The organism is Paraburkholderia rhizosphaerae, assembly GCF_004366595.1.
In the GTDB taxonomy this organism is placed as follows: Bacteria; Pseudomonadota; Gammaproteobacteria; order Burkholderiales; family Burkholderiaceae; genus Paraburkholderia; species Paraburkholderia rhizosphaerae.
Map to the genome: position 1 here is coordinate 115,022 of NZ_SORE01000009.1, position 115,343 is coordinate 230,364.

The 115,343-nt window shown below is 62.7% G+C and carries 93 protein-coding genes, 1 other RNA gene and 2 pseudogenes (2 of these 96 running past the window's edge); 53 read left to right on the plus strand and 43 right to left on the minus strand.

Going from position 1 to position 115,343, the window contains the following annotated elements:
* From BX592_RS13830 to BX592_RS13840, 4 genes and pseudogenes are all read left to right on the plus strand, one after another.
* Positions 1-378, plus strand: partial view of a glutamate-5-semialdehyde dehydrogenase gene (locus tag BX592_RS13830; protein ID WP_134192353.1) — the 3' end only. Its footprint begins 894 nt before the window's first position; 378 of the gene's 1,272 nt are visible here — the last part of the coding sequence; the start codon falls outside the window, past its left edge; its stop codon occupies positions 376-378.
* Between the two features lie 37 nt (positions 379-415).
* Positions 416-832: a CopD family protein gene (locus BX592_RS13835; RefSeq protein ID WP_134192354.1), complete on the plus strand. Its 417-nt coding sequence runs from the start codon at positions 416-418 to the stop codon at positions 830-832.
* 565 nt (positions 833-1,397) lie between these two features.
* Positions 1,398-1,517: pseudogene (locus tag BX592_RS35360) on the plus strand (ESPR domain-containing protein); the annotation flags it as partial.
* Positions 1,518-1,703: 186 nt separating this feature from the next.
* Positions 1,704-8,372 carry a YadA-like family protein gene (locus BX592_RS13840; RefSeq protein WP_481859741.1) on the plus strand — a complete coding sequence of 2,223 codons (6,669 nt, stop codon included), beginning with the start codon at positions 1,704-1,706 and terminating at the stop codon, positions 8,370-8,372.
* Between the two features lie 181 nt (positions 8,373-8,553).
* Here the strand turns inward: BX592_RS13840 and BX592_RS13845 are convergent, their stop codons facing one another.
* Positions 8,554-9,399 carry a MurR/RpiR family transcriptional regulator gene (locus BX592_RS13845; protein WP_134192356.1) on the minus strand — a complete coding sequence of 282 codons (846 nt, stop codon included), beginning with the start codon at positions 9,397-9,399 and terminating at the stop codon, positions 8,554-8,556.
* A 298-nt stretch (positions 9,400-9,697) separates the two neighbouring features.
* Here BX592_RS13845 and edd point away from each other — a divergent pair, with 298 nt between their 5' ends.
* The 4 genes from edd (at position 9,698) to BX592_RS13865 (ending at position 14,415) form a co-directional block, all read left to right on the plus strand.
* A complete protein-coding gene (gene edd / locus BX592_RS13850) occupies positions 9,698-11,647 on the plus strand; it encodes a phosphogluconate dehydratase (RefSeq protein ID WP_134192357.1) in 1,950 nt (649 codons plus the stop codon).
* 11 nt (positions 11,648-11,658) lie between these two features.
* Positions 11,659-12,294 carry a bifunctional 4-hydroxy-2-oxoglutarate aldolase/2-dehydro-3-deoxy-phosphogluconate aldolase gene (gene eda, locus BX592_RS13855; protein WP_134192358.1) on the plus strand — a complete coding sequence of 212 codons (636 nt, stop codon included), beginning with the start codon at positions 11,659-11,661 and terminating at the stop codon, positions 12,292-12,294.
* Between the two features lie 254 nt (positions 12,295-12,548).
* Positions 12,549-13,910, plus strand: a complete 1,362-nt coding sequence (locus BX592_RS13860) for a GntP family permease (RefSeq protein ID WP_134192359.1) — start codon at positions 12,549-12,551, stop codon at positions 13,908-13,910.
* A gap of 10 nt (positions 13,911-13,920) precedes the next feature.
* Positions 13,921-14,415 (plus strand): gluconokinase, encoded by a 495-nt coding sequence (locus BX592_RS13865; protein WP_134192360.1) that lies wholly within the window; start codon positions 13,921-13,923, stop codon positions 14,413-14,415.
* A gap of 89 nt (positions 14,416-14,504) precedes the next feature.
* Here the strand turns inward: BX592_RS13865 and purB are convergent, their stop codons facing one another.
* Entirely contained in the window at positions 14,505-15,893 is a 1,389-nt protein-coding gene (purB, locus tag BX592_RS13870) for an adenylosuccinate lyase (protein ID WP_134192361.1), read from the minus strand.
* Between the two features lie 295 nt (positions 15,894-16,188).
* On the opposite strand from purB, the gene BX592_RS13875 reads away from it, so the two are divergent.
* From BX592_RS13875 to BX592_RS13900, 6 genes are all read left to right on the plus strand, one after another.
* Positions 16,189-17,148 (plus strand): LysR family transcriptional regulator, encoded by a 960-nt coding sequence (locus BX592_RS13875; protein ID WP_134192362.1) that lies wholly within the window; start codon positions 16,189-16,191, stop codon positions 17,146-17,148.
* Positions 17,149-17,300: 152 nt separating this feature from the next.
* Positions 17,301-18,605 carry a Glu/Leu/Phe/Val family dehydrogenase gene (locus BX592_RS13880; RefSeq protein ID WP_134192363.1) on the plus strand — a complete coding sequence of 435 codons (1,305 nt, stop codon included), beginning with the start codon at positions 17,301-17,303 and terminating at the stop codon, positions 18,603-18,605.
* Positions 18,606-18,845: 240 nt separating this feature from the next.
* A complete protein-coding gene (locus BX592_RS13885) occupies positions 18,846-19,751 on the plus strand; it encodes a glutamate/aspartate ABC transporter substrate-binding protein (protein ID WP_134192364.1) in 906 nt (301 codons plus the stop codon).
* 91 nt (positions 19,752-19,842) lie between these two features.
* A complete protein-coding gene (locus tag BX592_RS13890; RefSeq protein WP_134192365.1) occupies positions 19,843-20,583 on the plus strand; it encodes an amino acid ABC transporter permease in 741 nt (246 codons plus the stop codon).
* Positions 20,583-21,260 carry a glutamate/aspartate ABC transporter permease GltK gene (gene gltK, locus BX592_RS13895; protein ID WP_134192366.1) on the plus strand — a complete coding sequence of 226 codons (678 nt, stop codon included), beginning with the start codon at positions 20,583-20,585 and terminating at the stop codon, positions 21,258-21,260. The genes BX592_RS13890 and gltK overlap by 1 nt, the downstream gene beginning before the upstream one ends.
* Entirely contained in the window at positions 21,257-21,982 is a 726-nt protein-coding gene (locus BX592_RS13900) for an amino acid ABC transporter ATP-binding protein (protein ID WP_134192367.1), read from the plus strand. The genes gltK and BX592_RS13900 overlap by 4 nt, the downstream gene beginning before the upstream one ends.
* A gap of 103 nt (positions 21,983-22,085) precedes the next feature.
* Here the strand turns inward: BX592_RS13900 and BX592_RS13905 are convergent, their stop codons facing one another.
* Positions 22,086-23,000, minus strand: a complete 915-nt coding sequence (locus BX592_RS13905; RefSeq protein ID WP_134192368.1) for a LysR family transcriptional regulator — start codon at positions 22,998-23,000, stop codon at positions 22,086-22,088.
* Positions 23,001-23,315: 315 nt separating this feature from the next.
* On the opposite strand from BX592_RS13905, the gene BX592_RS13910 reads away from it, so the two are divergent.
* The 5 genes from BX592_RS13910 to BX592_RS13930 all read left to right on the plus strand — a co-directional run bounded on the left by BX592_RS13910 (position 23,316) and on the right by BX592_RS13930 (position 28,041).
* The gene (locus BX592_RS13910; protein WP_243849537.1) at positions 23,316-24,575 is read left to right on the plus strand and encodes a 3-isopropylmalate dehydratase large subunit; all 1,260 of its coding nucleotides are present in this window, start codon (positions 23,316-23,318) and stop codon (positions 24,573-24,575) included.
* A 14-nt stretch (positions 24,576-24,589) separates the two neighbouring features.
* A complete protein-coding gene (locus BX592_RS13915) occupies positions 24,590-25,090 on the plus strand; it encodes a LeuD/DmdB family oxidoreductase small subunit (RefSeq protein WP_134192370.1) in 501 nt (166 codons plus the stop codon).
* Between the two features lie 27 nt (positions 25,091-25,117).
* Entirely contained in the window at positions 25,118-25,798 is a 681-nt protein-coding gene (locus tag BX592_RS13920; protein ID WP_134192371.1) for an RraA family protein, read from the plus strand.
* 62 nt (positions 25,799-25,860) lie between these two features.
* Positions 25,861-27,066 carry a pyridoxal phosphate-dependent aminotransferase gene (locus BX592_RS13925; protein WP_134192372.1) on the plus strand — a complete coding sequence of 402 codons (1,206 nt, stop codon included), beginning with the start codon at positions 25,861-25,863 and terminating at the stop codon, positions 27,064-27,066.
* A 48-nt stretch (positions 27,067-27,114) separates the two neighbouring features.
* Positions 27,115-28,041, plus strand: a complete 927-nt coding sequence (locus BX592_RS13930) for a transporter substrate-binding domain-containing protein (RefSeq protein ID WP_134192373.1) — start codon at positions 27,115-27,117, stop codon at positions 28,039-28,041.
* A gap of 45 nt (positions 28,042-28,086) precedes the next feature.
* Here BX592_RS13930 and BX592_RS13935 read toward each other — a convergent pair whose 3' ends face one another.
* Positions 28,087-29,001 (minus strand): class II glutamine amidotransferase, encoded by a 915-nt coding sequence (locus BX592_RS13935; RefSeq protein WP_134192374.1) that lies wholly within the window; start codon positions 28,999-29,001, stop codon positions 28,087-28,089.
* A 270-nt stretch (positions 29,002-29,271) separates the two neighbouring features.
* On the opposite strand from BX592_RS13935, the gene pyrC reads away from it, so the two are divergent.
* The 3 genes and pseudogenes from pyrC (at position 29,272) to rnpB (ending at position 31,835) form a co-directional block, all read left to right on the plus strand.
* The gene (gene pyrC, locus BX592_RS13940) at positions 29,272-30,378 is read left to right on the plus strand and encodes a dihydroorotase (RefSeq protein ID WP_134192375.1); all 1,107 of its coding nucleotides are present in this window, start codon (positions 29,272-29,274) and stop codon (positions 30,376-30,378) included.
* A gap of 318 nt (positions 30,379-30,696) precedes the next feature.
* Positions 30,697-31,365: pseudogene (locus tag BX592_RS13945) on the plus strand (DUF3025 domain-containing protein); the annotation flags it as partial.
* 57 nt (positions 31,366-31,422) lie between these two features.
* Positions 31,423-31,835: RNase P RNA component class A (rnpB, locus tag BX592_RS13950), an RNA gene on the plus strand.
* Between the two features lie 89 nt (positions 31,836-31,924).
* On the opposite strand, the gene BX592_RS13955 is transcribed toward rnpB, so the two are convergent.
* The gene (locus BX592_RS13955) at positions 31,925-32,347 is read right to left on the minus strand and encodes an OsmC family protein (protein ID WP_134192481.1); all 423 of its coding nucleotides are present in this window, start codon (positions 32,345-32,347) and stop codon (positions 31,925-31,927) included.
* Between the two features lie 720 nt (positions 32,348-33,067).
* Between BX592_RS13955 and rplM the strand changes: the two genes are divergently transcribed.
* From rplM to erpA, 3 genes are all read left to right on the plus strand, one after another.
* Positions 33,068-33,496 (plus strand): 50S ribosomal protein L13, encoded by a 429-nt coding sequence (gene rplM, locus BX592_RS13960; RefSeq protein ID WP_134192376.1) that lies wholly within the window; start codon positions 33,068-33,070, stop codon positions 33,494-33,496.
* Positions 33,497-33,507: 11 nt separating this feature from the next.
* Positions 33,508-33,900 (plus strand): 30S ribosomal protein S9, encoded by a 393-nt coding sequence (gene rpsI, locus BX592_RS13965; RefSeq protein WP_134192377.1) that lies wholly within the window; start codon positions 33,508-33,510, stop codon positions 33,898-33,900.
* Positions 33,901-34,152: 252 nt separating this feature from the next.
* On the plus strand, positions 34,153-34,518 hold the full coding sequence (erpA, locus tag BX592_RS13970) for an iron-sulfur cluster insertion protein ErpA (protein WP_134192378.1): 366 nt from the start codon (positions 34,153-34,155) through the stop codon (positions 34,516-34,518).
* Positions 34,519-34,646: 128 nt separating this feature from the next.
* Here erpA and BX592_RS13975 read toward each other — a convergent pair whose 3' ends face one another.
* Positions 34,647-35,786 (minus strand): anhydro-N-acetylmuramic acid kinase, encoded by a 1,140-nt coding sequence (locus BX592_RS13975; protein ID WP_134192379.1) that lies wholly within the window; start codon positions 35,784-35,786, stop codon positions 34,647-34,649.
* 278 nt (positions 35,787-36,064) lie between these two features.
* On the opposite strand from BX592_RS13975, the gene tyrS reads away from it, so the two are divergent.
* Genes tyrS through BX592_RS13990 form a run of 3 tightly spaced genes read left to right on the plus strand, consistent with a single transcriptional unit; the run spans position 36,065 to position 38,536 of the window.
* Positions 36,065-37,306 carry a tyrosine--tRNA ligase gene (tyrS, locus tag BX592_RS13980; RefSeq protein WP_134192380.1) on the plus strand — a complete coding sequence of 414 codons (1,242 nt, stop codon included), beginning with the start codon at positions 36,065-36,067 and terminating at the stop codon, positions 37,304-37,306.
* Between the two features lie 58 nt (positions 37,307-37,364).
* Complete coding sequence (gene dtd / locus BX592_RS13985) at positions 37,365-37,823, plus strand: D-aminoacyl-tRNA deacylase (RefSeq protein WP_134192381.1); 459 nt, start codon at positions 37,365-37,367, stop codon at positions 37,821-37,823.
* A 41-nt stretch (positions 37,824-37,864) separates the two neighbouring features.
* Positions 37,865-38,536 (plus strand): histidine phosphatase family protein, encoded by a 672-nt coding sequence (locus BX592_RS13990; RefSeq protein WP_134192382.1) that lies wholly within the window; start codon positions 37,865-37,867, stop codon positions 38,534-38,536.
* Positions 38,537-38,548: 12 nt separating this feature from the next.
* Here BX592_RS13990 and ruvB read toward each other — a convergent pair whose 3' ends face one another.
* The 8 genes from ruvB to BX592_RS14030 form a co-directional block, all read right to left on the minus strand.
* Positions 38,549-39,622 (minus strand): Holliday junction branch migration DNA helicase RuvB, encoded by a 1,074-nt coding sequence (ruvB, locus tag BX592_RS13995; RefSeq protein ID WP_134192383.1) that lies wholly within the window; start codon positions 39,620-39,622, stop codon positions 38,549-38,551.
* A 120-nt stretch (positions 39,623-39,742) separates the two neighbouring features.
* Positions 39,743-40,324: a Holliday junction branch migration protein RuvA gene (gene ruvA / locus BX592_RS14000; protein ID WP_134192384.1), complete on the minus strand. Its 582-nt coding sequence runs from the start codon at positions 40,322-40,324 to the stop codon at positions 39,743-39,745.
* Positions 40,325-40,471: 147 nt separating this feature from the next.
* Entirely contained in the window at positions 40,472-41,014 is a 543-nt protein-coding gene (gene ruvC / locus BX592_RS14005) for a crossover junction endodeoxyribonuclease RuvC (protein ID WP_134192385.1), read from the minus strand.
* Between the two features lie 143 nt (positions 41,015-41,157).
* A complete protein-coding gene (gene purH, locus BX592_RS14010) occupies positions 41,158-42,723 on the minus strand; it encodes a bifunctional phosphoribosylaminoimidazolecarboxamide formyltransferase/IMP cyclohydrolase (RefSeq protein ID WP_134192386.1) in 1,566 nt (521 codons plus the stop codon).
* Positions 42,724-42,767: 44 nt separating this feature from the next.
* Entirely contained in the window at positions 42,768-43,001 is a 234-nt protein-coding gene (locus BX592_RS14015; protein WP_075158126.1) for a Fis family transcriptional regulator, read from the minus strand.
* Entirely contained in the window at positions 42,998-44,062 is a 1,065-nt protein-coding gene (gene dusB, locus BX592_RS14020) for a tRNA dihydrouridine synthase DusB (protein WP_134192387.1), read from the minus strand. Before dusB ends, BX592_RS14015 begins: the two co-directional genes overlap by 4 nt.
* A gap of 281 nt (positions 44,063-44,343) precedes the next feature.
* Complete coding sequence (locus BX592_RS14025; RefSeq protein ID WP_243849538.1) at positions 44,344-45,684, minus strand: UbiH/UbiF/VisC/COQ6 family ubiquinone biosynthesis hydroxylase; 1,341 nt, start codon at positions 45,682-45,684, stop codon at positions 44,344-44,346.
* Complete coding sequence (locus tag BX592_RS14030) at positions 45,681-47,126, minus strand: aminopeptidase P N-terminal domain-containing protein (RefSeq protein WP_134192388.1); 1,446 nt, start codon at positions 47,124-47,126, stop codon at positions 45,681-45,683. Before BX592_RS14030 ends, BX592_RS14025 begins: the two co-directional genes overlap by 4 nt.
* A 302-nt stretch (positions 47,127-47,428) precedes the next feature.
* Here BX592_RS14030 and BX592_RS14035 point away from each other — a divergent pair, with 302 nt between their 5' ends.
* Positions 47,429-48,040 carry a glutathione S-transferase C-terminal domain-containing protein gene (locus BX592_RS14035; protein ID WP_134192389.1) on the plus strand — a complete coding sequence of 204 codons (612 nt, stop codon included), beginning with the start codon at positions 47,429-47,431 and terminating at the stop codon, positions 48,038-48,040.
* A gap of 116 nt (positions 48,041-48,156) precedes the next feature.
* Here the strand turns inward: BX592_RS14035 and BX592_RS14040 are convergent, their stop codons facing one another.
* The 3 genes from BX592_RS14040 to BX592_RS14050 form a co-directional block, all read right to left on the minus strand.
* Positions 48,157-49,767 carry an FMN-binding glutamate synthase family protein gene (locus BX592_RS14040; RefSeq protein WP_134192390.1) on the minus strand — a complete coding sequence of 537 codons (1,611 nt, stop codon included), beginning with the start codon at positions 49,765-49,767 and terminating at the stop codon, positions 48,157-48,159.
* Between the two features lie 193 nt (positions 49,768-49,960).
* On the minus strand, positions 49,961-51,103 hold the full coding sequence (mnmA, locus tag BX592_RS14045) for a tRNA 2-thiouridine(34) synthase MnmA (protein ID WP_134192391.1): 1,143 nt from the start codon (positions 51,101-51,103) through the stop codon (positions 49,961-49,963).
* A gap of 22 nt (positions 51,104-51,125) precedes the next feature.
* Positions 51,126-51,602, minus strand: coding sequence for an NUDIX hydrolase (locus BX592_RS14050; protein WP_134192392.1), 477 nt, complete (start codon positions 51,600-51,602; stop codon positions 51,126-51,128).
* Between the two features lie 275 nt (positions 51,603-51,877).
* Here BX592_RS14050 and BX592_RS14055 point away from each other — a divergent pair, with 275 nt between their 5' ends.
* Genes BX592_RS14055 through BX592_RS14065 form a run of 3 tightly spaced genes read left to right on the plus strand, consistent with a single transcriptional unit; the run spans position 51,878 to position 54,838 of the window.
* Positions 51,878-53,020: a Re/Si-specific NAD(P)(+) transhydrogenase subunit alpha gene (locus tag BX592_RS14055; RefSeq protein WP_134192393.1), complete on the plus strand. Its 1,143-nt coding sequence runs from the start codon at positions 51,878-51,880 to the stop codon at positions 53,018-53,020.
* A gap of 40 nt (positions 53,021-53,060) precedes the next feature.
* On the plus strand, positions 53,061-53,387 hold the full coding sequence (locus BX592_RS14060) for an NAD(P) transhydrogenase subunit alpha part 2 (protein WP_134192394.1): 327 nt from the start codon (positions 53,061-53,063) through the stop codon (positions 53,385-53,387).
* The gene (locus tag BX592_RS14065; protein ID WP_134192395.1) at positions 53,384-54,838 is read left to right on the plus strand and encodes an NAD(P)(+) transhydrogenase (Re/Si-specific) subunit beta; all 1,455 of its coding nucleotides are present in this window, start codon (positions 53,384-53,386) and stop codon (positions 54,836-54,838) included. The genes BX592_RS14060 and BX592_RS14065 overlap by 4 nt, the downstream gene beginning before the upstream one ends.
* 57 nt (positions 54,839-54,895) lie before the next feature.
* On the opposite strand, the gene BX592_RS14070 is transcribed toward BX592_RS14065, so the two are convergent.
* The 5 genes from BX592_RS14070 to BX592_RS14090 form a co-directional block, all read right to left on the minus strand.
* Positions 54,896-56,167, minus strand: a complete 1,272-nt coding sequence (locus BX592_RS14070) for a THUMP domain-containing class I SAM-dependent RNA methyltransferase (protein ID WP_134192396.1) — start codon at positions 56,165-56,167, stop codon at positions 54,896-54,898.
* Between the two features lie 205 nt (positions 56,168-56,372).
* A complete protein-coding gene (locus tag BX592_RS14075) occupies positions 56,373-57,110 on the minus strand; it encodes a PqiC family protein (RefSeq protein WP_134192397.1) in 738 nt (245 codons plus the stop codon).
* Positions 57,107-58,747 carry a PqiB family protein gene (locus BX592_RS14080; protein ID WP_134192398.1) on the minus strand — a complete coding sequence of 547 codons (1,641 nt, stop codon included), beginning with the start codon at positions 58,745-58,747 and terminating at the stop codon, positions 57,107-57,109. Before BX592_RS14080 ends, BX592_RS14075 begins: the two co-directional genes overlap by 4 nt.
* Positions 58,744-59,445, minus strand: a complete 702-nt coding sequence (locus tag BX592_RS14085) for a paraquat-inducible protein A (protein WP_134192399.1) — start codon at positions 59,443-59,445, stop codon at positions 58,744-58,746. The genes BX592_RS14080 and BX592_RS14085 overlap by 4 nt, the downstream gene beginning before the upstream one ends.
* Positions 59,446-59,452: 7 nt before the next feature.
* Entirely contained in the window at positions 59,453-60,139 is a 687-nt protein-coding gene (locus BX592_RS14090) for a paraquat-inducible protein A (protein ID WP_134192400.1), read from the minus strand.
* Between the two features lie 442 nt (positions 60,140-60,581).
* Here BX592_RS14090 and BX592_RS14095 point away from each other — a divergent pair, with 442 nt between their 5' ends.
* Genes BX592_RS14095 through BX592_RS14105 form a run of 3 tightly spaced genes read left to right on the plus strand, consistent with a single transcriptional unit; the run spans position 60,582 to position 62,385 of the window.
* A complete protein-coding gene (locus tag BX592_RS14095) occupies positions 60,582-61,151 on the plus strand; it encodes a cytochrome b (protein ID WP_134192401.1) in 570 nt (189 codons plus the stop codon).
* A gap of 8 nt (positions 61,152-61,159) precedes the next feature.
* On the plus strand, positions 61,160-61,744 hold the full coding sequence (locus BX592_RS14100; RefSeq protein WP_134192402.1) for a YceI family protein: 585 nt from the start codon (positions 61,160-61,162) through the stop codon (positions 61,742-61,744).
* 59 nt (positions 61,745-61,803) lie between these two features.
* A complete protein-coding gene (locus tag BX592_RS14105; protein WP_134192403.1) occupies positions 61,804-62,385 on the plus strand; it encodes a YceI family protein in 582 nt (193 codons plus the stop codon).
* A 287-nt stretch (positions 62,386-62,672) separates the two neighbouring features.
* Here BX592_RS14105 and BX592_RS33790 read toward each other — a convergent pair whose 3' ends face one another.
* Complete coding sequence (locus BX592_RS33790) at positions 62,673-62,996, minus strand: hypothetical protein (protein ID WP_166676357.1); 324 nt, start codon at positions 62,994-62,996, stop codon at positions 62,673-62,675.
* A gap of 172 nt (positions 62,997-63,168) precedes the next feature.
* On the opposite strand from BX592_RS33790, the gene BX592_RS34160 reads away from it, so the two are divergent.
* Positions 63,169-68,265: an RHS repeat-associated core domain-containing protein gene (locus BX592_RS34160; RefSeq protein ID WP_208327902.1), complete on the plus strand. Its 5,097-nt coding sequence runs from the start codon at positions 63,169-63,171 to the stop codon at positions 68,263-68,265.
* 131 nt (positions 68,266-68,396) lie between these two features.
* On the opposite strand, the gene secF is transcribed toward BX592_RS34160, so the two are convergent.
* From secF to queA, 5 genes are all read right to left on the minus strand, one after another.
* On the minus strand, positions 68,397-69,347 hold the full coding sequence (gene secF / locus BX592_RS14115; RefSeq protein WP_134192405.1) for a protein translocase subunit SecF: 951 nt from the start codon (positions 69,345-69,347) through the stop codon (positions 68,397-68,399).
* An 18-nt stretch (positions 69,348-69,365) separates the two neighbouring features.
* On the minus strand, positions 69,366-71,435 hold the full coding sequence (gene secD, locus BX592_RS14120) for a protein translocase subunit SecD (protein ID WP_134192406.1): 2,070 nt from the start codon (positions 71,433-71,435) through the stop codon (positions 69,366-69,368).
* Between the two features lie 274 nt (positions 71,436-71,709).
* A complete protein-coding gene (gene yajC / locus BX592_RS14125; protein ID WP_134192407.1) occupies positions 71,710-72,039 on the minus strand; it encodes a preprotein translocase subunit YajC in 330 nt (109 codons plus the stop codon).
* A gap of 324 nt (positions 72,040-72,363) precedes the next feature.
* Positions 72,364-73,560: a tRNA guanosine(34) transglycosylase Tgt gene (gene tgt, locus BX592_RS14130; RefSeq protein WP_134192408.1), complete on the minus strand. Its 1,197-nt coding sequence runs from the start codon at positions 73,558-73,560 to the stop codon at positions 72,364-72,366.
* A gap of 137 nt (positions 73,561-73,697) precedes the next feature.
* The gene (queA, locus tag BX592_RS14135) at positions 73,698-74,750 is read right to left on the minus strand and encodes a tRNA preQ1(34) S-adenosylmethionine ribosyltransferase-isomerase QueA (protein WP_134192409.1); all 1,053 of its coding nucleotides are present in this window, start codon (positions 74,748-74,750) and stop codon (positions 73,698-73,700) included.
* A 291-nt stretch (positions 74,751-75,041) separates the two neighbouring features.
* Here queA and recG point away from each other — a divergent pair, with 291 nt between their 5' ends.
* The 7 genes from recG to ubiA all read left to right on the plus strand — a co-directional run bounded on the left by recG (position 75,042) and on the right by ubiA (position 82,628).
* Entirely contained in the window at positions 75,042-77,384 is a 2,343-nt protein-coding gene (gene recG, locus BX592_RS14140) for an ATP-dependent DNA helicase RecG (protein WP_134192410.1), read from the plus strand.
* Between the two features lie 149 nt (positions 77,385-77,533).
* Complete coding sequence (locus tag BX592_RS14145) at positions 77,534-78,493, plus strand: LysR substrate-binding domain-containing protein (RefSeq protein ID WP_134192411.1); 960 nt, start codon at positions 77,534-77,536, stop codon at positions 78,491-78,493.
* 484 nt (positions 78,494-78,977) lie between these two features.
* Positions 78,978-79,124 (plus strand): hypothetical protein, encoded by a 147-nt coding sequence (locus tag BX592_RS33800; RefSeq protein ID WP_166676355.1) that lies wholly within the window; start codon positions 78,978-78,980, stop codon positions 79,122-79,124.
* 61 nt (positions 79,125-79,185) lie between these two features.
* Positions 79,186-80,646 carry a catalase gene (locus tag BX592_RS14155; protein WP_134192412.1) on the plus strand — a complete coding sequence of 487 codons (1,461 nt, stop codon included), beginning with the start codon at positions 79,186-79,188 and terminating at the stop codon, positions 80,644-80,646.
* A gap of 83 nt (positions 80,647-80,729) precedes the next feature.
* Positions 80,730-80,894, plus strand: a complete 165-nt coding sequence (locus BX592_RS33805) for a hypothetical protein (protein ID WP_166676356.1) — start codon at positions 80,730-80,732, stop codon at positions 80,892-80,894.
* Between the two features lie 201 nt (positions 80,895-81,095).
* Positions 81,096-81,587 (plus strand): Dps family protein, encoded by a 492-nt coding sequence (locus BX592_RS14160; RefSeq protein WP_134192413.1) that lies wholly within the window; start codon positions 81,096-81,098, stop codon positions 81,585-81,587.
* Positions 81,588-81,764: 177 nt separating this feature from the next.
* Positions 81,765-82,628, plus strand: coding sequence for a 4-hydroxybenzoate octaprenyltransferase (ubiA, locus tag BX592_RS14165; protein ID WP_134192414.1), 864 nt, complete (start codon positions 81,765-81,767; stop codon positions 82,626-82,628).
* Positions 82,629-82,706: 78 nt separating this feature from the next.
* Here the strand turns inward: ubiA and proC are convergent, their stop codons facing one another.
* From proC to BX592_RS14195, 6 genes are all read right to left on the minus strand, one after another.
* Positions 82,707-83,522 carry a pyrroline-5-carboxylate reductase gene (proC, locus tag BX592_RS14170; protein ID WP_134192415.1) on the minus strand — a complete coding sequence of 272 codons (816 nt, stop codon included), beginning with the start codon at positions 83,520-83,522 and terminating at the stop codon, positions 82,707-82,709.
* 15 nt (positions 83,523-83,537) lie between these two features.
* Positions 83,538-84,236: a YggS family pyridoxal phosphate-dependent enzyme gene (locus BX592_RS14175; RefSeq protein ID WP_134192416.1), complete on the minus strand. Its 699-nt coding sequence runs from the start codon at positions 84,234-84,236 to the stop codon at positions 83,538-83,540.
* 82 nt (positions 84,237-84,318) lie between these two features.
* Entirely contained in the window at positions 84,319-85,545 is a 1,227-nt protein-coding gene (gene glcF, locus BX592_RS14180; protein ID WP_134192417.1) for a glycolate oxidase subunit GlcF, read from the minus strand.
* A gap of 7 nt (positions 85,546-85,552) precedes the next feature.
* Positions 85,553-86,641, minus strand: coding sequence for a glycolate oxidase subunit GlcE (gene glcE, locus BX592_RS14185; protein ID WP_134192418.1), 1,089 nt, complete (start codon positions 86,639-86,641; stop codon positions 85,553-85,555).
* Positions 86,642-86,896: 255 nt separating this feature from the next.
* The gene (locus BX592_RS14190; protein ID WP_134192419.1) at positions 86,897-88,390 is read right to left on the minus strand and encodes an FAD-linked oxidase C-terminal domain-containing protein; all 1,494 of its coding nucleotides are present in this window, start codon (positions 88,388-88,390) and stop codon (positions 86,897-86,899) included.
* A 117-nt stretch (positions 88,391-88,507) separates the two neighbouring features.
* Positions 88,508-89,923, minus strand: coding sequence for an FAD-binding oxidoreductase (locus BX592_RS14195; RefSeq protein ID WP_134192420.1), 1,416 nt, complete (start codon positions 89,921-89,923; stop codon positions 88,508-88,510).
* A 230-nt stretch (positions 89,924-90,153) separates the two neighbouring features.
* Here BX592_RS14195 and BX592_RS14200 point away from each other — a divergent pair, with 230 nt between their 5' ends.
* Complete coding sequence (locus BX592_RS14200) at positions 90,154-90,711, plus strand: cob(I)yrinic acid a,c-diamide adenosyltransferase (RefSeq protein WP_134192421.1); 558 nt, start codon at positions 90,154-90,156, stop codon at positions 90,709-90,711.
* Between the two features lie 142 nt (positions 90,712-90,853).
* Here the strand turns inward: BX592_RS14200 and BX592_RS14205 are convergent, their stop codons facing one another.
* The 6 genes from BX592_RS14205 to BX592_RS14235 all read right to left on the minus strand — a co-directional run bounded on the left by BX592_RS14205 (position 90,854) and on the right by BX592_RS14235 (position 100,049).
* Positions 90,854-91,186, minus strand: coding sequence for a helix-turn-helix domain-containing protein (locus BX592_RS14205; protein ID WP_134192422.1), 333 nt, complete (start codon positions 91,184-91,186; stop codon positions 90,854-90,856).
* On the minus strand, positions 91,183-91,527 hold the full coding sequence (locus BX592_RS14210; protein WP_134192423.1) for a type II toxin-antitoxin system RelE/ParE family toxin: 345 nt from the start codon (positions 91,525-91,527) through the stop codon (positions 91,183-91,185). Before BX592_RS14210 ends, BX592_RS14205 begins: the two co-directional genes overlap by 4 nt.
* Before the next feature lie 188 nt (positions 91,528-91,715).
* Entirely contained in the window at positions 91,716-92,789 is a 1,074-nt protein-coding gene (aroG, locus tag BX592_RS14215; protein ID WP_134192424.1) for a 3-deoxy-7-phosphoheptulonate synthase AroG, read from the minus strand.
* A 358-nt stretch (positions 92,790-93,147) separates the two neighbouring features.
* Positions 93,148-94,614: a metalloprotease TldD gene (gene tldD, locus BX592_RS14225; RefSeq protein ID WP_134192426.1), complete on the minus strand. Its 1,467-nt coding sequence runs from the start codon at positions 94,612-94,614 to the stop codon at positions 93,148-93,150.
* Between the two features lie 161 nt (positions 94,615-94,775).
* Complete coding sequence (locus BX592_RS14230) at positions 94,776-95,633, minus strand: carbon-nitrogen hydrolase family protein (RefSeq protein WP_134192427.1); 858 nt, start codon at positions 95,631-95,633, stop codon at positions 94,776-94,778.
* Positions 95,634-95,843: 210 nt separating this feature from the next.
* Positions 95,844-100,049, minus strand: coding sequence for a YhdP family phospholipid transporter (locus BX592_RS14235; protein ID WP_134192428.1), 4,206 nt, complete (start codon positions 100,047-100,049; stop codon positions 95,844-95,846).
* 190 nt (positions 100,050-100,239) lie between these two features.
* On the opposite strand from BX592_RS14235, the gene glnE reads away from it, so the two are divergent.
* Complete coding sequence (glnE, locus tag BX592_RS14240; RefSeq protein WP_134192429.1) at positions 100,240-103,032, plus strand: bifunctional [glutamate--ammonia ligase]-adenylyl-L-tyrosine phosphorylase/[glutamate--ammonia-ligase] adenylyltransferase; 2,793 nt, start codon at positions 100,240-100,242, stop codon at positions 103,030-103,032.
* A gap of 110 nt (positions 103,033-103,142) precedes the next feature.
* Here glnE and recN read toward each other — a convergent pair whose 3' ends face one another.
* Together recN and BX592_RS14250 are read right to left on the minus strand one after the other, a co-directional pair.
* A complete protein-coding gene (gene recN / locus BX592_RS14245; RefSeq protein ID WP_134192430.1) occupies positions 103,143-104,816 on the minus strand; it encodes a DNA repair protein RecN in 1,674 nt (557 codons plus the stop codon).
* A gap of 214 nt (positions 104,817-105,030) precedes the next feature.
* The gene (locus BX592_RS14250; RefSeq protein ID WP_134192431.1) at positions 105,031-105,939 is read right to left on the minus strand and encodes an NAD kinase; all 909 of its coding nucleotides are present in this window, start codon (positions 105,937-105,939) and stop codon (positions 105,031-105,033) included.
* Positions 105,940-106,255: 316 nt separating this feature from the next.
* Between BX592_RS14250 and hrcA the strand changes: the two genes are divergently transcribed.
* From hrcA to BX592_RS14265, 3 genes are all read left to right on the plus strand, one after another.
* Positions 106,256-107,290, plus strand: a complete 1,035-nt coding sequence (gene hrcA, locus BX592_RS14255) for a heat-inducible transcriptional repressor HrcA (protein ID WP_134192432.1) — start codon at positions 106,256-106,258, stop codon at positions 107,288-107,290.
* A 164-nt stretch (positions 107,291-107,454) separates the two neighbouring features.
* Complete coding sequence (gene hemH, locus BX592_RS14260; protein ID WP_134192433.1) at positions 107,455-108,525, plus strand: ferrochelatase; 1,071 nt, start codon at positions 107,455-107,457, stop codon at positions 108,523-108,525.
* A 173-nt stretch (positions 108,526-108,698) separates the two neighbouring features.
* Positions 108,699-109,106, plus strand: a complete 408-nt coding sequence (locus BX592_RS14265; protein ID WP_134192434.1) for an RNA-binding S4 domain-containing protein — start codon at positions 108,699-108,701, stop codon at positions 109,104-109,106.
* On the opposite strand, the gene BX592_RS33810 is transcribed toward BX592_RS14265, so the two are convergent.
* Positions 109,078-109,239 (minus strand): hypothetical protein, encoded by a 162-nt coding sequence (locus tag BX592_RS33810; protein ID WP_166676358.1) that lies wholly within the window; start codon positions 109,237-109,239, stop codon positions 109,078-109,080. The genes BX592_RS14265 and BX592_RS33810 overlap by 29 nt on opposite strands.
* A 395-nt stretch (positions 109,240-109,634) precedes the next feature.
* On the opposite strand from BX592_RS33810, the gene grpE reads away from it, so the two are divergent.
* The 5 genes from grpE to BX592_RS14290 all read left to right on the plus strand — a co-directional run.
* A complete protein-coding gene (grpE, locus tag BX592_RS14270) occupies positions 109,635-110,216 on the plus strand; it encodes a nucleotide exchange factor GrpE (protein WP_134192435.1) in 582 nt (193 codons plus the stop codon).
* Positions 110,217-110,273: 57 nt separating this feature from the next.
* Positions 110,274-110,666, plus strand: a complete 393-nt coding sequence (locus BX592_RS14275) for a thioredoxin family protein (RefSeq protein ID WP_134192436.1) — start codon at positions 110,274-110,276, stop codon at positions 110,664-110,666.
* Positions 110,667-110,809: 143 nt separating this feature from the next.
* Complete coding sequence (gene dnaK / locus BX592_RS14280) at positions 110,810-112,759, plus strand: molecular chaperone DnaK (protein ID WP_134192437.1); 1,950 nt, start codon at positions 110,810-110,812, stop codon at positions 112,757-112,759.
* A 258-nt stretch (positions 112,760-113,017) separates the two neighbouring features.
* Complete coding sequence (gene dnaJ / locus BX592_RS14285; RefSeq protein WP_134192438.1) at positions 113,018-114,154, plus strand: molecular chaperone DnaJ; 1,137 nt, start codon at positions 113,018-113,020, stop codon at positions 114,152-114,154.
* Between the two features lie 35 nt (positions 114,155-114,189).
* On the plus strand, positions 114,190-115,343 hold the 5' portion of the coding sequence (locus tag BX592_RS14290) for a chorismate-binding protein (protein WP_134192439.1). 787 nt of this gene lie beyond the right edge of the window; only the first 1,154 of its 1,941 coding nucleotides appear in the window; the start codon lies at positions 114,190-114,192; its stop codon lies beyond the right edge, outside the window.

The window sequence follows — 115,343 nt, forward strand, 5'->3', positions numbered from 1 at the left end:
CTGCAGGCTGCCGGCGTGGGGCCGCTCGTCGATGCGACCGAAGAGGACTGGCGCACCGAGTACCTTGCGCCCGTGCTGGCGGTGAAGATTGTCGATGGTATCGATGAGGCGATCGAGCACATCAATGCGTACGGATCGGCGCATACCGACGCAATCGTCACCGAAGATCACGATCGCGCGATGCAATTCCTGCGCGAAGTCGATTCGGCCAGCGTGATGGTCAATGCGTCGACGCGTTTCGCGGACGGATTCGAGTTTGGCCTCGGCGCCGAGATCGGAATTTCGAATGACAAGCTTCACGCACGCGGGCCAGTGGGCCTCGAAGGACTGACTTCATTGAAGTATGTCGTGCTGGGTCACGGCGAGGGACGTCAATAAGCGCTGTTCACATCCGAACAAGAAAAGGACTCAGCCGATGCTCTGGATCAAAACGTTTCACATAGTGTTGATTGCTGCGTGGTTCGCCGGCCTGTTCTATTTGCCGCGAATCTTCGTTAATCTCGCGATGGAAACGGAGCCGGCCGCGGTCGCCCGACTGCTGATCATGGCGCGCAAGCTGTTCAGATTCATGTCGTTTATCGCGGTGCCTGCGCTCGCATGTGGACTTTGGTTATGGCTCGCGGTCGGCATTGGACGCGGACAAGGCTGGATTCACGCGAAGCTCGGCGTGGTCGTGTTGCTGATCGTGTACCACGCTTACTGCGGCGTGCTGTTGCGGCGCTTTGAACGAGGTCAGAACCGGCGTTCGCACAAGTGGTATCGGATGTTCAATGAACTGCCGGTGCTGGGCATGCTCGCCGCTGTCGCGCTTGTGGTGATCAAGCCGTTCTGATATCCAGGCTGTTGCTCTTCTGCGTACGTCCTGCCGCTTGAATCGCCGATAGGCGCTGCCACAGCGTGAGCCGCCTTCCGGCGCCAGGCGTTCCGCATCAACTCTTTCTCTCTTCCCCCGCGTCACGCTTTCACGGCAGAGACCGTTTGCGTGCCACCGATGCACTTGCCTGGTAGACGCATCAAAAAAACCTTTCATATGTCTTTCTTTGGCATTTATGCATCGCCCATTGTTGCTTTCCTGCAATAAGGTTTGCTAACGACTTGCCGATTCGGAGTATTCCGATATCAGCTCAACAGTGTCGCAAATAAAGTTCACCTCGCGGTAGATGGGCTAGGTGGATTCTCTCCTTTCCGACTTCTCCTATCCCACCCCCGGCTTCGGTTGATTGATGTAGGACGGCGGTTTTGTAGCTGTTCTGTCCCAAAGCCGGTCTCCAGTTTCGGCTTTCTCTAGTCAACAACGCCGTTCGCATGACGCTGCGGTGGGACATACACCTCTGTGCATCGTCGCTTCGTGAATGGTTAGGTAAACGAACCATATCAATGTTTTTTAGGATCACTTGATGAATAAGACTTATCGATCAGTTTGGAACGAATCCACCGGGACGTGGGTCGCAGCGCAAGAAAATGCGAAGGGGCGGGGAAAGAAGAGTCGTCCCGCTGCCGTTTCGGCAGCGGCGGTTGTCGTTCTGGGTTCGATGGTCTCGGCCGGAAGCGCTGTCGCGGGCTCGCTTGATGGCGGCTCCGCAAAGGGCGCTTCCAGCATTGCCTACGGCGCTGCGCAGACCTATGGTGTGACCGGTTCACAACCTTGGCAGGGAGACACCAGCGCTGTCCGTGCGATCGCGATTGGCAACTCTTACGCGGGGATGTATACAGTCGCGAACGGCATGGACTCGATGGCAATTGGAAATGCTGCGAAGGCCGGCGGGCAGGCTTCAATTGCGTTCGGCATGCAATCGTCGGCGACCGGGTACAACGCTCAGGCCATGGGTACAGGAGCTCAGGCTCTACAGCAGGACGCGTTGGCAATCGGACACAATTCGATGACGACAACGACGCGTTCGGTCGCTATGGGCACCGCAGCTAATGCCACAGGCGCTACCTCGACCGCATTGGGTGCCGCGTCAATCGCTTCGGCGAGCAATAGCGTCGCATTGGGTCAAAAGTCGATCGCCGATCGCGCGAACACGGTGTCGATTGGGGCCGCAGGCAGTGAACGGCAGATCGCGAACATGGCCAAGGGTACGGCGGACACCGACGCGGTGAACGTCGCACAGTTGAAGTCGGCGGGCCTGAACGTGGACGCGGCGGGCAACGTGACGAACTCGTTCGTCTCGTACGACGACGCGGCGCGCGGCAAAGTCACGCTGGCAGGGGGCACGGCCGGCACAACCGTCGCGAACGTGAGAGCGGGCGCGGTCAGCGTGTCGAGCACGGACGCGATCAACGGCTCGCAGCTTTACACGCTCGCTTCGAGCGATGCGAAGGCGCTCGGCGGCGGATCGACGGTGAACGCGGACGGCAGCGTGTCGACGCCCGTATACAGCGTCGGTGGCAAGACCGTCGATGGCGTCGACGGCGCGGTGAACGCGCTCGACGGCCGCATCAACAATGTCGTCACTGACACCGCTCGACAGTTGAAGTACGTCAAATTTGGCGACACCACCGCCATGGACGCGACTGCGTCGGGCACCGATTCCGTCGCGGTCGGCCCTTACGCGCAAGCGACGGGCACCGGCTCGGTCGCCTTTGGAGCGAATGCGCGCGCAACGGCTTCGAATGCGGTCGCGGTCGGATTCGGTTCGTCAGCGTCCGAAGCGGATACCTTCGCGGTCGGCTCGAACACGTCGAAACGCCGGATCGTCAACGTTGCCGATGCAAAAAATGTCAGCGATGCAGTGACATTGGGGCAGATGAATTCGGCGATCGGCGCTGCGATCGTCAATTCCAGCGCGAAAAACAATGGCATGCTCGGCAGCTCGACCCAGCTGCTCGGTGCCACCCAATCGAGCAAGACGCCGGATCAGCTGATCGTGTCGGGCCCGACTACGCTGTCGACGCCCACCGACGCTATCGGTGCGAACGGCATTGCAATCGGTCTGAACACGCACGCTAACGCGGCGAATGCGGTCGCCGCAGGTCAGAACGTCAGCGTGCTGGGTTCGAACGGCGTGGGGGTCGGTCAAAACATCGCGGTCGGCGCGGATTCCGCGGTCGCGATCGGTGTCGGCACGTCGGTCGCTTCCGAAAATTCGGTGGCAATCGGTAGCAACGGTACCGAAGTCAACACCGGTGCGGCCAATGCGGTGTCTATCGGTAGCGGGGTTTCGGTCGGTGGCAACGGCACCGTGGGTATCGGCAGCAATATCATTGCGGCAACCACCAACAGCGTCGTGCTGGGCGCGAACAGCTCCGACGACAACCGCGCGAATACCGTCTCGGTCGGCTCTTCGGCCGTGCCCGGTATGGGCACGAGCGTCGTGCATCGCCAGGTGATCAACGTCGCGGCCGGTACGCTGGACTACGATGCGGTGAACGTATCCCAGTTGAAGGGTGTGACGGCGACGCTCGGAGGCGGCGCGGCCGTCAGCAGCGACGGCACAATCAAAAAGCCGAGCTATCAGGTCGCGGGTGGCACGTATAGCGACGTAGGCGCTGCGCTGGGCGCAGTCGATACGATGGCGAAGACGGGGTTGGCAGACGCCGTCAAATACGACACTTCAAAGCACGACAAGGTGACGCTGGGCGGTGGCACGGCGGGCACGACGCTGACGAACGTCGCGGCAGGCAAAGCCGATCTCGATGCAGTCAATATGGCGCAACTGAAGGCGGCGGGCTTGAACGTGGACACGTCGGGCAACGTGACGAACTCGTTCGTCGCGTACGACGATTCGACGCAGGGCAAGGTGACGCTCGCAGGCGGCACGGCCGGCACGACGGTCACGAATGTGAAGGCGGGTGCAGTTGGCGCGTCCAGCACGGACGCGATCAACGGCTCACAGCTGTACAACGTGGCCAGCACGACGGCGGCGGCGCTCGGCGGAGGCGCCACGGTGAATGCGGACGGCACGGTCAAGAAGCCGAGCTACGACGTCGGCGGCGGTACATACTCGGATGTCGGTTCGGCGCTTGCGGCAGTCGATGCAAAAGCGGCGGCCGGTTCGGTCGACGGCGTGAAATACGACACGTCGGCGCACGACAAGGTGACGTTCGGCGGCACCAGCGGCACCAGGCTGTCGAACGTGATGGCCGGTACGACGGATACCGACGCCGTGAACCTCGCGCAGCTGAAAGCAGCGGGCCTGAACGTGGACACATCGGGCAACGTGACGAACTCGTTCGTCGCATACGACGATTCGACGCAGGGTAAGGTCACTCTCGCAGGCGGCACGGCCGGCACGACCATCACGAATGTGAAGGCAGGCACAATCGGCGCGGCCAGCACGGATGCAATCAACGGCTCGCAGCTGTACGGCGAAGCGAGCAGCGTCGCAAGCGCGCTCGGTGGCGGCGCAACGGTGAATACGGACGGCACGATCAAGGCGCCGTCGTACACGGTCCAGGGCCAGACGAAGACGGATGTCGGCTCGGCGCTCGCGGTGATCGACACGGCAACGACGGGCAATACGACGTCGATCACGAACCTGACGAACAACATCAACAACGGCAAGATCGGTCTGGTGCAGCAGGACGCGACAACCAAAACGATCACGGTCGCGAAGGCAACTGATGGCACGACCGTGGACTTCACCGGCACGGCGGGCGCGCGTCAGCTGAATGGCGTGGCAGCAGGCAAGGCGGACACCGACGCCGTGAACCTCGCGCAGTTGAAGGCCGCAGGCCTGAACGTGGACACGTCGGGCAACGTGACGAACTCGTTCGTCGCATACGACGACGCGGCGCGCGGCAAGGTCACGCTCGCTGGCGGCACGGCCGGCACGACGGTCACGAATGTGAAGGCAGGCGCGGTCGGTGCTTCCAGCACGGACGCAATCAACGGCTCGCAGCTTTACACGCTTGCTTCAAGCGATGCGAAGGCATTCGGCGGCGGATCGACGGTGAACGCGGACGGCAGCGTGTCGATGCCCGAATACAGTGTTGGCGGCAAGACGGTGGATGGCGTTGGCGGCGCAGTGACCGCGCTCGACACGCGCATTACCGACATGACGTCGTCGATGGTTGAGATCGCGCCGAAGCTGAAGTACATCAAGTTCGGCGACACCACCGCACTGGACGCGACGGCAGCGGGCATCGATGCAGTCGCGATCGGCGGCTTCGCGCAAGCAACGGGCGATGGTGCACTTGCAATCGGTGCGAATGCGCGCGCAATGGGAACCAACTCGGTTGCGATCGGTTATGGCTCGTCGACGTCACAAGCGAACACGTTCGCGGTGGGTTCGACGACCGGCAAGCGGCGTATCGTCAACGTGGCGGACGGTGTGAGCATCACCGACGCGGTGACGGTCGGTCAGATGAACACGGCCATCGGTGCGGCAATCTCCAACGCGGGTGTGAAGAACAACGGCATGCTCGGCGCCTCGACGAAGCTGCTCGGCGCGACGTCCAGCAAGACGCCGGACCAGTTGATCGTCGCGGGCCCGACGACGCTGTCGACGCCAACCGACGCGCTCGGCAACAACGGCATCGCGATGGGTCTGAATGCTCACGCGAACGCGGACAACGCAGTCGCGGCGGGTCAAAACGTCAGCGTGCTCGGTTCGAACGGCGTGGCGGTCGGCCAGAACATCGCAGTGGGCGCGGACTCCGCGGTCGCGATCGGTTCCACGGTGTCGGCCGCTTCGATCAACGCGGTCGCGATCGGCAGCAACGGCACCGAAGTGAACACGGGGGCGGACAACGCGGTGGCGATCGGCAGCGGTGTATCGGTCGGCGGCAAGAACACCGTCGGGATCGGTAGCAACATCATCGCGGCCACCGAAGGCAGCGTCGTACTGGGCGCGAACAGCTCGGACGACAACCGCGCGAACACGGTATCGGTCGGTGCTTCGGCTGTGCCGGGCATGGGCACGAGCGTCGTGCATCGTCAGGTCATCAACGTCGCGGACGGCACGCAAGATTACGATGCGATCAACCTTCGCCAGCTGAAGGCGGCGGGCCTGCACGTGGATACGTCGGGCAATGCGACCAACTCGTTCGTTGCGTATGACGATTCGACGAAGGGCACGGTGACGCTGGCAGGTGGCACGGCCGGCACGAGCATCACCAACCTGAAGGCAGGCAGCATTGGTGCGTCCAGCACCGATGCGATCAACGGCTCGCAGCTGTACAACACGGCGAACAGCACGGCGGCTGCGCTGGGCGGCGGTGCGTCGGTGGACGCGAGCGGCAAGGTGGTAAAGCCGAGCTACAACGTCGCGGGCAGCACCTATGGCGATGTCGGTTCGGCACTCGCCGCAGTGGACGCGAAGGCGGCAACGGGTTCGGTCGACGGCGTGAAGTACGACACGTCGGCGCACGATACGGTGACGTTCAGCGGCACCAGCGGCACCAGGCTGTCGAACGTGATGGCCGGTACGACGGATACCGACGCCGTGAATCTCGCGCAGCTGAAAGCAGCGGGCCTGAACGTGGACACATCGGGCAACGTGACGAACTCGTTCGTCGCATACGACGATTCAACGCAGGGCAAGGTGACGCTCGCAGGCGGCACGGCCGGCACGACCATCGCGAATGTGAGGGCGGGTGCACTCAGCTCGACGAGCACGGACGCTGTGAACGGCTCGCAGCTCTATGCAACGAACCAGAACGTTGCGAAGAACACCGGCGACATCACGACACTGAACACGCAGGTGACGACGATCAACGGTGAGCTTGCGGATGCGGTGAAGTACGACGCGTCGACGCACGACAAGGTCACGCTGGCAGGTGGCACGGCGGGTACGACAATCACCAACGTGAAGGCAGGCGGCATCAGCTCGACCAGCACGGACGCGATCAACGGCGCGCAGCTGTACAACACGGCGAACAGTACCGCACAAGCGCTGGGTGGCGGTTCGACAGTCAACGCGGACGGTACGGTCAAGAAGCCGAGCTACAACGTTGCAGGCAGCACGTATGGCGATGTGGGTTCCGCACTCGCGGCAGTTGACGCGAAGGCGGCAACCGGCTCGGTCGATGGCATCAAGTACGACACGTCGGCGCATGACAGCGTAACGTTCAGCGGCGCAAGCGGCACGATTCTGTCGAACGTGAATGCGGGTGTGGCCGACAAGGACGCGGTGAACGTCGCGCAATTGAAGGCGGCTGGCCTGAACATCGATACGTCGGGCGCCGTTACCAATGCGTTCGTGTCGTACGACGATGCGGCGAAGAGCACGGTTACGCTGGGCGGCGCAAGCGGGACGACCATCGCGAACGTGAAGGCTGGCGCGGTGAGCGCCACCAGCAAGGACGCAGTGAACGGTGCGCAGCTGTACAACGTGGCCAATAGCACGGCGAGCGCGCTGGGCGGCGGTTCGACGGTGAATACGGACGGCACGGTCTCGGCCCCGACGTACTCGCTGAACGAAGGCTCGACGAAGGTCCATACGGTTGGCGATGCGATCAGCAATCTTGACGGTCGTGTCACGCAGAACACCAGTGACATTACCAACATCGCGAACACGCTGGTCGACGGTGGCGTGATCGACGGCAAGACCGGCAAGTCGCTCGCCGTGGTGTACGACAGCGCGTCGAAGGACTCGGTGACGTTCGGCGGCAACGGTGCGACCCCGCCGGTGGCGTTGCATAACGTGGCCGCCGGCAAGTTGTCGGCGGACAGCACCGATGCGGTTAACGGTTCGCAGCTGTACGACACGAACAAGCGCATCAGTGAGATCGACTACAACTTCGATCACATCGGCGATGCGGTGATGTACGACACATCGAAGCACGACAGCATCACGCTGGGCGGTATCGCCGGCGGGAAGACCGCGCCGGTTGTCCTGACCAACGTCGCGGACGGCAAGGGCAAGTACGACGCGGTGAACTTCGGTCAGTTGTCGGCGTTGCAAGGTCAGGTGACGAACCTGGACAACCGCGTGACGGTTGTCGAAGGCCAGGTCACCAACATCAGCGGTGGCGGCAGCAACTGGAACAACGACGCGGGTGGCAAGAAGATCACCAACGTCGCTGCAGGCACCGCGGCGACCGACGCAGTCAACGTCGGTCAGTTGAACGACGCAGTTGACAGCGCGCACGACTACACCGATGCGCGCGTAGGCGATCTGCCGACCGGCGTATCCGCGAAGGACTACACCGATCAGCGCATCAACTCGATGCAGTCGCAAGTGAACAGCGTCGCGAAGAATGCGTACGGCGGTATCGCCGCGGCAACCGCGCTGACGATGATTCCGGACGTCGATCAAGGCAAGACGATCGCGGTCGGTGTCGGCACCGGCAACTACAAGGGGTATCAGGCGGTCGCGCTCGGCGCTTCGGCGCGCATCACGCAGAACCTGAAGGTGAAGCTCGGTGCGGGTATGGCGCCTGGCAACGGCACCACCGTGGGTGCGGGTGCTTCGTACCAGTGGTAAGCGACAAGCAGCGGACAAGCGGCGCGGCATGCGCCGCTTGTCCGCGGGTTGCAAGTCCCACGTAGGTGTTTCTCGCAGCAGTTCCAACGGGTTCCTTCGGGAGCCCGTTTTTTATCGCGTAGCCGCACCCGGCGTTGCGGCTCGTTCGCTCGCCGCAGCTCGATGCGTGCGGCAAGTGCTTTTACTCCTCCGGCCCGATCCGCCGGCGGGCAATCAGTCCTTTCGCGCCGGCGAGCTTCTCCGCCAGTTCGGGCCCGCGCTGCAGCGCGACACCCACCGCCAGAATGTCGCCGATCGCGAGATGCGACGTGCGCGATGTCATCGGCGAAAAAATATCGGTATCTTCATCGACGTTCGCAAAAAGCCCGATGGTCGCAATCCGCGCGAGCGGCGAATTGCCGTGCGTGACCGCGATCACCTTCGCGCCGGCCGCGAGCGCCGACTTTGCCGCATCGACGATGTCGCGCGTGCGTCCCGTATTTGAAATGGCGACCACCACATCGCCCTTGCCGAGCAGCGCCGCCGACATCAGAAACGTATGCGGGTCGGAATACGCGACACTTGGCATGCCGAGCCGAAAAAACTTGTGCTGCATATCCAGCGCGGCGACACCCGAGCCGCCCGCGCCGTAGAACTCGATCCGGCGTGCATGCGCTAGCAGCCCGATTGCCGCGGCCACGCTGTCCGTCGACAGGTTGTTGCGCACCTGGATCAGCGCGCCGATGGTCCGGTCCAGCACCTTCGCAGCGACCCCGGGCGCTGGTTCATCCGGCCGAACGTCACGATAGACGGCAGGCACGTCCGCTGCAATGCCTTGCGCGAGGCGGATCTTGAATTCGCGGAAGCCTGAAAACCCGAGTGCGTGACAGAAACGCGCAATGGTCGGCTGGCTCACGCCCGCGCGCGCCGCGACTTCGGTCATCGACAGGTCCAGTACCTCGCGCGGCGCCTCGATCACGTAGTCGGCGAGCTTGCGTTCGGACGGGCGAAGCTGGTCACGCATGGCTTCCACTTGGGACAACATCATCGGAGAACTCGCACTATGCTGAAGAAACGGGTGGACTATAGCTGATCGAAAGAATAGGTACAAAAACTACATAACGCCGTATAGGTGAATACCCTGATGTCATCGTGTTTTGCTGAAACCCCGCAACGACGCGGCTTATGAGGCGTTTCACTGAATCTCGAATTTAGCGCGACTCACGTTGATTCGGTGTAGTTTTTCTACTAAACTCGGTGTGCACGGCCTGAGAGCCGTCCCCGCGATACCACCGCATCCGGCGCGCGTTCAAGCGCATCCGCCAGCCAGCGACGAAGGAGCATCGATGGTTTCCCCGCATTCGCAACTGATGAAGGTCACGCGTCGCGTGATCGAGCGCAGCAAACCGACCCGCGCCGCGTACCTCGCGCGCATCGAAAAGGCGCAGGGCCATTTCCCGGCGCGCGGCACGCTGTCCTGCGCGAACCTCGCGCACGGCTTTGCCGGACTCGAAGGTAACGATAAGCTCGCGATCAAGACGATCGGCCAGCCGAACATCGGCATTGTGTCCTCGTACAACGAGATGCTGTCCGCGCATGCGCCATACAAGACATTCCCCGACATCATCAAAGCCGCCGCGCGCGAAAACGGTGGTGTCGCGCAATTCGCGGGTGGCGTGCCGGCAATGTGCGACGGCATCACCCAGGGCAACGCGGGGATGGAACTGTCGCTGTTCTCGCGTGAGGTGATCGCGATGAGCACGGCCGTCGCGCTCACGCACAACATGTTCGACGCGGCACTGTGCCTTGGTGTGTGCGACAAGATCGTGCCCGGCCTGATGATCGGCGCCCTGCAATTCGGCCATCTGCCGACTATCTTCGTGCCCGCAGGCCCGATGACGAGCGGCCTGTCGAACGACGATAAAGCGAAGATTCGCCAGCAATTCGCGACCGGCGGATGCGATCGCGGCGCGCTGCTCGAAGCAGAAGCCGCCGCGTATCACGGCCACGGCACCTGCACGTTCTACGGCACCGCGAACAGCAATCAGATGTTGATGGAAGTGATGGGCATGCATCTGCCGGGCTCGGCGTTCGTGCATCCGCACACGCCACTGCGCGATGCGCTCACCGCGCAGGCCGCGCGCCGCGTGCTCGATCTGACGGCCGACCGCGGCAACTATATGCCGATTGGTCATGTAGTCGACGAGAAGGCGGTCGTGAACGGAATCGTCGCGTTGCTCGCGACTGGCGGCTCGACCAACCATACGTTGCATCTGGTCGCGATTGCGCGCGCCGCTGGCGTGATCATCGATTGGGATGATTTCGATGCGCTGTCGCAAGCGGTGCCGCTGCTCGCGAAGGTCTACCCGAATGGCAAGGCCGACGTGAACCACTTTCATGCAGCCGGCGGCGTCGCATTGCTGGTTCGCAATCTGCTTGAAGGCGGCCTGTTGCACGACGATGTGAACACGGTTGCCGGCAAAGGCCTCGCGCACTACACGCAGGAGCCCAAGCTGATCGACGGCCAGTTGACGTGGGTGCCGGGTGCAGCTGAAAGTCACGACACGAAGGTGTTGCGCGACATCAAGGAGCCATTCCAGCCGGATGGCGGGCTGCGCCTGGTGCAAGGCAAGCTGGGTCGCGGCGTGATCAAGATCTCTGCTGTGGCGCACGAGCATCGTGCGGTGAAGGCGCCGGCTATCGTGTTCGATTCGCAGGAAGCGGTACAGGAAGCCTTTGACAACGGCGAGCTCAAGCGCGATTTCATCGCGGTGGTGCGGTTCCAGGGCGCGCGCGCAAACGGCATGCCTGAGCTGCATCGTTTGACGCCGCTTCTGGGCGTGCTGCAGGATCAGGGTTTCCATGTCGCGCTGGTCACCGACGGACGGATGTCCGGCGCATCGGGCAAGGTGCCCGCAGTGATTCACGTGTCGCCCGAAGCGGTGTTGCAAGGCCCGCTCGGCAAGGTGCGCACCGGCGATACGATTGTGATCGACGCGCAAGCCGGCGTGCTCGACATCGAGATCGATGAAGCGCAATGGGCGGCACGGCCGCTCGCCGAATGCCACCATCAGGCGGAGAACGAAGTGGGGTTTGGTCGCGAACTGTTCGGCGTATTCCGTGCGTCGGCGGCGCCGGCGGAGCTGGGTGCGTCCGTGTTCGGTCCGCTGGTCGGTGAGACGGGCTACGACGAAGGGTCGAGCGAGCATGCGAGCGCGAAGCATGCGGCTCGCTCATCGAAGCATGCCGCGGCGAACACTGCACACGCGCAACCCGCCCACGCAATGCACAAGTAAGGAGTGTGACCATGACGGCAAAGAAAGTAAGCGATATTGTGCGGCTCGGTCCGGTGATTCCGGTGCTCGCATTCGATTCGGTTGAGCAAGGCGAACAGGTGTCGCGCGCACTGCACGCTGGCGGCGTGAAAGTGCTCGAGATCACGCTGCGCACCGAGTCCGGCCTGAAGGCGATCGAGCGTGCGAGCCAGCTGGCCGAAGACATCGTCGTCGGCGTCGGCACGATTACGAAACCCGAGCAATGTGCGCTCGCGAAGAAGGCGGGTGCGCAGTTCGGCGTGTCGCCCGGCCTGACAAAAGAAATGCATAAGGCGGCACAGGATGCGGGCCTGCCGTTGCTGCCCGGCGTGATGACGCCGACGGATATCATCGTCGCGCTTGAACTCGGCTATGAGATCGTGAAGTTCTTCCCCGCGCAGCAAGCGGGCGGTGTGCCGATGTTGCAGGCGTTCCAGGGACCGTTCCCTTCGCTGAAGTTCTGTCCGACCGGAGGCATCACCGCCGAGTCCGCGCCGAATTTTCTCGCGCTGCCGAACGTCGTTTGCGTCGGTGGTTCGTGGCTCACGCCGAAGTCTGCGCTCGCTGCGCAGAACTGGGACGAGGTCACGCGCCTCGCGCGCGCGGCCAGTGCGCTTGCCGCACATTGAACCGATGCGCTTTAACGGCTGATTCATCGCAACGCCCAGATCCAGCATAACGGAGCCTCGCCATTGCAGCCACATGGCTGCGAACGCGAGGCTTTTTTGTTATAGATGTTCCGGCGAACGGCGGCGCACGGCTTGCGTTGCGAACGGCTCGCTCGGCCACGGCTCAAACCGTCACGTAGTTAAACTTCGCGTCCTGGTACGCGACGTGCAGCTGGACTCTGCATTCGAAACTAATAACGCAACGGAGGGGCTTCATGGAGGCTGTGCACGGCAGCATGCTGCTGGTCTACGCGGTGATCGCGATCGCGGTGCTGATCCTGATGATCACGCGCTTCAAGGTCTACCCGTTCCTTGTCCTGCTGATCGTTTCGCTGCTGCTGGGGCTCGCGGTCGGTATGCCGATCGGGTCGATCGTCAAATCGTTCGAAACGGGCAACGGCAATACGCTTGGCCATATTGCGATCGTCGTCGGTCTGGGCACGATGCTCGGCAAGATGATGGCCGAATCGGGCGGCGCCGAGCGGGTCGCGACCACACTGATTCGCTGGTTCGGCGAAAAGAACATTCACTGGGCGATGATGTTCGTCGCGATCATCGTCGGGTTGCCGGTGTTTTTCGAAGTGGGCTTCGTGCTGCTGATTCCGATTGCGTTCAACGTTGCGAAGCGCACCGGCAAGTCATTGCTGCTAGTCGGGTTGCCGATGGTCGCGGGTTTGTCGGTCGTGCATGGGCTGATTCCGCCGCACCCGGCTGCGTTGCTCGCGGTGCAGGCGTATCACGCGGATATCGGCAGGACGATTGTGTACGGGTTAATCATCGGCGTGCCGACCGCCATCGTCGCCGGGCCGTTATTCGCGCTGCTGATTCATCGCTATATCGCGTTGCCCGAGAACAATCCGCTTGCCGCGCAATTCGTCGCTTCCGACGAGCATCAGCAAAAGCGCGATCTACCGAGCTTCGGTGTCACCCTTTTTACGATTCTGCTGCCGGTCATTTTGATGTTGATCGGTAGCTGGGCCGATCTCGTATCCGAGCCGAAGACGCTCCCGAACGACCTGTTGCATTTCATCGGCAACACCGACGTCGCGCTGCTGATTGCGGTGCTCGTCAGCTTCTGGACGTTCGGCGCGCAGCGCGGGTTCAATCGCGAACAGATTCAGAAGTTTTGCGGCGACTGTCTCGCGCCGATCGCGGGCATTACGCTGATTGTCGGCGCGGGTGGCGGCTTCGGTCGCGTATTGATGGATAGCGGCATTTCGAAGCAGATCGTCGAGACCGCGACGTCCGCGCATCTTTCACCGCTGCTGCTGGGCTGGAGCGTCGCCGCGCTAATTCGGCTCGCGACCGGCTCGGCGACGGTCGCGATGACGACGGCGTGTGGAATTGTCGCGCCGATTGCATCGGCGGGCGCGGTGGCGGTGAAGCCGGAATTGCTCGTGCTGGCGACGGGCACAGGCTCGCTGATTTTCTCGCACGTGAATGACGGCGGCTTCTGGCTGATCAAGGAATACTTCGGGATGACGGTGGGTCAAACGTTCAAGACGTGGTCGCTGTGCGAGACCATCATTTCGTTGCTGGGTTTGGGACTGACCTTTGCATTGGCGGCGGTGCTGTAAGGAGTATTCGATGATTCTGATTGCGATGGGCGTATCGGGCGCCGGCAAAACCCGTATCGGCGAACTGCTGGCCGAGCGCTTGCACTGCGCGTTCACCGACGGCGACGCGTTTCACAGCGAGGCGAACAAGGAGAAGATGCACAAAGGCATACCACTGACCGACGAAGACCGTTGGCCGTGGCTGAACGCGATACGCGCGGCGATCGAGCAAAAGCAGCACGCGCACGAGACGGCGGTGTTCACGTGCTCGTCGTTGAAGCGCTCATATCGAAACATCTTGCGCGCCGGCGATAAGGACGTGTGCTTTGTCTATCTGCGGGGGACGCGCGAGGTGCTGGAAGAAAGGCTCAAGACGCGCACCGGACACTTCTTCGACCCATCGCTGTTGCAGAGCCAGCTGGACACGCTCGAAGAGCCGGGAGAGGACGAAGCGATTGCCGTGAGCATCGAACAGACGCCGGAGCAGATTGTCGATAGCGTGCTAGATCAGATGAAGCAGCGCTGACACGTTTCCCGGAGTTTTCCCGATGCGGCATTCGATAAGGAGCTTCCCTCAGGCGCCGCTTTTTTAGCAGACGCCGTATCAACCGGGACTCAAGCAATCCGCTTCGCCAGCTCTACCGCCTTTCCAACATAAGAGCCCGGCGTCATCGCCAGCAGCCGCTCTTTCGCGTCCGCCGGAATATTCAGCCCACTGATAAACGTCTGTAGCGCATCCCGCGTGATGCCCTTGCCGCGCGTCAGTTCCTTTAGCTGCTCGTACGGATTTTCGATGCCGTAGCGCCGCATTACTGTTTGCACAGGCTCAGCGAGCACTTCCCAGCAATTGTCGAGATCTTCGTTCAGCCGTTGCGGATTCACCTCGAGCTTGTCGAGGCCGCGGATCAGCGCGTCGTACGCAAGCAGCGAGTAACCGAACGCGACGCCAATGTTGCGCAGCACCGTCGAATCGGTCAGATCGCGCTGCCAGCGCGATACCGGCAGCTTGTCCGCAAGGTGACGCAGCGTTGCATTTGCCAGGCCGAGATTGCCTTCGGAGTTTTCGAAGTCGATCGGGTTGACTTTGTGCGGCATCGTCGACGAACCGATTTCGCCGGCCTTCGTCCGCTGTTTGAAGTAACCGAGCGAGATATAGCCCCACACATCACGATCGAGATCGAGCAGGATCGTATTCGCGCGCGCAACCGCATCGAACAGTTCCGCCATGTAGTCGTGCGGCTCGATCTGGATCGTGTACGGATTGAACGAGAGCTTCAGCCGCTCTTCAACCACTTTGCGGGAAAATGCCTCCCAATCGAACTCCGGATACGCGGACAGATGTGCATTGAAATTGCCGACCGCGCCGTTCATCTTGCCGAGCAGTTCGACCTTCGCGATGCGCTCGATGGCCCGTGCAAGACGCGCGGCCACGTTCGCGATTTCCTTGCCGAGCGTCGTCGGGCTCGCCGGCTGTCCGTGCGTGCGAGACAGCATCGGCTGCGCCGCCTGCGCATGGGCAAGTGCGACTAACCGTTGATGCACCGAACGCAGCGCCGGCAGGATCACGTGCTCGCGCGCGCCGGCGAGCATCAGACCATGCGACGTATTGTTGATGTCTTCCGACGTGCACGCGAAGTGGATGAACTCGCTCGCGCGTTCAAGTTCAGGCTGGCCTTTCACCGACTCCTTCAGCCAGTACTCGACGGCCTTCACGTCGTGATTCGTCACACGCTCGATTTCCTTGATTCGCGCGGCGTCGTGCGCGGTGAAGCGCTCGACCAGTTGCAGCAGGAATTGCTCGGAGGCCGCCGAAAAACGCGGCACTTCGGCGAACCCGACGTGCGAAAGCGCGATCAGCCAGTGAATTTCGACCATCACGCGATGGCGCATGAAGGCGGCTTCCGAGAGCCAGTCGCGCAGGGCTTCGGTTTTCGGCGCATAGCGGCCGTCGAGCGGGGACAGCGCGGTCAGCGCAAACAGGGTATCGGGGCGAGTGTCGGACATGATCGGACGGGACGCGTAGCGTCGGCACGGAAACGGGGAGAACCGCGAATTTTACCACTGTGGGCGTTTTGCTTTGCCGGCCTGAGCGCGGGCCGCCGTTCCGGCGGTCGGTCTGGCGTGGCGTATGCCCGTGTGGCGGGCGGGACTGGACAGGTCGCGCCGCCTGGCGGCATGAACCTGCGCGACGGATTCCAGCGGCGTCCAGGATGGGCGATCACGTCTGCTACTCGCGTTCGCCGCAACGGCCGCCGCTAGAATGCTGTCTTCACTTTCTCCGCGGTAAGCAGGCTCTCGCATGGAACTGAAATGGCTCGAAGATTTCGTGTCGCTCGCGGAAACCCGCAGCTTCAGCCGCTCGGCGGAACTGCGGCACGTCACGCAGCCGGCGTTTTCGCGCCGCATTCAGGCGCTCGAGGCATGGCTCGGCACCGAGCTGATCGACCGTTCGGTGTATCCGACGCGGCTGACCAACGCGGGCCAGGTGTTCTACGAGCAAGCGCTGGCGATGCTCTCCCAGTTCCACGAGGCCCGCACATTGCTGCGCGGCCACACGGCGACGCCTGCCGCGACCATCGAATTCGCGGTCCCGCACACGCTATCTCTGACCTATTTCCCGCGCTGGCTGCAGCGCATCGAAGCGCAGCTCGGATCGATCCATACCCGGCTGCGCGCGCTGAACGTGCACGATGCGGTGTTGTCGCTCGTCGAAGGGGGCTGCGACCTGATCATGGGTTATCACCATCCGAGCCATCCGGTCGCGCTCGATCCTGCGCGCTACGACATGTTGACGCTCGGCATCGAACCGATCAGCCCGTTCTCGGCGCCAGGCCGCGCCGGCCGCGCACGACATACGCTGCCCGGCACGCCGGCCGCGCCCGCGCCTTATCTGTCCTATACGCCGAACGCCTATCTGGGCCGCATGACCGAGGTGATCATCTCGAACGCGCCGCAACGGCTGTATCTCGATCGCGTGTACGAGACCGACATGGCGGAAGGTTTGAAAGCGATGGCGCTCGCCGGACACGGCATCGCGTTCCTGCCGCACAGCGCGGTCGACGATGCGGTTGCGGACGGCCGCCTGATCCGGCTCGACCGCTCGTCCCGCGGCGGCGGACCGCAAGGCCAGTTCACGCTGACGATGGAGATCCGTCTGTATCGCGACAAGCTGGCCGCGCAAGGTGACGACCCACGTCATACGCTGGTACGCGCGCTGTGGGACGTGGTGTCCGCGGAGCTCGCGCAGGACGCGCGGTAAAAGCGCCACGCTGGCGGCGCGCACCGTCCGCAACAGCATTTTTTGGTTTGCGAAGGTTATGCAAATTAAACATAACGGGATGATCAAACGGCATTGGCCTTCATTCAGGCGATTTTCGACAATGGCGACATTCGTTGACCGCTGGAGTGTTCATGTCATCCCAATCGAAGTTCGAAACATCGCTGGAAGCCCTGCCATCCTATCTGCATAAAGACGACCTGGGCCCGTGGGGCAACTACCTGCGTCAGGTCGATCGCGTCGCGCCGTACCTCGGTACGCAGTCGCGCTGGCTCGAGACGCTCAAGCGTCCGAAGCGGATTCTGATCGTCGATGTGCCGATCGAACTCGATAACGGCACGGTCGCCCATTTCGAGGGCTATCGCGTGCAGCACAATGTGTCGCGTGGGCCCGGCAAGGGTGGTGTGCGCTATCACCAGGACGTGACGCTGTCGGAAGTGATGGCGCTGTCCGCCTGGATGTCGGTCAAGAATGCGGCGGTCAACGTGCCGTACGGCGGCGCGAAAGGCGGCATCCGCGTCGACCCGCGCAAGCTGTCGCGCGGCGAACTCGAGCGCGTGACGCGCCGCTACACCAGCGAAATCGGCATCATCATCGGGCCGAACACCGATATCCCCGCGCCGGACGTGAACACGAACGAGCAGATCATGGCGTGGATGATGGACACCTACTCGATGAACCAGGGCCAGACGGCTACCGGTGTGGTCACCGGCAAGCCGATCACGCTCGGCGGCTCGCTCGGCCGCCGTGAAGCCACCGGCCGCGGCGTGTTCGTGGTCGGCTGCGAAGCGGCGCGGCGCACCGGTCTTTCGATCGAAGGTGCGCGCGTCGCAGTGCAAGGCTTCGGCAACGTCGGCGGCATCGCGGCGCGGCTCTTTCAGGAAGCCGGCGCGAAAATCGTCGCGGTGCAGGATCATACCGGCACGCTACATAGGTCGAGCGGCATCGATGCGCGAGCGCTGCTAGAGCACGTCGCGAAAACCGGTGGCGTCGGCGGGTTCGCCGAGGCGGACACCATCGCCAATCACGACTTCTGGTCCGTCGAATCGGACATCCTGATTCCGGCCGCGCTCGAAAACCAGATCACCGAGAAAAACGCACCGGGCATTCGCACGAAGATCGTCGTCGAAGGCGCGAATGGCCCAACCACGACCGCGGCCGACGACATCCTGCGTGACAAGGGCATCCTCGTCATTCCAGACGTCGTCGCGAATGCGGGTGGCGTGACCGTGTCGTATTTCGAATGGGTGCAGGATTTCTCGAGCTTCTTCTGGACCGAGGACGAAATCAACGAGCGGCTCGAACGCGTGATGCGCGAAGCATTTGCAGCGGTCTGGCAGGTCGCGGACGAGCAGAAAGTGTCGGTCCGAACGGCGGCGTTTATCGTCGCCTGCAAGCGGATTCTGATGGCGCGCGAGATGCGCGGGCTTTACCCCTGATTTCCACCTGTCACAAACAGATTGTGTGCGATTGGGTATCATCGCGCACATTACAGGCGGACGGCGTTGTAAGATGCCGTCCGCTTTTGCGTATGCGTTCCGTTGGGAGGCACTGCGCAATGCAATGCCGCACGCCGTGCTGGATTTACGCAACATACGCGTCCAAACATGGTTAACAACCATTCTTTCATAATATTTACTTTGATACACTGGCGCCGGTATTTGCCAAGGAGATCACAAATGAAGGTTAAAAAAGCTGCGCTGCTTCTCGCGACTGTGGGTCTTTTGTCGGGTTTGTTCACGGCCGGCGCACACGCGCAGGACGCGGGCACGCTGAAGAAAATCAAGGATACGGGGGTGATTTCGCTGGGTCACCGCGAGTCGTCTATTCCCTTTTCGTACTATGACGACAAGCAGAATGTCGTCGGTTACTCGCATGAAATGGCGCTGAAGATCGTCGAGGCGGTCAAGCAGAAGCTGAACATGCCGAACCTGAAGGTGAAGCTGACGCCGGTCACGTCGCAAAACCGTATTCCGCTCGTGCAGAACGGCACGATCGACCTCGAATGCGGTTCGACCACGAACAACCTCGAGCGTCAGCAACAGGTCGCCTTCTCGAATTCGATCTTCGTGATCGGCACGCGGCTGATGACGAAGAAAGACTCCGGCATCAAGGACTTCCCGGACCTGAAGGGCAAGACGGTCGTGACAACCGCGGGTACGACGTCCGAGCGCCTGCTGCGCAAGATGAACCAGGACAAGAGCATGGGCATGAACATCATCAGCGCGAAGGATCACGGCGAGTCGTTCCTGACGCTGTCGACGGGTCGTGCCGCTGCGTTCATGATGGACGACGCACTGCTCGCCGGCGAGCGCGCGAAATCGAACAACCCGAACGATTTCGTGATCGTCGGTACGCCGCAATCGCGTGAGGCTTACGGCTGCATGATGCGCAAGAACGATCCGGAGTTCAAGAAGGTCGCCGACGATGCGATCGCGAAGGTCCAGACTTCGGGCGAAGCCGATCAGATCTACAAGAAGTGGTTCGAATCGCCGATTCCGCCGAAGGGGCTGAACCTGAACTTCCCGCAAAGCGACGACATCAAGGCGCTGTTCAAGAACCCGAACGACAAGGCGCTCGACTAATAAAGTCGATCAACCGTTACCATCGCAACGTGTTGAACAAAACGGAAGGGGCCGGGCGCTTCTTCCGTTTCTTTTTGTTGGAGTCTTTGCCATGTCCTACCACTGGAACTGGGGCATTCTGCTAAGTCCGGTTTCCACCGGCGAGCCGACCACTTATCTCGGCTGGCTGATGTCCGGCTTCTGGGTGACGATTGTCGTGTCGCTGTCGGCCTGGGTGATCGCGCTGATCGTCGGATCATTCTTCGGCGTATTGCGCACCGTGCCGAACAGGACGCTTGCCGCGATCGGCACCGTCTACGTCGCCATCTTTCGAAACATCCCGCTGATCGTCCAGTTTTTCACCTGGTATCTGGTGATACCGGAATTACTGCCGGTGTCGATCGGGACCTGGTTCAAGCAGTTACCGCCTTCCGCGCAGTTCTTCTCGTCGTCCATCATCTGTCTCGGCCTCTTTACTGCCGCACGGGTGTGCGAGCAGGTGCGCTCGGGCATCAACGCGCTGCCTCGCGGCCAGCGCGCCGCCGGCCTCGCGCTCGGTTTCACGCAATGGCAGACGTATCGTTATGTGCTGCTGCCGGTTGCATACCGGATCATCGTGCCGCCGATCACGTCCGAGTTTCTGAACATCTTCAAGAACTCCGCGGTCGCGTCGACGATCGGTTTGCTCGAGTTGTCCGCGCAGGCGCGGCAACTGGTCGACTACACCGCGCAGGCGTATGAGTCGTTTATCGCGGTGACGGTCGCATACATGATCATCAACCTCGTCGTGATGCAGCTCATGCGCATGCTCGAACACCGTACCCGCCTGCCGGGCTATATCGGAGGCAAGTGATGCATCACTTCGACTGGAGTGGTATTCCCGGCGCGCTGCCTACGTTATGGACCGGCGCGATCATTACGTTCGAGATCACGGTCGTCGCGATTATCTGCGGCATCGTGATCGGAACTGTTCTCGCGCTGCTGCGGCTGTCCGGTATCAAGCCGCTCGAATGGTTCGCGCGCGTGTACGTGACGCTGTTCCGCTCGATTCCACTCGTGATGGTGCTGCTGTGGTTTTTCCTGATCGTGCCGCAGGTGCTGCAGAATTTGCTCGGATTGTCACCGGACATCGACATCCGGCTCGCATCGGCGATGGTCGCCTTCTCGCTGTTCGAAGCCGCGTATTACTCGGAGATTATCCGTGCGGGTATCCAGGCGGTGTCGCGCGGGCAGGTCAATGCGGCTTTCGCGCTCGGCATGACATACGCGCAGGCGATGAAACTGATCGTGCTGCCGCAGGCGTTCCGCGCGATGGTTCCGTTGCTGCTCACGCAGGCCATCGTGCTGTTCCAGGACACGTCGCTCGTCTACGTTATCGGCCTTGCCGACTTCTTCCGTACCGCGACGAATATCGGCGACCGTGATGGCACGACCGTCGAGATGGTACTGTTCGCGGGCGCCTGCTATTTCGTGATCTGTGTAGTGGCGTCGACCCTCGTCAAAAGTCTTCAGAAAAAGGTCGCAAGATGATCTCAATCAAGAATGTTTCGAAGTGGTACGGCCAGTTTCAGGTGCTGACCGACTGCACGACCGAAGTCAAAAAGGGCGAAGTGGTCGTCGTGTGCGGCCCGTCGGGCTCCGGCAAATCGACGCTGATCAAGACGGTGAACGGTCTCGAGCCGTTCCAGAAAGGCGACATCGTGATCAACGGCCAGTCGTTGACCGACAAGAAGACGAATCTGTCGAAGCTGCGCGCGAAAGTCGGCATGGTATTCCAGCACTTCGAACTGTTTCCGCATCTGTCGATTACCGAGAATCTGACGCTTGCGCAGGTTAAAGTGCTCGGCCGGTCGAAGGACGAGGCGGGGGCGAAGGGTTTGAAACTGCTCGATCGTGTCGGTTTGCGCGCGCACGCGGACAAGTATCCGGGCCAGTTGTCGGGCGGCCAGCAGCAGCGTGTCGCAATCGCGCGCGCGCTGTCGATGGACCCGATCGCGATGCTGTTCGACGAACCGACGTCCGCGCTCGACCCGGAGATGATCAACGAAGTGCTCGACGTGATGGTCGAACTCGCGCAGGAAGGCATGACGATGATGTGCGTGACGCACGAAATGGGCTTTGCAAAGAAGGTTGCGCATCGCGTGATCTTCATGGACAAGGGCCTCATCGTCGAAGACGATCGCAAGGAAGATTTCTTTGCGAATCCGAAGTCCGATCGCGCGAAGGATTTCCTCGCGAAGATTCTGCACTAGGACGCTTGACCTGAAGTTCATGCAAACGGGCGGCCTGGCAACAGGTCGCCCGTTTTGTTATGTGAGCAACGTAAAGCGCACAACGTAAAGCGCAGCGCCGCCGCTATCGCGGTGCGACCGATGCCAGGTCCGGCTTCGAAAAATCGCACAACCGCCGCGCCTGATCGGCAACCGCGGAATACAGCGCCGACGGACCGTCGTTACGATAGATCGCGTAGTAGCGCACATCCGGCAGCCGCTGCGGTGAATCGAGCACGTTGAGCAGCCCTTGCTCGACCAGATCGGAGAAATAAAGCGCCGGCAGATAACTGATGCCGAATCCCGCGACTGTCAGCGAGCTTAGCGAGATCAGGCTGTTGCCTGCGAACGTGCGCCGGATCGCGAGCTTTTTCGATTCGAACCAGCGATCGTAGATCGCGTCGACCCCCGACGTGCCGATTTGCATCAGGATCGGATAGTTTGCGATTTCCTCCAGCGTCAGCGCGCGCGATGCGTCGACGAGCGATGGACTCGCCATCCATTTGAGCTGCAGCTTCCTGAGCGGCACCGACGTGAAGCGCGGGTCCTTTAGCACCGTCGGCGCAATGATGAAGTCGATATCGCCGCGCAAAAGCCGTGCGCTCAGGTTCGTGCTGACGTCGATTTCCGGTTCGAGCGACACGGTCGGATACGCGACGCGGATGTCCTGCACGAGCCGTGGCAGGAACGTGAGGGCGATCAGTTCGGTGATGCCGAGCCGGAAGTGCCGCACAACTTCCACTTCCTTACCCATTTTCTCGAGCAGACGGTCGCGCAACTGCAGCATTTCCTCAGCCGCTTCGAGCAGTTCGCGGCCTTTCGGCGTGAGTTGCACCGTACGGCGGCTGCGATCGAACAGCGGCACCAGAAAGAACTCTTCGAGTTCGCTGACGCGCTTTGAAATGGCCGACTGCGTCGTGTACAGGCGGTCGGCGGCCGCGCCGAAGGTGCCCAGTCGCGCGACCCAGTAGATCGCTTCCAGCTGCTTGAGCGTTAGCATGATTCCAGATGGATGAAGTGAGCCCGGTTCATGATGCGGTCGCGTTGCAAACGCAGCGTGAACGCTCACGAGTCGCGCTGAAGTATCTGCGCGCAGCCTGAGCTTGGCAAGGCAATGCAGTGGGAACCGCGGATCAGCCAGGTGTCGACCTATGAATTTTATTCATCGGTCGGGATGCCTTTTACTCCCGGTAGCTGGCTTTCTGGTTTGGGATACTGCGCGAACCGGTTGCGCGAGGAGAGCATAGTCCACGAACCGGTCGGCGGAAATAGCCGTCCAGAACCCGCACCAGCGAGGCATAACGATATGCGAGGCATGACCCTGTCGGAAAAGCTGTTGTCCGCGGCCGCGGGACGCAGCGTGCGAGCCGGCGACATCGTGATCTGCGAGGTCGATTGCGCGATGGGCACCGACGGCTCGATCCCGATGGCCATGGACTATTTCGCGTCGATGGGCGGCGCGCACGTGCATGCGCCGGAGAAGCTGCTGTTCGCGCTCGATCATTACGCGCCGCCGGCGAGTCCGAAGGCCGCGATGCTGCAGGCGAAAATCCGCCGGTTTGCGCGCGAGCAGGGGGTTCCGCTGTTCGATATCGGCGCGGGCATCGGGCATCAGATCGTGGTCGAGCAGGGGCTCGCCGCGCCGGGACGGCTGCTGGTCGGTGCGGACAGCCACGCGGTCACGTACGGCGCCGCGAACTGTTTTGCAACCGGCATCGGGTCGTCGGATCTCGCGGGCATCATGCTGACCGGCAAGACCTGGCTGCGTGTGCCCGAATCGATTCGTATCACGCTGCACCGGCGGTTGCCGCGCGGCGTCTATCCGAAAGATCTCGCCCTGTATCTCGCGCAACTGTTCGGCGCGGATGGCGCGACCTATCAGACGCTGGAATTTCACGGTGAAGGCGTCGCGTCGCTCGATTTCGAAGACCGCCTCGTGATCGCTAATCTATCAGTCGAAATGGGCGCGAAAAACGCGGTGTTCCCACTCGACGATGCTGCGCGCCGCTATCTCGAGCGCCGCGTCGCGGGCCCGCTGGAGGCGGTGTCGGCGGACCCGGATGCGCAGTATGCGCGCACGCTCGAGGTCGATCTGTCGACGCTGCAACCGTATGTCGCGCGGCCTCACAACGTCGACAACGTGACGAGCCTCGCGCAGCTCGGCGATGTGCCTGTGCAGATGGCGTATCTCGGTACCTGCACCGGCGGCCGAGCGAAGGACTTCCGTCAGGCGCTCGCGGTGTTTCGCGAATTTGGCAAGCCCGCGAAAGGCGTGCAACTGGTCGTGACACCCGCGTCGCGCGAAGTGATGCACGAGCTGACCGAAGGCGGCGAACTGGCCGAGTTCGTCGCGCTCGGCGCGGTGATCGTCACGCCCGGCTGCGGCTCGTGCTGCGGTACCGCGGGCGCGATTCCCGAAGACGGCGCGAACGTCGTGTCGACCGCGAATCGCAATTTCAAGGGGCGTATGGGCAACGCGAGCGCGAACGTGTTTCTCGCATCGCCCGAGGTTTGTGCCGCGAGTGCGGTCGCAGGCCGGATCATCAGCCTTCAGGCATTCACTGCCAGCCGATAACGATTCCAACGACTATGCAATTTTCCGCGATGGGTCTCGCACGCCGCTTCGGCGACGACATCAATACCGACTACATCATCTCTTCACAGCGCAAGCGCGAGTCGCTCGACCCTGCGGTGCTGAAGAACTTCCTGTTCGAAACGATCGCGCCGGAATTCGCACAGAGCGTGCGCATCGGCGACATCCTCGTGGCCGGCAAGAACTTCGGCTGCGGCTCGGCGATGGAAGTCGCGGTGACCGCGGTGGTCGGCGCCGGCATCCGCGTCGTGCTCGCGCGCAGCTTTGCGCGCACGTACTTTCGCAACGCGATCAACAACGGGCTTTATCCGATCGAATGCGATACGAGTGCGATTCGCGAGGGTGATCGGCTGCACGTCGATGTGGGTTCGCGTACGCAAGTTCGTTGCGAAGGCAACGACTTGACCATCGACGCGGCGCCGATCGCACCCGACATTCTCAAGATTCTCGAAGCGGGCGGCCTCGTGCCGTATCTGCGACGACATTCGTCGTTCTGACCGACGCTCCCAGCCATACGGACACCTATGAGCCAGCCTGCCACCCTTGGTTTTCGCATCTTGCCGATGCCCGCGCGAATCAGCGAGGACATCATCCAGCGCTTTCAGACGGTCGTCACGCCGCACATCAGCGACAACATGCAGCGTCTGTGCGGTGTGATTGGGCTCAAGCCATATCACCATCGCAAGAAACTCGTCGGCCGCGCGATCACGGTCAAGGTTCGGCCGGGCGACAACCTGATGATTCACAAGGCGATCGACATTGCTGAGCCGGGCGATGTGATCGTCGTCGACGGCGGTGGGGAGATTACGCAGGCGCTGGTCGGCGAATTGATGCAGATGCATGCGCAGGTGCGTGGCGTTGCCGGCTTCGTGATCGACGGCGCGGTACGCGATGTCGCCGCGTTCTATGCGGCGGATTTTCCGTGCTATGCGCGCGGCAATACGCATCGTGGTCCGTTCAAGGAAGGCCCGGGCGAGATCAATGTGCCGGTTGCAATCGGCGGTCTCGTGATCGAAGCGGGCGATCTGATCGTCGGTGACGAGGATGGGTTGGTCGCGGTGCCCGCGGATCGGCTCGACGCGTTGCTCGCGGCCGCTGCCGCACAGGCGCAGCGCGAGCGGCAGCGCAAGGAGGCGATTCTGAAGGGCGAGGACAAGCGCGGCTGGATCGATGCATATCTGAAGGAAAAGGGCGTCATCGCCTGACAGCGAACTGCGCGAAAAGCCGCTGCCAACCGGCGGTCAAACATCACACAGGGGACCTCGCAATGAAGTTGATTGCTGCACGGATGGACCGCATCAAGCCGTCGCCAAGTTCGATGGCGACTGCACGCGTGAAGGAGCTGCGTGCCGCGGGCCGCGATATCGTTGGACTGACGTCGGGCGAGCCGGATTTCGATACGCCGCCGCACATCGTCGAAGCCGCTTATGCGGCGATGAAGGCGGGCAAGACGCGCTATACGGTGGTCGACGGGACGCCGGAGCTGAAGCGCGCGGTGCGCGACAAGTTCGCGCGCGAGAACGGTTTGACATTTGAACAGGACGAAGTCACGGTCGGCAATGGCGGCAAGCAGATCGTCTTCAACGCGCTGACGTGCACCATCGATGACGGCGACGAGGTCGTGATTCCCGCGCCTTACTGGGTCTCTTACCCGGATATGGTGTTGCTCAATGGCGGGCGGCCGGTAATCGTCGAATGCGGCGCGCAGAACGGCTACAAGATGACGCCCGCGCAACTCGAAGCGGCGCTTACGCCGCGCACGAAATGGGTCGTGCTGAATTCGCCGTGCAATCCGTCCGGCGCGACATACACCGAAAACGAACTGATTGCGCTCGGCGAAGTGCTGAGCCGCCACCCGAATGTCTGGGTGCTCACCGATGACGTCTACGAGCATTTGATTTACGACGGCCAGAAGTTCGCGACCTTCGCGCACTGCAACCCGCAACTGCGCGAGCGCACGTTGACGATCAATGGCGTCTCGAAAGCGTTTGCGATGACCGGCTGGCGCATCGGCTTCGCCGGCGGCCCGAAGACGCTGATCAAAACGATGGCGAAGCTGCAGTCGCAAAGCACCAGCAATCCGTCGTCGGTGAGCCAGGCGGCGGCGCTCGCGGCGCTCACCGGCCCGAACGACTTTCTCGCCGGCTGGCGCAGCGAATATCAACGAAGGCGCGATCTGGTCGTCGGCCGTTTGAATGCGATCGACGGCTTGTATTGTCCGCGTCCGGCCGGCGCGTTTTACGTCTACCCGTCGTGCGCGGGCTTTATCGGGCGGCGCGGACCGAATGGCAACGTGATCGGCGACGACACCGACTTCGTGATGCATCTGCTCGAAAGCCGCGAAGTGGCGGTGATTCAAGGCGCGGCCTTTGGTTTGTCGCCGGCGTTCCGTATTTCGTTTGCGACATCGTACGAACAGCTCGAAGAAGCGTGCAACCGGATCGAGGCAGCCTGCGCGATGCTTGACTCGTGATGCACGGCGGCCTGCCGCACCTTATCCACCACCGGGAAGGAGACAACAATGAAAACACTGCAGAGGAAGTCGGGTTGCGTCATACCGTATCGGGTGCTTGCGCTGCTGCTGTGCGGTTGCTTCGCGTTGCAGTCGCACGCGCAGGATCTGACTGGCCGGCTTGCGTCGATCAAGGCCCGCAATACGATCGTGCTCGGCTACCGTGAATCGTCGGTGCCTTACTCGTATTACGACAACAACGAGCGGGTGATTGGCTATTCGCAGGACATCGCTCAGGAGATCGTCAAGGAACTGAAGTCGGCGATCAATGCACCGAATCTGCAGGTCAAGATGATTGCGGTGAACGCGCAAAACCGGATTCCGCTGATCCAGAACGGCACCATCGATCTCGAATGCGGCGGGACCACGAACAACAAGGAGCGCGCGCAGCAGGTCGATTTCTCCGACACGATTTCCGTCACCGAGACGCGGCTTCTGACCCGATCGAACTCTGACATTCACTCGTTCAAGGACCTGAACGGCAAGACGGTTGCGGTGACGGCGGGAACGACATCCGAGCGCTATCTGCGCAGCTATGTGCAGCAGAAGAACGCGGACATCACGATTATCGCGTCGCGCGATCATAGCGGGTCATTCATGACGCTCGAAACCGGCCGTGCGGCCGCGTTTTTCATGGACGCCGACGTGCTCGCGAGCCAGCGTGCGACGGCGCGCAATCCGCAGGACTATGTGGTGACCGGAGAACCGCAGACGCACGAGGCGATCGCGTGCATGCTGCCCAAGGGTGAGGCCCAGTTAAAGGCGATCGCGGATCGCACGATTGCGCGGCTCGAGACGAGCGGTCAGGGTGAGGCGCTTTACAAGACGTGGTTCATGTCGCCGATCGCGCCGAAGGGAATCAACCTGAACCTGCCGATGAGCGACGCGCTGAAGGCGGTGTTCCAGCATCCGAACGATCAGCCGATGGACGATTGATCGGCAGCACTGGGCCGCGGCCGGTTCTGCTAACGGCGCGGCTTTCTAAGATTCGAATGCGGCCGCGTCGTCGGATTCGAGGTCGAGCGTCGCGGCGCTGGGCAATATCGATGCGCTCGACGTCGCGGTGCCATCGCATAGCGGCTTCGCGGCTTTTTCCAGCACCTCCTGCGGCACCGGTACGTTCGTCTGCGCGACCAGCTCGCCGTGCTGAAACATCAACAGGTCGCCCGGCGCGAAACGCGTCCACACTTCGTTGTCCGTAAGCGGCTGGGTGGCGATAACGGCGACGCGATCTTCGGGCGTCGTGTACTTCGCGAAATCGATCGAGACATCCGCGTCGACGAGATGCGCGGTCGAGAACGGCCAGCTGCGCACGAGGTAGTACAGGTGCGTCGAGCAATGCGCAAAGAGCGCCTGCCCGTTCGACATCAGAAAGTTGAATACGCCGAACTGCGTGATTTCACGCGTGAGCGCTGCGAGCGTCGAGAAGAGTTCGTCGAGCGCAGGCTGCCGCTGGCCTGGAAAGGCGTCGCGCAAGCCTTGCAGCAGCGCACAGTATGCAAGCTCGCTATCGGTGGTGCCGACCGGCTGATAGACACCCGACAGCTCGGGCCGGTAGTTCTGCAAATCGCCGTTGTGCGCGAAGATCCAATGACGGCCCCACAGTTCGCGCAGGAACGGGTGGCAGTTTTCCAGCACGATGTGCCCTTGGGTCGCCTTACGGATGTGCGCGATCGTGTTCTTCGATTTTATCGGGTAGCGCTTGACCATCTCCGCGATCGGCGATGTAGCCGACGATTGATGATCGATGAAGAGGCGGCATGCCTTGTCTTCGAAGAACGCGATTCCCCAGCCATCGGCGTGGTGATCGGTGACGCCGCCGCGTGCCGCGAAACCGGTGAACGAGAACACGACATCCGTCGGTGCGGCGCAGTTCATTCCAAGAAGTTGGCACATGATGCGCTAGGGGCAAGCGTCTGAAACGTGTAAAGGCGGGCTCGACGCAAATCTGACAGGGCCGAGGCCGAGCGAGCCGTTACAATGATAGTTTTCCAAGCATATCACCGCACCCGACACGGCAATCATTAAAATTGACGGGTGTTCAGGCCTCTTCGCGACCGTTTGCGGCGGGGTTCGTCAGCCTTTGTGCGGTTTGACGGCAGACCGTCTGCCGGTTGTCCGGGTTTGTTGTCCTGGTTTGTTCGCAGGGTTTGTTAATTCTTTGCCATGATCTCCTCATCGTCTGCTTCTTCTCCCGCTGCTTCGTCAGCTTCGTCCGCTGCGACTCAGCCCGTCGATTCCATTACCCTCGCGCGACCGGATGACTGGCATCTGCACGTGCGCGACGGCGCGATGCTCGCGGCCGTGTTGCCGCACACCGCGCGCCAGTTCGGCCGCGCGATCATCATGCCGAACCTGAAGCCGCCGGTCACGACGACCGAGCAGGCGCGCGCCTATCGCGAGCGGATCCTCGCCGCCATTCCCGCGGGCGTAAAGTTCGAACCCCTGATGACGTTGTATCTGACCGACAACACCTCGCCCGACGAAATTCGCCGGGCGCGAGCGAGCGGTTTTGTGCATGGTGTGAAGCTGTATCCAGCCGGTGCGACGACCAATTCGGACGCCGGTGTCACGAACCTGATGAAGTGCGCGAAGACGCTCGAGGTGATGCAGGAGACCGGTATGCCGCTGCTGGTTCACGGTGAAGTCACCGATCCGTCGATTGATCTCTTCGATCGTGAAAAAGCGTTTATCGATCAGGTGATGACGCCGTTACGCCGCGATTTTCCCGCGCTAAAGGTCGTGTTCGAGCACATCACAACAAAGGACGCGGCCGAATACGTGCGTGACGCGGACACCGCGCCCGGGCTGCTCGGCGCGACGATCACCGCGCACCACCTGCTGTACAACCGCAACGCGATTTTCCAGGGCGGAATTCGTCCGCATTACTACTGCTTGCCGGTGTTAAAGCGCGAGACGCATCGCGTCGCGCTTGTCGAGGCAGCCACGTCGGGCAATCCGCGCTTTTTCCTCGGCACCGATAGCGCGCCGCATCCGAAGGGGCTCAAGGAACATGCGTGCGGCTGTGCGGGTTGCTATACCGCGCTTCATGCGCTCGAACTCTACACCGAGGCGTTTGATAAAGCCGGTGCGCTGCATCGTCTTGAAGGCTTCGCAAGCTTCCATGGCGCGGATTTCTACGCGTTGCCGCACAGCGCCGAGCGCGTGACGCTGCGTCGCGAGCAGTGGACGCTGCCCGCGGAAGTGCAGGCAGGCGATACGCCGGTCGTGCCACTGCGCGCCGGCGAGGCGATCGGCTGGCGGCTCGTATGAACGGGCGGCTTTGACGTTCGCTCGTGAATACGCGGTTGCGCGATCATGAGAATAAGCGCGATGGCCATGCCCGCTAGTGGTGCCGACAATCAGCCCGCGCTCAACGCGGTCTGCGTTGCGGCCTCTGTTGCGGCCTCCGTTGCGGTTGGCGATGGCCGCGATAGCGCAATTGCGCGGGGTTCACCGGCGCAAGCGATGGCCCGCACGGCGGGCTTTGCCGATATTGACTGGTCGAGCGCATGGTTCTCGCAATTCGCTGCACGCGGCGCACGCTGGCAACGGGCGGCGCAGGCAGGCGCAACTGCGCTGCTCGCGGAGATGAACGCCGATGCGCTCCAATGTGGCCACCTGACGGGGCGCGGTGCGCGCCTGTCATTCATCGCGCAGCACGAACTCCCGTCCGGCGCGACTTACGAAGCGCACATCGCAGCGACCGGCTGCGTGCCGACCCGGCACAATCTTCACGATTTTTTCAACGCGTTATCGTGGTTCCAGTTTCCGCGGATCAAGGCGGCGCTCAGCGCGCGCGGCACGGCGGCGATCGATGCGCTGGGCGTCGGTCCAACCCGCGGTAGCACGCGCGATGCGTTGACGGTATTCGACGAGAACGCGGTCCTGTTTGCGTGTTCGGACCGGGCGCTTGCCGCCGCGTTGCGCGCATTCGACTGGCGCGAGTTGTTCGTCGCGCGCCGCGATGCATGGGGCGCGCAGTGCGAAGTCCGCTGCTTCGGTCACGCGCTGCTCGAAAAACTAGTCGCACCGTACAAGGCCTGCACAGCGCATGCGTGGATCGTCGAGGTACCCGCGGCCTACTTTGCGTCGGACGTCGCGGCGCGAGATGCATGGCTCGACGACGCCGTCAGCCGCGCACTGCTGACCGCGGGCGAATTGACGGGCCGCGTGTTCGCGCCGCTGCCGGTGCTTGGCATTCCCGGTTGGTGGCCCGCAAACGACGCGCCGTCCTTCTACGACGATCAATCCGTATTCCGTGCGGGCCGTCGCGCGGAGCGCCCCCGATCCCGCGATGGTAAAATCGCGGCCAGCAAAGCAGGCCAGGCAGTCGCGGCTTTGCCGGCCACGGCTGGCGAAGGCGAGGAAAGTCCGGACTCCACAGGGCAGGGTGATGGCTAACGGCCATCCGTGGCGACACGCGGAACAGGGCAACAGAAAGCAAACCGCCGATGGCCTGGCGCAAGCCAGGATCAGGTAAGGGTGAAACGGTGCGGTAAGAGCGCACCGCGGCTGCGGCAACGTAGCCGGCACGGCAACCTCCACCCGGAGCAATTCCAAGTAGGCAGGCGCGCATCTTCGCGATGCAGGACGGGGCCCCCGTTCCGTCTGCGGGTAGGAAGCTTGAGCGCGTCAGCAATGGCGCGCCTAGAGGAATGGCTGCCACGCGCGATGTGTCTTCGGGCGCGCCGCGTGCACAGAATCCGGCTTATCGGCATGCTTTGCCGCTAAATGAAAAAACGCAGGCGCTGTGACAAGCGCCTGCGTTTCTTTTTTGCCGAGCACGATGCGTGTCGCGGCGGCAGGGACGTCCGGATCAGGCGTCAACAATGTCAAACGAGTGGGTCAATTCGGCCGTTTTGGCGAGCATGATCGACGCGGAGCAGTACTTGTCGTGCGACAGGTTAATCGCGCGTTCGACGGTGGCAGGGTTCAGATTTTTCCCGGTTACCGTGAAGTGGAAGTGGATCTTCGTGAACACCTTCGGATCTTCGCTCGCGCGTTCCGCCTTCAGCGTCACCGAGCAGTCGGCGATTTCCTGACGGCTTTTCTTCAGGATCATCACAACGTCGTACGCGGTGCATCCGCCGGTTCCGAGCAGCACCATTTCCATCGGACGCGGTGCCAGATTGCGGCCCCCGCCTTCGGGCGCGCCGTCCATCGCGACCAGATGACCGCTGCCGGTTTCTGCGGCGAAGGCCATTCCGTCCGGTCCCATCCAGTTCACTTTGCATTCCATGTGTGCTCCCACCGATTCGGCGCAAATTCGAGAGCGCATTGTAGCCCGCTGAATCGGGGTTCGCCCGGAGCTACTTTGCTTCGCATAGGGCTTGACTGTACCGCGAATGTTGCGGTGCATCACAGAGCGCGTTATGCGGGATTTCCCTAGATTCCATAGGGTTTCTCATCGACCTTCTTACACGCAAGTTCTGCGTTTCACGCGCGTTATCCATTGATTTTAAAGAATTTTTTCGAAACACTTAGAGGATGATCGACATGTCATATTGTGAAATTGAATTTCGCAATACAAATGTTCTTGCGTCGCACAAGCTGCGCTCATATAATCTGCTCATTGGTTGTCTCATCAAGTTGCATCGATGGACACCTCCGCATGTCTCCTCCACCCTCCTCCTAAGGTGGATTAAGCCCGAACCCAAGGTTCGGGCTTTTTTTCGTCCAGCATGTCGCCCGACTGCGGCGCGCGTGCGGCGAAGCGGCCAAAGTTTTGACTCCGGCCGACAATTCCCTTTATAATTCAGAGCTTTTCCGCATTCATGCCCGCGGAAGAAGAACAGGGAGCGCCTGCATAGCGTGACGGAAGCATCTAGAACTTCCCGGCAAACGTGACAGTGGACGAAAACGCGGACGAAAACGCGGACGAAAACGCGGACGAACATTCGGAAGTAACTCGAATCCACGCAGGAACAACACTGGGCATTGCAATTTTTTTGGATCGATCATGAAGACTTTTTCCGCAAAACCCAGTGAGGTGACGCGTGAATGGTACGTGATTGACGCGACGGATAAGGTTCTCGGCCGTGTCGCCAGCGAAGTGGCACGCCGTCTTCGCGGCAAACACAAGCCTGAGTTCACTCCGCACGTCGACACTGGCGATTTCATCATCGTCATCAACGCCGGCAAGCTGAAGGTCACGGGCAATAAGGTCACGGACAAGAAGTACTACCGTCACTCGGGCTACCCGGGCGGTATCTATGAAACGACGTTCGGCAAGATGCAGGAACGCTTCCCGGGCCGTGCGCTCGAGAAGGCGGTCAAAGGCATGCTGCCGAAGGGCCCGCTCGGCTACGCGATGATCAAGAAGCTGAAGGTCTACGCCGAAGCAACGCATCCGCATTCGGCGCAACAGCCGAAGGCGCTCGAGATCTAAGGGGAGCCCACATGATCGGTAACTGGAATTACGGTACGGGCCGCCGCAAGAGCGCTGTTGCTCGTGTCTTCATCAAGGCAGGCAAGGGCGACATCATCGTCAACGGTAAGCCCATCGCTGACTACTTCTCGCGCGAAACGTCGCTGATGATCGTGCGCCAACCGCTGGAACTCACGAATCACGGCGCCACGTTCGACATCAAGGTGAACGTGACGGGTGGCGGTGAGACGGGTCAAGCCGGTGCGGTTCGCCACGGCATTACCCGCGCGCTGATGGACTACGACGCGACGCTGAAGCCGGCGCTGTCGAATGCTGGTTTCGTCACGCGTGACGCACGTGAAGTCGAGCGTAAGAAGGTCGGCTTCCACAAGGCACGCCGCAGGAAGCAGTTCTCGAAGCGTTAATCGCTTCACGCCGGCTTTGCCGCGCAGCTTCGCGCGGTGGGAGTCAGCCTCGAAAAGCCGTTGTCGCCGTGTGCGTCAGCGGCTTTTTGTTTATTCGACGATTCGCTTTTGCAGTTTGTACGCCGGTCGCGAAACGCCCTGGAATGCTTCTGCGCCATGGCTATTCGTAAGAACCTATTGTTTTCATGGACTTCGGCACGATATCAGGATCGGCCCTACAATAGCGTTTAATGGCTTTTTTGGAGAGTTCGCATGAACGCAGTGACCGACACCCCCGTAGCCGAAATGCCGGCTCCGTTCGTTTTTACTGACGCAGCGGCTGAGAAGGTCAAGCAACTGATCGACGAAGAGGGCAATCCGGAGCTGAAGCTGCGAGTGTTCGTGCAGGGCGGCGGCTGCTCGGGCTTTCAATATGGTTTCACGTTCGACGAAGCGATCAACGAAGACGATACCGTGATGAACAAGAGCGGCGTCCAGCTGCTGATCGATTCGATGAGCTATCAGTACCTGGTCGGCGCAGAGATCGACTATAAGGACGACATCAACGGTGCGCAGTTCGTGATCAAGAATCCGAATGCGACGACGACGTGCGGCTGTGGGTCGTCGTTCTCCGTGTAATCGAATTGTCAAGTTTTTGTCGCATGAAAACGGGGCCTCGGCCCCGTTTTCCATTGGTGCCGCGCCAGCGCGCATCCGCCAGCGCGCATCCATTTGTGCGTATGGGTTCGCGCGTGATTGGCACGGAGTCAGCGCGGATAGAGCGCGCCGAGCACGCGCTCTCCCGCCGCTCCCGTCACCGCGGATAAGTTTCCGGGTTCACGGGCGACATGGCGCATTGCCAACCACGCAAACGCAAGCGGTTCGACCTGATGCGGCGGTACGCCGAGCGCGTCTGTCGTGAGCACCGGCGCGCCGCTTACTCCGCTTTCCTCCATCGCGCGTTGCAGCGCTTTCAGCACTTCCGCGTTGCGCGCGCCGCCGCCGCACACATAGAGCGCCTTGCAGTCCGGCGCATGGCGTTCGACTTCGCGAGCCACAGTGATCGCGGTCAGCGCCGTCAGTGTGGCCTGCACATCGGCCGGCTGCACCGTACTGAACGACTGCAGTTTCGCGTCGAGCCACGCCGGGTTGAAGAGATCGCGGCCCGTACTCTTGGGCGGCTGAAGCTCGAAGAACGGCTCGTCGAGCAATGCGTGCAATAACGGGCGATCAACCTGGCCACCGGCGGCGAAATGCCCGTGCTCATCGAAGGGCTTACCCAGGTGCCGTTGAGCCCATTCGTCGAGTAGCGCGTTTGCTGGTCCGCAATCGAAGCCTCGCACCGCGCCGTTCGCCGACAGGATCGTGATATTGCTGATGCCACCGAGATTGCAAACGACGCGTGTTTCGCCTTTTGCACCGAACACGGTTGCGTGAAAGGCCGGCACAAGCGGCGCGCCCTGGCCGCCCGCGGCAACGTCACGCGAACGGAAGTCCGCGACGATGTCGATATGAGTCATCTCCGCGAGAAGCGCCGGATTGTTGATCTGCCGTGTATACCCCTTTTCCGGCCGGTGCCGGACGGTCTGCCCATGTACGCCGATCGCGCGTACGTCTTCGGCGGACAGATTGCCGCTTCTAAGCAATTCGTGGCAGCACACGGTGTACCGCGCGGCGAGCGCATTGGCGGCCAGCGCTTCGCGCTCGATCTCGTTGTCGCCGGGCTGTTGCAGGCTGAAGAGCGCGTCGCGCAGCGTATCGGAAAAGCCCACGAACGCCTCCGAGCGGACGACAGGCGCTTTCCCAGTAGCAAATTCGACCGCGATGCCGTCCACGCCGTCCATACTCGTGCCCGACATCAGTCCGAAGTACACGCCATCTGCTTTTGCCGCTGCCTCTTTCGCCACGTAAGACTCCCTTTGGGCCGTTGTTTGCGAACAAGCCGCGTAGTACGCGGCGGTTCAGTACTACGCGCTCAAGCCCGCTCACCCGATTGTCGCGCAATGGCGCTCAAGAGCACAGGTGATGCGAGCAACTGCGCTTCGTACTACGCATGCATCATGCCTCATCTCAACAGCGTTGAAACCCTGGCCATTCGGCCAACGCTCGCAATTCCAGGCGTGCGACGGCTGCGATCCGCGTCAACTATGGGACAATCTCACTTTTTGCGATTCCCCGTTCCAGCATGAGCACCGAGTCCACGTCCAAACCCGCCTTTCCGATCACCGACGAAGTCCGTCATGCGCTTGCCGTCACGAAGCGCGGTGTCGACGAACTGCTGATCGAAGAGGAATTCGCGCAAAAGCTCGCGAAAAGCGCGGCGACCGGCACGCCGCTTCGCATCAAGCTCGGCCTCGATCCGACCGCGCCGGACATCCATATCGGCCACACCGTCGTGCTGAACAAGATGCGTCAGCTGCAGGACCTCGGGCACACGGTGATCTTCCTGATCGGCGATTTCACGTCACTGATCGGCGATCCATCCGGCCGCAATGCGACGCGTCCGCCGCTGACGCGCGAGCAGATCGAAACGAACGCAAAGACTTACTTCGACCAGGCGTCGCTCGTGCTCGACCGCGACAAGACGGAGATTCGCTACAACAGCGAGTGGTCGATGCCGCTTGGCGCGGACGGCATGATCAAGCTCGCGTCGCGCTACACGGTCGCGCGCATTCTTGAGCGTGAAGACTTCACGAAGCGCTTCCAAAGCGGTGTGCCGATTTCGATCCATGAGTTCCTGTATCCGTTGATGCAGGGCTACGACTCGGTTGCGCTGAATGCCGACCTCGAACTGGGCGGCACGGACCAGAAGTTCAATCTGCTGGTCGGGCGAGAATTGCAAAAGCAATACGGCCAGGAACAGCAATGCATCCTGACAATGCCGCTGCTCGAAGGGCTCGATGGCGTCGAGAAGATGTCGAAGTCGAAGAACAACTACGTCGGCATCAGCGAGAAGCCGGCTGACATGTTCGGCAAGCTGATGAGCATCTCCGACGACTTGATGTGGCGGTATTTCGAACTGCTGTCGTTCCGTCCGATGGACGAGATCGCCGGCTTCAAGCGTGAAACGGAGTCGGGTCGCAATCCGCGCGACTTCAAGGTGATGCTCGCGCAGGAGGTGGTCGCGCGCTTCCATTCGCAAGCGGATGCGCAGCGGGCGCTCGAAGACTTCAACCATCGCGCGAAAGGCGGCGTGCCGGACGACATTCCGTCCGTCACGCTCAGCGGCGCACCGCTTGCGATCGGCCAGTTGCTGAAGCAGGCTGGGCTCGCGCCGTCGACCAGCGAAGCGCTGCGCAATATCGAGCAGAACGGTGTGAAGATCGATGGCACCACGATCTCGGACAAGGCACTGAAGGTCGAAGCGGGCGAATACGTCGTGCAGGTCGGCAAGCGGCGTTTTGCGCGTATCAAGCTTTCGGCGTAATGCGCAACACGATCAAACGCGCCGCGAAGGGCCTGCGCACATCATTGCGAGGCGCCGCATGATCGCGCTCATCCAGCGAGTCAGAAATGCCGAGGTGCGCGTGCAAGATCGCGTAACCGGTGCGATTGGCGCCGGGCTCCTTGCACTTGTGTGCGCGGAACGTAGCGACACTGACGCGATCGCCGACCGGCTGCTCGCGAAAGTGCTTGGCTATCGGGTATTCAGCGATGCCGCGGGCAAGATGAACCTGAACGTGCAGAACATCGACGGTGCGGGCCGCGCGGGCGGTCTGCTGCTGGTATCGCAGTTCACGCTGGCGGCGGACACGAATAGCGGGCTGCGTCCGAGTTTCACGCCGGCGGCGCCCCCCGACGAAGGCAAGCGTCTGTTCGATTATTTTGTCGCGGCGGCGCGCGCGAAACATCCGATTGTCGAGACCGGCGAGTTCGGTGCCGAAATGCAGGTGTCGCTGGTGAATGACGGGCCGGTTACGTTCTGGCTGCAAGCGCGCGCATAGGGTTGTCCAGGCGGACTAGTCCAATCAGGTTGTCCAATTTCATGACCACGCAAATTCTCTTTATCCGGCACGGCGAAACGGACTGGAATCGCATCAAACGCATACAGGGGCATATTGACATCCCGCTTGCGGCGTCCGGCATCGCGCAGGCGCAGCGACTCGCCGCGCGTCTTGCGCACGAGTCCGGGCAGGGTGCGCGGCTTGACGCAATTTATTCGAGTGATCTGCAGCGTGCGCGGCAGACCGCACAACCGGTCGCGGACGCGCTTGGCATGTCACTGCTTTTAAACGAAGGCTTGCGTGAGCGTTCGTTCGGCGCGTTTCAAGGACACGACAGCGAAGAAATCGCGCAGCGTTTTCCCGACGAATATGCGCAATGGCAAACGCGCGATCCGGGTTTTGCGCCGCCTGAAGGTGAGTCGCATCGTGTGTTCTATCACCGGGTGCTGCATGCGCTTGAACCGATCGTTGCCGCACATCCGAACGGACGCATTGCATGCGTCGCGCACGGCGGCGTGCTCGACTGCGTGTACCGGTTCGCGCGTGGCATTTCGCTCGACGCGCCGCGCGACTACCCGTTACTCAACACGAGTGTCAATGTTGTCGATTTCGGCGGTGGCGGCGCGACGGTTGTGTCCTGGGCAGACGTTGAGCACCTCGATGGACACAGCGACGACGACAGCTTCTACAAATCGCCGCAAGCCGCGCGCTGAGTGACGCCGGCGCTAGCGCCAGGGTGTGGGATCGGAATCCCACAACCCGCGCACCTGGCTGGACGAATCCGGCGCGGCAAGGCCGAAATGCCGGTAGGTGAGCAGCGTCGCGACACGGCCGCGCGGCGTGCGTTGCAAATAGCCTTGCTGGATCAGGTACGGCTCGAGCACGTCTTCGATGGTGTCCCGCTCTTCGCCAATCGCCGCAGCGAGATTGTCGACGCCAACCGGGCCGCCATCGAACTTATGCAGGATCGCCTCGAGCAGCTTGCGGTCCATCAGGTCGAAGCCGACCGGATCGACATCGAGCATTTGTAACGCGGCGTCAGCCACTTTCGCTGTGATGTTGCCGTCCGCCTTCACTTCGGCGAAATCTCGCACGCGGCGCAGAAGGCGGTTCGCGATTCGCGGCGTACCGCGCGCACGTTTGGCAATTTCGAGCGCACCCTCCGGCACGATATGCGCACCCAATAGCGACGCGGAGCGCGTAACGATGCGCGCGAGCTCGCTGGCGTTATAGAACTCGAGCCGCGCGACGATGCCGAACCGGTCACGTAACGGGTTCGTCAGCATGCCCGCGCGGGTGGTCGCGCCGACCAGCGTGAACGGCTGCAGGTCGAGCTTGACGCTACGCGCCGCCGGCCCTTCGCCGATCATGATGTCGATCTGGTAGTCCTCGAGCGCCGGGTACAGGATTTCCTCGACGACCGGGGACAACCGGTGAATCTCGTCGATAAACAACACGTCATTCGCTTCGAGATTGGTGAGCAGCGCGGCGAGGTCGCCCGCGCGCTCGAGCACCGGCCCGGACGTTTGCCTGAGGTTCACGCCCATTTCCCGCGCGATGATGTGCGCAAGCGTGGTCTTGCCGAGGCCGGGTGGCCCGAACAGCAATACGTGGTCGAGCGATTCCGAACGGCGTTTCGCGGCTTCGATAAAGATCTCGAGCTGGCCGCGCACCTTTTCCTGACCGACGTATTCGTCGAGCTGGCGTGGGCGCAGCGCACGCTCAAACGCCTCTTCATTCGGCGACACGGGCGTGGCGGCGATGATGCGTTCGGCGGCGAGTTTGTCGGTTTCAATCATGACGGGCATTGTACCGCGCGCGGCCCGTTCACAAACCTGGCCGAACGGCCAGGGTGCGCGCGCGGCGGCGGCGTGAGATGCTTCGCTTCGTTGTCACACGCCGCTGGCCGCGCTCAAGGATCAGGTTTTCGATAGCGCCTTCAGCGCAAGCTTGATGCCATCGGAAACGCCCGTGCCCGCGGGCACATTCTTGATGGCGGCCAACGCTTCTTTTTCGGAGTAGCCCAATGCGAGCAGCGCATTCAGGATGTCGGACGCATGACCGGAAGCGGACGCCGCGCCCGCGGCTGCGCCCAGGTCGGCGCCCAGCTTGCCTTTGAGTTCGAGGAGCAAGCGCTCCGCGGTTTTTTTGCCAATGCCCGGTACGCGCGTGAGGCGCGCGGCGTCCTGCAGCGTGACGGTTTGCGATAGCTCCTGCACGCTCATACCGGACAGCACGGCGAGCGCCATGCGCGCGCCGATGCCACTGATCTTTAACAATTCGCGAAACGTCGCGCGCTCCTGCGCGGTGCCGAAGCCGTACAGCAGATGGGCGTCCTCGCGCACGATCAGCTGGGTGAGCAGCACGACCTTTTCACCTGTCGATGGCAGGTTGTAGAAGGTGCTCATGGGTACGTCGATTTCGTAGCCAACACCATTGCAGTCGATGAGCAGGTGCGGCGGATTTTTTTCCAGCAGAACGCCGGCGATGCGACCGATCATGATCGATTCAATCGTGAGGGAAAGCGCGAGTGTAGCGCAGCGCGCACGCGTACGGCGCGGGCCGAAAGGTTCTAACGGGCGTATCGCAGCGGCGTGAACGCGTCGGACAGCGACCGCCTGCGCGTACGATGCGAACCGGCGCTTGGCCTACCCGACGAGCCGCCCGCGACGCACGCGCAGGCCTTTCTTCGCCAGTGCCGGTGCAATGCCGCCAAGCGTGCTGAGCGTGCTGCCACCATGCGCGTGACAAATGGCCATGCCAAGCGCGTCGGCGGCGTCGGTGCCGGGCACACCGGAGAGTGTTAGCAGGCGCACGACCATCTGCTGCATTTGCTCTTTGGTGGCGCGCCCGTACCCGACCACTGCCTGTTTCAACTGCAGTGCGGTGTATTCGGCGACCGGCACGCCGCCTGCCACCAGTCCGCAGATCGCGGCGCCGCGAGCCTGGCCGAGCAGCAGCGTCGATTGCGGGTTGACGTTGACGAACACCTTCTCGATGGCCGCCTGATCGGGCGCGTGCTGGCGAATCAACGTGGAAATGCCGTCGAAAATGGTGCCGAGGCGCGATGGCAGATCGCCATCGGGTGTTTTGATGACGCCGCTTGCGACGTAGCTCAACTGGTGACCGGACTGATCGATCACACCGAAGCCAGTCACGCGCAGGCCGGGGTCGATGCCGAGAATTCTCATATCGGAAGGGCGGACTCAGTGCCTGCGATACTACAACGAATCGGATGTAAAACGGCCCGGCAGTGTGAAACTGCCGGGCCGTCCGCTGCACGAGTAGTGAACAGCGCGCACTGCGCGCCGCGCGCCACCTGCAGCAACGCAGATTAGTGGCGGAAGTGACGAACGCCGGTCACGACCATCGCGATGTTGTGTTCATCCGCGGCGGCGATCACCTCATCGTCGCGCACCGAACCGCCCGGTTGGATCACACAGGTCGCGCCCGCCGCGACGACCACGTCGAGCCCGTCGCGGAACGGGAAGAACGCGTCGGACGCAACCGCGGAACCGTTCAGCGACAGCCCCGCGTTTTGCGCCTTGATGCTCGCAATGCGCGCGGAATCCACGCGGCTCATCTGTCCGGCGCCTACGCCGAGCGTCATGCCGTTGCCGCAGAACACGATCGCATTGGACTTCACGAACTTCGCGACACGCCATGCGAACAGCAGATCGTCCATCTCCTTCGGCGTCGGGTAGCGCTTCGTCACGACACGCAGGTCGCGCGCCTGCACGTTCTTTGCATCGAGCGACTGCACGAGCAGCCCGCCGCCGACGCGCTTCAGGTCGAACGCGTTGTGACCGTCTCCGGGCGCGATTTCAAGCAACCGCACGTTCTGCTTGGCTGCGAACACTTGCCGCGCCGCACTGCTGAACGCCGGCGCGATCAGCACCTCGACGAACTGCTTCGCAACGGCTTGCGCGGTCGCCTCATCCACTTCGCGATTGAACGCGATGATGCCGCCGAACGCGGACGTCGGATCGGTCTGGAACGCCTTCGCATATGCTTCGTTCGCATCGGCGCCGGTCGCGACGCCGCACGGATTCGCGTGCTTGATGATCACGCAGGCCGCCACGTCGAATGTTTTTACGCATTCCCAGGCAGCGTCCGAATCGGCGATGTTGTTGTACGACAGCTCCTTGCCCTGCAGCTGCGTGTAGTTTGCGAGCGCGCCGGCCGGTACCGACAGGTCGCGATAGAACGCCGCGCTTTGATGCGGATTCTCGCCGTAACGCAGGTCCTGAACCTTCTCGTACGCAAGATTGAGCGTGGCCGGATAGGCGTTGCGGTCGCGGTGCTGCAGTTCTTCGGTAAGGCTCGTCAGGTAATTCGTGATCGCGCCGTCGTACTGCGCGGTATGCGCGAACACCTTGGTCGCGAGGCGGAAGTTCGTCTTGTAGCTGACCACATTGCGGTTCGCGCGCATTTCGTCGAGCACCGTTGTGTAGTCCACCGGGTCGACGACGACGGTTACGTCGCGGTGGTTCTTCGCCGCGGAGCGCAACATGGTCGGGCCGCCGATGTCGATGTTCTCGATCGCGTCTTCGAGCGAGCAGTCGTCCTTCGATACGGTCTGCACGAACGGATACAGATTCACCACCAGCAGGTCGATCGTCGGAATGCCGTGCTTCTCGAGCGCGGCCATGTGCTCGGGCAGGTCGCGGCGCGCGAGAATACCGCCGTGCACCTTCGGATGCAGCGTTTTCACGCGCCCGTCGAGCATTTCCGGAAAGCCCGTGTAGTCGGCCACTTCGGTGACCGCGAGGCCGGCATCCGCGAGCAGTTTCGCGGTGCCGCCGGTCGACAGGATCTTGACGCCGAGCGCCGATAGCGATTTCGCGAAATCGACGATGCCGGACTTATCGGAAACGGAGATGAGCGCTTGCTTGATCATGATGAAAACAGAAAAGCCGAAGAAGGCGTGGCAGGGCGCGCGAGCTACAGCAGACCGTGCTGTTGCAGCTTCTTGCGCAGCGTATTGCGGTTGATGCCGAGATACTCGGCGGCCAGCGACTGATTGCCGCCGGCCTGCTCGAGCACCACCTCGAGCAACGGTTTTTCGACGCACGAAATGACCATGTCGTACACATCGTGCGGGTTGGAGCCGTCGAGATCCTGAAAGTACATATCCAGGCTGTCGCGGACACATTGTTCGATATTGTGCTTGCTCATGCTGCTAATAAGTCGGATTGGTCCCGTTCGCCGTTGTTATTGGTGTCGTCTTCGACATACACGAGGCGATCGGAAATCGCCTTTTGCGCGTCGAAAAATTCATTCACCGCGAGCAACTGCTCGCGTGTCGAATCCAGCGTATTCATCCGATGGCGGAACACGTTGGCGCCGGAAAGGCCGCGAGTGTACCAGCCGATATGCTTGCGCGCAGTACGCACGCCTGTAAATTCCCCGTAAAACGCGTAGTGATCCTCGAGATGCTCGTTCATGACCTGCTGGATTTCATCGATGCGCGGCGCCGGCAACAGGTCGCCCGTTTGCAGAAAATGTTCGATCTCGCGGAACAACCACGGGCGTCCCTGCGCCGCGCGGCCAATCATGATTGCGTCGGCGCCGGTCGCGGCCAGCACGTCGCGCGCCTTGTGCGGCGACGTGATGTCGCCGTTCGCGACAACCGGAATGCCCACCGCCGCTTTCACCGCGGCGATCGTTTCGTACTCGGCTTCGCCGTGATACAGGTCCGCGCGCGTGCGGCCGTGCACGGTCAGCATCGAGATGCCCGCCGATTCTGCGAGGCGCGCGACCGTCAGCGCATTCTTGTTCTCGCGATTCCAGCCGGTGCGGATCTTGAGCGTGACCGGCACCGCATCCGGTCCGACGCCTACCGCATTCACAACCGCCTCGACGATACGCTGCACCAGCGGTTCGTTCTGCAGCAGCGCCGAGCCCGCCGCAACGTTGCACACCTTCTTCGCCGGACAGCCCATGTTGATATCGATGATCTGTGCGCCGTTCGCGACGTTGTAGCGCGCGGCTTCCGCCATCATCTGCGGATCAGCGCCGGCGATCTGCACCGCGATCGGTTCGACTTCGCCCGCGTGGTTGGCGCGGCGCATGGTCTTTTCGCTTTTCCATAGCTGCGCGTTCGATGCGACCATTTCCGACACCGCATAGCCCGCGCCAAGGCGCTTGCAGAGCTGCCGGAACGGCCGGTCCGTGACGCCTGCCATTGGGGCGACGAACAGGTTGTTGCGCAAATTGTGCGTGCCGATAACGGGCATGACCGGTAGAACTGCCCGCGGCGCACCACCCTGTCCGACAGCGCCGAAGAGGCGCCGAGACACGAATGGGGAACCGCGGATCGCGAGGGGAAAGTTTCTATTTTAACGTTAACGGCTCGTCACCAGACAGAGTTGAGTGCGTGATAACCCGTTATATCTTCTATGGAACTGCGCCTGGTCATAGAACAGAACGGCGCGTGGGTCACACGCGCCGTTCAGGCGGACGCGGCCAATGCCGCCGATCGCGCTTGCCGCAACCTGCGCGCCGTCGAAGAGCGCTTCTAGCGTCGTTGCCCGAACATCATTTGCCGCGCGAGCGCGGTTTTCACCGGCGGCACGAATTCGAGCGCGGTGAGCGCGAGGCCACGCAGCGAACCGAGTGCGGGGAAATCGACGGTAAACAAACGTGCAAGCGTGTCGGTCGCGCCGATCGTCAAGCGCCGGTCGAGCGCGCGGCTGCGCGCGAACGCAGCGAGTGCGAGCGGCGACGGGCCATGCTGCGACAGCGCGTCGGCCAGCGCATGCGCATCGCGCAGACCGAGGTTCAGGCCTTGTCCCGCGACAGGGTGCAGCGTCTGCGCGGCGTTGCCGATCGCGACGACGCGTCCGTTCACGAGCGCGTCGACAGTATTCAGGCCGAGCGGAAACGCCGCGCGTCCTTTGATTTGCGTAAAGCGGCCCATCCGGTCGCCGAACGCGATACCGAGCTCCTGCAGGAACGCGTCGTCGGGAAGTTGCGCGCGGCGTGCTGCTTCTTCGGGCGCGCAGCACCAGACAAGCGCATAGTCCGCACCGCGCACGCCACCGGTCGGCAGAAGCGCAATCGGCCCTTGCGATGTGAACCGCTCCCACGCGACATGCGGCCGTGGCGCCGACACGCTGACCGTGCCGACCAGTGCAGTCTGCCGATAGTCGCGCGAGCCGCCGCTACCGGCCTGCTGCTCGTGAAAGAGCCCACCTTCCGCGCTAACCAGCAGACGGCTGCGCAGCGTGCGCGTCACGCCGGCGCTGTCAATGCGCAGCGTAACCCCGTCGTTCTCCTGCACGGGTGTTTGCGCGGTGGTCGACTTGAACCAGTGCACAGGCGTCGCGTGCACCACCTGAGCGAGCGAATGCACGATCGAACCGTAGCGCAGCACGTAGCCAAGCGCGGGCAAGCCGTGTTCGGTGTGATCGATCAGGGTGCGCCCGAAATGCCCACGCTGTGATACGTGAATGCGATATATCGCGGTTGCGTCGGCTGGCCAGCGCAGCGGTTCGAGGATCATCCGGCTGCCTTGCGACACGGCGATCGAACGCGGATCGGATGCGGCATCCTCCGGTTCGCGGGCGTCGATCAGTGCGACCGACAACGTTCGCGTCGCGCTGCGCCGCGCGAGCCAGCCAGCCAGCGCCATCCCGACCGGGCCCGCACCGACGATCGTCACGTCGAAATCGAATGGCTCGCCCTGCCGCTCGTCGTGCAGGCGATTCGAACCGGGCCGCGCGCCGGTCCGGGAAGCGAGCGCCGTCGCATCGGCGCGCTCGCGGTGTTGCTGTTCCTGTTGCGGGGACCCACACAACGATCCGCCGGCTTGCGCTCCTTTCATCTGCCGCGTCTGATCCACAGTCGATCCGCTCATGCCGCCCCGCGCGCGGCGAGCGCCGTGTCCCGCGTCCGCGCGTCCCGCATCAACGCTTCGATTTGATCGGCGGCGACCGGTACGTCACGCGTCAGCAACTCGCAGCCGGTCGCGGTGACGACCGCGTCGTCTTCGATCCGAATACCGATGTCCCAGTACTTCTCGGGCACGTCTTCGGCGGCACGAATGTAGAGGCCCGGCTCGATCGTCAGCGTCATGGACGGCGCAAGCATGCGCGATGGCAGTGTCCGTTGCGCGTCCACGGGCGTGTTCGCGTCAGCCCGTCTGTCGTGGTAATCGCCGCAGTCGTGCACGTCCATCCCGAGCCAATGCCCGGTGCGATGCATGTAGAAGCGCGCGTAAGCGCGTTGCTCGATCACATCGTCGACTGTGGCAAAGCGCTCGCGGCTGACGATGCCGGTATCGAGCAGCCCTTGCGCGAGCACCCGCACCGCGGCTTCGTGAGGCGCATTGAACGCGACTCCGGCGCGTGTCGCATCGATCGCGGCCTGCTGTGCGGCGAGCACGATGTCGTACAGCTCGCGTTGCGCGGCGCTGAACCGGCCATTGGCGGGGAAGGTCCGCGTGATGTCCGATGCGTAGCCGTCCAGTTCGCATGCGGCATCGATCAGGATCAGATCGCCGTCGCGCGCGATCGCATTGCCGGCCGGGTAGTGCAGCACGCACGCATTCGCGCCCGCCGCGACGATCGACCCATAGGCCGGCGCTTGCGCGCCATATTTGCGAAACGTGTACAGCAGCTCCGCTTCCAGCTCGTACTCGTGCATGCCGGGCCGGCACGCGGCCATCGCGCGGCAATGCGCAAGCGCGGAGATGTGCGCGGCACGGCGCATCACGGCAAGCTCGTGGCTGTCCTTGAAGAGCCGCATTTCGTCGAGCAGCGGCAGCAGGTCGTGGACGGCGGTCGGCGCGAGCACGCCGCTACGGGCACGCGCGCGCACCGCATCGAGCCACTGGCGAACCTGCGCGTCAAGCTCCGGCGACGCGCCCAACGCATAGTGCAGCGCGGGCTTGTCCGCGATGATGCGCGGCATCTGCGTGTCGAGCTCGTCGAACGCAAAGGCGGCGTCGAAGCCGAATGCGTCGCGTGCGCCTTCCGGCCCGTAGCGGAATCCTTCCCAGGTCTCCCGCTCGACGTTCTTCGCGCGGCAAAAAAGAACCGACGCGGGCGCATCGGCGGCCGCGCTCGCGTCCAGCACGAGCAACGCTTGCGGCTCGGTGAAGCCGGTCAGGTAATAGAAATAGCTGTCGTGCCGGTACGGATAGTCGGCGTCGCGGTTGCGCAGCACTTCGGGCGCGGTCGGCACGATCGCGACACCGCCGCCGGCGGCTCGCAGTGCGGCCAGCACGCGCTCGCGCCGCTGACGATAGACGGCGACGGCCGCTGTCGGATCGAGAGAAGATTCGGTCGGCAGGTTCATCGTGCGATTGTAGCGCCCAATATGAAACCGCAACGCGAAAGGCCGACGCGAGGCGCCACCGGCCGGGCGACCCGCGTGCCGCAGCCCGCCGATGCGGCACCGGATTGCGGATCGCGATACATCGCGCAAGCGCGGCCGCAGTCGGTCCGCGAGGCTTGCGCGACGCGTTGCCGCATGCGGCCGCGTTGTTGCAAACCGCCCACACGCAGCACCGGCGCTGCTTGCGGGATGCTTCGACACCGTTTGAAACATCGCTATTCCACGTATACTTTCGCCCAGTCCAAGAAAAGGCAGAAGAAGTGATGAAACTCATCGGTTCACTGTCGAGCCCATTCGTCCGAAAGGCGCGGATCGTGCTCGCAGAAAAAAAGATCGATTACAAGCTGGTGCTCGACAACGTATGGTCCGACGAGACGACGATCCACACGTTCAACCCGATCGGCAAGGTGCCGTGCCTCGTGATGGAGGATGGCGAGGCCGTGTTCGATTCGCGCGTGATCTGTGAATACGTCGACACGCTGTCGCCGGTCGGCAAGCTGATCCCGCAGCCGGGGCGCGAGCGCATCGAAGTGCGCTGCTGGGAGGCGCTGGCGGATGGCATGATGGACGCCGCCGTGCTGGTGCGTCTCGAAGGCGTGCTGCGCGAGCCGGAGCAGCGCAGCGAAAAATGGCTGGCGCGTCAGCGCCGCAAGGTCGATGAAGGCCTCGTCGCGATGTCGCAGGGGCTTGGCAGCAACGCGTGGTGCGCCGGCAATCGCTACTCGCTGGCGGATATCGCGGTCGGCTGCGCGCTTGGCTATCTCGACTTCAGAACGCCTGAGTTGAACTGGCGCGAGTCGCATCCGAATCTGGACAAGCACTACCAGAAGCTATCGCAGCGGCAATCGTTTATCGACACGGTGCTGGCGGCCTGAGCCGCAGATTCATATCAGCACAAGGCGCGCGCGACAGCGCGCCTGCCGCATGCGCAACCGCACCGCGCAGCAGCATGCGCGGCGGCATGCGACTGCACATCCTTCGGGCTTCGACCTCAAGCCTCGACGCTTGTCACTTCCGGCGTGAATGAATCGCTGCGCGCGACCGGCCACCATTTCTCATACAGCGTGTAGCGGTAGTTGCCGTTGAGCAGATCGTTCGGCTCGAGGTACTTCAGCAGATCGCACATCAACCGCACTTCGTACGACGACACGCGCCGCACGATATGATGCGGCCGCAAATCGGACGGATGCCGCAGCCCCGCCGCCTGCACGATCTCCTGCAGCGCATGCAGCGTGTTGTGGTGATAGTTGAACACGCGATCGGACTTGTCCGGCACGATCAGCGCGCGCTGACGCACGGGGTCCTGGGTTGCAACCCCGGTCGGGCAGCGGCCGGTATGGCAGGTCTGCGCCTGGATGCAGCCGACCGCGAACATAAAGCCGCGCGCCGCATTGACCCAGTCCGCGCCGATCGCGAGCGTCTTCGCGATATCGAACGCGGTGATCATCTTGCCGCTCGCGCCGATGCGGATGCGGTGACGCAGCCCGATGCCGACCAGCGTGTTACGCACTAGCAGCAGGCCTTCCTGCAGCGGCACGCCGATATGATCGGTGAACTCCAGCGGCGCCGCGCCGGTGCCGCCCTCCGCGCCGTCGACGACGATAAAGTCCGGCAGGATGCCGGTTTCCAGCATCGCTTTCGCAATGCCGAAGAACTCCCATGGATGTCCGATGCACAGCTTGAATCCGGTCGGCTTGCCGCCCGACAGATTGCGCAGCCGCTCGACGAACTCGAGCAGGCCGCGCGGCGTCGAGAACTCGGAATGCGATGCCGGCGACACGCAATCGCGGCCCATCGGCACGCCGCGCGTCTCGGCAATCTCTGGGGTGATCTTCGCGGCCGGCAACACGCCGCCGTGACCGGGCTTCGCTCCCTGCGACAGCTTGATTTCAATCATCTTCACCTGTGGCTCGCGCGCCTGCTTCGCGAACTTGTCGGCGTTGAAGCTGCCGTCTTCGTTGCGGCAGCCGAAGTAGCCGGACGCGATTTCCCAGATGATGTCGCCGCCATGCTCGCGATGATGCTGCGACATCGAGCCTTCACCGGTGTCATGCGCGAAGCCGCCTTTCTTCGCGCCGAGATTGAGTGCGCGGATCGCATTGGCCGACAGCGAACCGAAGCTCATCGCCGAGATGTTGAAGATCGACATCGAGTACGGCTGCTCCCGTTCGTCGCCGACCACGATGCGGAAGTCGTGATCGTCGAGCTTCGTTGGCGCAAGCGAGTGGCTGATCCATTCGTGGCCGACCGCCTTCATGTCGACTTCGGTGCCATAGGGGCGGCTATCGGGTTCGTTTTTCGCGCGCTGGTAGACGATGCTGCGCTGCGCGCGAGAGAACGGTCTTTCCTCGGTATCGTCTTCGACGAAGTACTGGCGGATTTCCGGCCGGATGAACTCCAACATGAAGCGGAAGTGGCCCCACAGCGGATAGTTCCGCAGAATCGCGTGCCGATGCTGTGTCAGGTCCCATGCGCCGAGTACCACGAAAAGCGCGGGCACGATCAGCCAGAACCATGCGATGTGCGCGGTGACGGCGAGCGCCGCGCAGGCCACGGTGAGCAGCACCGCGCACCACATCGCCAGATAACGTCGAGAAAACATGGGGACTCCGTTGCAGTGAATGCGCCGCGGCGGGATCGTTCGTCGCATCGCGAACGGAACCGCCGCGGGGTTAGGGCATGGAGCGCTACGCGCGGGCGGCATGCGAAGCCCGGGGTACGAAACCCGGGTTGCGCACACCTATCGCATCTTCCATCGCGTTCGCCTGCGCTTTGGCAGCTTCGACAATTCCCCTTCAGCGCGCGGCGAGCGCGGTATCGCGACGCGCCTGCGTCGCAGGCTGCGCGGTCGCCGCATGCTCGATGATGCCGCCGCCCAGGCAAATGTCGCCATCGTAGAGCACCGCGGATTGTCCGGGTGTGACGGCCCATTGCGCGTCGTCGAAATGCAGCGAGAACTGTCCCGGCTGCGTTCCGGCGTGCGAGAACGTGCACGCCGCATCGGCTTGCCGGTAACGCGTTTTCGCGCCGCACGCGAAGCCTTCGGCCGGCGCATCGCCCGCGACCCAACTCGTGTTGCCGGCGATCAGCGTTTCGCTGAGCAGCCACGGATGGTCATGACCCTGCGCGACGTAAAGCGTGTTCGACGCGATGTCCTTGCCCGCGACGAACCACGGCTCCCCGCTGCCGTCCTTGCTGCCGCCCAGGCCAATGCCTTTACGCTGGCCGAACGTATAGAACGCGAGGCCGATATGTTCGCCGACCCGCTTGCCGTCGGCGGTCTTCATCGGGCCGGGTTGGGTTGGCAGGTAGCGGTTCAGGAACTCACGGAACGGCCGCTCGCCGATAAAGCAGATGCCGGTCGAATCTTTTTTCTTCGCATTCGGCAGACCGATCTTTTCGGCGATCTCGCGTACTTTCGTTTTAGGAATCTCGCCGAGCGGGAACATCGTTTTCGACAACTGCGCCTGGTTCAGCCGGTGCAGGAAGTACGACTGATCCTTCGTATGGTCTTTCGCCTTCAGCAATTCGAAACGCCCGTCGACTTCGCGCACGCGGGCATAGTGCCCGGTTGCGATCGTTTCCGCGCCGAGCGACATCGCGTGATCGAGGAACGCCTTGAACTTGATTTCCGCATTGCACAGCACGTCCGGATTCGGCGTGCGGCCAGCCGAGTATTCGCGCAGGAATTCGGCGAACACACGGTCTTTGTATTCGGCGGCGAAGTTCACCGCTTCGACGTCGATGCCGATCAGATCGGCTACCGACACGACGTCGATCCAGTCCTCGCGGGTCGAACAGTATTCGCTGTCGTCGTCGTCTTCCCAGTTCTTCATGAACAGGCCGACGACGTCGTAGCCCTGTTCCTTCAGCAGCCACGCGGTCACCGACGAATCGACGCCGCCCGACATGCCTACTACGACTTTCTGCTTGCTCATCTCGTTGTGCCTGCTGCTTTCTTTATCGGGGAGGCCCGACCGAATGCGTGTGCACGAAGTCGAGCGGGAAACGCCGGCCCGCGAGGTAATCGTCGATGCAGCGCATCACGAGCGGCGTGCGATGCCGTTCGGGACACGCGCGCAATTCGTCGGCGCTCATCCATACCGCACGGACGATGTCCGGATCGAGTGCGCGGTTCTCGGGCGCGCCGGCCGATCCGCAGAACGTAAAGCGCAGATACGTCGTGCCGCTGCTGTCCGCGCGCGCGAAATGCGTCATGTAGACGCCGACCAGCGCGTCGGGTGTGAACGGGTGCGCGGTTTCCTCGAGCGTCTCGCGAACCACGGCCTCGGCGAGCGTTTCGCCCGCTTCGAGGTGCCCGGCCGGCTGGTTCAACCGCAGCCCGGCGGGCGTGTGTTCCTCGACGACCAGAAAGCGCCCGTCGCGCTCGACGAGAGCGGCGACCGTCACGTGCGGAGCCCAGGTTTCCGGTTTCATGGGCCGCTATTTTACCGTTTATGAGGTTTCGCCGCGCGGCGCCTGCCGGCCGCCTGCTGGCCGCTTATCTGCCGCTTGACTCTGATTTGCCGGCTGCCGCGTTTTGCCCACGAGCCCACGGCCCGCATGAAATCTGGCGCCGGCCCGGCGCCCCGACAAATCTGGCTCGCGCGCCGGGGTTTCGGTTAAAGTGACACAGTAGCCGTTGCATTGAGCAAGCCGGCGAGCCCTCGTCGGCAAGTCCGTCAAACAAGAAGGTCGAGGAGGAGTTCACGATGCACATCGGAGTGCCAGCCGAGACGCGCGCGTACGAAACCCGCGTCGCCGCGACCCCCGAGACGGTCAAAAAGTATGTGTCGCAGGGCCACCGGGTGACGGTGCAAAGTGGCGCCGGGGCGCCCGCGAGCTTTCCCGACGACGCATATGTGGCCGTTGGCGCGGAAATTACCGATGCGGCGGGCGCCTTCGCCGCCGATCTCATTCTCAAAGTCCAATCGCCGACCGAAGCCGAACTGCCGTTGATGAAGCGCGGCGCGACGCTCGTCGGCATGCTCGATCCGTTCAATGCGGACAACGCCGCGCGGCTGGCGGCGACGGGCGTCACCGCGTTCGCGCTCGAAGCGGCACCGCGCACGACACGCGCGCAGAGCCTCGACGTGCTGTCGTCGCAGGCGAACATCGCGGGTTACAAGGCGGTGCTGCTCGCCGCGGACCTGTATCCGCGCTTCATGCCGATGCTGATGACGGCAGCCGGCACCGTGAAGGCCGCGCGCGTGCTGATATTGGGCGCGGGCGTCGCGGGCTTGCAGGCGATCGCGACCGCGAAGCGTCTCGGCGCGGTGATCGAAGCGTCCGATGTGCGTCCCGCGGTGAAAGAGCAGATCGAGTCGCTCGGCGCGAAATTTCTCGACGTGCCGTACGAAACCGACGAGGAACGCGAAGCGGCCGAAGGCGTCGGCGGCTACGCGCGGCCGATGCCGCCCTCATGGCTCGTGCGCCAGTCTGCTCTTGTGCATGAGCGCGCGCGGCAGGCCGACATCGTGATCACGACTGCGCTGATTCCGGGCCGCCCCGCGCCGACGTTGATCTCCGTGGAAACGGTGCAGGCGATGAAACCCGGCTCGGTGCTGATCGACCTCGCAGCCGGCCGCGGCGCGGAGTTCGACGGCCGGCGCGGCGGCAACTGTCCGCTCACCGAACCGGACAAGGTCGTCACGAAGCACGGCGTGACGCTGGCCGGCTTTACGAACCTCGCGTCGATGGTGCCGGCCGACGCGTCGTCGCTGTATGCGCGCAACCTGCTCGACTTCATGAAGCTGATTGTCACGAAGGAAGGCACGCTCAATATCGATCTGGCGGACGACATCGTCGCGGCGACGCTGCTCGTGCGCGACGGCGCAGTCGTGCGCGCGGCCTGATCGCGATCATCCGGTAAGCACCGCATAAGGAGAAACGGCGATGGAAGTCATCAACCATACGGTGATCAACCTGATCATTTTCGTGCTGGCGATCTACGTCGGCTATCACGTGGTCTGGAACGTCACGCCCGCGCTGCATACGCCGCTGATGGCGGTGACCAACGCGATCTCGGCGATTGTGATTGTCGGCGCGATGCTCGCGGCGGGGCTGACGGTCGGCCCGGGCAAGCTGTTCGGCACGATCGCGGTTGCGCTGGCGGCGGTCAACGTGTTCGGCGGCTTTCTCGTGACCCGGCGCATGCTCGAGATGTTCAAGAAGAAGGAGCCGAAGAAGCTCGCCGCGCCGGCGAAGGAGGGCGCGCAATGAGCATGAACGTCGTTACGCTGCTGTACCTGGTCGCGTCGGTGTGCTTTATCCAGGCGTTGAAGGGGCTGTCGAACCCGAAAAGCGCACGCGCGGGCAACGTGTTCGGCATGGTCGGGATGGCGATCGCGATCGTCACGACCATCGCGCTGATCGTCAAGCAGGCCGCGCTGCTCGGCTCGGACTTGCCGCTTGGCCTCGGACTGCTGTTCGGTGGACTGGTGGTGGGCGGCGCGATCGGCGCGTTTATCGCCGCGCGCGTCGAGATGACGAAGATGCCGGAACTGGTCGCGGCGATGCACTCGCTGATCGGTCTCGCGGCCGTGTGCATCGCGTACGCGGTGGTATCGGAGCCGTCCGCGTTCGGCCTGACCGCTGAAGATGCGCCGTATCCGGACTTCCTGCCATACGGCAACCGCATCGAGCTCTTTATCGGCACGTTCGTCGGCGCGATCACGTTCTCCGGTTCGGTGATCGCGTTCGGCAAACTGTCAGGCAAGTACAGGTTCCGGCTGTTCCAGGGCGCGCCGGTGGTCTACGCGGGCCAGCACACGATCAACCTGCTGCTCGCGCTCGCGATGATCGGCTTCGGCATCATCTTCTTCCTGACGCAGTCGTGGCTGCCGTTCATCATCATGACGCTGATTGCGTTCGTGCTCGGCGTGCTGATCATCATCCCGATCGGCGGCGCGGATATGCCGGTGGTCGTGTCGATGCTGAACTCGTACTCGGGCTGGGCCGCCGCGGGCATCGGCTTCTCGCTGAACAACGCGATGCTGATCATCGCTGGCTCGCTGGTCGGTTCGTCCGGTGCGATTCTGTCGTACATCATGTGCCGCGCGATGAACCGGTCGTTCTTCAACGTGCTGCTCGGCGGCTTCGGCGCGGAGCCCGGCGCGGCGGCTGCGGGCGGCGCGCAGGAGCAGCGCCCCGTGAAGTCCGGCTCGGCCGAAGACGCGTCGTTCATGCTCGGCAATGCGGAGACGGTGGTGATCGTGCCGGGCTACGGACTCGCGGTTGCGCGTGCGCAGCATGCGTTGAAGGAACTCACCGACAAGCTGGTCGAGAAGGGCATCGACGTGCGCTATGCGATTCACCCGGTCGCGGGCCGCATGCCGGGCCACATGAACGTGCTGCTCGCGGAAGCGGAAGTACCGTACGACCTCGTCTTCGAGATGGACGACATCAACAACGAGTTCGGCCAGACCGATGTCGTGCTGGTGCTCGGCGCGAACGACGTGGTCAATCCGGCGGCGAAAAACGATCCGAAGTCGCCGATCGCGGGGATGCCGATCATCGAGGCGTACAAGGCGCGCACGGTGATCGTCAACAAGCGCTCGATGGCGGCGGGTTACGCAGGGCTCGACAACGATCTCTTCTACATGGACAAGACGATGATGGTCTTTGGCGATGCGAAGAAGGTGATCGAGGATATGGTGAAGTCAGTCGAATGAGCGTGAAGCGCGACGCCCGCACCATGGCGCGGGCGTGCGCGTTTGCTCGTCATCGTGTCAGGACGCCGGCTTCTGCTTGACGCTGCCGGCGACCAGATCGAAGCGGAACAGCCGGCATTCGAGTGCGCCGTTGTAGAGCGGCGTCTTCGCCGATTCCCGCAGACGCAACTGGCCCGGCAGCTTGCGGTCGGACGTCAGGATAAACGCACGCCAGCCGGTGAAGCGCTGCTTGAGCGCGTCGCCGAGCGACTGGAAGAACTCGCTATCGGGCGTGTCGGCGTGCGTGCGCCGGAAGCCTTCGTCGCGCTCGTCGCGGCCGGTCGCGCGCATCTCGCCGCGCGGGCCGCGGCCGCGTACTTCAATACGCTCGCCATACGGCGGATTCGCAACCAGAATGCCGGGCTTGTCAGTAGGCGGCGTCATCCCGCGCGCATCGACCTGCTTGAGCGGCAGCGCTGAAAATCCGGCGCGTTCGAAATTCGCACGCGCTTTGTCGAGCATATCCCCGGAAATATCGCTGCCGAAGATCTGCAGGTCCGCGGTGCGGCTGGCTCGAGCAGCGCGCTTCGCGTCTTGCGCCGCGACCTTCAGCGTTTGCCATGCGCTGATGTCGTATTGCTTGAGCCGCTCGAAGCCGAAACGCCGTTCGACGCCCGGCGCGACGTTCAGCGCGACCTGTGCCGCTTCGGCGAGAAACGTTCCGCTGCCACACATCGGGTCGTATAGCGGCGTGCCGGGCGTCCAGCCGGTCAGCCGCAGAATGCCTGCTGCCAGATTCTCGCGCAGCGGCGCCGCCCCTTTGTCGAGGCGCCAGCCACGCTTGAACAGCGGTTCGCCGGAAGTGTCGAGATAGAGCGTGCAGTCGGTCGCGGTCAGAAACGCGAACACGCGCACGTCGGGTGCGCCGGTGTCGATGCTGGGCCGCGCGCCACTCACATCGCGCAGGCGATCGCAGATTGCATCCTTCACACGCAGCGTCGCGAATTCGAGGCTGCGCAGCGGCGATTTGATCGCGGTGACGTCGACGCGCAGCGTTTCATTGGCGGAAAACCACTGCTCCCAGCGCTGCTCGAGCGCGAGTGCGTAGACGTCCTGCTCGTTGCGGTACGGACGCTGCGCGATCTTCAGCATCACGCGGCTGGCAATCCGCGAATGCAGATTTGCCGCCATGCCGGCTGCCCAGCCGCCGTGGAAATGCACGCCGCCGGGCACCTGATCGCCCGCCGTGAATGGCGCGCCATTCAGATGCCGTGTGGCGATTTCAGCGAGTTCAGCGGCAAGCGCGGCTTCGAGACCACGGGGGCAGGGGACGAAAAAGTCGAAAGACATGGGGCGGGGCCGCAGGGCGTTGGACGCGTTCAGCGTGGTGGGTCAGGCTTGGAATAAGCCGCCATTGTACGCGGTCGTGGCTGGGGCTCCCTCCGGGCGCCTCGGCCGTTTCGCATGAACCGCGATGGATGAGCGCCGCGCGGGACGGCGTGTCGGCGGCGCATCGATCGCCGCGCACTCGCCGTGCCGCGTCGTCGCGATCGTATTAGCTACCGGCGCCCGTCTTGGGCGCAACAGGTATCACGGGCAGCGCGGCTTTGGAAGCCGCCGGACAGGTGAGCGCGGCGCCGCGCGCCGGGCTCGCGGCGAGCGTGCGCACTGCGTCGGAGATCCCGGTCGAAATCTGCTGAACCGCGCGCTGGTGCCCGGCTGCCAGTGCATCGAAACCGTCGCCCACTGGCACGTTCGCGATGCTGCGGCAGGTCAGCAGCGCGTCCGTGCGCACCGAGCGCACGCTCCATACCGCGTCGATCAGCGCATGCGAGTCAGGCCACGATTCGAAACGCTGCACGTTGACCTTCACGCGATAAACCGGCACGCGGTCCGGGTACGGCGTACCGAACACGTCGATTGTGCCGAGTTGCCGCGTTAGCGAGTTCGACAGCGCGCGGCGGATTTCGTCGCCCGGCAGCGAGGCCCAGCGTTCCTGCTCGAGCACGCGCACCTGCGTGTCGCCGGTTTGCACGACAAACTGGTTTTTCGCGACTTGCGGCGGCACGTCGACCGGCGCGACTTCGATCAGAAACGCCGGATTCGCGACGGCGGCGGCGCTTGCCGCCGACGTCTCGCCGGTGCTCAGCGTATAAAACCGGCTCGCCGGCGACGAGCACGCGGCCAGCGCCAGCGCGAGCGCGCACAACGCACCGGCCGCAGCCGTTTTGCCGGATGCCGTCAGCGCGCCGCGCGGCGCACGCAACGAACGGGTGAGCCACGCGAACGTCATGGTTTATCTCCTTGTTTTCCGCGCACGAGCGATTCGGGATGGCGCTCGAGATAGTCGGCCAGCGCGTTCAGCGACTGCAGCGTGCGGGTCAGCTCCTGCAGCGCCTGATGGATATCGGACTGCATCGGCGAATCCTGCTGCAGCGTCGCCTGCGCCGAGCCGAACGTTTGCTTCGCCGCGGTGAGCGTGTCGCGTGCCTGCGGCAGCACCTCGGTGTCGAGTTGCGAGAACAGCTTGTCGGCGTGCGTGAGCGCGGTGTTCAGATTCATGCCGATCTGGTCGAACGGCACCTTGTCGAGCTTCTTCGCGATATCCGCGATCTGCAGCTGCAGTTCGTCGAGCGTGTTCGGGATCGTCGGCAGCTCGAGCGGCTCGTGCGCCATGTCGACATTCACCTTGCCCGCGTTCGGGAACATGTCGAGCGCGATATACAACTGGCCGGTGATCAGATTGCCGGTGCGCAACTGGCCGCGCAGACCATGCTGGACGAGCGCCTGCAGCAGCTCGTTGCTCGACTTCGTGCCGGGTGCCGGCAACGCTTCGCGGGTGCGTCTGCGCAAGCGGTCCGGATACAGGTTCATCGTCACCGGCATCGTGAAGTTGCGCGCCTTCGGATCGTATTCGACGCCGATGCTCGTCACCTGGCCGAGCACAATGCCGCGGAAGTCCACCTGCGCGCCGACCGACAGTCCGCGCAGCGACTGGTTGAAGTTCATCACGACGCGCACCGGTTCGCCGTCCGGCTCACGCATTGCATCGGTCTGGTCGTCGGCAAGGCGGAACGTCATGTTGTTCGGCGCCTGCACGCCGACCGCCTGGCCAGGCGGCGACTGGAACGCAAGACCGCCGACAATCACGGTCGCGAGCGACTGCGTATTGAGCTTGAAACCGCTCGAATCGAGCCGCAGGTCGACGCCGCTCGCATGCCACCAGCGCGAGTTGCTGCCGACGTATTGATCGAACGGCGCGCTGACGAACACCTGCACCGTCACGCCGGTGCCGTCCTTGTCAAGCGAAAAGCCGGTGACCTGGCCGACCTGCACGCGCCGGTAAAACACCGGCGAGCCGATATCGATCGAGCCGAGCGATTCGCCACGCAATGTGAACTGTCGCCCCTTCTGGTCGGAGGTGACCGCCGGCGGCGTTTCGAGGCCGACGAATTCGGTTTGGGTTTCGGTCGATCGCCCGCCGTCGACGCCGATATACGAACCCGATAGCAGCGTACTCAGACCGGTCACGCCGCTCGCGCCGATACGCGGCCGTACGACCCAGAAACGGCTGTCTTTCACCGCAAAGTCTTCGGCTTCCTTCGACAACTGCACATACACCAGCACGCGCGAATGGTTGTTCGCGAGCTTGATGGTCTTCACGAAGCCAATGTCGACGTCCTTGTACTTCACCTTCGTCTTGCCTGGCTCGAGCCCTTCCGCGCTGGTGAAGCTGATCGTGATGGTCGGGCCGCGCTCGTAGATCGACTGAACCACCAGTGCGACGCCGATTAGCGCGGCGATCAGCGGAATCACCCACACGAGCGACGGCAGCCAGCGGCGGCGCGCGTCGATTTCGGGCTCGGGTACGTCCGGTCCGGGCGGATCGTGGCGCGGCGCATCGGGCGTCGGGTCTTGTGGACGATTCATGGGTGCGGGTCCTGGGAAGGAGAGGTGGTGCTATCCGTGTTGGGTGCGGGTTCCCGGCGACGTGGCGGCGGACCGGTGTCGATGTTGTCCCAGATCAGCCGTGGGTCGAATTGCATCGAGGCGAGCATCGTCAGAATGACGACCGAGCCGAACGCGAGTGCGCCGGGGCCCGCGGTAATTTCGGCAAGCGACTTGAAGCGGACCAGCGCGACGGTCATCGTGACGACGAAAATATCGAGCATCGACCAGCGGCCGATCCGCTCGACGATCCGGTAGAGGGCGGTGCGCTCGTGCGGCCGCCAGCGCGAGCGGCGCTGCGCGGTGATCGTTAGCAGCGCGAGCACGGTGAGCTTCATCATCGGCACGAGAATGCTCGCGACGAACACGATGACTGCGAGCGGCCAGTCGCCGGACGTCCAGAAGTAGACGACGCCGCTCATGATCGTGTCGTTCTCGGTGCCGACCAGCGATGTCGTGTGCAGCACAGGCAGCAGGTTCGCTGGGATGTACAGCACCGCGGCGGCGATCAGCAGCGCCCACGTGCGCATCAGGCTGTCCGGATTGCGCCGGTGCATCGCGGCGCCGCAGCGTTCGCAGCGCTGCGGCGCGCCGTTTGGTTGCGCGCGCACGCGTCGCTGCACGCGTGCGCATGCATGACAAGCGATCAAACCGGCGCGCGAGGCCGTCAGGTATTTCATCGGACGGTCATCCCTGACGCGGCGCGGTGCCGCTCGCCGGCGGTTGCGTGGTGCTTTGCGTACGGCGCCGGGTTTGACGTGTCCTGTGCTTTGTCAGCGTATCGGCGATGTCCCACAGCGTGCGCGGCTCGAAGGTGACGACGACCGCGAACATCAGTGTCAGCGCGCCGAAAGCAAACAGCGCGGCTTCCGGGATCACGCGCGCAAGGCTGGTCATTTTGACGATCGTGACCAGTACGCCGAGCATGAATACTTCGATCATGCCCCACGGCCGGACGAACTGGATCGCGCGCATCACCTGATGGAACGCGGGCGGCACGAAGCCCGCCCGCACCGACAGCAGCACGTACAGCAATGCGACAAGTTCGATCAGAGGAAAGAGCATCGTCGAGCAGAACACCATCACGGCCACGATCTGCATGTCTTCGGACCACAGCACCTGGAGCGCGCCAAAAAGGCTTGTTTGCGACGTGATGCCGTTGGTGTTCAGTTCGAGAATCGGAAACCCTTGCGCGATCAGGAAAGTGATCAGTGCGGCAACTGTCATCGCGCAGATCGGATCGAGCCTTCCGGATGTGCTGCCGTATAGCACCGCCTTGCAGCGCGGACAACGCGCGAGGCGCCGGCGGCCCAGGCGCGGCTTCTGAAACAGCGCATCGCAGTCGTGGCAGGCAATCAGGCGGTCTTGTTCCATGCAGGCAAGAAGCAAAACGTTAGAAGAAGCGGATTCGGCGATCAATCGTCGTCGCGCATGGAGTCGGGCTGCTTACGCGCGCGGCGGCCAACGGTGAGGCTGGTGATAACAGCAGACGGAAAAATCCTGGCGACATAGTATCAAACGCGCATTTCCGTCACCGGATAGGGTGCCGTCGTCACGATGTACCTGCTTTCCCGCGTTGCTGGCCGATTGGCATGCTCGACGAATGTTCGCTGGCGTTGAGCTCGAGCGGGACCAGCAAGATCCGGACCGCTGCGTCCGCATTTACTCCGACGGCTTGCGTCGATGGGCGGCGGGTGGAGTAGCATGGCGTCGATGGTTCAGGCCGCACGCGATGCGACGTGCATCGACGGGAATAACGCAAGCGGCCGCGCCGTTTAACACACACAATCGCGATTCCCTGCACGGGAGGCCTGTGATGGCGCATCTCTCGTCGTTTGCCGCGCGTGATGCAGGTCTGCGCTATACGCGCACGGCCATCGCTTTTCACTGGCTGGTCGCGTTGCTGATCATCTGCGGTTTTTTGCTCGGCTGGGTGATGACCAACATCCCCGGCTTTACGCCGACCAAGCTCCGTTACTTTTCGTGGCATAAATGGATCGGCGTCACGGTGTTCGCGCTGGTCGTGCTGCGCATCCCGTGGCGCGCCACTCACGCCGCGCCGCCGCTGCCTGCAGGCATGTCCGGCTGGCAGCGTGCGGCCGCTCAGTACACGCACCTCGCGTTATACGTGCTGATGGTGTTGATTCCGGTGTCCGGCTATCTGTATAGCCTCGCGGCCAACGTGCCGGTCGTCTATCTCGGGTTGGTGCCGCTGCCGCGGCTGATTGCCCCGGACCCGGTGCTCAAGGTCGTGCTGAAGAACGTGCATATCGCGCTTAACTACACGCTGCTCGTGCTGTTCGTGCTGCATGTCGCCGCGGCGCTCAAGCATCAATGGGTTGATCGCGACGGACTGCTGTCGAGGATGATTCCGTTCATCAAATAAGGATAACCATGAAAGCTTGTGCGCAACGGTTAGGGCTTCAGGTATCGACCGCGAGGGTTATCGTCGCCGCTTTGGCGCTCGCGCTATCGGCCACCGATGCGTTCGCGCAGATCGACGCCGCGCATAGCACGATCACCGCGACCTCGAAGCAGATGAACGTGCCTGTCGAAGGCAAGTTCACGCGGTTTTCCGCGCAGCTCGCGTTCGACGCCGCGAAGCCGGCGGCAGGCAGCGCGCAGGTCAATGTCGACATGACGAGCTACGACCTCGGCGACGATACCTATAACGAAGAGGTGCGCGGCAAGGACTGGTTCGATGCGAAAACCTACCCGAACGCGACCTTTGTTTCGAGCGCGATCGCACCGGCCGGTACGGACATGTTCAACGTGACCGGCAAGCTGACGATCAAAGGCAAGTCGCAGACGGTGGTGGTGCCGGTGACGGTGGCCACGCAAGGTGCCGCGCATACGTTCGACGGGTCGCTGACGATCAAACGCTCGCAGTTCGACGTCGGCCTCGGCGAATGGAAAGACACGTCGGTGGTCGCCGACGATGTCGTGATCCGGTTTCATCTGGTAGGGGCGGGAAAGTAGCGCAGGCGGTCAGCACCGGTGCGTAACGGCGCACCGTATCAACCATAAAGGAGAACAAGGTGAGGAAGACACTTCTGGCCGCCGCGGCGGCGCTCGCGGCATTCGTTTCGATTGACGCAACGGCCGCTTCCGATACATATCAGCTCGATCCGAACCACACGTTTCCGAGCTTTGAGACCGATCACATGGGTGGCCTGTCGGTATGGCGAGGCAAATTCACGAAGTCGTCGGGTACCGTGACCGTCGATCGCGCGGCAAAGACAGGCACCGTCGATGTAACGATCGATACGTCGTCGGTGCAAACCGGCAACCCGAAGCTCGATGAACATGTGCGCTCGGACGATATGCTCGATGTCGCGAAGTATCCGACGGCCGTCTACAAAGGCACGCAGATTCGCTTCGACGGAGACAGGCCAGTCGAAGTGATCGGCGACCTGACGCTGCACGGCGTGACGAAACCGCTGAACCTGCAGGTCGTTTCGTTCAAGTGCATGCAGCACCCGATGCTCAAGCGCGAAGTGTGCGGCGTCGACGCAACCGCGAAGTTCGATCGCTCGGACTATGGGATCAATATCGGACAGAAGCAGGGGTTCAATATGGGGACCGTGCTGCATATCCAGGCGGAGGGGATCAAGCAGTAGCGCGGTGCGTTATCCATCATGGTGCAATTGTCTTGCACAGCGGCTGACTCGTCACCGTGTGCGTTCCGTCGCGTGCGCGAGCTATAGCCAGGTGCGCATCGGATTTCCTGGATCAACATTCCGCAGTGCGCGGTTGCGCTGGTATTCGACCTCCTGAATGGCTTTCACGATGCAGTGAACTCGGGCGCGAGGGTCATGTCGACCTGCGCGTCCGAACTGCGACTTTCAATGTTGCTGCATCGCACCATCGCCTGCACACCCGATGTCGAAACGATTCCAATGCGCGGTTATTGGTGATTGGCTTCGAGGATTTCGTTGACAGCAAACATGGATTTGCGGAGTTCATCTTCTATATTGAAATCGATCCGAATAACTGGATTTATCGATTGACACCGGTTATTTAACGATTCGCGCGATTTAATCTGATGCGGAGCAGCGATGAACGTCTCAAATGATGTTTCCAACGCTTCTGGCAGTAACCAGAATGCTTCGCTGCGGGCGACAGCAAATGGGTCGAAAAAATCACGAGGCAGCGATGACGGATCGACTTTCAACCAGTCCGACGCACTGTCGTTTTCTACATTCAGACGTGGCGAGGTCGATCCGCGCACGGGCACATTTAATTACCGGATTCCGATCGCCAGATTGACAGGAAACCGGAAACTCGGACCGTCGATTGAGCTGTATCTGAGTTATAACCATTTCTCGAACAGCGATGAAGGTTTTGGAGGAGGGTGGTCGCTGGGATTAAGCAGGTTCACATACAACAATTCACGCAGGCAGGTGATTTTGCGCGATGACCGGATCGTCAACCTTAAATACGATGATGCCACATCGACTTTTTCGGTCGATACGGTGGATATCAAGGATTTCATTTTCAGGAAAATTGATAATCCGCAGCGTGATTACCAGATCGTCTACAAGGATGGCATAACAGAAACGCTGACCACGGTTGGTATCGAGCGTTATGTGACCACCATCGCGCATGAAAACGGCTATACGTTGTCGCTGACCTATGAAAGCGCGGGCGATGCGGCACGGCTGACCCGGATAGTCGACGAATCGAACACGAGCCTTCTGGATATCACCTACACCGACGGCACTGATGCGTCCGGCAAGGCGACGCGAGACTGCGTGGTCGAACTGTTCAAGGGCGATACCACTGTTGCGAGCAAGATGACGTTCAAGGTCAGTGATGACGGCGTGTCGGGATTGACCTTGCGATCGTGCGAAGCGAATCTGGACGACGCCAACACCGTCAAGATTTTTGAATTCAATTATATCCCAGCGGACTCCGCTGTGGGATTTCGGGTCATTTCTCAGGTAACCAGTGATTTTGCCGGACCTGCTACTGAAACGATCCGGTACGGACCACAACTGAAAATACCGACGGGTGCGCCATGGACTTCGATTCCGGCAGTGACCTACTACACCTTCTCGATGACGTCGGCCGGCACCGGAGCGACCAAGGTCGAGACGCATGAATTCACTTACGGACTATACACGGAGGAAGGAGCGCAATGGGATTTCAGTAATTTTCTAGGATATGAAAAACAGGACGATCAGGATGTGCCCTGGGATGCTACTGCAATTGACAACATTTATAACCGTGGGGCGGCCTACCAGTACACGAGTTGGGAAAAAATTCTGGTGGATGGAGTCGAATTGTCGACGGTAAAGCGGACGTACGACAAATTCCACAGATTGGAGGCGGAGGCACTCGTTATTCCCGATGTGGGGCCGGCCGTCAGTCGACGTGAATACAGGACATACACGTATGCCGGTAGTACTTCCGATGCGTATGCGTCACTGCCGGCGCAGTACCGGTTGCCAGTGCAGATAGAAGCCGAATTTGCTGAAACAACCCAGATTAAAGACAAGGATCCGCAGCCAGACAGTCGCGTCACGACGCGCACGATGTCTTATGACGAGTTCGGCAATGTGTTGCAAACCATAGAAGCCGGCGGATTCACGATCGACTATGAATATTATCCGGCGGCAGGTGAACCGGATAACTGTCCGGCCGACCCGAATGGTTTCGTTCGCTACCCGAAAACGGTAACCCGATACAAGGTGGACCCGACCTCCGATTCGAGCATGACGACCTGCACCTACGTATCCACACAAAGCAAGAGAATTGTCGATCCAGCCGGGGATAAAGCGATCAACTACACGGTGATCCAGGCGCAGAAGGAAACCCGGAAAATAGCCGGCGCGGATAGCAGTGGTTACCGCATGACGAAATATGAGTACTTCACCGATGCAATGGATGCCGCCAGTCTCGGGCGCGTGAAATCGACGACGCTGTTGCTCAGCAGCGAATCGGGCCTGAAGACCAGCTACACCTACGCACTCTCCGCGGATAACAGCCAACTGACGATCGGCACGACGCAGACCGGTGTGGACGACACCACGCTCACCGAATCCAGGACCATTTCGTGTCTGACCGGCGCGCCGCTCGAACTGACGGATAACCTTGGCATCAGGAGCAGCCTCGTGTACGACGTGCTGGGACGCGTGACGTCATACACGCGTGCACAGGACAGCGAGTACAAGCGCACGGTGACATACAGCTATGCGGTGGATGCGACCACGAAGCTGCATACCACGACAACCACCGAGCCGGCGGTTAACGTGGTGAAGACCACGATGGACGCACTCGGCAACATTGTGAAGGAAGAGACGGGCGACAAGATTTCGCGCACCTGGGAATACAACACGCAAGGCTGGCTGGTCGCCGCACACGAGTTCGATTACGACGTGCCTGCGGCCGGCGGAACACCCACCGCGACGCTCGATCTGGTCGATACATTCAGCTACGACGCGTTCGGCAATCTGGTGCGCGCGGTGTACCACGACAACCACGAGAAGGTGAGGCATTTCAACATCGGCAGCGCAAAGCTTACCGAGGGCATCAACGTACCCGTGAGGCAAGCGGCGACCGACGTCGTCAAGGTGTACGACAGTACCGTCACCGAGCACGATCCACAGACGATGTTGCCGCTGAAGATCAGGGAATTCGATGTCGACAGCAGAACGCTCAGGACCGAGACGACACTGGCCTACGATGCGTTCTCTCGCATCGAAAGCGCCAAGGTGGTCGACAGCGCGACGAGCGCCCAGTCGTACGTCAAGATGGAATACGACTTCTTCGACCGGCTCAGCAAGTCGGTGGAATACGACGGCGACACCGCCGGACGCACAAAGGAACTCCGCTACTGGGCCTACGGGCTCGACGCGAGCAGAATCACCGACCTGCGGGTCGATAGCGTGTCGGTTGCGACGCAGGCCTATGACGGTGTCGGGCGTCTGACCGAGGTCAACCGCAACCCCGCGCAGACAACGCAGAACCTCACGAAATACGAATACGACACGGGGTATGTGACGCCAAGGAAAATCACCACGCCGCGTGGCATCGAGATCGCTTATAGCTGGCGCCCTGAACTGGGCGGTGTGCCGACGTTCATCATTCCGCCTGTAGGCGAGGGCGGTTCGTTCGAATACCAGTATGACAGCGATCTCGTCAAGCTGACCGCTCAGCTCTATACGTCGGACACCATTACCCAGCAAAGAGATCTGTCGTACGACCAGAACGCGCTGCTCATTTCCGAGAGCTACACGCTGACGCCGGCCGAAGGCATTGCGGGCAATTACGCAAACGCCTTTTCGCGCACGGTGCTGGGAAGGCTCAAATCGGTGAGCCGCACGGTGACCAGCAAGACCGTCACCTATCCGCGAGGCGAGGTGCAATACACCTACGATCTGGCCGGGCGGGTGGACGGCATATCGTTTCTCAGCAGTGGCGCCGTGGGGCTCACGCTGGCAATTTCCTATAGCGGTGGCGAGCTCGCGAATCAGGTGGACTACACATTTACCCGGCCCGACGCGACCACGCAGACTGTCAGGCTGACGCTATCGTATGACTGCAAGATGCGGGTGACGAACAAGGAATACGCGTGGAAAGGCGCCGATGGCACGTATGCAACATGTGCAAGCAGTGCTGCAAGCTATAACGGTCTGGACCGTATCGTCGAGCAGCGCTTTGGCGGGGCGGCCGAGACGACTGCGATCCAGCATGAGCGCGACTATCTGGGCCGCCTGATCAGATCGACGCTGGCGGACACGACGACGGTCTATCCAAAGGACCCGGCCGGCAATGACGTGAGCGAATACACATTCGGCTACGACCAGTACGACAACATCGTGGCGTCCGGCAGCAAGGCGAGGGAATCAGGAGCGACGACCGGCGTGGTCTGGTCGTATGAGGGTGGCAAGAACGTATTCGAACTGAAGCAGCAGACGATCGGCGCTTCCAGCGTGGTCAGTTTCGAATATGACGCATCGGGCAATGTGACGGGCATCACCGGGCCTGGCGGCACCGTCGTCACGTGCCTGTACGACTGCTATGAGAAGCTGCGTGAACGGCAAGTGAGCAAGCCGGGCCAACCCTTGACGAGCGCAATCATAGCCGCCAATAGTCAGGGGACAATCGGATCGGAGAGGAAAACTAACACCGACGCGGAAACGACTACCACCAGTCAGCCTACCGCGTTCGGCTACCGCGATGGCGTGCTCGACGCATCGTTGCGCAAGCAGGCCGATGGCGACACCAACGTGCAACTGGCGAGCTATCTGCGCGGCGCGGGAGGTGTCGATGCGATCGGCTGTGCGAACGGCAATCCGACCGATGGGTTCACGAAGACGCAGTCGATGCTGTTCAGCGACAGCTTCGGCAGTGTGTATGGCAATGCGGATCCGGCGACTGGCGCAAGTTCGGCAATCACGCCGGCGATTTACAGTCCGTACGGCTATCAGAGCTTGCAGGGCGCGGACCCGTCGTACGATCCGATCGGTTTCAAGGGCGAGCGTTTCGATCAGCTGACCGGCCTGTACCACCTCGGTGATGGCGTGCGGGCTTATGACAGCGCGGGGATGCGCTTCCTGCAGTACGATCCGCTCAGCCCTTTTGACAGGGGCGGCCTGAACCCATACGGCTTCTGCGGTGGTGACCCCATCACATTCTCCGACCCTACTGGACATGCCAGAGCGTTGCCGTGGTCGATTGCCCCGGCGATGGCCGCAGTCGGCTTTTTCACCGGGATCGCCGGGCTCGCCATGGGTGTGTTCGGGCTGATCGGTGGCGGCATAACGGCGCTGGCTGCGTTGTCGTTCGCAGGGGGCGCCATAGGGGCTGCCGGCGGCTCAACGGGCCTTGCGGCCACTCTAGTTGGGAATTCCGCGCTTGCTGCCGATCTGACGTTGGCTAGCACTGTCCTCGGCGGTGTCGGTCTGGCGATTGATCTTGTACCGTTTTCGATGCAAATCCTCGGTTTCTGGATCGGGCCGAGGATCGTCGAGCGTTTTTCCACAGCAAGGGTGCTAAGCGTCAACAGCGATTTCGTGCCATTTTCAGGCACAGACGCTGCATTCGCGTCCAGGCGCGCGCAAGTTCATGGCGGGGATGCGATTCAGTTTGCGCTACCGACGATGGTGCACGGCAAGGTCGGCAAATTGAAGATGCCGCAACCAACGGGAAATTTCATCGACGGCATTGCGCAACACTCCGCTGAATGGACGGATATACAAACTGCGGCGGCACGCTTGACCGACTTTTATACGACGCAGATCGACGATCCTAACGGCTCGATTTTCCTCGTTGCCTGTGGCGGCACGATCAGCGGCGCGAAGAGAAACGCACAAGCGCTAGCCGACTTCACCGGACGGACAGTCATTGCATTTCCATCCAGTTTTGTAGGGGAGTACTCAGACCTTGCCACCAACCTTGCGGAGACTGCCGCATGGGGCGAGGTCAAGGCGTTCGGGTGGCCCTGGTTTCCGAAGGCGATGACGTTTACTCCCGCGGCCGGAGCAGGCACCTGACACATTGCATCGGGCGGTCGGCCGGGAGTGTGCAGTGAGGCAGCCGAATGATCGACGCCGCGAACCTCACGGCGTCCCGCGACAGGCGCCCGGTGACGACCCAACGAATGACGCCAGGTTTTGCCGTCCGCTCAGACTTGCGCGCCCGCGTTCGGATCGTTCGGATCGTGGCGTTCCTTCTTTTCCTTCAGCAGGTCTTCCCGCTTCACCCCCAGCCACATCGCGAGCGCCGCCGCGACGAACACCGACGAATAGATACCGAACAGGATACCGACCGTCAGCGCCAGCGCGAAGTAGTGCAGCGTCGGGCCGCCGAACAGGAACATCGACAGCACCATCATCTGCGTACAGCCGTGCGTGATGATGGTTCGCGACATCGTGCTGGTGATCGCGTGGTTGATCACTTCGATCACGCTCATCTTGCGTTCGCGGCGGAACGTTTCGCGGATCCGGTCGAAGATAACCACCGATTCGTTGACCGAGTAGCCGAGCACCGCGAGCACCGCCGCGAGCACCGACAGCGAGAACTCCCATTGGAAGAACGCGAAGAAGCCGAGAATGATCACCACGTCGTGCAGGTTCGCGATCACGCCGGCAACCGCGTACTTCCACTCGAAGCGGAACGACAGATAGATCACGATGCCGGCGACCACGCACGCGAGCGCGAGCAGGCCGTCGGTGGCGAGTTCCTTGCCGACCTGTGGCCCGACGAACTCGACGCGCTGCAACTGCACCTGCGCGTTCTCGCCCTTCAGTGCGCCCATCACCTGGTCGCTTTGCTGCGCGGACGTCAGGCCCTGCTTTAGCGGCAGGCGAATCAGCACGTCACGCGATGTGCCGAAGTTCTGCACCTGCGCGTCGGCATAGCCGAGCTTCGCCAGCGTGTCGCGCACCGGCTCGAGCGGCACGGCCTGCGGATACTGCACTTCGATCACCGTACCGCCGGTGAACTCGATCGACAGATGCAGGCCGCGGTGTACGAGGAAGAACACGGCAGCGATGAATGTAATCAGCGAGATCGCGTTGAAGATCAACGCGCGCTGCATGAACGGAATGTCTTTGCGGATGCGGAAAAATTCCATGGTCTCGTTCTCCGGGCTTCAGCGGGATGAACCCGGTTTCTTCGGCGCGTTGCCGGATGCCGGTGTGTCCGGCGCGTTGCGGCGGCGTACCGTCGGCTTGCCGGCGCGAGCTTGCGCGGATGCGGGTGCCTTCTGTTTTGCAGCGGCTGGCGCGACCGTGCGGGCCGCGCCGGTGGTGCCGCCCGCCGCGGCTGCCGTATCGTCGTCCAGATAGGCAGCGGCGCCGTTGGCCGTCGCCGGACGCCACACCTGACCGACCGCGAGTGACTTCAGTTTCTTCTTGCCGCCGTACCAGAGGTTCACGAGCCCGCGCGAGAAGAACACCGCGGAGAACATCGACGTCAGAATGCCGATACAGTGCACGACCGCGAAGCCGCGGACCGGGCCGGAGCCGAACGCGAGCAGCGCGAGGCCGGCGATCAGCGTGGTCACGTTCGAGTCGAGAATGGTCGCCCATGCATGCGCGTAGCCGTTCTGGATTGCCAGCTGCGGCGGCGCGCCATTGCGCAGTTCCTCGCGGATGCGCTCGTTGATCAGCACGTTCGCGTCAATGGCCATACCGAGCGCGAGCGCGATAGCGGCAATACCTGGCAGTGTCAGCGTCGCCTGCAGCATCGACAGAATCGCAACCAGCAGCAGCAGGTTCACCGACAGCGCGATCATCGAGATCAGGCCGAACAGCATGTAGTACGCGATCATGAAGGCTGCGATCGCGATAAAGCCGTACACGACCGAATCAAAGCCCTTCTTGATGTTGTCCGCGCCGAGGCTCGGGCCGATCGTGCGTTCCTCGATGATCTCCATCGGCGCAGCGAGCGAACCGGCGCGCAGCAGCAGCGCGAGATCGGCCGCCGCTTGCGGCGTCGGCTGGCCGGTAATCTGGAAGCGATCGCCGAGCTCGGACTGAATCGTCGCGACCGTCAGCACCTGGCCCTTGCCCCTTTCGAACAACACCATGGCCATCGGCTTGCCGATGTTGTCGCGCGATACCGCGCGCAACGCGCGGCCGCCCGCCGAATCCAGACGGATATTGACCGACGGACGCTGGTGCTCGTCGAAGCCCGCCGATGCGTCGATGATGCGGTCGCCGGTGAAGATCACCTGCTTGCGCAGCAGCACCGGCACCTGGTTGCCTTGCGTGAAGAGTTCGTCGCCCGGCGGCACCGGATCGCCCGGATTCGGGTGCGTATTGACCGGGTCCGCGAGACGCGCTTCGAGCGTCGCGGTACGGCCGATGATGTCCTTTGCTTTCGCGGTGTCCTGCACGCCCGGCAATTCGACGACGATGCGGTCGTTGCCCTGCTGCTGGATCACCGGCTCCGCGACGCCCAGTTCGTTGACGCGGTTATGCAGCGTCGTGATGTTCTGCTTGAGCGCGGATTCCTGCACGGTCTGCTTCACCGCCGGCGTGAATGTGCCGACCACCTGCCAGCCGCCGTCCGTCGCCTGCTGGGTCGCCCACTGCAATTCGCTGACGCCCTTCGTCAGCTCCTTGCGCGCCGCTTCGGCGGTGTTCTGGTCCGCGAAGCTCGCCACCACCGACTGGCCGACCCGATTCACGCCGCCGTCACGAATGCGGTTGTCGCGCAGCAGCGTGCGCGCATCCGACGCATCCGAATCGAGCTTCTTGTTCAGCGCGCCTTGCATGTCGACCTGCAGCAGGAAGTGCACGCCGCCGCGCAAATCGAGACCGAGGTACATCGGCAGCGCGTGCAGCGCGGTCAGCCAGCGCGGCGATGCGCTTTGCAGGTTCAGCGCGACGACGTAGGTCGGATCGGTCGGATCGCTGTTCAGCGACTTTTGCAGCAGATCCTTCACCCGCAGTTGTGTGTCGGTGTCGCGCACGCGTACGCGGATGTTCGCGTTCAGCTGCGAATTGTCGAACGTGACTGCGTCCGGCGTAATCTGGCTCGCCGCCAGCGCCGCTTCGACCTGCGACAGCGTGGCCGAATCGAGCTTGACCGTTGCCTTGCCGCTCGACACCTGCACCGCCGGCGCTTCACCGTAGAAGTTGGGCAGCGTGTACAGGAGGCCGATGGCGAGCGCCACCAGCATCACGGCGTATTTCCAGAGGGGGTAACGATTCATGGGATGGTCCAACGGACGGTTGGCTGGAAGCGAGGTCTGAGAGCGTGCGCTGAGTAGCGAGGCGTAGACGTCCGGCTATCGAACGAGACGACGAAACGACAAAACATGTTGCATCTTTCCGTCTCTTGCTGCTTGCGGTTGGTTCAAAGCCGCTGATTCAATGCCTTTGCTGCACTGCTGTCGCTGCAAGGCCGCGCCGGATTCGACTGAAAACGCGTGGTCGAAACGGATCGGCGCGGCGCCTTGCCAGGGACTTGCTCGTGCTGCACACGCGTTACAGCGACTTGATCGTGCCTTTCGGGAGGATCGTCGTGACCGAAGCCTTCTGCACGGTGATTTCGGTGCCTTCCGAGATCTCGACGCCGACGTATGCTTCACCGACTTTGGTGATCTTGCCGACGATGCCGCCGTTCGTCACGACCTCATCGCCTTTCGCCATCGCCGCGAGCATGTTGCGATGTTCCTTCTGGCGCTTCATTTGCGGGCGAATCATGATGAAGTAGAGCACTGCGAACATCAGAATGAGCGGCAGGAAGCTCATCAGGCTCGATTCTGCGCCCCCCGCGGCACCGCCTTGCGCAAAGGCATTGGAAATGAACGACACGTTGGTCTCTCCGTTTTTACCAGTCAAAAAAATTCAGCCGATTATTCTACCACCGGCCCTTTGCGCGACGGCGCGCCAATTCGGTATGGCGCTCACGGCCGCCCGATTTTGCGCAAGCGCTGCAACGACGCCGCGACGGCCGGCACCGGGTACAGCGCGGACGCGTTTCGGGCATCCATTATCGATGCCTGTCTGGGCACCGTTTTGACACAGTGACTAATAGGCACCGAGCAGGCACCGAGCAGGCACCGAGCAGGCACCGAGCGAGGCACTGATTGGCGTCCCGTCGCGAAAGACAATTGTAATGTTTTGCGCGACATCCTTCTAATCGACGCCGCGCGCGCGGTTCTCATGAAACTGCTTGCGAAACGCGTCGAACAGGCCGGCGTCGATTGCGTCGCGAATTTCCTGCATCAGTTCGAGGTAGTAGTGCAGGTTGTGAATCGTGTTCAGTTGCGCGCCGAGAATCTCGCCGACGCGGTGCAGATGGTGCAGATAGCCGCGCGTGAAGTGCTGGCACGTATAGCATCCGCATTGCTCGTCGAGCGGGCGCAGCGAGTTCTTGTGCGTCGCGTTGCGGATCTTGATGTCGCCAAAGCGCGTGAACAGCCAGCCATTGCGCGCGTTGCGCGTCGGCATCACGCAGTCGAACATGTCGACGCCCGCGGCGACGCCGGCCACCAGGTCCTCCGGCGTGCCGACGCCCATCAGGTAATGCGGCTTGTGCGCGGGCAGCCTGGGTGCGACGTGTTCGAGCACGCGCATCATGTCCTCTTTCGGCTCGCCGACCGACAGCCCGCCAATCGCGAGACCGTGAAAGTCCATGTCGGCGAGGCCTGCGAGCGATTCGTCGCGCAAATCTTCGAACATGCCGCCCTGGACGATGCCGAACAGCGCGTTCGGGTTGGTGAGGCGCTGGAATTCGTCGACCGATCGCTTCGCCCAGCGCATCGACATGCGCATCGACGCGGCCGCTTCGTCGCGCGTCGTCGGCACGCCGTTGGTCGCGTAGGGCGTGCATTCGTCGAATTGCATCACGATGTCCGAGTTCAGCACCTTCTGGATCTGCATCGATACTTCCGGCGACAGGAACAGCTTGTCGCCGTTGATCGGCGACGCGAACGTCACGCCGTCTTCAGTGATCTTGCGCAGGTCGCCAAGCGAAAATACCTGGAAGCCGCCCGAATCGGTGAGGATCGGGCGTTTCCAGCCCATGAAAGCGTGCAGGCCGCCGTGCGCGGCGATCGTCTCGAGGCCCGGCCGCAGCCACAGGTGAAACGTGTTGCCGAGGATGATCTGCGCGCGGATTTCGTCGAGCTCGCGCGGCTGGATCGCCTTGACCGTGCCATAGGTGCCGACCGGCATGAAGATCGGCGTTTCGACGACGCCGTGATTCAGCGTCAAGCGGCCGCGGCGCGCCTGGCCGTCGGTCTTCAGCAGCTCGAATTTCAGCCCTGACGCGGGCGGCGTGTGATCGTGCAGGTGATCGGCGTGATGGTTGTGTTGATGACCGTCGGTCATTGAAAAGCTCCTGTGCAACCGGGAAACAGCCCGGCGCGTGAACGGTGAAGCTGGGTGAAGCCTGATGGCGAGGCCCACCGGAGGGTATCCGGCGGCCGATGAAAAAATCCTCGTTTTCAGTTAAACGCCAACGCTCGTCATGCATCGCCGCTGCGGGTCAGCAGCATGGCGTCGCCATAACTGAAGAAACGGTAGCGCTCTTGAATCGCATGCTGGTAGGCCGCGCGAATCGTATCGATGCCGGCAAATGCCGATACCAGCATCAGCAGCGTCGACTTCGGCAAATGGAAGTTCGTCACGAGCCGGTCGACCACACGAAACCGGTAGCCGGGCGTGATGAAAATATCCGTTTCCGCGCTGGTCGCCGCGAGCGGCCGGCCGGCGCTTTGCGCGTCGCGCGCGGCGGCTTCGAGCGCTCGCATCGACGTCGTGCCGACCGCGATCACGCGGCCGCCGCGTGCGCGGGTCGCTGCGATCTTGTCGACCAGCGATTGCGGCAACTGGTACCACTCGCTGTGCATCTTGTGCTCCGCGATGTTCTCGACGCGCACCGGCTGAAACGTGCCCGCGCCGACATGCAGGGTCAGCGTCGCACGCTCGACACCGCGCGCGTCGAGTCGCGCTAACAGCGCTTCGTCGAAATGCAGGCCGGCGGTCGGTGCGGCCACCGCGCCCGGATTTTGCGCGTAGACGGTCTGGTAGCGCGTTTCGTCGGTCGCGTCGGCGTCATGCTCGATGTACGGCGGCAGCGGGAGTCGCCCGTACTGCTCGATCAGCGTCAGACAATCGGCCGGAAAATGCAGCGTATAGAACGGCTCGACGCGCTCACCGACCGTCACGTCGAACGCGTCGGCGAGGCGCAGCTGCGTGCCCGCAGCCGGGCTCTTGCTCGCACGGATCTGCGCGAGCGCGGTGCGCTCGCCGGTCAACCGCTCGATCAGCACCTCGATCTTGCCGCCGCTTGCCTTGTGACCGGGAAAGCGCGCTTTCAGCACTTTCGTGTCGTTGAAGACGAGCAGGTCGCCCGGCGCGATGCAGCCGGGCAGCTCCGCAAAATGGCGGTCGACCAGCGTGGCCGGGCGCGTCCGGTTGTCCACCTCGAGCAGGCGGCTTGCGCTGCGTTCGGGCAACGCGACTTGCGCGATCAGTTCGGGCGGTAGCGCGAAATCGAAATCGGAGAGGGTGAACATGCGGACGACTGGAGTACGGAAACGGCAACAAAAGCGCGCAAATAGCGTTGCAGCGTATGCATGGGCGTGTGCAACAGTGCGCTGCACGAAGGACGCGACGCGCGGCAACCCGGACTGCACCGCCCGCGGTGCGATGCGGGGCGGCCAGCAACGAAAGAAGTCAGACTGAACCGATGCCGCGCGCCGAGCGGCTATGATTGCGGGACATTGCCGCGCCAGCACACGCCCGCGCCGTTGCGCTGAGCGGCCACGAAAACGTGGAAAGCCGATATTGTACTTGCGAAGCGACTCATGCCCTTGTCCGAACGCCGTCCGCCTGTAGACCCCGATGAAGCGGGTGCCGCGCCGCCGCGCCGCGCCGCGCGCGGCAAAGCGGCGCGGGTGAGCACGGATGCCGCGGCCGCGCAGCCGGGGGCGAACGTCGCAAGAACGGACGTCGCGGGGCGCGACCTCGTGGACACCGACGTCGAAATGGCTGCCGCGAACCACTCCACCGCGAAGAAACCGTCCGCGAAGCGCGGCGCCAAATCTACCGGCGCCGCCGCTGAAAAACCCGCGGCAAAACCGGCCGTCACCCGCACGGCCGACAAGCTCGCCAAGCTCGGCCTTACGCGCGATATCGACCTCGTGCTGCATCTACCGATGCGCTACGAAGACGAAACGTCGTTGACGCCGATCGGTGAATTGCTACCGGGCGGCATCGCGCAGTCGGAAGGGGTCGTGTTCGACAACGAGATCGCGTACCGGCCGCGTCGTCAGTTGCTGGTCAAGCTGCGTGACGATGCCGGCGACGAACTCGTGCTGCGCTTTCTGAATTTCTACGGCTCCCAGGTCAAGCAGATGTCGCCCGGCGTGCGGCTGCGCGTGCGCGGCGACGTACGCGGCGGGTTCTTCGGCATGGAGATGGTCCATCCGGCGGTGCGCGTCGTCGACGAAGACACGCCGCTGCCGCAGGCGCTCACTCCGGTCTATCCGAGCACCGCGGGCGTCACGCAGGCGTATCTGCGCAAGGCGATCGACAATGCGCTGTCGCGCACATCGCTACCGGAACTGCTGCCTGAGCCGATCGCACATGCGTATCTGAAGCCGCTCGACCTGCCGCCACTGATGCAGGCGGTTCGCACGCTGCACCATCCGCATGCGGATGCGGACGAAACCGCATTGATCGACGGCACGCATCCCGCGTGGTCGCGCATCAAGTTCGAAGAGCTGCTTGCGCAGCAGATGTCGCTCAAGCGCGCGCACGAAGAACGCCGCGCGCGCTCCGCGCCGGCGATGCCGCGGCGCCCGGCCAACGATGCTGATTCGCTGGTCGCGCGTCTGCTTGCCGCGTTGCCTCTCTCATTGACCGGAGCGCAGCAGCGCGTCGGCGCGGAAATCGCGGACGATCTGACGCAGCCGCACCCGATGCAGCGTTTGCTGCAGGGCGACGTTGGCAGCGGCAAGACCATCGTCGCCGCGCTCGCGGCCGCGCAGGCGATCGACGCCGGCTACCAGGCCGCGCTGATGGCGCCGACCGAAATCCTCGCTGAACAGCATGCGCGCAAGCTGCGCGGCTGGCTCGAGCCGCTTGGCGTTGCGGTCGCGTGGCTCGCGGGCAGCCTCAAAGCGAAAGAGAAGCGCGCGGCGCTGGAAGCGGCGGCGCTCGGCACGGCGCGCCTCGTGATCGGCACGCACGCGATCATCCAGGACAGCGTCGAATTCGCGCGGCTCGGCCTCGTGATCGTCGACGAGCAGCACCGGTTCGGCGTCGAACAGCGGCTCGCGCTGCGCGCGAAGGCGAAGAACGCAGCGGACGGCGCGCATGCGTTCCAGCCGCATCAGCTGATGATGTCGGCGACGCCGATCCCGCGCACGCTCGCGATGACGTATTACGCGGACCTCGACGTGTCGACGCTCGACGAACTGCCGCCGGGCCGCACGCCGATCCTGACAAAGCTCATTTCCGATGCGCGCCGGGAAGAGGTGATCGGCCGCGTGCGCGAAGCTGCGTTGACCGGGCGCCAGGTGTACTGGGTGTGCCCGCTGATCGAGGAAAGCGAGACGCTGCAACTGCAGACGGCTGTCGAGACATACGAAACGCTGGTCGCCGCGTTGCCGGAACTGAAAGTCGGGCTCGTGCACGGACGCCTCGCACAGGCCGAAAAAGCCGCCGTGATGGATGCGTTCACCCGCAACGAAGTGCAACTGCTGGTGGCGACGACGGTCATTGAGGTGGGCGTCGACGTTCCGAACGCATCGTTGATGGTGATCGAGCACGCGGAGCGCTTCGGACTCGCGCAATTGCATCAGTTGCGTGGACGGGTCGGGCGCGGCAGCGTCGCGTCGGTGTGCGTGTTGCTGTATTCGGGGCCGCTGTCGATTGCCGGCCGCGCACGGCTGCAGACGATGCGCGAAACCACCGACGGCTTCGAAATTGCCCGCCGCGACCTCGAAATTCGCGGCCCCGGCGAATTTCTCGGCGCGCGCCAATCCGGCGCGGCGATGCTGCGCTTCGCGGACCTGCAGCAGGACGGCTGGCTGATCGAGCCGGCGCGCGACGCGGCGGCGCGGCTGCTCGCTGACTATCCGGAGGTCGTCACTCAGCATCTCGCCCGCTGGCTTGGCGCGCGCGAACATTATCTGAAAGCGTAAGCGGGCTGCGAAAAGCGCGCGGGAATCAGCCGGTTCGCGTCGAATGACGGTGCCCCTTTGCGGGCGGCCGCGCGCTCGATGGTTGGCGAATTGGCCCCATAGGTGTATAACTGAAACCTATTGATTCCATTGCACTGATTGCTCCCTCAATGACGCTCACAGAATTGAAATACATCGTCGCGGTGGCTCGCGAGCGGCATTTCGGCCGTGCGGCGGAGGCGTGTTTCGTCAGCCAACCGACGTTGTCCGTAGCGATCAAGAAGCTCGAAGACGAATTGAATGTGCAGATCTTCGAGCGCGGCACCAGCGAAGTCAGCGTGACGCCGATCGGCGAGCAGATCGTCACCCAGGCGCAGCGGGTGCTCGAGCAGACCCTCGCGATCAAGGAAATCGCTAAACAGGGGAAGGATCCGCTGGTCGGGCCGCTGCGCCTGGGCGTGATCTACACGATCGGGCCGTATCTGCTGCCGACTCTGGTCAAGCAGATGATCAAGCGCGTGCCGCAGATGCCGCTGATGCTGCAGGAAAATTACACGCTGAAGCTGATCGAACTGCTCAAGCAGGGCGAGATTGATGTCGCGATCATGGCACTGCCGTTTCCGGAAACCGGTTTGATGCTGCGGCCGCTTTACGACGAGCCGTTCGTCGTTGCGCTGCCGTCGGGTCACGCGTGGGAATCGCGCGAAAAGATCGATCCGGGCGATCTGAAGCAGGAGACGATGCTGCTGCTTGGTAGTGGCCACTGTTTCCGCGATCACGTGCTTGGCGTCTGTCCGGAACTGATGCGCTTCTCACAAAACGCGGACGGCATTCAGAAAACCTTTGAAGGGTCGTCGCTCGAGACCATCCGTCATATGGTCGCGAGCGGCGTTGGCATTACCGTGCTGCCGCGGATGTCGGTGCACGAGGTCAAGCCGCACGCGGGTGGCGTCGATTCCGGGCTGCTCAGTTATGTCGCTTTCGACGAACCCGTGCCGGACAGGCGGGTGGTGCTCGCGTGGCGCAAGAGCTTTACGCGGATGCCGGCCATTGACGCGATCTGCGACGCGGTTGCCGCGTGTGATTTGCCGGGAGTCAGGAAGCTTGATTTGCCGGCAGCGGTGAATTGATGTCGCGCGCCCGGTTGACGGGCGCGTCGCGTTTGGCGGTTTTAACGCGCGTTGCCGGGTGCCAGTCCGTTCGAATGGAACGGGCTTTCGGCCCCGCGGCGGACAAGGCCGTTTCAATGTTCCGGCCACCGTAATACACGCCCATGATGAGTAACTGATTGTCTTCGACGACGAACGCAATTGTGATTCGTCCGAGTCAGTTCGTGAGGCGTAGTCCCCGTCGGATGTCGTCACGCCGCTCTCCGGGGTGCGGAAACATTTGCAGGCTTTTCGCGGCGAGTGCCGTGCGCGCCTCGCCTGCACTGATTGCACGCGACGGGTCGGCTTTCAGCGCGTCAAAGGCGGGTGCTACCTGCTCGCGCAGCCCTGCGTCGGCTCGCTCCCTATCAGATAGATAAATTTAATCAAACAATAAAAATCAATAGTGTTGATATAGTGCCTCTCATGGATCGCCGATCCGCACAACCAGAAACCGGAGGTACGCATGCAGCACGTCTCGTCGTCTCACGTTCCATCTGCTCCCCAGTCGTTCCAGCAGCCCGCGCCTGCAGCACTGACAGGCACCGCGCCCGCGGTGTCGCTGCGCACGGTCGCCATCTCGCTGCTGGTTGATCGCGCATTGTCCGCCTGATCCCCGCGTGCCGATCAACCTGTTGAACGATTCGTCCCCTGAAAAACGAAGGAGCAGAAGAATGACCGAACGAACCCTCACCAACGCCGCCGGCGCACCCATCGCCGACAACCAGAACTCGATGACAGCCGGTTCGCGCGGCCCGGTGGCTTTGCAGGACGTATGGCTGATCGAGAAACTCGCGCATTTCGATCGCGAGGTGATTCCCGAGCGCCGCGTTCACGCGAAGGGCTCAGGCGCGTTCGGCACGCTGACGGTCACGCACGACATCTCGCGCTACACGAAGGCGAAGGTGTTTGCGCAAGTCGGCAAGCAAACGCCGCTGTTCATGCGTTTCTCTACGGTGGCGGGCGAGCGCGGCGCTGCAGACGCCGAACGCGACGTGCGCGGTTTCTCGATCAAGTTCTACACCGAGGAGGGCAACTGGGATGTCGTCGGCAACAACACACCTGTGTTCTTCATCCGCGATCCGCTCAAGTTTCCGGATTTCATCCACACGCAAAAGCGTGACCCGTACACGAACATGCGCAGCAATGTTGCGGCGTGGGACTTCTGGTCGCGTCATCCGGAATCGCTGCATCAGGTGACGATCCTGATGAGCGACCGCGGCATCCCGCAGAACTACCGGCAGATGCACGGCTTCGGCTCGCATACGTTCTCGTTTATCAACGCGAACAACGAGCGCTTCTGGGTGAAGTTTCACTTCAAATCGATGCAGGGCATCGCGAACTACACGGACGCGCAAGCAGCCCAGGTCATCGCGCAGGACCGCGAGAGCGCACAGCGCGACCTGGTCGAAAACATCGACAACGGCAATTTCCCGCGCTGGCGATTCTGCATCCAGGTGATGCCGGAAGCGGATGCGGCGAACTATCGCTACAACCCGTTCGACATCACGAAAGTGTGGCCATATAAGGATTACCCGTTGATCGATGTCGGCACGATCGAATTGAACCGCAACGCGGACAACTATTTCGCGGACGTCGAACAGTCGGCATTTACGCCGGCGAACGTGGTGCCGGGCATTGGCTTCTCGCCGGACCGTCTGTTGCAAGGGCGCCTGTTCTCGTATGGCGACACGCAGCGGTACCGGCTTGGGATCAACCATCATCAGATCCCGGTCAATGCGTCGCGTGCGCCGGCTGTGCGTTCGTTCCATCGCGACGGCGCGATGCGCACCGACGGCAATCTCGGCCGCACCGCGAATTACGAGCCGAACCGGTTCGGCGACTTCGCGCAAGATCCGAACGCGGCTGAACCGCCGCTCGCGGCCGGTGCGGTCGATCGCTACAACCATCGCGACGACGGCGACTACTACAGCCAGCCGGCGGCGCTCTTCCGGCTGTTCGACGCGGCACAGCGCGAGCGCCTGTTCGACAACATCGCGCGGCACATCAACGGCGTGCCGGAAGCGATCGTTGCGCGGCAGGTCGAGCATTTCCGCCGCATCGACCCGGCGTACGCGGAAGGTGTGACGTCGGCCATCGCGAAGCTTGTCGAAGCGAACGCGAAGGCGAAGTAAAGCGGCGATAAACGCGGTGGCAAAGCAGTACGACGGCGGCGCGCAAACGCCGCGCCGCCGTCTGAAGTTAAAGGAGAGCGATCATGATCCAGATGGCATTGGCAAGTATCGGTAATGGCGCACACGCGCTGCAGATCCAGCGGTTATCCGGTCCGGCGCTTGCGCGCAGGATGCTCGGGTTAGCGGTGGTCAGCAGCGGCTATGCGGTAATCGTCACGCACGCACTCTCGCACATGTTCGGCGGCTGACCAGTGGGCGTTGCGGACGCGCACATCGCCAATGCACATCGCGCACTGCGTGCATGACATTGAGTGGCAAAGAGCACGCCGGCCAACGGGCGGACGTACGACGTTCTACGCTAAACTGTCGGGCGTTCGAGAGCTCAAGGATTGCGAACAGACAATCCCGGGCAGTCAGACCGGTACGAATCACTCTTGAAAGGAGTCATCATGGCCAAAAAAAACGAAGCCGTCGCGCACGTCAACATCGGTATCAGTGACAAAGATCGCAAGAAGATCGCGGAAGGTCTGGCGCGTCTGCTCGCCGACACGTACACGCTCTATCTGAAGACCCACAACTTCCACTGGAATGTGACGGGTCCGATGTTCAATACGCTGCACCTGATGTTCGAAACGCAATACACGGAGCTGGCGATGGCGGTCGATTCGATCGCCGAGCGTATCCGCGCGTTGGGCGTGTTCGCGCCGGGCAGCTACAAGGACTTCGCGAAGCTGTCTTCGATTGCGGAAGCGGATGGTGTGCCGTCGGCGGAAGAAATGATTCGCCAGCTGGTCGAAGGCCAGGAAGCCGTGGTGCGCACCGCACGCCAGATTTTCCCGGTCACGGAAGCGGCAAACGACGAGCCGACCGCGGACCTGCTGACGCAGCGCATGCAGACGCACGAAAAGACCGCCTGGATGCTGCGCTCGATGCTGGCCTGAGCGAACCACCACATGAGTTGGAAAGCCCGGCAGGAAGCGAAACCTGCCGGGCTTTTTTTCTGTAGCGATCGCGTATGCCGCGCGTTGTGTGCCGCCAATAACCGCGCGCCGGCGCGCTTCCAAAGTGCCGCGCGCGTGCTGCACTAAAATAGCGGGATCGTTCCCAACGCAATCCCCATGTTTGCCCGACTCCCGCTCTATCTACGGCTCGTCCGCATGGACAAGCCGATCGGCACGCTGCTGCTGCTGTGGCCGACGCTCAACGCGCTGTGGATCGCGTCCGGCGGCCGGCCGTCGCTGTCGCTGCTGTTCATTTTCGTGATCGGCACGTTCCTGATGCGTTCGGCCGGTTGCGCGATCAACGACTACGCGGATCGCGATTTCGATCGTTACGTGAAGCGCACCGAGAACCGCCCGATTACGTCGGGCAAGATCAACGCGTGGGAAGCGGTTGCGCTAGCCGCGGCGCTCGCACTGCTAGCGTTCCTGCTCATCCTTCCGCTCAATACGCTTACCAAGGAACTGTCGGTATTTGCGCTTTTCGTCGCGGGCACTTATCCGTTCACGAAGCGCTTTTTCGCGATTCCGCAGGCGTATCTCGGCATCGCGTTCGGCTTTGGTATTCCGATGGCGTTCGCAGCCATTCAGGACCACGTGCCAACGCTTGCATGGGTGATGCTGATCGCGAACGTATTCTGGTCGGTCGCCTACGATACCGAATACGCAATGGTCGATCGCGACGACGATCTGAAGATCGGCATTCGCACGTCCGCGCTGACGTTCGGCCGCTACGACGTGCTCGCGATCATGCTGTGCTACGCGATGACGCTTGGCATCTATGCGGGCATCGGCGTCGTGCTTGGCTATGGTGCGCTGTACTGGCTCGGGCTAGCCGGTGCCGCGGGCTGCGCGATCTATCACTACACGCTGATTCGCGGCCGCGAACGGATGCCGTGCTTTGCCGCGTTTCGCCATAACAACTGGCTGGGCGGCGTGCTATTTGCCGGCATTGCCGCGCATTACGCGGTGCAAAACTTCTGACTCCGGCTGCGTGCCGCGCGCCGTCGCGGCACGCATCAGGTTCATGCGTGCGGGCGGCTGCGTCGATTGGCCTGATGCTTATTGCTTGCCGAATTCGTCGCCCATCTCTTTCGCGCGTGTATCCGCGGCAAGCGCACCGCGCACGATGGCCTCTTTCACATGCTGCGCATCGAACGCGGCAAGGGCCGCCGCGGTTGTACCGCCCTTGGACGTCACGCGTTCGCGCAACACCGATGGCGGCTCGTCGGATTGCGCGGCCAGTTGCGCGGCGCCGGTGAACGTCGCGACCGCGAGCGCGCGGCTTTGCGCGTCGTCCATGCCGAGCTGGCGAGCGGCTTCCTGCAGCGCTTCGATGAAATAAAACACGTACGCGGGGCCGCTGCCGGAGATGGCGGTGACGGCGTCGATCTTCGATTCGTCGTCGAACCATACCGTCTGACCGACCGCGCCGAGCACTTGCGACGCGAGCGCGCGTCCTGCCGCATCGACGCCGTCAAGTGCGACGAGCCCCGCGACGCCCATGCCGATCAGCGCGGGCGTATTCGGCATCGTCCGGATGATGCGCGCGTGGCCGTTCAGCCAGCGCGACAGATCGGCCGCGCGTATGCCCGCGACAATGCTGATCACTAGCTGCTGCGCGGAAAGATACGAGGCCAGCGCCGCGGCGACCTCTTTGACGACTTGCGGCTTGACGGCAAGCACGATCGCGTCGAACGACGCGAGCGCTGCATCGGCGGCAGCCGCGGTCCCGATACCGAATTGCTGCTGATTACGCTTGCGCGCGTCCTCATTCGGATCGATCGCATAGAGATCCACTGCGGCGACGCCACGCTTGATCAGCCCGCCGATCAGCGCAGCCGCCATATTGCCGCCGCCAATAAACGCTATTTTCATGATGGTTTGGAAGGTTCAGTTGGAATAGTCGCGTGCGCCGAAGATCGCGGTGCCGATACGCACGATCGTCGCGCCTTCGAGCACGGCCGCTTCGAGATCGGCGGACATGCCCATCGACAAGGTGTCGAGTGCGAGCCCGTCGGCGCGCAGGCGCTCGAACAATTCGCGCAACGCGCGATGCGGTGCGCGCTGCTCTTCGATGCCGCCGGTGGGCTCCGGGATCGCCATCAGCCCGCGCAGGCGCAGCTTCGGCAGCGCGGCGACCGCATGCGCGACGCCGGCTGCTTCGCCCGGCGTGACGCCCGATTTCGACGCTTCGCCGCTCACGTTGACCTGTACGCACACGTTGAGCGGCGGCAAGCCGTCGGGACGCTGCTCGGCGAGCCGCTGCGCGATCTTCAGGCGGTCGACCGAATGCACCCAGTCAAAGCGCTCGGCGACGACACGCGTCTTGTTCGATTGCAGCGGGCCGATGAAATGCCATTCGATCGACGCGCGCAGATCGGCTAGCGCATCGAGTTTCGCCAGCGCTTCCTGCACGTAGTTTTCGCCGAATGCGCGCTGGCCGGCGATGTGCGCCGCGCGGATGTCTTCAGACGGAAAGGTTTTCGACACCGCGAGCAGTGCGATCGAGTGCGGGTCGCGGCCCGCCGCTTGCGCCGCGCGCGCGATGCGCTCGCGCACCGCGCTGAGGTTTTGGATCAGATCAGGCATGACACCGTTTGCATTGGTGGTTCGTGCCCAATTATACGGACGCCGTTGCGAGCATACCGCCTGCGTTGCAGCGCAAGCACGCTCAGCCGGCCAGCATGTGCTCGACCAGTTCGATCCAGTGGACCACCGGCGTCGACGTCCCGCTTTGCAGATGCGCGATGCACCCGACGTTAGCCGATACGATGATCTGCGGCTCCTGCGCGTGCAGCCGTTCGAGCTTCTGGTTGCGCAGCGCGTACGACAGCGTCGGTTGCGTCAGCGAGTAGGTGCCGGCCGAGCCGCAGCACAGGTGACTGTCGGCGGGCAGGCGTACGTCGATGCCGAGTTCGCCGAGCAGCTGCTCGACCTTACCGCGAATCTGCTGTCCGTGCTGCAGCGTGCACGGCGGATGGAACGCGACGGTGTGCACCGCGCGTCGTCGTGTGAGGGCAGTTAGCGGTTCTTCGAATTCGGGCAGGATCTCGGCTATGTCGCGCGTCAGTTCGACGATGCGACGTGCTTTTTCCGCGTACGCCGGATCGTCTCGCAGCAGATGCGCGTATTCCTTGACGGTCGCGCCGCAGCCCGACGCATTCATCACGATCGCTTCGACGCCGTCTTCGACATACGGCCACCACGCATCGATGTTCGCGCGGATGTCGTCGAGCGCGTCGTCGTGATAGCCGAGATGCAGGCGAATCGCGCCGCAGCATCCGGCGTCCGGTGCAACGATCGTCTCGATGCCGAGTGCGTCGAGCACGCGCGCGGTGGCGGTGTTAACGTTGGGCATCATCGAAGGCTGCACGCAGCCGGCGAGCATCAGCATCTTGCGCGCGTGCTTCGACGCGGGCCATTCGAGCTGACGCTGGCGTGCCGGTACCTTGTCGCGCAGCTTCTTCGGCAGCAGCGGGCGCATGTGCTGGCCCAGGCGCATCGCCGGTGTAAACAACGCCTCGTTCGGCACGAAGCTCGCCAGCACACGACGCAGCACACGTTGGCCAAATGGACGCGCGACTTTCTCTTCAGTCAGCTTGCGGCCGATTTCAACGAGACGGCCGTATTGCACGCCCGACGGGCAAGTCGATTCGCAATTGCGGCACGTCAGGCAGCGATCGAGGTGAGTTTGCGTGCTGCGCGTGACCGGCGCGCCCTCGACCATCTGCTTGATCAGATAGATGCGGCCGCGCGGTCCGTCGAGTTCATCGCCGAGCAACTGGTAAGTCGGACAGGTCGCCGTGCAGAAGCCGCAATGCACGCAGTTGCGCAGGATTGCGTCGGCTTCGGCGCCGTCGGGCGTATTGCGAATGAAGTCCGCGAGGTTGGTTTGCATCGCGCGCTCAGAAGTCGGGATAGAGCCGGCCTGGATTGAAGATGCGAGCCGGATCGAAAGCAGCCTTCAGGCCGCGGTGGATCTTCATCAATGGGGCCGGCAGTGGCGTGAACACGCCCGCGCCGCGATCGTAGCCGTGGCCGGTGCGGAAGATCGTCGCGTGCCCGCCGGCCTGTTTTGCGCTGATCCGCACGGTCTGCGCATCGGCATCGGTGATCCACCAGCGCTGCGCGCCGCCCCATTCCATCATCTGCGCGCCGGGCAACTGCAGCGGTTCGGTGATGGTCGGCAGTGCGAGCCGCCACAGCGCGGCTTTCGGCGCGATCGCCGCGAAGAATGGGTCGGTCTGCTCGCGCAAGCCCGCCCAGAATCGCTCGGCTTCGACTGCGTCGACCACCTCGCCGCCAAGCGATGTGCGCGCTGACTTGACCGCCGCCTCCGCGCCGCCCAGCCGCAGCACGAGGGTGCCGTTGCGCCATGCGCTCGCCGTGACCGGCAGCGGCCGGCCACCCCATTCGTTGAGCTTGCGCACCGCATCGGTGCCGTTCATGTCGAACTTCAGCGTGATTTCCGCCTTCGGGCGCGGCAATACCTTGATTGATAGTTCGAGGATCAGCGCGAGCGTGCCGAGCGAACCTGCCATCAACCGCGATACGTCGTAGCCCGCAACGTTCTTGACCACCTGCCCGCCGAAATGCAGCACCTGGCCGTGGCCGTTCATCACGACCGCGCCGAGCACGAAATCGCGTGGCGCGCCGGCCGACTGGCGGCGTGGACCCGCGATGCCGGCCGTGATGCAACCGCCGAGCGTCGCTTGCGGGCCGAAGTGCGGCGGCTCGAACGCAAGCATCTGATCGTGTTCGGCAAGCGTCGTTTCGATTTCCGCAAGCGGGGTGCCCGCACGCGCGGTGATGACGAGCTCCGCCGGATCGTAAGCGATGATGCCGCGATGGGCGCGCGTATCGAGGACTTCCCCCTGCAACGTCTGGCCGTACCAGTCTTTCGTGCCGCCGCCACGAATCCGCACGGGGTGTCGTTCGGCGGTGGCCGAACGGATACGCTCGGACCATTCGGCGACGATGTCGTCCTCTTCCATAGCGTCGGGTTTCGTTGTAGTGGTTTCGATTGTACCGGGCGGCGCCCGGCTGGCAACCCGGAGCGGACCCGTACGCAGCCGCTTGCGCACCGTCGTGAAACGCGTGCGCGGTTCAGTAAAAACCCTTGGCGGATACAAGTCAGGAACACCCGCGGCGCATTGATCAACGAGCATCGTGCGGCACGCCGCACGATGCATGACGGAGCGAAACTTCAGCTAAAAACCGCTAGCGACGCGCGCCTGCACGAAATACGACTAGAAGCGCGGCAGCTCAGCGTGTGGCAACAGCCCGCCGCGAATATGCATTTTGCCGTACTCGGCACAGCGGGCACGCGTCGGTATGCCTTTGTCCGGGTTCAGCAGACCGGGCGGATCGAACGCGCGCTTGACCGCATGAAAGGCGTCGCGCTCTTCCGGCGAGAACTGCACGCACATCGAATTGATTTTTTCGATGCCGACGCCATGCTCGCCCGTGACGGTGCCGCCGAGTTCGACACAGCACTCGAGAATATCCGTGCCGAATGCTTCGGCGCGATGCCACTCGTCGAGGTCGTTGCCATTGAAAAGGATCAGCGGATGCATATTGCCGTCGCCGGCATGGAACACGTTGATGCAACGCAGGTTGTATTTCTGTTCCATCGCTTCGATGCGCGACAGCAGTGAACCGATGCTGCGGCGCGGTACCGTGCCGTCCATGCAGTAATAATCGGGCGAGATGCGGCCCGCGGCCGGAAACGCATTTTTGCGTCCGGACCAGAAGCGCAGCCGCTCGCTTTCCGAGCGCGAGATCTGGATGCGCGTCGCGCCGTGCTCGCGTAGCACCGCGGTCATCCTGACGATCTCCTCGCTGACTTCCTCAGGCGTGCCGTCGGATTCACAAAGCAGAATTGCCGCGGCATCGAGGTCGTAGCCCGCGCGGACGAACTCCTCGACGGCGCGAGTGGCCGGCTTGTCCATCATCTCGAGGCCGGCCGGGATAATACCGGCGGCAATGATGCCGGCCACCGCGTCGCCGCCTTTCACGACGTTATCGAAACTCGCCATGATGACCTGTGCGGTTTGCGGTTTCGGGATCAGTCTCACTGTGACCTCGGTGACGATCGCGAACATGCCCTCGCTGCCGACCATTACCGCGAGCAGATCGAGGCCGGGCGCATCGGGGCTCAGCGAACCGAATTCGACCACGTCGCCTTCCATCGTGATCGCGCGCACACGCATCACGTTATGCACGGTGAGCCCGTATTTCAGGCAATGCACGCCACCGGAATTCTCGGCGACGTTACCGCCGATCGTGCATGCGATCTGAGACGATGGGTCGGGCGCGTAGTAGAGCCCATACGGCGCAGCGGCTTCGGAAATCGACAGGTTGCGCACGCCCGGCTGGACCGTCGCGGTGCGCGCATACGGATCGACTTCAATGATCTTGCGAAAGCGTGCAAGCGATACGACCACGCCATGCCGGATCGGCATCGCCCCGCCCGACAGGCTGGTGCCCGCGCCGCGCGGCACGATCGGAACCTCGAGCCGATGGCAGATCTGCACGACCCGCTGCACTTGCGACTCGGTTTCGGGTAACACGACTGCAAGCGGCAGACGCCGGTATGCGGCGAGGCCATCGCACTCGTACGCGACGGTATCTTCTTCGCGGTACAGCAGACAGTGTGTTGGCAGTACCGCCATCAATGCCTGTACGACCTCGCGTTGCCGTTGCGCGAGCACTTCAGCGGACAGTTCCGCGGGCGCGTTCATGGTCTGTCTCCTCGTGTTGCCGGCCTGTCGGGCTACAGGCCGGAGTCCGGGGCCGGGTACGCCCGGTTCTTTCTGCGGATCTGCGTACGCGGCGCTCTTTCGGCCATTCAATTCATGTTATGCGGCCCACGAAAAAATCTTGCCAGGATTCATCAGGTTGCGCGGATCGAGCGCGTGCTTGATCGCGCGCATCGTGTCGATGGCGACCGGGCCTGCTTCCTCGACCAGAAAATCGATCTTGTGCAGACCGACGCCATGTTCTCCAGTGCACGTGCCGGCCATCCGCAATGCGCGCTGCACGATGCGATGGTTCAGGCGCTCGGCTTCGGCGAACTCCTCCGGCCGCTGCGGATCGATCAGCATTGCGACATGGAAATTGCCGTCGCCGACATGGCCGACGATCGGGCAGGGCAGCGACGACGCCTTCAGGTCCTTTTCCGTTTCAACGACACATTCGGCGAGCCGCGAGATCGGCACGCAGACGTCGGTTGTGACCGCGCGACAGCCAGGCTTCAGTTGCAGCATCGCGAAATACGCGTTGTGCCGCGCGTTCCACAGGCGGCTGCGGTCCTCGGGCCGCGTCGCCCATTCGAATCCTTCGCCCGCGTTTTGCGCGGCCATTTCCTGCACCAGTTCCGCCTGTTCCTGCACACCGGCTGCGGTGCCGTGGAATTCGAAGAACAGCGTCGGCGCTTCGCGCAGCGTCAGGTTCGAATGGCGGTTGATCGCGCGGATCGCGAGCGCATCGACAAATTCGACACGCGCGATGGGCACGCCGATCTGAATCGTTTCGATGACCGCGCGTACCGCGCTTTCCATCGAAGGGAATGCGCATATCGCCGCGGACACCGCTTCAGGCTGCGGATAAAGCCGCAACGTGATTTCGGTGATCACGCCGAGTGTGCCTTCCGAGCCGACAAACAGGCGCGTCAGATCGTAGCCCGCCGATGATTTGCGCGCGCGCGTTCCTGTGCGGATGACACGGCCGTCCGCGAGCACCGCGCAAAGGCCGAGCACATTCTCCCGCATCGTGCCGTAGCGCACCGCGTTCGTGCCCGATGCACGCGTAGCCGTCATGCCACCGATGCTCGCATCGGCGCCTGGGTCGATCGGGAAGAACAGACCCGTATCGCGTAATGCTTCGTTAAGCTGCTTGCGCGATATGCCAGGTTCGACGGTGACGGTAAGGTCTTCCGCATTGATCGATAGCACGCGATTCATTTCGGAAAGATCGATCGACACACCACCCTGCACAGCCAGCAGATGGCCTTCCAGCGACGACCCGTTGCCGTAAGGTATAACCGGCACGTCATATTGAGCACACAGTCTGACGACGGCTTGCACATCTTCGGTGTTGCGCGCGAAGACGACTGCATCCGGCAATTGCGGATCGAAAGGCGATTCGTCACGTCCGTGGTTTGCGCGGACCGCTTCGGCGATCGACACGCGCTCCCCGAATAGCGACTTCAGCGCGCTGAGCAATTCAGCGGGAAAAGGGCGGCGCACGGACGCGGGCGGCGCGGGATGGTTCACGCTGGTCTCCTGAAAGGCATATTCGTTGTGATGTTGCTGGTTTGAGTCATTTTACGCCGAACGCCTGCCGTCAGACACAACGTGGCGATGAACCGGCTGGCTGCTCGCAAAATCTATAATGGCTTTGGCTGTCGCGTTCGCAATGGTGTTGCGGCAGCGGCAGCTGGTGAGTCGATGCGCGGTCGCGCACGAAAGAATGCTGGGCATTGCAACGACATAAGGACGACATCATGGGTCACCGCCTGAGCAAGATTGCGACGCGTACCGGCGACGCTGGCACGACCGGCCTTGGCGATGGCCGTCGAGTAACCAAGGATGACGCTCGTATCGTTGCAATTGGCGAAGTCGACGAGCTCAACTCGCATGTGGGCGTGCTGCTGTGCGAGAGCCTACCAGATGACCTTCGTGCCGCGCTGACCACTATTCAGCATGACCTGTTCGATCTGGGCGGCGAACTGAGCGTACCCGGTCACACGATGGTGACTGATGTGCATCTGCGCCGGCTCGATGGGTGGCTAACCGAATACAACGCGACATTGCCGCCGTTGAAGGAATTCATCTTGCCGGCCGGTTCGCGGGCGGCCTCGCATGCACATGTGTGCCGAACGGTGTGTCGTCGCGCCGAACGCGCGATCGTCATGCTCGGCGCCATCGAAGAGGTGAGCGCGGCTGTGCGTGGTTACGTCAATCGCCTGTCGGATTTGCTATTCGTGTTCGCTCGCGCGCTGAACCGGGTGAATGGCGGCAGCGATGTGTTATGGCAGCATGACCGCACTGCAAAGCGATGATAAGCAAGCGGGAAGTCCTACGCGCGAATTGGGGAACACGTGCGGTGCATGCGACGGCGCCCGCTTGATCTGCACACTTGAGCCGCCCAGTTAATCTACGCAGATAAGCCACGCAGATAAGCCACGCAGATAAGCCGTTCACTTAGCCAATCGCGAGCCTGACCGATTTGCCGATGCGGCTCATCATTTCCACAAGCGTGTCGATGGTGAACTTCGTCGTTTTCTTGTTGACGACATCAGACACGCGCGGCCGCGACACCATCAGGATTTCAGCCGCTTCCGACTGCTTCAGATGATGCTGCTCGATCCAGCTCGACAGCTCGGTCATCAATTGCTCTTTCAGCAGGCGCGTGTCGTTGATCTGCTTCTGGGACGCAGCGTGCAGCCGCTTGGCTTCTTCGGCGGAGAAGCCCAGTTCGAGGAACAGGTTTGCACCCGGCTTCGTGACGTGACGGATTCTGGTATCGATCATCATTGCTCTGCCTTCCTGATATTAGCCACGGCGCGATAACGTGCCTCGGCGATTTCCTTGTCTTGCCCGCTCGTTGTCTGCCCCTGCTTCTGGAAGCAATGCAGAACGTAAATGGCTTCGACGAACTTTGCGACGTACATCACCCGAAACATTCCTTGAGCGTCCTTGATGCGTATTTCGCGCGTACCTGCACCGACAACATCAAAGGGTTTCCAGTTGTCCGGGTCGAGGCCGGCTTGCATTTTGGCCAGTTGAAAGCCGGCTCGCCGCCGTGCTTCATCTGGAAACGCCAGAAGGTCGTCGTAGCTGGAGCCAACCCAGCGAATCTCTTTTTCCTGATTCATAGACTCCCTTCATGTACAAAATTTTGTACCGGTTATTCTTTCAAGTCAAGCCTTTTTTCAACTGACTGTGAAGAACGCATACGGTACCGGCGCTGCACATGAATGACTATTCGTCCGGATGGCTAACGATAAAAAAGCCCGGCTCATTGGCCGGGCTCCGCATCGATTGATGTTGACTTATCGCATGATCAGTTACCGCTGCCGCGCGCGATACGACGTTGTCTGACCGCATCAGCGAGCCCTTCGAGTACGGCGACGCTTTCGTCCCAACCGATGCATCCGTCGGTGATGCTCTGACCGTAGGTCAAAGCACAGCCCTCCTGAAGATCCTGTCTGCCGGCGACCAGATGCGACTCGACCATCACGCCGACGATGCGTTCGTCGCCACCCGCGATCTGGCGGCCGATATCCGCGCAAACCGGAATCTGGTTTTCGGGCTTCTTCGAACTGTTCGCGTGGCTCGCATCGATCATCAGCCGTGCGGCGAGTCCTGCCTTGCCGATGTCAGCACACGCGGCATTGACACTGTCCGCGTCGTAGTTAGGCGTCTTGCCGCCGCGCAAAATGATGTGGCAGTCCTCGTTGCCGGCCGTCGATACGATCGCCGAATGACCGCCTTTAGTCACCGACAGGAAATGGTGCGGCTGCGATGCCGCCTTGATCGCATCGACCGCGATCTTCACGTTGCCATCCGTGCCGTTCTTGAAGCCAACCGGGCACGACAGCCCCGAAGCCAGTTCACGATGCACTTGCGACTCGGTGGTACGCGCGCCGATCGCACCCCACGAGATCAGATCGGCGATGTATTGCGGGCTGATCATGTCGAGGTATTCAGTGCCCGCCGGCAGGCCGAGTTCGTTGATGTGCAGCAGCAGTTCGCGTGCAGTGCGCAGGCCGTCATTGATCTTGAAGCTGTTGTCGAGATACGGGTCGTTGATGAGCCCTTTCCAGCCCACCGTCGTACGCGGTTTTTCGAAGTACACGCGCATCACGATCTCGAGTTCGCCCGCGAGCCGCTTGCGCTGCTCGATCAAACGCCCGGCATAGTCGAGCGCGGCTTTCGGATCGTGGATCGAACACGGACCGACGATAACAATCAGGCGGTCGTCCATGCCGTGCAGAATCCGGTGCAGCGCCTGGCGCGTGTTGAAGATCAGGTCCGATTCTTTTTCGCCGCACGGGAATTCGCGGATCAGGTGAGCGGGCGGGGTGAGCTCCTTGAGCTCGCGAATGCGGACGTCGTCGGTATTGTGCGGGGGCATGTCGGTTCTCCAGATGCGATTCGTAGCGTGTCGGTTCGTTGCGTGTTCGTTGCGAGCAGACCGGGCAAGCAGCAGCGGCAAAAAAAAACCGCCAGACTCGCTGACGGTTTTTCGGGAATTTCGGGTTTGCCTTGTTGCGTTACCACCCCTCTCGATCCGCCAGCGGTCTGAGATACCAAAAGAAATAAAAATAAAACCGGGCGGACATGGCGTAGGAAGCGAGCGGTAGGGACTGCAAAAAAGGTTGAGTGGCTTTATACCCCGGCAAGGCGCGATTGACAAGCGGCCGCCGACAAAAATGCGGAAAATCCGCACGCTTTGCGCAATTCATGCGGAAAGCGTGCGCACGGCTCGGTCGTCAGACCGTGCCGCCGACCGTCATCCGGTCGATGCGCAGTGTCGGTTGACCCACACCCACCGGCACGCTTTGGCCTTCCTTGCCGCACACGCCGACGCCGGTATCCAGCGACATGTCATTGCCGATCATGCTGACGTATTTGAGCGATTCCGGGCCACTGCCAATCAGCGTCGCGCCTTTGACCGGATACGTGATCTTGCCGTTTTCGATCATGTATGCCTCGGATGCCGAGAACACGAACTTGCCGTTCGTGATGTCGACCTGGCCGCCACCGAAATTCACCGCATAGAGGCCGTTCTTCACAGACGCGATGATTTCCTGCGGGTCTTTATCGCCGTTCAGCATGTAGGTGTTCGTCATGCGCGGCATCGGCAGTGCCGCATACGATTCACGGCGCGCGTTGCCGGTGACCGGCATGTTCATCAGGCGCGCGTTCAGTGTGTCCTGGATATAACCCTTCAGGATGCCGTCCTCGATCAGCGTCGTGCATTGCGTCGCATTGCCTTCGTCGTCGATGTTGAGCGACCCGCGGCGATTCGGCAGCGTGCCGTCGTCGACCACGGTGACGCCTTTCGCCGCAACCTGTTCGCCGATGCGGCCTGCGAATGCGGACGACCCCTTCCGGTTGAAATCGCCTTCGAGCCCGTGGCCGATCGCCTCATGCAGCAGCACACCGGGCCAGCCGGGCCCGAGCACCACGGTCATCGCTCCGGCCGGCGCCGGACGCGCGTCCAGGTTCACGAGGGCGGCATGCACCGCGTCGTCGACGTAACGCGACAGCACGTCGTCGGTGAAATAGCCGTAGTCGAAGCGGCCACCGCCACCGCCGCTGCCGATTTCGCGGCGGCCGTTCTGCTCAGCGATCACCGTCACCGACACGCGCACGAGCGGCCGGATGTCCGCAGCCAGCGCGCCATCGCTGCGCGCAACCAGCACGACGTCGTATTCGCCCGCGAGGCCTGCCATCACCTGTGTGATCCGCGGGTCGCGGCTGCGCGCCATCTGCTCGATCCGCTCGAGCAGCTTGACCTTCGCGGTCGCGTCGAGCGAATGCAGCGGATCGGACGGCAGATACAGGTCACGGCCACTGACCCCGGTCAGCGATGCCGCCGCCTTGATCTTCTGTTTGCCGCCACCGGCCTTCGCAATCGCCCGCGTGGCGATCGCCGCCTGGCGAATCGCGTCCGGCGACAGGTCGTCCGAGTACGCGAACGCGGTGCGATCGCCGGACACGGCACGCACGCCGACGCCCTGGTCGATGCTGAAACTGCCGGATTTGACGATGCCTTCCTCGAGGCTCCACGCTTCGCTGCGCGTCGCCTGGAAATAAAGGTCTGCGTAATCGACGCGATGCGTGAAGATGTCGGCGAGCGTGCGGGTCAGCAGGGCTTCGTCGAGGCCGTAGGGCGTGAGGAGCACGTCCTTGGCGGTCGCAAGATTACGGATGCTGGGTTCGATGATGTTCATGCGAAGTAGATTCGGCTCGATTCAAGGGATTCGGACGGCGCGCATTGCTTTGCTATATGGGTGACGCTCAATGCGCTTTCAATGTGGGACGTTCTCGTTTGAGTTCCTGCGTTTTGCGTGAAACTGCCTGATGTTGCATCGGATTGCGAACGGCGGCGGCGCTAACCGAGCACGCGATGCCGCCACGCGGGCAGGCTTTGCCGCACCTCGTCGATGCGCGACCGTTCGATCTCGCCGGCGACGACGCCCGCGCCTTCGTCGCGAACATCGAGAACTTCGCCCCAGGGGTCGATCAGCATGCTGTGTCCCCATGTGCGGCGGCCATTCTCGTGCTTGCCGCCTTGCGCGGCTGCGAGCACGTAGCACTGGTTCTCCACCGCCCGCGCGCGCAGCAGCGTTTCCCAATGCGCGCGGCCGGTCGTATACGTGAACGCGGACGGCACGACGATCAGCGCACAGTCGCCCATGCGCCGGTACAGCTCCGGAAAGCGCAGATCGTAGCAGACCGACAGGCCGACGCGCCCGAACGGCGCATCGAAGGTGCGCACCGCATCGCCGGGACGGATCGTGCGGGCTTCATCGAACGATTCGTCGCCTTTTTCGAAGTTAAACAGGTGGATCTTGTCGTAGCGGGCCGTCTCGCGGCCGTGCGGATCGAATACGAGCGTCGTGTTCAGCACGTGTGACGCTTCCGGCGCGGTAAGCGGCAGCGTGCCGCCGATTACCCACACACGGTGCCGACGCGCCGCATCGGACAGGAAGCGCTGGATCGGGCCATCGCGGTACGGTTCGCGCACGGTGAGCTTGTCCGTGTCCTTGAAGCCCATGAAGCAGAAGTATTCGGGCAGCAGCACGAGCTGCGCGCCTTCAGCAGCGGCCTGCGCGATCAGTGTTTCGGCGTCGGCGAGGTTTCGGTCGCGCTCCGGCGTGCTGACCATCTGCAGCGCGGCGACGCGGTAAGAGGCGGACGGCTTTTCCAGTGCTGCGCCGGCCGGAGATTGCGCGTGTGGGTCGCTCATGAGCGTATCGAAAGGCTCCCTTCGGGACGGCGCTAACCGCAAAGCGCGCCGCCGGACGTAGACGAAAACCGCGAGGCGGAAATTCTGACGGGCCGGTGAATGGCTGCGGACATTGCTGCAATCCGTGCGGCCATCCGGCTTACGCGAAGTATGCTGCGCAGCAGCAGCCCGGGCTCCGCGACGCCCGCCGGACAGTGCGCACCGCTACGGTTAATGAAGCACGGCCGCTTCCGCCGCCGGTACGCCGTCCATCTTACCGCGATCGTCGTGGACCCGCTCGACGTGAGGTTTTGCCCATGATCCGGTGATCGCGAAGTTGAGCGCGAACCCGTGTTCGATCGACTGTGACAGCGCAATATCGCCGATCAGCGCGCCGAGCCCGATCAGCGGATTGATGATGGTCGCCGCCACCACGCCCGCGCCGACGCTGACCGTCGGAATCACGCGCACGTTCAGGTCCTGCGTTTCATGCGCGAGGTCGATCGTGCCGTGCATTTCCGCACGACCCGGTGCGGTGACCAGCCTGAAGTTGTCGGTGCGGGCGACGCCGTCCTTGATTTCACTGGTGCTGGTGACGCTCGAAAACGGCAAACCTTCGCCGAATACATCGCGGAAGCTGAGCGTTGCGATGCGCTGCAGGCTTTGCAGGCTCACCACGCCGAGCAGCCTTGCGACGCCGGGATCCACCTTCAGAATTTGCCCATGGCGCAAGTCGACCGACATATTGCCATTGAGCGAAGGAAGGTCGATCCGCGTCGGCCCGCCGCGCCATCCGATTTTTCCCGCCAGTGTGCCTTCACCGTTTTTGATCGTGCGCGGCAGGCCGGAGCGTTCGAGCAGCGCGCCTGCGTCCTTCACATCGAGCTTGAAATCGACGACGGTTCGGCGTGGCGTGCTTTCGTCAGTCACCGCGCCGAACTCTCGCAAGGTGCGCCAGTTCGCGGTCGCGGTGAACGTTGCGGCCGGATTGCTGATGTCGAGCTTGTCGAGCTGCCAGACCGGCACGCCATCTTCCTCGAAGTTGTGCGCATCGACCTCGAGCCGGCCGACGCTGTGACCGCGCACGATCAGGTCGTTCACGACGAGATCGATGGTCGGCATGTTCTGCGCGGGCTGCTGCATGGCCGGCCCGAGCAGGTCGTTATCGGTCACCGCCGGAATGACGAGGCGCGCTAGCCGCGCCTGCAGCGTGCCCGGCGACTCGCGGGTCGCGCCCGGCAGCCACGACACATAGCCGGACACCTGATTCGACGCGACGTTCGCCTGCCACTTTCTATCGATGTGCGACGCGCCGACCACGACACTTTCCCAGTGGCGCTTGAGCAGCGTGAGCGTGCCGATATGCAGCGCGAACCGGTCAGGCACGAACTGCGCGGCGGTCTCGCCTGGCGGCACCGGAGCCACGCCCTGATTCGCATTGCGCATCTGAATGAAGAGCGCGCGCCATGCGTCGGCGTCGAGTGTGTCGAGATCGACCGCGGCGGTGACGCCTTCGGCAGGCAGATCGGCCGGCCGGTTCACACCGATCGCGCCGCGCACGACCTTCGGCATCTGGCGCGGCTCACCTTGCAGCAGATAGGTTGCGGCGATCGGACCGACGGTCATGTCGGCGCGTTCGAGGCCGCTACTGTCGCCGTCAGCGGGGGGCTTGAACGATATGCTCAGCGGCATCGGCGTGCCGCTCGACTTGTTGAACGGCGCGGGAAAGTCGAGCGCGAGCCCGGTCAGATCGGAATGGGCGGAAATCTCCGGCAGGCGTCCCTTCGCGCCGTGCACGCTGAGCGCGTACGGCGCACTGCCCTGAACGTGACTCAGCACCTGCGGCGCGAGTCCGTGCAGGTCGAGCTCGCGCGCCGCCTCGAGCGCGACGTGGCCGTTCAGGTCGAGCGCATACGTGCCGTTTGCGTCCAACCCGCCGTTTGCATGAATATCGCCACCGAAAAATTGCCCGGCAAGGTTGTCGACCTGCGCGGTGTGTTCGGTAAAGCGCACTCTGCCGGTCAGTTGCGACAGCGTCGGCATCTTCTGCATCGCGATGCGGTTGTTCTCGAAGGTGACCGACCCGGCGAGGCTCGCTCGTGGCCGCGGCGCGTTCGGATCGAGTGGCGCACGCGGCACGGTCAGTCGCAACGCGATCGCGGCGGGGCCCTCTGCCTTCAGTTTCCGCGTGACGTGCTTTGTCATGATGCCGAGCGAACTGTCGTCGACATAGTCGAGCATGTCCGCAAGCGGGCCGCGCGCGCCGCCGGTAATCACCAGGCTCGACGCACGATTGCCGAGATCGTCGATCTTGCCGGTTACCCGGCTGATCGCGATTCGCTTGTAATGCGCGCGGTCGACATCGAAGCGCAACAGGTTCTCTTTCAGCTGGAACACGCCGTCGATGCCGTCAAAGCCTGGCCAGATGCTGGGCGTGCCGTTCTTGAGCGTGCGCGGCGGATACGGCGTCGGGTCGAAGCGGCCATTGCTGAACGGCGCGACGATGCGGAACACGCCGGCGCTCGGGTCGCGCGCATACGGAAACTTGTCGAGATTGCCGTGTATCTCGATGGTCCCGCCGCGCGACATACCCGCTTGCAGGCCGTGGCCCAGATACATGCGCACCTTTTCACTGATACCGGTCGGCAGATAGCGAGTGATGCTCGCTACCTTTGCACGCTCGAATTTCGCGCTCAGGTCGAGCGAGCCGCGTCCATGTCCGGCGTTCGAATAGCTGGCGCTTGCGCTGGCGGCGGTGTCGTCGTTCGCGACCTTGAGCTCGGATACGTCGACCTTGAATGCCTTGTGCTTGTCGCCGGGTGCGATGGTGGGCGCGACGGTCCAGCTGCCTTTGCCCTGCAGACGGTCGAACGTGAGGCGTGGGTTGTCGAAAACGCCCGGCAGTGTAATGGCCGCGTTCGCCGTATCGAGTGCGATCGACCCTTGCTTTTCATTCGCGTCGACCGAGCCCCACAGATTCTCGAAGCCCGGAATACCCGCGCGCGGATGGCCGCGCGCGGTCAGTCCCGGCGGCGGCTCCTGCGCGGCGACGCTGATGCCTTGAAGATCGGCCTTGAACGTGTAGTGCGCAATCGGCTCCGCGCTCATTTCACTGCGCTCGCTCGCGGCTTCGCCGGATTCCGGTTTTTCACGCTCGACTTCGATTGTGTAGTTCGACACGATGCCGCGCGGATTGAAGCGCACCAGACCGTTCAGCAGGCGGCGCGGCAGCGGCAGCGCACGGCTGAATTCGGCGAGGATGCCGAGGTCGACACGATCGCCGGCGACGCTGAGCAGCTGGCCGTGCTGGACACTTTGCTTGCGCAGGCGGCCGTTCAGCGTGGACAGCGCGAGCGTACGCGTGACCGGCGTGCCGTCAGGAAGCGGCGGCTGGCCGAGTTCCGCGACGAGGTTATTCAATTGCAGCGTGTACTCGTCGGCTTCGTGCGCGAAGGTCCACGAAAAACGGGCGACCGGCACATCGAGCTTCGGCTGCGCGGGCTTCACACGCAGCGCGATGTTGCTGCCGGATAATTCGCCGGTGGCCGACAGGATTCGCCCTTGCGCGAATTCGACCCAAATGGCGTTGTCGATGCGGCCCGCGTAAGTGGCGATCGGAAAGTCGATGTAACGCGCGAGCATCGGCAGATCGACCGGGCCTGTCGATAGATACACGCTGCCGCTCCAGTTGATCGGCTTGCCCATCGCACCGGTGCGTGCGCTCTTGAAATGCGCGCGGAAATCGAGTGGACCGAACAGCACCTTGCCGTCCGCGGGCGCTTGCAGTGCGAAGCGGTGCTCGTTGCCATCGTTGAGGATCGCGAGCCGGATGTTCTGCAATGCGATTTCCGGCACGTCATGTGTTGCGTCGCGCCAGCGTAGCGTGCCGCCACGCAGAACCATCGCCTGCTGACGCAGCAGCCAGGTGGAAAACGTGTCATTGCCGCTATGACCGGATGGCAATTGCACGCCCGCAACCGACAGCGTGCCGTCGTCATTGCGCTCGATCAGCAGGTCAGGCTGATCGACGACGAGGCTCGACAGGATGGGTTTGAGTTTCCACAGCGAACTCCACGAAACGGTGGCGCTTGCGTGCGGGATCGACAACGCCGGACGGCCGTCATGGCCGCGAATGGTCAGATCGGTAACTTCAACGCCAGGCTGGAAGCTGACCCAGTGCGGCGTGAGCTTACCGATCGCTACCTGTGCGTGGATTTTTTCGGAAATGATTGCTTCGATGCGCGGCCGGAAAGACTCGACCTGCGGCAGCACGACATAGCGCAGCCCGAGCACAAGCAACAACGCGAGGAAGTAGGCGACGAGCGCGACGCCCAGCACCACGTGCAATGTATGCCGCAGCACTACATGATCGCCTCCGCCGTGTTGCCGGACGCGTCCTGCATCGTGCCGGTCGGCGGGTAGGTTTCGCTCGGACATGCTGAGGCAAGTTGGGCGTATGGTAGTTTTGCGGACTAGCGATGAAATGTATCACACGCGCCGCCAACTGGTACTTCCGGCAAACCCTGTGCCGGCGGGGCCTGGCGGCGAGCGAGCCGGCTTTTTTGACAACGCGTCGCACCGCTGTCGGCGCACATGCGGGATCAAGCAACGAGCGAGCCAGATTTTCATGACCTATACGAAGCTGCTGAGTTCCAGCTATTCGCATTACGCATCACGCGCATACAGCGCGCGCCCCGAGGTTGCGGAGCGCGTCGCGTCGCTGGCGGCGGCGCGTGTCACGCGCGAGCGGATCGATGCGCGCCTTGACGAACTGTGCGATGCGCTGCGCGGTGCCGACGGCGCGCCGCTTACCGAAGATGCACTGAAACGGGCACTGCGGCAACTGCGCATCGAAGTGTTTTGCGCCGCGATGGAGCGCGATCTTGCAGGTCTCGCGGACGTCACCGAAGTGACCGGCACGATGACGGATCTGGCCGAAGCGGCGATCCAGCGCGCACTCGCGGTGCTGTCCTCTGAACTCGAAGCGATGTACGGGGAGCCGCGCGGTCCGGACGGCGAGCGGATCGCGCTGGGCGTCGTCGGCATGGGCAAACTCGGCGGCCGCGAACTGAACGTTTCGTCGGACATCGATCTGATCTTTGTCTACGAGGACGACGGTGAGACAGCGGGCGGCCAGCGCCCAGCCATAGCGACCCAGGACTACTTCACGCGGCTCGGCAAGCGCCTGATCGGCGCGCTGGCCGAAGTGACCAGCGACGGCTATGTGTTTCGCGTCGACATGCGGCTGCGGCCGAACGGCGATTCGGGGCCGCTCGTTTGCAGCCTCGGCATGCTCGAAGAGTATTTCTATGTGCAGGGGCGCGAGTGGGAACGTTACGCGTGGATCAAAGGGCGGCTCGTGTCCGAGCACGGTAGTGCCGAGGCACGGCGCCTCGCGAACCTGCTCGATGCGATCGTCAAGCCGTTTATCTATCGCCGCTATCTGGACTTCGGCGTGATCGGCGCGATTCGCGCATTGCATCTGCAGATTCGTCAGGAAGCGCAGCGTCGCGCGACGATGCGGCCGGACAAGGCAGACGACATCAAGCTCGGCCGCGGCGGGATACGCGAGATCGAGTTCAGCGCGCAGGTATTCCAGCTGATTCGCGGCGGCCAGGACGCGGGCTTCCGGATCAGGCCGACGCTCGCGGTACTGCGCCACGCGAGCGCGCGCGGCCTGATCGCGCAGCCTGTCTGCGAAGCGCTGACCGATGCTTACCGCTTCTTGCGCAAGCTCGAGCACCGGCTGCAATACCGTGACGATGCGCAGACGCATGCGATGCCGGTCGACGAGCACGAACGCGCGAACGTCGCGCAGTCGATGGGTTTTGCCGACTATGCCGCGTTGATGGCGAGCCTCGATGCGCACCGCGAGCGGGTCGAGCAGCAGTTCGATCAGATCTTTGCCGACAAGGTGAACGGTGATAACGGCCACGCCGCACCTGACGACGGCGCGGCCGCATGGGTGTGGAGTAGCGCGCTGGCTGACGACAGCGCCAACGACGCGCTTGCCGCGCGCCTGGTCGAACTGGGCATTGCGGAGCCGGCTGGGTTGCTGGAGCGGCTGCGCGCGGTTTGGCATTCGGCGCGCTATGCGGGGCTGCCCGAGCGCAGCCGGGAGCGCTTCGATATCGTCGCGCAACGCGCGCTCGACTCGGCGCGCACAGTCGAGCCGCTGCAACGGCGCGGCGATACGATCGCGCGGATGTTCGATCTGCTCGAGGCGGTGAGCCGGCGAGGCGCGTATCTGGCGCTTCTGACCGAGTATCCGCATGCGCTGCGCCGGGTGCTGTCGGTGCTCGGCGCGTCGCGCTGGGCGGCCGGATATCTGATCCGCCATCCGCAGCTGCTCGACGAACTGCTCGACGACGAAGCGATGGCAAGCCCGTTCGACTGGCCCGAGTTCAAGCGCACGCTGCGGCTGCGCCTCGCGGCGGCGGACGGCGTCGAACACCAGATGGACCTGCTGCGCCACGCGCACCAGGCCGAGGTGTTCCGGATTCTGTTGATCGACCTCGCCGGCAAGCTGAGCGTCGAGCACGTGAGCGACCGTTTGTCGGAGCTTGCCGACGCGGTGCTCGACGTGACGATCGAAGCTGTCTGGAATCAGCTCGCCAAGCGTCACCGCGATGTGCCGCGTTTTGCGATCATCGCGTACGGGAAGCTGGGCGGTAAGGAACTGGGCTATGCGTCGGACCTCGATCTGATCTTTTTGTACGACGACCCGGCCGACGTCGCGCCCGATGTGTATGCGACATTCACGCGCCGCCTGATTTCATGGCTGACGACCGCGACCGGCGCGGGCACGTTGTTCGACATCGATCTGCGTTTGCGGCCGAACGGCGAGTCCGGCCTGCTGGTCACGGATCTCGATGCGTTTCGCCGCTATCAGCTGCGCGAAGGCGATGCGGCCAATACCGCGTGGGTCTGGGAGCATCAGGCGTTGACCCGGGCGCGGTACTGCGCCGGCGACACGCAGATCGGCGCGCAGTTCGAGGCGATTCGCGAGCAGGTGCTGACGATGCCGCGCGAAGCGGCGCCGCTTGCGAAGGAAATCATCGAGATGCGCGAGCGCGTCGAGGCAGGGCATCCGAATCGCACGCCGCTGTTCGATCTGAAGCACGACCGCGGCGGGATGGTCGACATCGAGTTCACGGTTCAATACTGGGTGCTATTGCACGCGGCGCGCGATCCGGAGTTGATCCGTAACACCGGCAATATTGCGCTGCTGCGCGAAGTGTCGCGCTTCGGGCTGATGAGCGGCGACGAAGCGGAAACGGTCGGCGCGGCTTACCGGCGATATCGGCAGCTGCAGCATAAATTGCGCCTCGATGGGATGGAAAAGGCACGGGTCGAACCGGAGACGGTCAGTGCCGAGCGTGACGCGGTGTTGCGTCTGTGGGAGCGGGTGTTCGGCTAGCGCGGTAGCGTGGCTGCCGCCGCGCGGGAGCTGGCGCGCTTGATGAGCGCGGTAGCGCACGTCAGCGCACATCAGCGTACGTGGTGTGCGGCGGCTTCAACCTTTCGCCGCTATGCGGTCAGCATTTCCTTCGCATGCTTGCGCGTGGTCGCGGTGATCTCGAGCCCGCCTAGCATCCGCGCGACTTCCTCGATCCGGCTCGCCTTGTCCAGCGACGTCACGGTGCTGAGCGTGCCGCGCTTGCCATTCGTGCTCTTCGCCACCTGAAAATGATGGTCGCCGCGCGCGGCGACTTGAGGCAAGTGCGTGACGCACAGCACCTGGCGGTTTTGACCGAGCTGATGCAACAGCCTGCCGACGACTTCCGCGACGCCCCCGCCGATGCCGGTGTCGACTTCGTCGAAGATCAGCGTCGGCGTCGGACTCGCGGCGCTCGCGATCACGGCAAGCGCCAGACTGATACGCGCGAGTTCGCCGCCCGACGCGACTTTCGCGAGTGGCCTTAGCGGCACGCCCGCATGGCCGGCAACCCGGAATTCGATCTGTTCGAGCCCATGCGCGCCGCCTTCGGGCAATGCGACGAGCGCCACTTCAAAACTGCCGCCGGCCATCGAGAGTTCCTGCATGCCGGTCGTGACTGCCGAGCCAAGCGCCTTTGCCGCCTTCGCGCGCGCCTTCGACAACTGCTTTGCTTCGGCGAGGAAAGCATCCTTTGCCTTGCTCTCGGCGGCGCGCAGGCTGTCCAGGTCGGCCGCGGCGTCGAGCGCGGCCAGTTGCGCGCGGCGCGTCTGATGTTCTTCGGGCAAGGTTTCGGGCTGCAGCCGGAACTTGCGTGCGGCCGAATGCAACGCGTCGAGGCGCTTTTCCACCTGTGCGAGCCGGTCAGGATCGAGTTCGAGCCGTTGCGCATAGTGGGACAGCGAGTAGGCCGCTTCCTGCAGCTGGATTTCCGCCGGTTCGAGCGCGGCGAGTGCGTCGTTCAACGCAGCGTCGATTTCCGCGAGATCGCGCAGCTTCGAGACGATCGAGCCGAGCTGTGTGATCATCGCTTCGTCCGATTCGGACAGTGCGCCCAGCGCGCTTTGCACGCCATCGATCAGATTCGCGGAATGCGACAGGCGATGGTGCTCGCTATTCACCTCTTCCCATTCGCCCGGCTGCGGCGCGAGCTTGTCCAGTTCGGCGAGCTGCCACGCGAGCCGTTCGCGTTCGAGCTGGATCTCGCGGTCGCGCGTCTGCGCATGTTCGACCGCCTGCGCCGCGTCGCGCCAGCCGCGCCATGCGCGCGCGACGGCGGCCGCCACTTCAGTGAGGCCCGCGTGCGTATCGAATAGCTCGCGCTGCGCGTCAGGACGCATCAACAGTTGATGTGCATGCTGCCCGTGAATGTCGACCAGCATTTCGCCGACCTCACGCAACTGCGCAAGCGTCGCAACAGTACCGTTGATGAACGCTCGCGAGCGGCCGTTCGCGTCGATCACACGGCGCAGCAGCACCGTGCCGTCATGCGATTCATCGTCGTCCGCCGGCGTCGCGAACGCATGTGCTTCGAGCCACTGATCAACTTGCGGATGGATATCGAATTCCGCGGTAATGTCCGCGCGCGCTTCACCGGTGCGCACGACGGCCGCGTCGGCGCGAGCGCCGAGCGCGAGGGCAAGCGCGTCGATCAGGATCGACTTGCCGGCGCCGGTTTCACCGGAGAAAACCGTGAAGCCGCTGTCGAATTCGAGGTCGAGTGCGGCGACGATGACGAAATCGCGAATCGATAGGTGGCGAAGCATGGAGTCGGTTAGTGGGTAGTGTCCGGCAGCGTGCGGGTCAGTCTTCGGATTGAACGTTCGGATCGTGCAGGTTGATGCGGGTTATTGCTCGGTGTTGCGCGTTATTGCGCGCTGTTGCGTATCCAATGCCGCCGGGTTTGTCGACCGGCTCGCCAGTCAGTTCGTGCGGTCATTGCGCAGCGATTCTGTTGTTTCGGGCGCTCAACTCTCCGGATCAGTCTTCATCGGGCTCATCGTCATCGTGCGACGGGTATTCGTTCCAGTGCAGCTTCTTGCGCAGCGTCGCGTAGTAGCTATAACCGACCGGATGCAGGAACGGCACCATGTGACGCGAGCGGCGCACTTCGATCGTGTCGTTCAGCTCCATTGACGTGAACGACTGCATATCGAAGTTCACGTTGACGTCACGGCCCGAAATGATCTGGATGCTGACATTCGAATGGTCGGGCAGCACGATCGGCCGGTTCGACAGCGCGTGTGGCGCGATCGGCACGAGCACGATGCCCTCGAGTTGCGGATGCAGGATCGGCCCGTTAGACGACAGCGCGTACGCGGTCGAACCAGTGGGCGTCGCGACGATCAGCCCGTCCGAGCGCTGGTTGTACATGAAGCGGCCGTCCACCGACACGCGCAGCTCCGCCATACCGGACACGCCACTGCGGTTCACGACCACGTCGTTGAACGCGAGCGCGTGATAGATCGGGTCGCCCTCGCGCATGATGCGCGCTTCGAGCAGCATGCGCTCCTCGCGCTCGAAGCTGCCGCCGAGCATCTGCGGCACGATCTTCTGCATGTCGGAGATCGGGATGTCGGTGATGAAGCCCAGCCGGCCATGGTTAATGCCGATTAGCGGGGTCTTGTACGGTGCAAGCTGCCGGCCGATGCCGAGCATCGTCCCATCGCCGCCGAGCACGACGGCGACGTCGGCGCGCGCGCCGATCTCCGCGGGCGTCAGCACCGGGTGGCCGGTCACGCCGATCTCCTGCGCGATTTGCGCTTCGAATACGACTTCGAAGCCGCGCTTGGCGATGCACGACGCGAGCTGCATCAGCGGCTCGCCGATGCCTGGCGTCTGAGTGCGCCCGACGAGCGCAACGGTCTTGAACTGGCTGGTAACTTGCATGCCGGCATTACACCATAGCTGCGTGCCGAAAAGAACCGTCGCCGCGCGCGGCACCGCGCGGCAATGGGCGTTGGCGCGGGTGGGCGCCGCCGTCCAGCCTGTAGTCGATTATCGTTAGAATGGTGAAGCGGCGATGACAAAGGCTGGCCGGCGTGTGGTTTGGCGCATCGGCGCATACCTTCGCATAACGGGTTCGCTTCGCATCGTGCAGCAGCGCAACGCTTGGGCGAGCCCGCCGGCCGGTGCGCTCAGGGTTGTCATCAGGGGTGTGATTAAGGCTCGCGGCAGCATCGTCATTGAGCTAGAATTTTTCGCCATGTTAGATCCTCGCGCACAAACCCTCCTCAAAACGCTGATCGAGCGGTATATCGCCGAAGGTCAGCCGGTCGGCTCGCGCACGTTGTCGCGATACTCCGGGCTCGAACTGAGCCCGGCGACGATCCGCAACGTGATGTCCGACCTCGAGGAACTCGGTCTCGTCATCAGCCCGCATACGTCGGCTGGGCGCATTCCGACGCCGCGCGGATACCGGCTCTTTGTCGACACGATGTTGACTGTCGAATCGGTCGCCGACGAAGCCGCCGTCACACAAGCCGTCAAGAAGACCTTGCAGGCAGACACGCTGCAGGCCGGCGAGCCGCAAAAGATTGTCGCAGCTGCGGCGAGCGTGCTGTCCAACCTGTCGCAGTTCGCCGGTGTGATCCTGACGCCGCGGCGCAGCCACGTATTCAAGCAGATCGAATTCATGCGCCTGTCCGACAAGCGCATTCTGCTGATTATCGTGACGCCCGAAGGCGATGTGCAGAACCGCATGATGGCAACCCAGCGCGACTACTCGCCGGCCGAACTGATCGAGGCGTCGAACTACATCAATATGCATTTTGCGGGGCTGTCATTCGACGAAGTGCGGCGCCGGTTGCGCGAGGAAATCGACCAGCTGCGCGGCGATATGACAACGCTGATGCACGCGGCGGTCACCGCGAGCACCGATGAAACCGACACCGGCGAAACCGTGTTGATTTCTGGCGAACGCAAGCTGCTCGAAGTGGCCGACCTTTCGTCGGACATGGCGCGTTTGCGCAAGCTGTTCGATGTGTTCGACCAAAAGACCAGCCTCCTTCAGTTGCTCGACGTGTCGAGCCACGCGCAAGGCGTGCAGATTTTCATCGGCGGCGAGTCCAATCTCGTGCCGATCGAAGAAATGAGCGTCGTGACCGCGCCGTACGAGGTGAACGGCAAGATTGTCGGTACGCTCGGCGTAATCGGACCGACACGCATGGCTTATAACCGTGTGATACCGATTGTCGACATCACCGCGCGGCTTCTGTCGTTGACGCTGAGCCAGCAATAGCGGCTTTGCGGTTGCCGCCATCATGCGACAGCGCGCTGTGCCTGCCTATCTGCCGAATGGCCAGCTTTCGGCCATGGACCGCACCGCTATAATGGCTTTCACCTGAAAGCGTTGCCGCGTACAGCGGTCCTTGTAGTTTGCCCATTTGCTATTGCCTGTTGCCCATGCACTTTGATCTCGAGCGGCCTCTGCAGTCTGCTGTCGCACATCGCGTCGCGGTCCTGCTGATCAATCTCGGTACGCCCGATGCACCGACGACCGGCGCGGTGCGGCGCTATCTCGCGGAGTTTCTGTCCGACCCGCGCGTGGTGGAAATTCCGGCGGCGCTCTGGCAAATCATTTTGCGCACAATGATCTTGCCGTTCCGCAGTCCGGCGTCGGCAAAGAAATATGCGGCGGTATGGATGCCCGAAGGGTCCCCGCTCCGGGTCTACACGGAAAAGCAGGTGGAAGGACTGCGCCAGTTGCTGCACGCGAACGAGTACGCGGTGATCGTCGACTACGCGATGCGCTATGGCACGCCCAACATCCCGTCGATGCTGAATCAGTTGAAGCTGGCGGGCGCGGAGCGCGTGCTGCTGATGCCGATGTATCCTCAGTACTCGTCGTCGACCACCGCGACAGCCTTCGACGCGGCGTTCGGCGCGCTCAAACGGATGCGCAATCAGCTTGAGATTCGCACTGTGCGCCAGTACGCAGACCATCCCGCGTATATCGCCGCGCTTGCGGCCCAGGTGCATCACCACTGGCACGCGCACGGGCGCCCCGATTTTGCGGCGGGAGACAAACTGGTATTGAGTTTCCATGGCGTGCCCAAACGTACGCTGGACCTCGGCGATCCGTATCACGAGCAGTGTCAGCAAACAGCGTCCCTGCTGATGCGCGCGCTCGAACTGACGCCGGTCGAGTGCCGGGTCACGTTCCAGTCGCGCTTCGGCAAGGCCGAATGGCTGCAGCCTTATACGGCGCCGACCGTGAAGGAACTGGGCGCCGCGGGCGTGCGCCGTGTCGATGTTTTTTGCCCCGGCTTCACGGCCGACTGTCTCGAGACGATCGAGGAAATCGGCATGGAGGTTCGCGACGAATTCATACACGCGGGAGGCAAGGAGTTCCATGCGATTGCCTGCCTGAATGCGACGCACGCATGGATCGCCGCGCTGGGCGAAATTGTCGCGCAGCACCTGCAGGGCTGGCCGGTGCAGACAAGCGCGCCGCAAGCGGCGGTTGCGTCGTGAGCGTACGCGGTTCGGGCGAGATTGAATTGCGCCGCGCGTGGCGATGGAGCGCCGGTGTACTGGCGCCAGTCGACGGCAGGTATGGCATCTGCGTCGCCTGTCCCGTAGTTTGCTTCGTGTGCGTCGGTAACTTTGCGGCGCACGACACGCTTGAATGTCAGATTGACGGATAGATGAACTACAGGATTTCGACCGAACCGGACGCACGGCTACGTATCGACAAGTGGCTATGGGCCGCCCGCTTTTTCAAAACGCGATCGCTTGCGGCAGAAGCGGTCGACAAGGGGCGGGTACGCATCGGCGGCGCGACGGTCAAGCCGGCGAAGGACGTGCGCGTCGGCGATCTTGTCGAGATCGAGATCGAGCGGGTCGTCTGGCAGGTGCAGGTATTGGGTGTGTGCGACGTGCGTGGTCCGGCTTCGGTCGCGCAAACGCTTTATGCGGAAACGAACGAAAGCCGGGTAAAGCGGCAGGTCGAACTGGAGCGGCGTAAGCATTTCCAGGAGCCGGCCGCGACGCTGCACGGCCGGCCGACCAAACGCGACCGGCGAGTTATCGACAAACTTTCAGGTGGGGATTGAACAGCTTTTCCATCGTCGCGTGCACACCGCCATACTCCGTGGTGTGGTCGTTGACGGCGCCGGACATGCAGATGGTCGTGGTTCCCGCGATGAGCACCAAAGCGACCACCGATATTGCGAAGGTCAGTTTCACGGTACTCCCCCAGGAGATCCAGAGCGGGAAACGGGCGGTTCGGTGGTAAGGGATACGTCAGATTAGGGTAAACATGCCTTTTCCGACGTTCTCAATGAGTTTAGGCCACTCGCGAATCGCGCTCAATCTCAATATGATGGCGGTCGAGTAATCGGTGTTACGGCGAATTTCCCGCCGCGATTTATTGCCCCGTCGCGGTGCAAAAAGGGCTGGCGCACCGCTTGAAACCGTGTGCGGCATCCCTATCTGCACGATTGCTGCGCAGCCGGCATGTTGTGGATTTGCAACGAGCGTTGTGGACGGTGAACCGGCCCGTAACCGGTCGGTCAACCCTGAGCGCCGGGCGGCACGCCGGCTGTCTGGATGGTTTTAATTTTTTATCGACTTTCAGCGACATGGAAAACACGCAAGAGAAACCGACGAGCCAGAATCCCACGCCCGCCGACGATGCCGCGCGCCAGGCTACCGATCAAGCCGCGCAGCAGGCTGGCGCCGCAAACGCGCAGTCCGCGAGCACGCCGTCGAGCGCAGAAGCCGCACTCGCCGAAGCTCAGGCGAAGGTCGCCGAGTTGCAGGAGAGCTTCCTTCGCGCGAAGGCCGAAACCGAAAACGTGCGCCGCCGCGCGCAGGAAGACATCGCGAAGGCGCACAAATTCGCGATCGAGAACTTTGCTGAGCATCTGCTGCCGGTGGTCGATAGCCTGGAAGCCGCCGTTACTCACTCTTCCGATGACCTCGTGAAAGTGCGCGAAGGTGTCGAATTGACGTTGCGTCAGTTGACCGGTGCGCTCGAGAAAGGGCGCGTCGTCGCGCTGAATCCGGTCGGCGAGAAGTTCGACCCGCATCGCCATCAGGCAGTGTCGATGGTGCCGGCCGAACAGGAAGCGAATACCGTCGTCTCGGTTCTTCAAAAGGGCTATGTGATCAACGACCGGGTGCTGCGCCCGGCGCTCGTCACGGTCGCGCAGCCGAAGTAACGGTGGCGTGTCTCCTCCGGCATTCAATGTCAGCCAGCTTTGTCGCAATCACGCTTTATGGCCAGTATCGCTGTTGATGCATCCGCCTTCGCTACTTTCGAGATGGGGGAATTGAGCGCCGACTCGTTCGACGCCGGCCTCGAATCCGCCGGCGACGAACTGGCGGTGGTGTTTTTCTGGGGCTTTGACTGCTTCAACTGCGAAATCGCGAAGAAAGCGATGCTGGCCCGGCCGGACGCGATCCGTGCGCTCGGCTTGCGCTGGTTTCACAGCAATGTCTATGAACATCGCGAGCTTGGCCGCCGCTTTATGCTGCATGGCGTGCCGACCTGGTTTTTCTTCCATCGGGGCAAGCGCCTCGGCCGTGCGACCGGCTGGCACGGCCTCGCTCAGTTCGAGGCTGCGGTAGCCGCCGCCCGTGAGAAGATCCGCGCGGCGGCCGGCGATTGAAAAAAATTAAAGACCGCATAAAGCGAAAGGTCTTGAAAACACTGCCGACGTACTTATTTTGAGTGCAGGTATGAATTGAGGGGCGGGACGGCCGGCAAATGAACGGCGTTTCCGCAGCGATCAAAGTCAGGAGATTAGTCAAAATGGGCAAAATCATCGGTATCGACCTCGGCACCACGAACTCGTGTGTGGCGCTGATGGAAGGCAATCAGGTCAAAGTGATCGAAAACTCGGAAGGCGCCCGCACGACGCCGTCGATCATCGCGTACATGGACGACAACGAAGTGCTCGTCGGCGCGCCTGCTAAACGCCAATCGGTTACCAACCCGAAGAACACGCTGTTCGCGGTCAAGCGTCTGATCGGTCGCCGCTTCGAAGAGAAGGAAGTCCAGAAGGACATCGGCCTGATGCCGTACAAGATCGTCAAGGCTGAAAACGGCGATGCGTGGGTTGAAGCGCACGGTCAGAAGCTCGCGCCGCCGCAGATCTCCGCGGAAGTACTGCGCAAGATGAAGAAGACCGCCGAAGACTACCTCGGCGAGCCGGTTACCGAAGCCGTCATTACCGTTCCCGCGTACTTCAACGACAGCCAGCGTCAGGCGACCAAGGATGCCGGCCGCATCGCCGGCCTCGAAGTGAAGCGGATCATCAACGAGCCGACTGCGGCCGCGCTCGCGTTCGGTCTCGACAAGGCCGAAAAGGGCGACCGCAAGATCGCGGTGTTCGACCTCGGCGGCGGTACGTTCGATATTTCGATCATCGAAATCGCGGATGTGGATGGCGAAATGCAGTTCGAAGTGCTGTCGACGAACGGCGATACGTTCCTCGGTGGTGAAGACTTCGACCAGCGCATCATCGATTACATCATCAGCGAGTTCAAGAAGGAGCAGGGCGTCGACCTGTCGAAGGACGTGCTCGCGCTGCAGCGCCTGAAGGAAGCGGCTGAAAAGGCGAAGATCGAGTTGTCGTCGACGCAGCAGACCGACATCAACCTGCCGTACATCACGGCGGACGCGTCGGGTCCGAAGCACTTGAATCTCAAGTTCACGCGCGCGAAGCTCGAAGCGCTCGTCGAAGAACTGATCGAGCGCACGATCGAACCGTGCCGTACGGCAATCAAGGATGCGGGCGTGAAGGTCGGCGAAATCGACGACGTGATCCTCGTCGGTGGTATGACGCGTATGCCGAAGGTGCAGGAAAAGGTGAAGGAGTTCTTCGGCAAGGATCCGCGCCGTGACGTGAACCCGGACGAAGCCGTTGCCGTTGGCGCCGCGATCCAGGGCCAGGTGTTGTCGGGCGACCGCAAGGACGTGCTGCTGCTCGACGTGACTCCGCTGTCGCTCGGCATCGAGACGCTCGGCGGCGTGATGACGAAGATGATCAACAAGAACACCACGATCCCGACGAAGCACGCGCAGGTGTATTCGACGGCCGACGACAACCAGTCGGCGGTGACGATCAAGGTGTTCCAGGGCGAACGCGAGATGGCGGCCGGCAACAAGCTGCTCGGCGAGTTCAACCTCGAGGGCATTCCGCCGGCTCCGCGCGGTGTGCCTCAAATCGAAGTGAGCTTCGACATCGACGCGAACGGTATCCTGCACGTCGGCGCGAAGGATAAGGCGACCGGCAAGGAAAACCGGATCACGATCAAGGCGAACTCGGGCCTGTCCGAAGCCGAGATCGAGAAGATGGTGAAGGACGCGGAAGCGAACGCCGAAGAAGATCACAAGTTGCGCGAACTGGCCGATGCCCGCAACCAGGGCGACGCGCTGGTGCACAGCACGAAGAAAGCGCTCACCGAATACGGCGACAAGCTCGACGCCGGCGAGAAGGAAAAGATCGAAGCAGCGTTGAAGGACCTCGAAGAGACGCTGAAGAACGCCTCGGCCGACAAGGCCGCGATCGAAGCGAAGATCGAGACGGTTGCGACCGCGTCGCAGAAGCTCGGCGAGAAGATGTACGCCGATATGCAGGCCGCGCAGGGTGCGGCCGGCGCAGCGGCGGGTGCCGCGGCCGCCGACCACGCGTCAGCGGCAGGCGAGAAGTCCGACGACGTTGTCGATGCGGACTTCAAGGAAGTGAAGAAGGACTAAGCCGAGGTGCCGTCTGACCAAGGCCGCGCGTATCGAGTCGCGCGCGGCCCGGCTACAAGACCTGCGGTAAACCCTGTAGGGAGCCGTACGGAAAACGCGCCTGGCGAGCCTTCACGGCTCTCCGGGCACATTTGTTTTATGGCGGGCATGGCTTTGCGCCGGCACACAGCCGCGCGAGGCCAGCTCCGGGCGAGTCGCTAGACTCCAGCATTCATGAGGAGCCGCCGCGTCGCAGTGCGCGGATGGCGTTGAACCGATATGGCGAAACGGGATTACTACGAGGTTCTGGGCGTCGCGAAGAACGCGAGCGACGACGAGATCAAGAAGGCTTATCGCAAGCTCGCGATGAAGTATCACCCCGACCGTAATCCGGGCAACAAGGATGCGGAAGAGCATTTCAAGGAAGCGAAAGAAGCTTATGAAATGCTGTCGGATTCGCAGAAACGCGGCGCGTACGACCAGTACGGCCACGCGGGCGTCGATCCGAACATGGGGGCGGCGGGCGCCCAGGGCTTCGGCGGGTTTGCCGACGCGTTCGGCGATATTTTCGGCGACATCTTCGGCCAGGCGGCTGGCGGCGCTGCCCGCGGCGGCCGCGCTGGCCCGCAGGTGTATCGCGGCGCGGATCTGCGCTACAGCATGGAAATCACGCTGGAGCAGGCGGCACATGGCTACGACACGCAAATCCGCGTGCCGAGCTGGGTGTCCTGCGAGGTCTGCCACGGCTCGGGCGCGAAGCCAGGCACGAAGCCGGAAACCTGTCCGACCTGTAGCGGCAGCGGCACCGTGCGGATGTCGCAAGGCTTTTTCAGCATCCAGCAGACGTGCCCGAAGTGCCATGGCACCGGCACCTATATTCCCGAGCCTTGCACGCATTGCCATGGGGCAGGCAAGACCAAGGAAACCAAGACACTCGAAGTGAAGATTCCCGCCGGGATCGACGACGGCATGCGCATCCGCTCGGCCGGCAATGGCGAGCCGGGCATCAATGGCGGTCCGTCGGGCGATCTTTACGTCGAGATCCATATCAAGCCGCACTCGGTTTTCGAGCGCGACGGCGACGACCTGCATTGCCAGATGCCGATCCCGTTCACCACGGCGGCATTGGGCGGTGAGATCGAGGTGCCGACGCTGGCTGGCCGCGCGAGCTTTACGGTGCCGGAAGGCACGCAGTCGGGCAAGACGTTCCGTCTGCGCGGCAAGGGCATCAAGGGTCTGCGTTCGAGCATCGCCGGCGACCTTTACGTGCATGTTCAGGTCGAGACGCCGGTCAAGCTGACCGACACGCAGCGGGATCTGTTGCAGCAATTCGAGAAGTCGCTTGTCGAGGGTGGTGCGCGTCATAGCCCTCAAAGCAAGAGCTGGTTTGACCGGGTCAAGAGCTTTTTCGATTAAATTCGAGTTAGTGCAACCTGATGTCGGCGGTACCCATGACGGCCGTTGATCCGAATGCCGTATTCGCACTGCTCGACGACTGCAACTCGACCGCGCTGCGCCGCTCGAGTCGTCTGTACACGGGCTTTCGTCATGAGCACGTGTGCACCGATGGTGCGCAACTCGATACGGTATGCGAGGCGGCCGCCGACGATACGCGCCGCGGCCTGCACGCGGTCGTGCTAGCGGACTACGAATTCGGCCGTAACCTCGCTTTCACCAAAACGACGCCAACGCAGCGCGGCCCGTCCACATCGGGTGCGCTGCGTTTTTTATTGTTTGACCACTGCGCGAAGCTATCGCGCGATGAAGTGGACGTGTGGCTCGTGCAGCGCGACAGCGGCGCGGTCGAGCCATCCATTGCGGGCACGGGCGGCGTGCAGGCGAGCGTCGATTATCCGGAGTTCGAGCGGGCCATCGACGCGATTCACGATGCGCTGCGTGCCGGCGACTCGTATCAGATCAATTACACATACCGGCTCGCCTTCGATGTATTCGGGCCGCCGGCTGCTCTTTTCAGGCGGCTGCGCGCGCGCCAGACGGTCCAATACGGCGCACTGATCGCGCTGCCGGATAGCCGCTGGGTGCTGTCGTGCTCGCCCGAACTCTTTATCGAAAAGAAAAGTGGCGCGCTGCGCGCCCGCCCGATGAAGGGCACCGCGCCGCGCTCGCGCGACCCGGCCGAGGACCGCGCGGCATCGGACTTCCTCGCTCACGATCCGAAGAACCGCGCCGAGAATGTGATGATCGTCGACCTGCTGCGCAACGATCTGTCGCGGGTCGCGCAGACAGGTTCGGTGAAAGTGCCGGCGTTGTTCTCGGTCGAGCCGTACGAATCGGTCTGGCAGATGACGTCGACGGTCACTGCGCTGCTGCGGCCGCGCACGTCGTTTGCCGATATCCTGCGGGCGCTGTTTCCGTGCGGTTCGATTACCGGCGCGCCGAAACATAAGACGATGCAACTGATCGACGTGCTCGAAAGCACGCCGCGCGGGCTCTACACCGGCGCGATCGGCTGGCTTGACGCGCCCGCGCAACCGATGGCGCCGGCCACGCAGCGTTGCGGCGATTTTTGCCTGTCGGTCGCGATCCGCACGCTGACGCTTGAACCGGCGGCGGCGCGGCAAACCCCGGCGCGCGACCCGTCGTC

Excerpts from the sequence above, each read along its gene's own strand:
- BX592_RS13920 (WP_134192371.1), top strand. The coding sequence starts at position 25,118 with ATGAGCCAGCCTGCCACCCTTGGTTTTCGCATCTTGCCGATGCCCGCG.
- tgt (WP_134192408.1), bottom strand. The coding sequence starts at position 73,560 with ATGACCGACGGTCATCAACACAACCATCACGCCGATCACCTGCACGAT.
- BX592_RS14055 (WP_134192393.1), top strand. The coding sequence starts at position 51,878 with ATGCACATCGGAGTGCCAGCCGAGACGCGCGCGTACGAAACCCGCGTC.
- BX592_RS14085 (WP_134192399.1), bottom strand. The coding sequence starts at position 59,445 with ATGAAATACCTGACGGCCTCGCGCGCCGGTTTGATCGCTTGTCATGCA.
- BX592_RS14070 (WP_134192396.1), bottom strand. The coding sequence starts at position 56,167 with ATGTCTTTCGACTTTTTCGTCCCCTGCCCCCGTGGTCTCGAAGCCGCG.
- BX592_RS14145 (WP_134192411.1), top strand. The coding sequence starts at position 77,534 with ATGACGCTCACAGAATTGAAATACATCGTCGCGGTGGCTCGCGAGCGG.
- BX592_RS13860 (WP_134192359.1), top strand. The coding sequence starts at position 12,549 with ATGGAGGCTGTGCACGGCAGCATGCTGCTGGTCTACGCGGTGATCGCG.
- ruvB (WP_134192383.1), bottom strand. The coding sequence starts at position 39,622 with ATGATTGAAACCGACAAACTCGCCGCCGAACGCATCATCGCCGCCACG.
- secD (WP_134192406.1), bottom strand. The coding sequence starts at position 71,435 with ATGAATCGTTACCCCCTCTGGAAATACGCCGTGATGCTGGTGGCGCTC.
- glcE (WP_134192418.1), bottom strand. The coding sequence starts at position 86,641 with ATGGAAGAGGACGACATCGTCGCCGAATGGTCCGAGCGTATCCGTTCG.
- BX592_RS14060 (WP_134192394.1), top strand. The coding sequence starts at position 53,061 with ATGGAAGTCATCAACCATACGGTGATCAACCTGATCATTTTCGTGCTG.
- grpE (WP_134192435.1), top strand. The coding sequence starts at position 109,635 with ATGGAAAACACGCAAGAGAAACCGACGAGCCAGAATCCCACGCCCGCC.
- BX592_RS13905 (WP_134192368.1), bottom strand. The coding sequence starts at position 23,000 with ATGCTAACGCTCAAGCAGCTGGAAGCGATCTACTGGGTCGCGCGACTG.
- glnE (WP_134192429.1), top strand. The coding sequence starts at position 100,240 with ATGACCTATACGAAGCTGCTGAGTTCCAGCTATTCGCATTACGCATCA.
- queA (WP_134192409.1), bottom strand. The coding sequence starts at position 74,750 with ATGTTCACCCTCTCCGATTTCGATTTCGCGCTACCGCCCGAACTGATC.
- BX592_RS13875 (WP_134192362.1), top strand. The coding sequence starts at position 16,189 with ATGGAACTGAAATGGCTCGAAGATTTCGTGTCGCTCGCGGAAACCCGC.
- hemH (WP_134192433.1), top strand. The coding sequence starts at position 107,455 with ATGCACTTTGATCTCGAGCGGCCTCTGCAGTCTGCTGTCGCACATCGC.
- dtd (WP_134192381.1), top strand. The coding sequence starts at position 37,365 with ATGATCGCGCTCATCCAGCGAGTCAGAAATGCCGAGGTGCGCGTGCAA.
- ubiA (WP_134192414.1), top strand. The coding sequence starts at position 81,765 with ATGTTTGCCCGACTCCCGCTCTATCTACGGCTCGTCCGCATGGACAAG.
- BX592_RS13880 (WP_134192363.1), top strand. The coding sequence starts at position 17,301 with ATGTCATCCCAATCGAAGTTCGAAACATCGCTGGAAGCCCTGCCATCC.
- BX592_RS13865 (WP_134192360.1), top strand. The coding sequence starts at position 13,921 with ATGATTCTGATTGCGATGGGCGTATCGGGCGCCGGCAAAACCCGTATC.
- secF (WP_134192405.1), bottom strand. The coding sequence starts at position 69,347 with ATGGAATTTTTCCGCATCCGCAAAGACATTCCGTTCATGCAGCGCGCG.
- BX592_RS14095 (WP_134192401.1), top strand. The coding sequence starts at position 60,582 with ATGGCGCATCTCTCGTCGTTTGCCGCGCGTGATGCAGGTCTGCGCTAT.
- pyrC (WP_134192375.1), top strand. The coding sequence starts at position 29,272 with ATGATCTCCTCATCGTCTGCTTCTTCTCCCGCTGCTTCGTCAGCTTCG.
- BX592_RS33805 (WP_166676356.1), top strand. The coding sequence starts at position 80,730 with ATGATCCAGATGGCATTGGCAAGTATCGGTAATGGCGCACACGCGCTG.
- BX592_RS14025 (WP_243849538.1), bottom strand. The coding sequence starts at position 45,684 with ATGAGCGGATCGACTGTGGATCAGACGCGGCAGATGAAAGGAGCGCAA.
- BX592_RS14065 (WP_134192395.1), top strand. The coding sequence starts at position 53,384 with ATGAGCATGAACGTCGTTACGCTGCTGTACCTGGTCGCGTCGGTGTGC.
- BX592_RS14235 (WP_134192428.1), bottom strand. The coding sequence starts at position 100,049 with ATGTCCGAGCGAAACCTACCCGCCGACCGGCACGATGCAGGACGCGTC.
- BX592_RS13915 (WP_134192370.1), top strand. The coding sequence starts at position 24,590 with ATGCAATTTTCCGCGATGGGTCTCGCACGCCGCTTCGGCGACGACATC.
- BX592_RS14175 (WP_134192416.1), bottom strand. The coding sequence starts at position 84,236 with ATGCCTGATCTGATCCAAAACCTCAGCGCGGTGCGCGAGCGCATCGCG.
- BX592_RS14210 (WP_134192423.1), bottom strand. The coding sequence starts at position 91,527 with ATGAATCAGGAAAAAGAGATTCGCTGGGTTGGCTCCAGCTACGACGAC.
- purB (WP_134192361.1), bottom strand. The coding sequence starts at position 15,893 with ATGTCCGACACTCGCCCCGATACCCTGTTTGCGCTGACCGCGCTGTCC.
- BX592_RS14030 (WP_134192388.1), bottom strand. The coding sequence starts at position 47,126 with ATGAACCTGCCGACCGAATCTTCTCTCGATCCGACAGCGGCCGTCGCC.
- BX592_RS14155 (WP_134192412.1), top strand. The coding sequence starts at position 79,186 with ATGACCGAACGAACCCTCACCAACGCCGCCGGCGCACCCATCGCCGAC.
- rpsI (WP_134192377.1), top strand. The coding sequence starts at position 33,508 with ATGATCGGTAACTGGAATTACGGTACGGGCCGCCGCAAGAGCGCTGTT.
- BX592_RS13935 (WP_134192374.1), bottom strand. The coding sequence starts at position 29,001 with ATGTGCCAACTTCTTGGAATGAACTGCGCCGCACCGACGGATGTCGTG.
- ruvA (WP_134192384.1), bottom strand. The coding sequence starts at position 40,324 with ATGATCGGTCGCATCGCCGGCGTTCTGCTGGAAAAAAATCCGCCGCAC.
- BX592_RS13990 (WP_134192382.1), top strand. The coding sequence starts at position 37,865 with ATGACCACGCAAATTCTCTTTATCCGGCACGGCGAAACGGACTGGAAT.
- BX592_RS14230 (WP_134192427.1), bottom strand. The coding sequence starts at position 95,633 with ATGAGCGACCCACACGCGCAATCTCCGGCCGGCGCAGCACTGGAAAAG.
- BX592_RS13930 (WP_134192373.1), top strand. The coding sequence starts at position 27,115 with ATGAAAACACTGCAGAGGAAGTCGGGTTGCGTCATACCGTATCGGGTG.
- tldD (WP_134192426.1), bottom strand. The coding sequence starts at position 94,614 with ATGAACATCATCGAACCCAGCATCCGTAATCTTGCGACCGCCAAGGAC.
- rplM (WP_134192376.1), top strand. The coding sequence starts at position 33,068 with ATGAAGACTTTTTCCGCAAAACCCAGTGAGGTGACGCGTGAATGGTAC.
- glcF (WP_134192417.1), bottom strand. The coding sequence starts at position 85,545 with ATGCAAACCAACCTCGCGGACTTCATTCGCAATACGCCCGACGGCGCC.
- purH (WP_134192386.1), bottom strand. The coding sequence starts at position 42,723 with ATGATCAAGCAAGCGCTCATCTCCGTTTCCGATAAGTCCGGCATCGTC.
- gltK (WP_134192366.1), top strand. The coding sequence starts at position 20,583 with ATGCATCACTTCGACTGGAGTGGTATTCCCGGCGCGCTGCCTACGTTA.
- aroG (WP_134192424.1), bottom strand. The coding sequence starts at position 92,789 with ATGCCCCCGCACAATACCGACGACGTCCGCATTCGCGAGCTCAAGGAG.
- BX592_RS13890 (WP_134192365.1), top strand. The coding sequence starts at position 19,843 with ATGTCCTACCACTGGAACTGGGGCATTCTGCTAAGTCCGGTTTCCACC.
- BX592_RS14015 (WP_075158126.1), bottom strand. The coding sequence starts at position 43,001 with ATGAGCAAGCACAATATCGAACAATGTGTCCGCGACAGCCTGGATATG.
- BX592_RS13900 (WP_134192367.1), top strand. The coding sequence starts at position 21,257 with ATGATCTCAATCAAGAATGTTTCGAAGTGGTACGGCCAGTTTCAGGTG.
- hrcA (WP_134192432.1), top strand. The coding sequence starts at position 106,256 with ATGTTAGATCCTCGCGCACAAACCCTCCTCAAAACGCTGATCGAGCGG.
- BX592_RS14250 (WP_134192431.1), bottom strand. The coding sequence starts at position 105,939 with ATGCAAGTTACCAGCCAGTTCAAGACCGTTGCGCTCGTCGGGCGCACT.
- BX592_RS14200 (WP_134192421.1), top strand. The coding sequence starts at position 90,154 with ATGGGTCACCGCCTGAGCAAGATTGCGACGCGTACCGGCGACGCTGGC.
- proC (WP_134192415.1), bottom strand. The coding sequence starts at position 83,522 with ATGAAAATAGCGTTTATTGGCGGCGGCAATATGGCGGCTGCGCTGATC.
- BX592_RS14035 (WP_134192389.1), top strand. The coding sequence starts at position 47,429 with ATGAAACTCATCGGTTCACTGTCGAGCCCATTCGTCCGAAAGGCGCGG.
- dnaJ (WP_134192438.1), top strand. The coding sequence starts at position 113,018 with ATGGCGAAACGGGATTACTACGAGGTTCTGGGCGTCGCGAAGAACGCG.
- BX592_RS13845 (WP_134192356.1), bottom strand. The coding sequence starts at position 9,399 with ATGATGTTGTCCCAAGTGGAAGCCATGCGTGACCAGCTTCGCCCGTCC.
- BX592_RS13910 (WP_243849537.1), top strand. The coding sequence starts at position 23,316 with ATGACCCTGTCGGAAAAGCTGTTGTCCGCGGCCGCGGGACGCAGCGTG.
- dusB (WP_134192387.1), bottom strand. The coding sequence starts at position 44,062 with ATGCCCGTTATCGGCACGCACAATTTGCGCAACAACCTGTTCGTCGCC.
- recN (WP_134192430.1), bottom strand. The coding sequence starts at position 104,816 with ATGCTTCGCCACCTATCGATTCGCGATTTCGTCATCGTCGCCGCACTC.
- BX592_RS14190 (WP_134192419.1), bottom strand. The coding sequence starts at position 88,390 with ATGAACGCGCCCGCGGAACTGTCCGCTGAAGTGCTCGCGCAACGGCAA.
- BX592_RS14040 (WP_134192390.1), bottom strand. The coding sequence starts at position 49,767 with ATGTTTTCTCGACGTTATCTGGCGATGTGGTGCGCGGTGCTGCTCACC.
- BX592_RS13885 (WP_134192364.1), top strand. The coding sequence starts at position 18,846 with ATGAAGGTTAAAAAAGCTGCGCTGCTTCTCGCGACTGTGGGTCTTTTG.
- edd (WP_134192357.1), top strand. The coding sequence starts at position 9,698 with ATGGTTTCCCCGCATTCGCAACTGATGAAGGTCACGCGTCGCGTGATC.
- BX592_RS14090 (WP_134192400.1), bottom strand. The coding sequence starts at position 60,139 with ATGGAACAAGACCGCCTGATTGCCTGCCACGACTGCGATGCGCTGTTT.
- BX592_RS13835 (WP_134192354.1), top strand. The coding sequence starts at position 416 with ATGCTCTGGATCAAAACGTTTCACATAGTGTTGATTGCTGCGTGGTTC.
- BX592_RS13840 (WP_481859741.1), top strand. The coding sequence starts at position 1,704 with ATGTATACAGTCGCGAACGGCATGGACTCGATGGCAATTGGAAATGCT.
- ruvC (WP_134192385.1), bottom strand. The coding sequence starts at position 41,014 with ATGAGAATTCTCGGCATCGACCCCGGCCTGCGCGTGACTGGCTTCGGT.
- BX592_RS14050 (WP_134192392.1), bottom strand. The coding sequence starts at position 51,602 with ATGAAACCGGAAACCTGGGCTCCGCACGTGACGGTCGCCGCTCTCGTC.
- BX592_RS14265 (WP_134192434.1), top strand. The coding sequence starts at position 108,699 with ATGAACTACAGGATTTCGACCGAACCGGACGCACGGCTACGTATCGAC.
- BX592_RS13925 (WP_134192372.1), top strand. The coding sequence starts at position 25,861 with ATGAAGTTGATTGCTGCACGGATGGACCGCATCAAGCCGTCGCCAAGT.
- BX592_RS33800 (WP_166676355.1), top strand. The coding sequence starts at position 78,978 with ATGCAGCACGTCTCGTCGTCTCACGTTCCATCTGCTCCCCAGTCGTTC.
- tyrS (WP_134192380.1), top strand. The coding sequence starts at position 36,065 with ATGAGCACCGAGTCCACGTCCAAACCCGCCTTTCCGATCACCGACGAA.
- BX592_RS13955 (WP_134192481.1), bottom strand. The coding sequence starts at position 32,347 with ATGGAATGCAAAGTGAACTGGATGGGACCGGACGGAATGGCCTTCGCC.
- BX592_RS14100 (WP_134192402.1), top strand. The coding sequence starts at position 61,160 with ATGAAAGCTTGTGCGCAACGGTTAGGGCTTCAGGTATCGACCGCGAGG.
- BX592_RS14080 (WP_134192398.1), bottom strand. The coding sequence starts at position 58,747 with ATGAATCGTCCACAAGACCCGACGCCCGATGCGCCGCGCCACGATCCG.
- BX592_RS14075 (WP_134192397.1), bottom strand. The coding sequence starts at position 57,110 with ATGACGTTCGCGTGGCTCACCCGTTCGTTGCGTGCGCCGCGCGGCGCG.
- BX592_RS14275 (WP_134192436.1), top strand. The coding sequence starts at position 110,274 with ATGGCCAGTATCGCTGTTGATGCATCCGCCTTCGCTACTTTCGAGATG.
- erpA (WP_134192378.1), top strand. The coding sequence starts at position 34,153 with ATGAACGCAGTGACCGACACCCCCGTAGCCGAAATGCCGGCTCCGTTC.
- dnaK (WP_134192437.1), top strand. The coding sequence starts at position 110,810 with ATGGGCAAAATCATCGGTATCGACCTCGGCACCACGAACTCGTGTGTG.
- BX592_RS14205 (WP_134192422.1), bottom strand. The coding sequence starts at position 91,186 with ATGATGATCGATACCAGAATCCGTCACGTCACGAAGCCGGGTGCAAAC.
- BX592_RS14160 (WP_134192413.1), top strand. The coding sequence starts at position 81,096 with ATGGCCAAAAAAAACGAAGCCGTCGCGCACGTCAACATCGGTATCAGT.
- mnmA (WP_134192391.1), bottom strand. The coding sequence starts at position 51,103 with ATGAGCAAGCAGAAAGTCGTAGTAGGCATGTCGGGCGGCGTCGATTCG.
- eda (WP_134192358.1), top strand. The coding sequence starts at position 11,659 with ATGACGGCAAAGAAAGTAAGCGATATTGTGCGGCTCGGTCCGGTGATT.
- recG (WP_134192410.1), top strand. The coding sequence starts at position 75,042 with ATGCCCTTGTCCGAACGCCGTCCGCCTGTAGACCCCGATGAAGCGGGT.